General features: G+C 72.1%; 63 protein-coding genes and 1 riboswitch. Of the genes, 18 read left to right on the forward strand and 45 right to left on the reverse strand.

The window, feature by feature from the left end; all coding sequences use genetic code 11:
• The coding region (locus tag ACZ6NZ_RS16925) for a hypothetical protein (RefSeq protein WP_465858921.1) at positions 1-196 on the reverse strand (196 nt) is incomplete at its 3' end.
• 840 nt (positions 197-1,036) lie between these two features.
• On the opposite strand from ACZ6NZ_RS16925, the gene ACZ6NZ_RS16930 reads away from it, so the two are divergent.
• A complete protein-coding gene (locus ACZ6NZ_RS16930) occupies positions 1,037-2,398 on the forward strand; it encodes a pectate lyase family protein (RefSeq protein WP_465858922.1) in 1,362 nt (453 codons plus the stop codon).
• A 39-nt stretch (positions 2,399-2,437) separates the two neighbouring features.
• Here ACZ6NZ_RS16930 and miaB read toward each other — a convergent pair whose 3' ends face one another.
• From miaB to ACZ6NZ_RS16970, 8 genes are all read right to left on the reverse strand, one after another.
• Positions 2,438-3,931, reverse strand: a complete 1,494-nt coding sequence (gene miaB / locus ACZ6NZ_RS16935; protein WP_465858923.1) for a tRNA (N6-isopentenyl adenosine(37)-C2)-methylthiotransferase MiaB — start codon at positions 3,929-3,931, stop codon at positions 2,438-2,440.
• An 82-nt stretch (positions 3,932-4,013) separates the two neighbouring features.
• Positions 4,014-7,874: an FxSxx-COOH system tetratricopeptide repeat protein gene (gene fxsT, locus ACZ6NZ_RS16940; protein ID WP_465858924.1), complete on the reverse strand. Its 3,861-nt coding sequence runs from the start codon at positions 7,872-7,874 to the stop codon at positions 4,014-4,016.
• A gap of 48 nt (positions 7,875-7,922) precedes the next feature.
• A complete protein-coding gene (fxsT, locus tag ACZ6NZ_RS16945) occupies positions 7,923-11,783 on the reverse strand; it encodes an FxSxx-COOH system tetratricopeptide repeat protein (protein WP_465858925.1) in 3,861 nt (1,286 codons plus the stop codon).
• Positions 11,773-13,017 carry a TIR-like protein FxsC gene (locus ACZ6NZ_RS16950; protein ID WP_465858926.1) on the reverse strand — a complete coding sequence of 415 codons (1,245 nt, stop codon included), beginning with the start codon at positions 13,015-13,017 and terminating at the stop codon, positions 11,773-11,775. The genes fxsT (ACZ6NZ_RS16945) and ACZ6NZ_RS16950 overlap by 11 nt, the downstream gene beginning before the upstream one ends.
• Positions 13,014-13,679, reverse strand: a complete 666-nt coding sequence (locus tag ACZ6NZ_RS16955) for a TIR-like protein FxsC (protein WP_465858927.1) — start codon at positions 13,677-13,679, stop codon at positions 13,014-13,016. The genes ACZ6NZ_RS16950 and ACZ6NZ_RS16955 overlap by 4 nt, the downstream gene beginning before the upstream one ends.
• 205 nt (positions 13,680-13,884) lie before the next feature.
• Complete coding sequence (locus ACZ6NZ_RS16960) at positions 13,885-14,709, reverse strand: AAC(3) family N-acetyltransferase (protein ID WP_465858928.1); 825 nt, start codon at positions 14,707-14,709, stop codon at positions 13,885-13,887.
• A complete protein-coding gene (locus tag ACZ6NZ_RS16965) occupies positions 14,693-16,969 on the reverse strand; it encodes an FxsB family cyclophane-forming radical SAM/SPASM peptide maturase (protein WP_465858929.1) in 2,277 nt (758 codons plus the stop codon). The genes ACZ6NZ_RS16960 and ACZ6NZ_RS16965 overlap by 17 nt, the downstream gene beginning before the upstream one ends.
• Before the next feature lie 60 nt (positions 16,970-17,029).
• Positions 17,030-17,218 (reverse strand): hypothetical protein, encoded by a 189-nt coding sequence (locus tag ACZ6NZ_RS16970; protein WP_425845349.1) that lies wholly within the window; start codon positions 17,216-17,218, stop codon positions 17,030-17,032.
• Positions 17,219-17,357: 139 nt separating this feature from the next.
• Between ACZ6NZ_RS16970 and ACZ6NZ_RS16975 the strand changes: the two genes are divergently transcribed.
• On the forward strand, positions 17,358-17,594 hold the full coding sequence (locus ACZ6NZ_RS16975) for a DUF2277 family protein (protein WP_366608378.1): 237 nt from the start codon (positions 17,358-17,360) through the stop codon (positions 17,592-17,594).
• 49 nt (positions 17,595-17,643) lie between these two features.
• Here the strand turns inward: ACZ6NZ_RS16975 and ACZ6NZ_RS16980 are convergent, their stop codons facing one another.
• Both ACZ6NZ_RS16980 and selD read right to left on the reverse strand, forming a co-directional pair.
• The gene (locus ACZ6NZ_RS16980; protein WP_355009925.1) at positions 17,644-18,123 is read right to left on the reverse strand and encodes a hypothetical protein; all 480 of its coding nucleotides are present in this window, start codon (positions 18,121-18,123) and stop codon (positions 17,644-17,646) included.
• Between the two features lie 251 nt (positions 18,124-18,374).
• A complete protein-coding gene (selD, locus tag ACZ6NZ_RS16985; RefSeq protein ID WP_465858930.1) occupies positions 18,375-19,364 on the reverse strand; it encodes a selenide, water dikinase SelD in 990 nt (329 codons plus the stop codon).
• 195 nt (positions 19,365-19,559) lie between these two features.
• Here selD and ACZ6NZ_RS16990 point away from each other — a divergent pair, with 195 nt between their 5' ends.
• From ACZ6NZ_RS16990 to ACZ6NZ_RS17005, 4 genes are read left to right on the forward strand one after another with little or no spacing between them, the layout of a single operon-like run.
• Positions 19,560-20,315, forward strand: a complete 756-nt coding sequence (locus ACZ6NZ_RS16990; protein ID WP_465858931.1) for an amino acid ABC transporter ATP-binding protein — start codon at positions 19,560-19,562, stop codon at positions 20,313-20,315.
• A gap of 56 nt (positions 20,316-20,371) precedes the next feature.
• A complete protein-coding gene (locus ACZ6NZ_RS16995; RefSeq protein ID WP_366608375.1) occupies positions 20,372-21,250 on the forward strand; it encodes a glutamate ABC transporter substrate-binding protein in 879 nt (292 codons plus the stop codon).
• Between the two features lie 41 nt (positions 21,251-21,291).
• Positions 21,292-21,999, forward strand: coding sequence for an amino acid ABC transporter permease (locus tag ACZ6NZ_RS17000; RefSeq protein ID WP_112586661.1), 708 nt, complete (start codon positions 21,292-21,294; stop codon positions 21,997-21,999).
• Positions 21,996-22,982, forward strand: a complete 987-nt coding sequence (locus ACZ6NZ_RS17005; RefSeq protein ID WP_465858932.1) for an amino acid ABC transporter permease — start codon at positions 21,996-21,998, stop codon at positions 22,980-22,982. Before ACZ6NZ_RS17000 ends, ACZ6NZ_RS17005 begins: the two co-directional genes overlap by 4 nt.
• Positions 22,983-23,081: 99 nt before the next feature.
• Here ACZ6NZ_RS17005 and rny read toward each other — a convergent pair whose 3' ends face one another.
• The 6 genes from rny to ACZ6NZ_RS17035 form a co-directional block, all read right to left on the reverse strand.
• Positions 23,082-24,848, reverse strand: coding sequence for a ribonuclease Y (gene rny / locus ACZ6NZ_RS17010; RefSeq protein WP_366608373.1), 1,767 nt, complete (start codon positions 24,846-24,848; stop codon positions 23,082-23,084).
• Between the two features lie 555 nt (positions 24,849-25,403).
• Positions 25,404-26,108 (reverse strand): 3-keto-5-aminohexanoate cleavage protein, encoded by a 705-nt coding sequence (locus ACZ6NZ_RS17015; protein ID WP_465858933.1) that lies wholly within the window; start codon positions 26,106-26,108, stop codon positions 25,404-25,406.
• A gap of 37 nt (positions 26,109-26,145) precedes the next feature.
• Positions 26,146-26,835 (reverse strand): regulatory protein RecX, encoded by a 690-nt coding sequence (locus tag ACZ6NZ_RS17020; RefSeq protein ID WP_465858934.1) that lies wholly within the window; start codon positions 26,833-26,835, stop codon positions 26,146-26,148.
• 14 nt (positions 26,836-26,849) lie between these two features.
• The gene (recA, locus tag ACZ6NZ_RS17025) at positions 26,850-27,896 is read right to left on the reverse strand and encodes a recombinase RecA (RefSeq protein WP_366608370.1); all 1,047 of its coding nucleotides are present in this window, start codon (positions 27,894-27,896) and stop codon (positions 26,850-26,852) included.
• A 184-nt stretch (positions 27,897-28,080) separates the two neighbouring features.
• Positions 28,081-28,281, reverse strand: coding sequence for a DUF3046 domain-containing protein (locus tag ACZ6NZ_RS17030; protein WP_030489422.1), 201 nt, complete (start codon positions 28,279-28,281; stop codon positions 28,081-28,083).
• Positions 28,282-28,286: 5 nt separating this feature from the next.
• Complete coding sequence (locus ACZ6NZ_RS17035) at positions 28,287-29,678, reverse strand: MFS transporter (protein ID WP_465858935.1); 1,392 nt, start codon at positions 29,676-29,678, stop codon at positions 28,287-28,289.
• A gap of 114 nt (positions 29,679-29,792) precedes the next feature.
• On the opposite strand from ACZ6NZ_RS17035, the gene ACZ6NZ_RS17040 reads away from it, so the two are divergent.
• Entirely contained in the window at positions 29,793-30,146 is a 354-nt protein-coding gene (locus ACZ6NZ_RS17040) for a nuclear transport factor 2 family protein (RefSeq protein WP_465858936.1), read from the forward strand.
• Between the two features lie 6 nt (positions 30,147-30,152).
• On the opposite strand, the gene ACZ6NZ_RS17045 is transcribed toward ACZ6NZ_RS17040, so the two are convergent.
• The 4 genes from ACZ6NZ_RS17045 to ACZ6NZ_RS17060 all read right to left on the reverse strand — a co-directional run bounded on the left by ACZ6NZ_RS17045 (position 30,153) and on the right by ACZ6NZ_RS17060 (position 35,094).
• Positions 30,153-30,743 (reverse strand): hypothetical protein, encoded by a 591-nt coding sequence (locus tag ACZ6NZ_RS17045; RefSeq protein WP_465858937.1) that lies wholly within the window; start codon positions 30,741-30,743, stop codon positions 30,153-30,155.
• Between the two features lie 100 nt (positions 30,744-30,843).
• The gene (locus tag ACZ6NZ_RS17050; protein WP_465858938.1) at positions 30,844-32,448 is read right to left on the reverse strand and encodes a flavin monoamine oxidase family protein; all 1,605 of its coding nucleotides are present in this window, start codon (positions 32,446-32,448) and stop codon (positions 30,844-30,846) included.
• 257 nt (positions 32,449-32,705) lie between these two features.
• Positions 32,706-33,410 (reverse strand): UdgX family uracil-DNA binding protein, encoded by a 705-nt coding sequence (locus ACZ6NZ_RS17055; RefSeq protein ID WP_465858939.1) that lies wholly within the window; start codon positions 33,408-33,410, stop codon positions 32,706-32,708.
• 343 nt (positions 33,411-33,753) lie between these two features.
• A complete protein-coding gene (locus tag ACZ6NZ_RS17060; protein ID WP_465858940.1) occupies positions 33,754-35,094 on the reverse strand; it encodes an aminotransferase class I/II-fold pyridoxal phosphate-dependent enzyme in 1,341 nt (446 codons plus the stop codon).
• Between the two features lie 36 nt (positions 35,095-35,130).
• On the opposite strand from ACZ6NZ_RS17060, the gene ACZ6NZ_RS17065 reads away from it, so the two are divergent.
• Together ACZ6NZ_RS17065 and leuE are read left to right on the forward strand one after the other, a co-directional pair.
• Positions 35,131-36,375 (forward strand): bifunctional pyridoxamine 5'-phosphate oxidase family protein/GNAT family N-acetyltransferase, encoded by a 1,245-nt coding sequence (locus ACZ6NZ_RS17065; RefSeq protein WP_465858941.1) that lies wholly within the window; start codon positions 35,131-35,133, stop codon positions 36,373-36,375.
• Complete coding sequence (gene leuE, locus ACZ6NZ_RS17070) at positions 36,375-37,046, forward strand: leucine efflux protein LeuE (protein ID WP_465858942.1); 672 nt, start codon at positions 36,375-36,377, stop codon at positions 37,044-37,046. Before ACZ6NZ_RS17065 ends, leuE begins: the two co-directional genes overlap by 1 nt.
• A gap of 355 nt (positions 37,047-37,401) precedes the next feature.
• On the opposite strand, the gene ACZ6NZ_RS17075 is transcribed toward leuE, so the two are convergent.
• The 11 genes from ACZ6NZ_RS17075 to ACZ6NZ_RS17125 form a co-directional block, all read right to left on the reverse strand.
• Positions 37,402-38,334: a sporulation protein gene (locus ACZ6NZ_RS17075; RefSeq protein WP_366608361.1), complete on the reverse strand. Its 933-nt coding sequence runs from the start codon at positions 38,332-38,334 to the stop codon at positions 37,402-37,404.
• Between the two features lie 121 nt (positions 38,335-38,455).
• Positions 38,456-39,520 (reverse strand): hemolysin family protein, encoded by a 1,065-nt coding sequence (locus ACZ6NZ_RS17080; RefSeq protein ID WP_366608360.1) that lies wholly within the window; start codon positions 39,518-39,520, stop codon positions 38,456-38,458.
• On the reverse strand, positions 39,517-40,872 hold the full coding sequence (locus ACZ6NZ_RS17085; RefSeq protein ID WP_366608359.1) for a hemolysin family protein: 1,356 nt from the start codon (positions 40,870-40,872) through the stop codon (positions 39,517-39,519). Before ACZ6NZ_RS17085 ends, ACZ6NZ_RS17080 begins: the two co-directional genes overlap by 4 nt.
• Positions 40,873-41,072: 200 nt before the next feature.
• Positions 41,073-46,088 (reverse strand): fibronectin type III domain-containing protein, encoded by a 5,016-nt coding sequence (locus tag ACZ6NZ_RS17090; RefSeq protein WP_465858943.1) that lies wholly within the window; start codon positions 46,086-46,088, stop codon positions 41,073-41,075.
• Between the two features lie 179 nt (positions 46,089-46,267).
• Complete coding sequence (gene mnhG, locus ACZ6NZ_RS17095) at positions 46,268-46,597, reverse strand: monovalent cation/H(+) antiporter subunit G (RefSeq protein ID WP_366608431.1); 330 nt, start codon at positions 46,595-46,597, stop codon at positions 46,268-46,270.
• Positions 46,597-46,860 (reverse strand): MrpF/PhaF family protein, encoded by a 264-nt coding sequence (locus ACZ6NZ_RS17100; protein WP_366608357.1) that lies wholly within the window; start codon positions 46,858-46,860, stop codon positions 46,597-46,599. The genes mnhG and ACZ6NZ_RS17100 overlap by 1 nt, the downstream gene beginning before the upstream one ends.
• A complete protein-coding gene (locus ACZ6NZ_RS17105; RefSeq protein WP_465858944.1) occupies positions 46,857-47,468 on the reverse strand; it encodes a Na+/H+ antiporter subunit E in 612 nt (203 codons plus the stop codon). The genes ACZ6NZ_RS17100 and ACZ6NZ_RS17105 overlap by 4 nt, the downstream gene beginning before the upstream one ends.
• On the reverse strand, positions 47,465-48,970 hold the full coding sequence (locus ACZ6NZ_RS17110) for a Na+/H+ antiporter subunit D (RefSeq protein ID WP_465858945.1): 1,506 nt from the start codon (positions 48,968-48,970) through the stop codon (positions 47,465-47,467). The genes ACZ6NZ_RS17105 and ACZ6NZ_RS17110 overlap by 4 nt, the downstream gene beginning before the upstream one ends.
• The gene (locus ACZ6NZ_RS17115; RefSeq protein WP_366608354.1) at positions 48,970-49,449 is read right to left on the reverse strand and encodes a Na(+)/H(+) antiporter subunit C; all 480 of its coding nucleotides are present in this window, start codon (positions 49,447-49,449) and stop codon (positions 48,970-48,972) included. Before ACZ6NZ_RS17115 ends, ACZ6NZ_RS17110 begins: the two co-directional genes overlap by 1 nt.
• Positions 49,450-49,504: 55 nt before the next feature.
• Positions 49,505-52,339 (reverse strand): Na+/H+ antiporter subunit A, encoded by a 2,835-nt coding sequence (locus tag ACZ6NZ_RS17120; RefSeq protein ID WP_465858946.1) that lies wholly within the window; start codon positions 52,337-52,339, stop codon positions 49,505-49,507.
• A 1,052-nt stretch (positions 52,340-53,391) separates the two neighbouring features.
• Complete coding sequence (locus tag ACZ6NZ_RS17125) at positions 53,392-53,778, reverse strand: hypothetical protein (RefSeq protein ID WP_366608352.1); 387 nt, start codon at positions 53,776-53,778, stop codon at positions 53,392-53,394.
• Between the two features lie 178 nt (positions 53,779-53,956).
• Here ACZ6NZ_RS17125 and ACZ6NZ_RS17130 point away from each other — a divergent pair, with 178 nt between their 5' ends.
• On the forward strand, positions 53,957-58,669 hold the full coding sequence (locus ACZ6NZ_RS17130; protein ID WP_465858947.1) for an Lhr family helicase: 4,713 nt from the start codon (positions 53,957-53,959) through the stop codon (positions 58,667-58,669).
• A gap of 248 nt (positions 58,670-58,917) precedes the next feature.
• Here the strand turns inward: ACZ6NZ_RS17130 and ACZ6NZ_RS17135 are convergent, their stop codons facing one another.
• Positions 58,918-59,472 carry a hypothetical protein gene (locus ACZ6NZ_RS17135; protein WP_465858948.1) on the reverse strand — a complete coding sequence of 185 codons (555 nt, stop codon included), beginning with the start codon at positions 59,470-59,472 and terminating at the stop codon, positions 58,918-58,920.
• 102 nt (positions 59,473-59,574) lie between these two features.
• Here ACZ6NZ_RS17135 and ACZ6NZ_RS17140 point away from each other — a divergent pair, with 102 nt between their 5' ends.
• Together ACZ6NZ_RS17140 and ACZ6NZ_RS17145 are read left to right on the forward strand one after the other, a co-directional pair.
• Positions 59,575-60,375 (forward strand): SAM hydrolase/SAM-dependent halogenase family protein, encoded by an 801-nt coding sequence (locus tag ACZ6NZ_RS17140; protein ID WP_465858949.1) that lies wholly within the window; start codon positions 59,575-59,577, stop codon positions 60,373-60,375.
• Between the two features lie 25 nt (positions 60,376-60,400).
• Positions 60,401-60,643 (forward strand): CPCC family cysteine-rich protein, encoded by a 243-nt coding sequence (locus ACZ6NZ_RS17145; protein ID WP_238671784.1) that lies wholly within the window; start codon positions 60,401-60,403, stop codon positions 60,641-60,643.
• Positions 60,644-60,676: 33 nt separating this feature from the next.
• Here the strand turns inward: ACZ6NZ_RS17145 and ACZ6NZ_RS17150 are convergent, their stop codons facing one another.
• Entirely contained in the window at positions 60,677-61,939 is a 1,263-nt protein-coding gene (locus ACZ6NZ_RS17150; RefSeq protein ID WP_465858950.1) for a hypothetical protein, read from the reverse strand.
• Between the two features lie 109 nt (positions 61,940-62,048).
• On the opposite strand from ACZ6NZ_RS17150, the gene ACZ6NZ_RS17155 reads away from it, so the two are divergent.
• A complete protein-coding gene (locus ACZ6NZ_RS17155) occupies positions 62,049-62,858 on the forward strand; it encodes a DNA-formamidopyrimidine glycosylase family protein (protein WP_465858951.1) in 810 nt (269 codons plus the stop codon).
• A gap of 165 nt (positions 62,859-63,023) precedes the next feature.
• Positions 63,024-66,635 carry a hypothetical protein gene (locus ACZ6NZ_RS17160; protein WP_465858952.1) on the forward strand — a complete coding sequence of 1,204 codons (3,612 nt, stop codon included), beginning with the start codon at positions 63,024-63,026 and terminating at the stop codon, positions 66,633-66,635.
• 35 nt (positions 66,636-66,670) lie between these two features.
• Here the strand turns inward: ACZ6NZ_RS17160 and pspM are convergent, their stop codons facing one another.
• The 7 genes from pspM to ACZ6NZ_RS17195 form a co-directional block, all read right to left on the reverse strand.
• Complete coding sequence (pspM, locus tag ACZ6NZ_RS17165) at positions 66,671-67,456, reverse strand: phage shock envelope stress response protein PspM (RefSeq protein ID WP_366608345.1); 786 nt, start codon at positions 67,454-67,456, stop codon at positions 66,671-66,673.
• A gap of 22 nt (positions 67,457-67,478) precedes the next feature.
• On the reverse strand, positions 67,479-68,351 hold the full coding sequence (locus tag ACZ6NZ_RS17170) for a PspA/IM30 family protein (RefSeq protein WP_366608344.1): 873 nt from the start codon (positions 68,349-68,351) through the stop codon (positions 67,479-67,481).
• A gap of 199 nt (positions 68,352-68,550) precedes the next feature.
• Positions 68,551-68,985 carry a helix-turn-helix domain-containing protein gene (locus tag ACZ6NZ_RS17175; protein ID WP_357195216.1) on the reverse strand — a complete coding sequence of 145 codons (435 nt, stop codon included), beginning with the start codon at positions 68,983-68,985 and terminating at the stop codon, positions 68,551-68,553.
• A gap of 209 nt (positions 68,986-69,194) precedes the next feature.
• Complete coding sequence (locus ACZ6NZ_RS17180; protein ID WP_366608343.1) at positions 69,195-69,716, reverse strand: CinA family protein; 522 nt, start codon at positions 69,714-69,716, stop codon at positions 69,195-69,197.
• 243 nt (positions 69,717-69,959) lie between these two features.
• Positions 69,960-70,550 carry a CDP-diacylglycerol--glycerol-3-phosphate 3-phosphatidyltransferase gene (gene pgsA / locus ACZ6NZ_RS17185; RefSeq protein ID WP_357195219.1) on the reverse strand — a complete coding sequence of 197 codons (591 nt, stop codon included), beginning with the start codon at positions 70,548-70,550 and terminating at the stop codon, positions 69,960-69,962.
• 77 nt (positions 70,551-70,627) lie between these two features.
• Entirely contained in the window at positions 70,628-72,136 is a 1,509-nt protein-coding gene (rimO, locus tag ACZ6NZ_RS17190) for a 30S ribosomal protein S12 methylthiotransferase RimO (RefSeq protein WP_366608342.1), read from the reverse strand.
• Between the two features lie 79 nt (positions 72,137-72,215).
• Positions 72,216-73,139: an ornithine cyclodeaminase family protein gene (locus ACZ6NZ_RS17195; protein WP_465858953.1), complete on the reverse strand. Its 924-nt coding sequence runs from the start codon at positions 73,137-73,139 to the stop codon at positions 72,216-72,218.
• A 92-nt stretch (positions 73,140-73,231) separates the two neighbouring features.
• Positions 73,232-73,302: riboswitch (guanidine-III (ykkC-III) riboswitch) on the forward strand.
• Positions 73,303-73,363: 61 nt separating this feature from the next.
• Here ACZ6NZ_RS17195 and sugE point away from each other — a divergent pair.
• Together sugE and ACZ6NZ_RS17205 are read left to right on the forward strand one after the other, a co-directional pair.
• On the forward strand, positions 73,364-73,678 hold the full coding sequence (gene sugE / locus ACZ6NZ_RS17200) for a quaternary ammonium compound efflux SMR transporter SugE (RefSeq protein WP_112586602.1): 315 nt from the start codon (positions 73,364-73,366) through the stop codon (positions 73,676-73,678).
• Positions 73,679-73,760: 82 nt separating this feature from the next.
• On the forward strand, positions 73,761-74,006 hold the full coding sequence (locus ACZ6NZ_RS17205) for a hypothetical protein (RefSeq protein ID WP_366608340.1): 246 nt from the start codon (positions 73,761-73,763) through the stop codon (positions 74,004-74,006).
• 66 nt (positions 74,007-74,072) lie between these two features.
• On the opposite strand, the gene ACZ6NZ_RS17210 is transcribed toward ACZ6NZ_RS17205, so the two are convergent.
• Positions 74,073-76,532, reverse strand: a complete 2,460-nt coding sequence (locus ACZ6NZ_RS17210) for an FtsK/SpoIIIE family DNA translocase (RefSeq protein ID WP_465858954.1) — start codon at positions 76,530-76,532, stop codon at positions 74,073-74,075.
• A gap of 113 nt (positions 76,533-76,645) precedes the next feature.
• On the opposite strand from ACZ6NZ_RS17210, the gene ACZ6NZ_RS17215 reads away from it, so the two are divergent.
• Both ACZ6NZ_RS17215 and ACZ6NZ_RS17220 read left to right on the forward strand, forming a co-directional pair.
• Complete coding sequence (locus ACZ6NZ_RS17215; RefSeq protein ID WP_465858955.1) at positions 76,646-77,125, forward strand: YbjN domain-containing protein; 480 nt, start codon at positions 76,646-76,648, stop codon at positions 77,123-77,125.
• An 86-nt stretch (positions 77,126-77,211) separates the two neighbouring features.
• On the forward strand, positions 77,212-78,786 hold the full coding sequence (locus ACZ6NZ_RS17220; protein ID WP_465859480.1) for a YbjN domain-containing protein: 1,575 nt from the start codon (positions 77,212-77,214) through the stop codon (positions 78,784-78,786).
• Between the two features lie 64 nt (positions 78,787-78,850).
• On the opposite strand, the gene ACZ6NZ_RS17225 is transcribed toward ACZ6NZ_RS17220, so the two are convergent.
• The 3 genes from ACZ6NZ_RS17225 to thyX are packed head-to-tail and all read right to left on the reverse strand — an operon-like array spanning position 78,851 to position 82,306.
• Complete coding sequence (locus ACZ6NZ_RS17225) at positions 78,851-80,539, reverse strand: ribonuclease J (protein ID WP_357349902.1); 1,689 nt, start codon at positions 80,537-80,539, stop codon at positions 78,851-78,853.
• 52 nt (positions 80,540-80,591) lie between these two features.
• Positions 80,592-81,518 carry a 4-hydroxy-tetrahydrodipicolinate synthase gene (gene dapA / locus ACZ6NZ_RS17230; protein WP_465858956.1) on the reverse strand — a complete coding sequence of 309 codons (927 nt, stop codon included), beginning with the start codon at positions 81,516-81,518 and terminating at the stop codon, positions 80,592-80,594.
• 47 nt (positions 81,519-81,565) lie between these two features.
• Positions 81,566-82,306 carry an FAD-dependent thymidylate synthase gene (thyX, locus tag ACZ6NZ_RS17235; RefSeq protein ID WP_124816891.1) on the reverse strand — a complete coding sequence of 247 codons (741 nt, stop codon included), beginning with the start codon at positions 82,304-82,306 and terminating at the stop codon, positions 81,566-81,568.
• Positions 82,307-82,720 lie beyond the last annotated feature (414 nt).

Here is an 82,720-nt window from a genome sequence, read left to right on the forward strand (position 1 = left end):
GCCACCGCCAGCAGGCCACCGCCAGCAGGCCACCGCCAGCAGGCCACCGCCAGCAGGCCACCGCCAGCAGGCCACCGCCAGCAGGCCACCGCCAGCAGGCCACCGCCAGCGGGCCACCGCCAGCGGGCCACCGCCAGCGGGCCACCGCCAGCGGGCCACCGCCAGCGGGCCACCGCCAGCGGGCCAAGATCCGCACAGTTTCCCGGATGGTGCTGCCTCGGCCACGCGGGAGACAGCAACATCCCTGATGTTGCGCGGATCTTGACGATCAGCAGGGGTCCTTGGAGACCGGGGGTGAGGTTTGGGGCGTCCGCGCCCGGGAGCCGGGGCCTGGGGCATCCGCGCCCGGGAGCCGGGGCTTGGGGCGTCCGCGCTCGTCAAGGTCATGCTCGATCCAGGATGTAGTGGCCACCTGGCGCCGGGAGGCCACTACATCCAGGTTGGAGCACGATCATGCGCTGGGGAGCGCGTAGTGACGGACGCCCGGCGCGGGCAGTGCCGCGCCATGCCGCCGGTACGACGGTGACCGCGGCGGCTCCGAGCCACGCTCCGTCCCTGCCGGCGGGCGGGTCGGTCACCGTGGGCTTCACCGCCAACGGCACCGCGAGCGCGCCGGGCACCGTAAAGCTCAACGGCACCGGCTGTTGATCCACCGAAACAGGCGGCACGCCGCGGCCGGGACGGCAGACACGCCACGACCGGGACGGCAGACACGCCACGACCGGGACGGCAGACACGCAACGCCGGGACGGCAGACACGCAACGACCGGCACGCCGAGGCCGGGACGGCAGGCACGCGCAAGGCCGGGACGACCGGTGCGCCGCGCATCGGCCATCCCGGCCATTTACATTCAGATTCTTCTATGTTCTTATCGGGAAAGCGCTTGCCTCTTCGTTGGTGGGTGCGAGCGCGGGAGCCGCTCTCCTTCACGAACCTGCACCGGCGGGCCCGAGGACCACTGGTCCCGGCCGAGATTCGCCGCCCACGGGCATGGGCGTCGCGACACCTCCGCCCGCCTCATCGAAAGGAAGCAGCATGCGCACAGGACGGCGTCGAATGACGCTGATCGCCACCACTGCCGCGGCCACCGCCACCCTGGTCACCGCCGGGCTCCTGACCTCCGTGTCCGCCCAGGCGGCCGCCGGTTGCCAGGTGGCCTACTCGGTCGCCAGCCAGTGGCCGGGCGGATTCACCGGCAACGTCACGGTCACCAACCTCGGCGACCCGGTCTCCGGGTGGACGCTGCGCTGGTCGTACGGGGCCGGTCAGCAGACCAGCCAGGCGTGGGGCGCTACCGTCACGCAGAGCGGCAGCCAGGTCTCCGCGACGAACGTCGACTACAACGGCAGCCTGGCGACGAACGCCAGCGCCTCGTTCGGCTTCAACGCGAGCTGGAACAATTCCAGCAACCCGGCTCCGAGCAGCTTCAGCCTGAACAATGTCGCCTGCACCGGCAGCACCACACCGACCACCCCACCGCCGACCACCCCACCGCCGACCACCCCGCCGCCGACGAGCACTCCCCCGCCCGGCCAGCAGCCGTCGGCGCTGGTCGGCTGGGCCACCCAGAACGGCGGCACCACCGGCGGCGGCAGCGCCGCCACGACCACCGTCAGCAACGCCTCGGGCCTGACCAGCGCGCTGAACGCCACCGGTGCCGCAGTCATCCGGGTGACCGGGACGATCACCTGCTCGGGGATGCTGCGGGTGCGGTCCAACAAGACCATCATCGGCAACTACGGGGCGACGATCGTCGGCTGCGGATTCAACATCAACGGTGACCGCAACGTGATCATCCGCAACCTGACCTTCCGCAACTGGGACGACGACGCGATCAACGTGCAGGAGTCGGCCACCAACATCTGGATCGACCACAACAGCTTCAGCAACGGGTACGACGGCGCCGTCGACATCAAGCGCGGCTCGGACTTCGTCACCGTCTCGTGGAACCGGGTCTTCAGCCACGACAAGACCATGCTGCTCGGTCACAGCGACGACAACGCCAGCCAGGACGTCGGTCACCTGCGGGTGAGCTACCACCACAACTGGTTCGACGGCAGCAACCAGCGCAACCCCCGGGTGCGCTTCGGCAACCCGGTGCACGTCTACAACAACTACTACCGGGCCAACGGCGGCTACGGCGTCGCGTCCACCGAGAACGCCGGCGTGCTCGTCGAGGGCAACTACTTCGAGAACGTCGACGACCCGTACCACCGTGGTGAGGGCGACTCCGGGCCCGGCAGCCTGGTCGCCCGCAACAACCACTTCGTCAACTCGCCCACCGGTCAGGCCGGCGGCAGCGTGGCCAGCATCCCGTACTCGTACCAGCTGGACACCGCGAGCAACGTCAAGTCCATCGTGACGGCGGGCGCCGGCGCCGGCAAGATCACCGTCTGACCGCGGAGGGGCCCCTCGGCCAGGGGCCCCTCCGTGCGGTCAGTGGGCGGCGCAGCCAGCGGCGGGGGCAGCCACGACCGGCGGTGCGCCGATCGTCGGCAGACCGAGCAACACCCCAGGGGTACGCGGGGAGCGCCCCGCCTCGGCCGCGTCACCGGCCCGGGTGCGACGGTGCGCCACCGGCGCGCCGTCGGCGTTCAGGTGGTGCGGCGCGGCGTACGTGACAGTGGTGTGCACGATGTCGCCGGGCCGGATCTGACCGGCGAGGGACTCCCCGTCGGCGGTCTCGGTCGCGAAGTGCACCAGTCGACCGTCGCGGGCCCGACCGGACATCCGACCGGTCCGCTCGTCCTTCCGGCCCTCGCCGACCGCGACCAGCACCTCGACGGTCTCGCCGACGAGGCGCTTGTTCTCCGCCCAGGTGATCTCCTCGACGCAGGCGATCAACCGCTCGTAGCGCTCCTGCACCACCTGCTTGGGTAGCTGGTCGTCCATCGTCGCGGCGGGGGTGCCGGGCCGCTTCGAATACTGGAAGGTGAAGGCCGAGGAGAACCGGGCCTCCCGGACCACGTCCAGGGTGCGCTGGAAGTCGGCCTCGGTCTCACCGGGGAAGCCGACGATGATGTCGGTGGTGATCGCCGCGTCCGGCATCGCCGTGCGGACCTTCTCGATGATCCCCAGGTAGCGCTCGGAGCGGTAGGACCGGCGCATCGCCTTCAGCACGTCGTCGGAGCCGGACTGCAACGGCATGTGCAGCGAGTGGCAGACGTTCGGCGTCTCGGCCATCGCGGCGATCACGTCGTCGGTGAAGTCCTTCGGGTGCGGGCTGGTGAACCGCACCCGCTCCAACCCGTCGATGTCGCCGCAGGCCCGCAGCAGCTTGCCGAACGCGTACCGGTCGCCGAACTCCACGCCGTACGAGTTGACGTTCTGCCCGAGCAGGGTCACCTCCAGTACGCCCTCGTCCACCAGGGCGCGCACCTCGGAGAGGATGTCGCCGGGGCGACGGTCCTTCTCCTTGCCGCGCAGCGCCGGCACGATGCAGAACGTGCAGGTGTTGTTGCAGCCCACCGAGATCGACACCCAACCGGCGTACGTGGACTCGCGGCGGGTGGGGAGCGTGGACGGGAAGACGTCGAGGGACTCCAGGATCTCCACCTCGGCGGCGGCGTTGTGCCGGGCCCGCTCCAGCAGCACCGGCAGCGCGCCGATGTTGTGGGTGCCGAAGACCACGTCCACCCAGGGGGCCTTGCGGACGATGTCGCCCCGGTCCTTCTGGGCCAGGCAGCCGCCGACCGCGATCTGCATTCCGGGATGCTTGTCCTTCACCGGGCGCAGCCGACCGAGGTTGCCGTAGAGCCGGTTGTCCGCGTTCTCCCGCACCGCGCAGGTGTTGAAGACCACGATGTCCGGGGTGTCGTCGCCAGCGGGTGCGCGCTCGTATCCCGCCTGCTCAAGCAGGCCGGAGATGCGTTCGGAGTCGTGCACGTTCATCTGGCAGCCGTACGTGACGACGTTGTAGGTCCTAGCCACCCTGTTGGTGCCCCTTCCCCTCGGGCTACCAGGGTAGCGGCCCGGCCCGGGGGGACCTCCGAGCGGCGTTGTCCGCCTCCGATCAGAACACGTGCGCGTCGATCACCCGGACCACGAACCGCCCTTCGCGCAGGGTCTGCACGCTGGGGTGTTCCGGGCCGATCACCTCGGCCAGTCGATCGACCACGACGCCGACGTCCTCGGTGGCGGGGCCTTCGCCGGCCTGCCTCGCCGCCAGGGCGAGATCGCCGCGGCAGCGCAGCGTGTCGGGATGGTCCGCGCCGATTGTCGCGGCCAGCCGCGCTGCGGTCTCCCGCAGCCGGTCCCGCGCCGACTCCGCGTCCCCCTCCTCGGCGAGGCACACCGCCTGGTTGACCTCCGCCGCGAGGGTGTACGGGTGGTCCGGCCCGAGCACCTTGCGCAACTCGCCGGCCGCCCGGGTCGCCGACGCGAGCGCGTCCGATCTGCGCCCGAGCGCGCGCTTCGCCGCCGAGATGTTGCTCAGCGTCGTCAGGACGTGCGGGTGCTCCGGGCCGAGTTCGAAGTGCTCCTCGAACGCCACCCGCACGGCGGTCATCTCGGTCAGCGCCCGGGCCGCGTCGCCGACGGCCACCAGGTTCGCCGCGCGGCTCGATCGGCATGCCACCGTGTCCGGGTTGTCCGGCCCGAAGCGTTCGTCGAGCCCGCGGTAGGCCGTCTCGAACATCGGCGCGGCCTCGCTGCCCCGCCCGGAGCTGCGCAGGGACACCGCCAGGTTGACCTGCGCCACCAGCGTCTGGCCGTCGTCCGGCCCGAGCACCTCGCAGTACGTGTCGTACACCGTGCGCAGCAGGGTGGCCGACCTCTCGTACTCGCCCGCATCCCGCAGGTCCACGCCGAGGCACATGGCGGAAACGAGCGTGTAGGGATGGGTGGGGCCGAGCACCAGCCGCCGCCGCTGGTGCACCTCGTCGTCCCATCGACGGGCGGACCGGTGGTCGCCGACCAATCGGTACGAGACGGCAAGGTTGTGAGCCGCGCTCAACGTCCTGGGGTGATCCTCGCCGAACACCTGCAACCAGGAGGCGTAGGTGGAGCGGTCCCGTTCCAGGGCCTCGGCGTAGTGGCCGAGCGCCCGCAGGTCACCACCGAGGTTGCCGGCGGTCATCAGGCTGTGCGGGTGCAGCGGGCCCAGCAGGCGGTGCTGCTCGGCCAGCACCGCCTCGTCCAGGTCCCGCGCCTCGTTGAACCGGCCCAGGCTGCGCAGGATGTTCGCCCGGTTGAACCGCAGGTGCAGCAGGTGGCGGCTCAGCGCCGACACCTCGGCCTCATCGTGCGTGTCCCCGAGCCTGGCGCTCCAGGTGTCGTCCACCTCCTGGCTGAACACGTCGGCATGATCCAGACCACCGCGCTGCCACAGATAGCGGACGCGGTCGATCAGCAGCTGGCACACCGACTCGTCGGGGCAGGTCAGCGCCGCGGAGACCGCCAGGTGCGGCCAGAGCATGCGCAGCCGGGCCCAGTTGCTCGGGTCGTCCACGTCGCCACGGGGTCGGGACGCGGCCAGCACCAGGTGCACCTGGTGCCGGGCGGCGTCGATCTCGTCGTCGGTCATCCGGTCGCGGACCACCGCCTGCAACAGCCGGTGCACCTGGACCCGACCGCCCTGGACGTCCAGTTTCAGCAGTGCCAGGCGGTTGATCTGCTGGACCAGGGCGCCGCGCACGGTCCGCTCCGACACCGACGGGTCGAACGGCACGAGGGCCGCCGCCATCTCGTCGCTGTAGATGAGGTCGAGGGCGATCTCCGGGGCCAACACCGAGCAGAGCTGCAACAGCCGGTACGCGGCCGGTGCCTGGTCGAGCAGCCGGTTCAGGGACAGGTCCCAGGTCGCCGCCACGGAGAGCGCGCTGGGGCCGTGCCGCTCGATCTGTCGCCGGTAGTCGGCGACCGACGTGCCGGTGTCGGCGAGCCAGGCGCCCGCCGCGGCCACCGCGATCGGCAGGTCGCCGAGCGCCTCGGCGACCCGGTCGGCCTCGTCGGCGCTGATCGTGGGCATCCGCTGGGCGAGGTGCGCCACGCTCTCGGTGCGGTGGAAGACGTCCACCTGGACCGGGTTCGCCCGGTCACCCCAGGCGCTGTTGCGGGAGGTCAGCAGGACGTGCCCGGGGCCGTGCGGCAGGAAGAACTCGATCTGGTCGAGCTCTTCGGCGTTGTCGAACACGATGAGCCACCGCTCGCACGGCTCGCCACGGCCGAGCACCTCCAGCACCATCCGGACCGTGTCGGGCAGGGTGGGCCCGACGGGGATGCCGAGACGAGCGGCGAGGTCGGCGAGCTGGACGTCGACGAACTGCGGCGGGTCCGCCGTGATCCACCAGACCACGTCGTACGCGGCCTTGAACCGGTGCACGTACTCCAAAGCCACCTGCGTCTTGCCGACGCCACCCATGCCCTGCAGGGCGACCGGCAGCACCACCGCGCTGCCGCCGCTCTGCAACTGGGCGCGCAGTCGGGCCAGGTCGCCCTCCCGGCCGGTGAAGCGCGCGTTCCGGTGGGGGGCGTTGAAGACCAACGGCTCGGTGCCGGGGAAGCGGGCACTCCCGCCCGCCGGGCCGTCCGCCGACGACGGCACCGGCCGGCCGACCAGCCGCGACACCCGTTCCACGGCGGTCGCGGCGCTCACGTTGACGAGGTTGGTCGAATTCTGCGATGGGAACTCGGCCAGCGGGCGCAGGTCGGTGACGTACACGGCCAGGGCCGCGGAGCCGGTGCTCGGGTCCCGGTCGGGCAGAGCGCCGGACGATGTCGCCACGTAGGCCGGTGAGACCACTGTCAGCGTGCGCGGGGCGGGGACGCCGGCGGCGGCCATGGGCTCCACCACCCGCAGCCCGGCCGAGCTGAGCACCCGCTCCAGCCACTCGGCCCAGATGGCGTCCTCCGGCGCGTACCGGAGCACGACCTGGTCGTCGTTCGCCTCGGTGCGGCGGCGGAAACGGGTCTTGCCCCGCTCCCGCACCGACTCGTCCATCACCGGCAGCGCGGTCACCGCGCCGTCGGTGAGGATCCCGGTCAACGTCTCGTACGCGGCCAGCAGCGACGTCGGCGAGCCGGGCGGATCACAGAAGGTCGCCAGCTTCTCCTCGTACGCGTAGAACGGTCGGTACGGCACCTCGACAGTCGCCCAGTACCGCCGCCGTTCCGACTCGGTCATCCCCGCCGGCAGGCCGGCGAACCGGCGCATGGCCAGCAGGCGACCCGCCTCGGCCCGCTCCTTCTCGGCCGGGTCGACCCGCATCGGCACCGGCAGGACCCGGATGTCGCGCCGCCGGTACCGGTCCCGGACCGAGTGCGCCACCCGGGCCGCTCCCTCGATGCCCTGGTCGCTGAGGGTGAAACAGTCGACAAGGGTGTCCGGCAGGTGCAGGGTGCAGATGTCGGCGACGTCGCTGAGCCCCACCCTGCTGTCGATCAGGGTGAAGTCGTACTGGCGCTTCATGTCCGCCCGCAGCGCCTCGAAGAACCGCGCCCCACCCAGCCGGTTGTAGAAGTTGTCCCAGTCCAGCCCGCTCAGCGAGACGGCGTAGTCGCTGTTCTGCCGGCCGGCGGAGAGAAAGTCGAGACCACCGCCGCCGGGAAAGTCCCAGCGCAGCGAGAAGCCGAGCCCCTCGACCCGGGCGTACTGCTCCACCCAGCGATCCGGCCGGTCGTCGACCCGGCTGCTCTCCCACTCGTAGCCGCGAATCATGTCGATCACGCCGCTGGTGTCCTGGATCGCCTCGGCGTCGAGGAACGGATGGAAGAAGCGGTGCAGACCCGGGGACTCGAGGTCCCAGTCGACGACCAGCACCCGCCGACCGCTGGCCGCCAGGATCCAGGCCACGTTGGCCAGCGCCATCGTCCGACCCGTGCCGCCCTTGAACGAGTAGAAGGTGACGATCTGGCCTGCGCGATCGTTTCTCATCGGCATGCTCCGTGGGGACGCGGTGGGCCGGCCTGGTGTCGGGTGGGATCAGAACGGGTGCGGGTCGATGATCCGGGCGACCAGACGCCCGTCCCGCAGCGCCCGCACGCCCGGGTGGTCGGCCCCGACGACCTCGCCCAACGAGACGACCGGGGCGGCCGTCGGCGGCCGGTCGCCCACGTTCTCGCGCAGAACGAGTGCCAGATTCGCCTGGCACCGCAGGGTGTCCGGATGGCGCGCACCGGACGCCGCCAGCCAACGCTCGGCGGTTGCGCGAAGGTGGTCGAGTGCGGCGTCCCGGTCCCCCTCCTCGGCGAGGCAGATGCCGAGGTTCTCCTCAGCGGCGAGGGTGTGCGGGTGGTCCGGACCGAGCGCCTCGCGCAGCGCGCCGGCCGCCCGTTCGGCCGTCGCGCGGGCCTCGGCGGCCCGGCCCACGGCCCGCTGCGCCACGGCGAGGTTGCTGAGCGCGCCAAGGGTGTGCGGATGAGCGGCCCCAAGCCGCTGCTCGTAGATCCTCGCCACCTGCGTCGCCTCGGCCACCGCGCGTTCGGTCTCGCCGAGTGCCAGCAGATTCGCGACCAGTGCCGCCTGGCAGATCAGCGTTTCGGGATTGTCCCGCCCGAACTTCTCCTCGAGTACCGGGTACGCCGCGTCGAGCAGGCCGGCTGCCTCCGCCAACTGGCCCGCGCTCCGCAGCGACACCGCGAGACTGACCTGAGCGTTCAGCGTGTCCCCCGCCTCGCTGCCGATCTCCTTCAGGCTGGTGAGTTGTTCGCGCACCGTGCGCAGCATCTTGGCCGAGTTGGCGTACTCACCGGCCTCTCGCAGGTCACGTGCGAGCTGCGCGGCCGAGTGCACCGTGTACGGATGTTCCGGGCCGAGCACCTGCCGGCGGAGCTGGAACACCGCCTCGTCCCGACTGCGCGCGGAGCGGAAGTCGCCCACCAGGCGATAGGAGTGGGCGAGGTTGTTGGCCGCGAAGAGCGTGCGCGGATGGTATTCGCCGAACTCCTCACTCCACGCGTCGTAGGTCTCCTGATCACGCTCGATCGCGTCGCTGTAGCGGCCGAGGGCCCGCAGATCCGCACCCAGGCTGCCCGCGGTCATCAGGGTGTGCGAATGCCTGTCACCCAGTAGCGCCCGCTGCGCTTCGAGAGTCTCCTGGTCCAGGTCGTAGGCCTCGACGTAGTGGGCGAGTGCCCGCAGCACGTTCGCACGGTTGAAGCGCAGGTGCAGCAACTGCCGACGCAACGTGGCGAGTTCCTCGGTGCCGTAGAGGCGGTCCCGCCGCTTCGACCAGACCGCGTCGACCTCCTTGGCGAACACGTTCGCCGCGTCGAGTTCTCCCTGACGCCAGAGATACCGCACCCGGTCGATCATCAACTCCCGTACCGACTCGTCCTTGCTGCCCATCGCGCCGGAGGCCTCGATGTGCGGCCAGAGCCTGCGGAACCTGTCCCAGGTACGCGGATCGTCGGCGTCACCGCCGGGCCACGCCTTGCCCAGCACCAGGTGCGCCCGGTGTCGGGTGTCGGCGATCTCGTCCGGGGTCATCCCGCCCCGGACCACCGCCTGGAGCAACCGGTGCACCAGGATCCGCTGCTCGGACATGTTCATCGTGAGAAGCGCCGACCGGTTGATCCGCTGGACCAGCCGCCCGATCATCATGGGCTCCGACACCGCGGAATCGAACGGCGCCAGCGTCTTCACCATCTCGTCGTTGTAGAGCAGACCCAGGTCTATCTCGGGGGCCAGCACCGAGCAGAGCTGCAACAGCCGGTAGGCCCCCGGGAACCGGTCGCGCAGCCGCGCCAACGACAGATCCCAGGTGGCCTCCACGGAGAGGGCGCTGGGGCCCTGCCGCTCGATCTGCTCCAGGTACGCGTCGACCGAGGTACCGGTGTCGGCCAGGTACGCGCCGGCGGTGGCCACCGCGACCGCCAGGTCCCCGAGCGCGTCGGCGATCCGGTCCGCCTCCTGCTCGGTGAGGGTGGGCACCCGCCGTTGCAGGTGGGCGACGCTCTCCTTGCGGGCGAAGACGTCGACCTGGATCAGCGTGGCCCGTTCCCCCCAACCCTGATTGCGCGAGGTGAGCAACACGTGCCCGCCGCGCGGCAGGAATCGTTTGAACGGGTCGATCTCCTCGGCGTTGTCGATCACCAACAGCCACCGCCCGGGTTCACCCCGCCCCAGCGCCTCCAGCACCGCGCGGGCGCTCTCCGCCTGGTCCGGGTTGCCACCGACGCCGAGCCGGTCGGCGAAGGCCGCCAGCGACCTCTCCACGTCGGCGCCGACCGACTCCGTCGCGCCGGCGGAAATCCACAGGACCGCGTCGTAGGCGGACTTGAACCGATGCGCGTACTCCAGGGCGAGCTCGGTCTTGCCGACCCCACCCATCCCCTGCAACGCGACCGGTACGGCAACCGGGCCGGTCAGGCGTTGACGCAGGAGGGCCAGCTCATTCTCCCGCCCGGTGAACCGCGCGTTGCGGTTCGGGGCCTCGAAGACGGCCGGCTCGGCGGCCGGGAAACGCAGGCCACCGTCCGCCTGACCTTCGAGGCGCAGCGGTAACGGGCCCCCCACCAGCCGCAGTAGCCGCTCGGCGGCGGTCGCCGCGGTGATGTTGACCAGTTGGGTGGAGGAGGCCACCGCGAACTCCGCGAGTGGCCGCAGTTCGCTCACGTAGACCGCGAGCGGCGTGGTGTCGACGGTCGGGTCCCGCGGGGGCAGCGCGGCGGGAGGCAGTGCCACGTAGGCCGGGGAGAGAATGGTCAGCGTCCGGGCCGGCACGCGGGTGCCGCTCTCGATCGGCTGGGTTGCGTCGACGACGCGAATCTGCGCCGAGCTGAGCACCCGCTCGATCCATTCCGCCCAGACCGCGTCCTCCGGCGCGTAGCGGAGCATGAGGTCGTCGCCGGGGAGCTTGTGGCGACGCCGGAACCGGGCCTTCTCCCGCTCGCGCACCGACTCGTCCATCGGCGGCATCGCGTGCACCTCGCCGTTGGTCAACTGCGCGGTCAACGTCTCGAAGGCCGCCAGCAGCGACGTGGGCGAGCCCGGCGTGTCGCCGAAGGTCGCCAACGTCTCCTCGTACGCGTAGAACGGCCGGTACGGCACCTCCACCGCAGCCCAGTAGCGGCGCCGATCCTCCTCCGTCATTCCGGTGGGCAGACCGGCGAAGCGGTGCATCGCCAGCGCGCGCCCAGCGTCGGCTTTCTCCTTCTCCGCCTGGTCGACCCGCATCGGCACCGGCAGGATCCGGATGCCGCGGCGCGAGGGGTGCACGGCGACGGTTCTGGCGACCTGAGCGGCGCCGTCGATGCCCTGGTCGCTGAGGGTGAAGCAGTCCACCAGCGTGTCCGGCAGGTGCAGGGTGCAGATGTCGGCGACGTCGCTGAGGCCCGTCCGGCTGTCGATCAAGGTGTAGTCGTACTCCCGCTTCATGTCCTCGCGGAGGGCTTCGAAGAACTGCGCACCGCCCAACCGGTGGTAGAAGGTGTCCCAGTCCAGCCCGTTCACCGAAACGGCGTAATCGCTGTTCTGCCGGCCGGCGGAGAGGAAGTTCAGCCCGCCACCGCCGGGAAACTCCCAGGCCAGCGAGAAGGCGTACCGGTTGACCCGGGCGAACTGCTCGACCCAGCCCTCCGGCCGTACCGCCTCGCGGATGGTCTCCGACTCGTAGTCCCGGATCAGGTCGACGACCCCGGCCGTACCGCCGATCGTCGACACGTCCAGGAAGGGGTGGAAGAAGCGGTGCAGCCCGGGCGATTCCAGGTCCCAGTCGGTGACCAGCACCCGCTTGCCGTTGGCGGCGAGGATCCACGCGACGTTGGCCAGCGCCATCGTCCGGCCCGTTCCGCCCTTGAACGAGTAGAAGGTGACTATCTGACCGTCGCGCTCAGTGCTCATCGGGCATCTCCGGGGCTTCGAACGATGACGGGGCCGGGTTGCGAAGGCTGGGCGGCCGGGTGACCGGCCCCGGTGCCGGGAACACCGCGCCGTGCTTCAGGTAGAGCCGCCGGGCCTCGGTCACCACTGTCGGCATCAGCCCCGCGAACTCGTCCGTCCGCCCGACCCACCGCGCTCGCGTCGCGCCCGCGTCCTGCAGTACGCCCAGGACCAGCCGCGCCAGGTCGGCGCCGCGGTGCGCGTCGCGCGGGTCGTCGGCGTCGGTCACCACGAGCGGGACCACCCACGGCGGCAGCGCCCGCGCGGCGGCCCGCAGAGCGGGTACGCCGCCGGGAAGCTCGGTGAACCACGGGTCGATCAGAAGCGCGCCGGGGCGGATCTCGAGCAGGTCCCCGGCGTCGGCGAAGTCACTCGTGTGCACCGACAGTCCGAGCCGCTCGGCGATGCTCGCGGCGTACTCGGCCACCGGAAGCTCCTGCCGCGCCCCGAAGGGACGCCAGAGCCGGCTGCGCTCCGCGTACCAGGACGCCTCGCGACCCTCGGGCGGCCGGTCCCGGGTGGGGGCCAGCACCGTCACCACGAAGTCCGGGTTGGCCGCGATCCGCCGCGACACCTCCAGGGCGGGCGCTTGGGACGGACGCAGCCAGCTGCGTTGGGTGGGCTCCACGATCCGCCGGGCCAGCCGCCTGAGCAGGATCCGGTACGGCTGCTGGTACGCGCCGAGCATGCAGAGCGCACGCATCCCGTTCTCGGCGTACTCGGGCACGTCCCGACCCAGATCCAGTGCCGCGTCGAGTTGGGGATGCTCCTCCCAACTGGGCACCGGGATCCAGAGGACCGGCGCCACGTGGTCGGCCGGCACGACCTGGGATTCCGGCTCGCCGGCCGCGCGGAGCAGCCGGGTGAGGAAGGACTCCTGCTCGCCCAGCGCCCATGATCGGCTGAAGTAGCCCGGAGAGTAGAGCGGCACGAACACCTGGGCCGCGCCGAGAGCGTCCGCCAGGGCCGCCTTCACGTCGGCGCCCGGGGGGATGGACTGGTCGATGAAGCCGATCTCCACCCCCGGTCGCGGGGACACCAGCCGACCCACCTCACCCGACAGATCCGCGAAGAACCGGTCGACCCAGACGTCGGTGTCGGTGCGGGCACCCAGCAGCGGCGCGGAATGCGCGTAACTCAGGAAAAAGTAGGTCTGGCGAGTCGGCGCCCGCCCCTGGGCGGTGAGCGGCGTCATGCGGCTGCCTCCTCGGTGAAGAGCGTGCGCAGCTCATCGATGCCCGCCGGCACCAGCGGGTGGACGTGATAGGCCCGATGGATCGCCACCACCCGCTGGGCGAGACGCCACACCACCGCGCGGTACGCCTGCTCCCGTTGCATGGTCAGCAAGCCGTAGACCCCCTCCTGCTCGTACTGGCGCGCGACGGTGTTGTCATCAGGTAACGCGGTCGGCGAGAACCGTTGGATGGCTCGAATGCTCGGCGGCAGTGACCCTTCGGTGGTCGGTGACCAGTTGACGGGCACGATCGCCGTCTCGTGCGCGGAGCTACCCGGGACGCGGGGTTCGATCTGACGCCGCGCGAAGGCGTGCCATTCCATGGCGCACCACGTGCTGCTGATGAACGAGCTGGACACCAGCGGAATGAACACCTGGCAGGTCCCGGCGGCGCGCAACAACTCGGGGGTCCAGCGCTCACCGCCGCCCAGTGAGCTGTCCATGAAACCGGGGTCGACCCCGGTCGGCAGACCGACCAGCTCGCTGACATGGGTGGAGAGGTCGTCGAAAAACCGCGAGAGATATTCATGGGGGGTGTTACCGGCGCGCCGGATCTGCGGACGTGAATAGCTCACGAAGAACAGCGGGGTTCGCGTATCAGCGACTGCCACCGCTTCGCTCACCGTCGTTCCTCCGCCGTCCGGAAAGCGACCGGAGTTTCAGCCTAAGGCGTTCGTCAATGCCGAGGACCGACCCGGTTGCCGCCTCGTCACTCTACGACGAAGGCCACTGTGGCGGGTATCGGCAGCGCGCCCCACGGGTCTTCATCGAGCCTGAGGAATCGGACGAGACCGCCGGTGTCGCACATCCGACGCTGCCCTCCCCGGTTCAGCGGCGCACCGCCAGACGGTGCACGGTGAACCAGTCGATCGCGAAGTCCACCGCGGCACGCACCGACAGCAGCCGCGCGCTTGCCCGCCCGACCCGACCGTGCCGCACCAACGGCGTCTGGTCGAGCGCGGCACCAACCGCCGGGAAGTCCCCGTCGTCCAGGTCGAGAGCTCGGAAGTCGAGGCGGACCCGCCGTCCGTCGACAAGCCGGAAGCAGCGATAGTCACGCTCGGGCGGCGGCACCGGCAGCCGGTACTCGGCCAGGTGCAGTGCGCTGCACGCCTCGTAGCCCAGGCCGAGCAGCAGGATCTGCCCGTCCGCCGCGTAGAGCTCACCAATCGGTGAGCGCTCCCCGAGGTGGCAGGTGAGGTCATGGCCGTCGGTGAGCTGCCGGGCCCGCGGGCCGAGCGCGGCGAACGAGGTCTGCGGATGGTCGCTGCGCACCGCACCGGGGGCACACCGGACGTACTCGGCGAGCGCCCCCATCCGCTGCGACGGCGTGGTCCGGCGGTCCCAGCCCGGCAGCGCCGCCTCGTACCGCTCGCGCTGCGCCGGGCCCATCCCGGCGACGGCCGCCAGGTGGGCCCGGGAGGTGGTCGAGTTGCCGTCGGTCTGGGTGGGCACCAGCAGCGTGCCGGCCGGGCCGAGGACGTCGCGCAGCGCGCCGGCGAGGGTCGCCGGGCCGCGCTCCAGCGGACCCACCCGACGGAGGCCACAGTGCACCAGCAGGCAGGCACCTGGGTCGACGCCCAACGTCCGCAGGTCGCCGGCGAGGCGGCGGCGACCCACTGTGGACGGCAGACGCTCAGCCGGCCCCGACACGGGTCTCCTCCAAGGCGTGGCGCAGCCGACCGACGAACCGCTCACCCGCCACGGTGAGCGACCGGCTGGCCAGCAGCGCGTCCGCACCATCCCGGGTCCACGCCAGGAAGTGCGCGGCGTGCGCCGACGCGTCGCCGCCGTCGGTGACCGCCCGGGACTGCCAGACCTGGGTGACCGCGAGGTGGGCGTAGACGCCCTGGAGGACGCCCTCCGGTGGCCTCGGGTCGGGGCGCCAGGGCACCCGGATCCGGGCATCCTGGCCGGGTTCGACCAGGTCGTACAGGTCGAGCACCGCACCCAGCTTCGCGTGCTGCCACTCGTGCACGAGCAGCACCGCCATCGTCTCCGGGTCGGGGTGGGGTGTGACGGCGACAGCGCCGAACGCGTGCCGGGCGGTGGCGCTTCGCAGGGGTCGCGCCGGGTCGGGCGCCAGTGGCACGACGGCACGCAGGCCGCCGTCGAGCGCCGCCCCGTGCGCCGGCACGTCCCGGTGCACGACCCGCCAGGCCTGCGCCAGGGTACGCCCCAACGCCCGCGCCGCCGGACCGTCCAGGCGGGACTCGACCGGCTGGCCGTAGCAGTCACGGTACGGATCACCGTCCTCGATGAGCAGCCGGCCACCGGGCACGGACACGTCCCGGGTCGGAAACCATCCGGTCGACGGCGGCGCCATCGGATCGAGGAGCACCGTCTGCTGGACCGACCCGCCCCGGACCCGGAACTCGCCGGGTCGGACGGTCACCTCGGCGCTGTCCCCCAGACCGGGCAGCACCAGGCTGCCGAGAGCGGGGAGCGTGATCGTGTCGGCCCGCACCGGCACGCGCAACGCGGCCGGGAGACCGGCCCGCAGCGCCGCGGCGACGGCCAGCGCCGGCAGTGGGTCGACTGCCGGGCCGAGGCCGGGCGGGGCCGACGAGTGGAGGCGACGCACCAGCGCCGGCCGGACGAAGGGGTGCGCCAGGGCCGCGCGGACCGCCTCCGGCGCGGACTGGTCGACGTGGACGAGCAGTTCCCAGGCGGGCGTGGTGCCTGATCCGCCCTGCGAGGCCGCCAGCAGCGCCCGGGTGATGGAGAGCTGGGTGGCGGCGAGCAGCGCGAGCGTCGACGCCGACCCGTGCCCGGTCGCCAGGTCGTCCAGCAACTCATCGACGGGTGAGGTGGTCGACCCGTCGACCGGGACCGGCGGGGTGGGCGGCGGGTAGGCGTCCACGATGTCGATCAGGCGCAGCAGGTCGGCGCAGTACACCGAGGGGTTGTCGAAGCCGGAGCCGGTCCGCCACCGGTGCGCGTACAGGCCGCCGCCGCACCGGTCGACCACCGGGCAGGCCCGACAGGTCGCGCTGAGCCCGGCCACGCCGTCCTGCCGGACCGCTACCCCGGGGTGCCGCGTGACCTCGTCCACCGAGTGGTCGAACACGTCGAACCCGGTGCCGGCCGCGCCGTGGTACGCGGTCTTCAGTGAGTCGGCCTGCTCCCAGGTCCCGTCCGCCTCGACGACCAGCACGTCGGCTGGTGCGAGGCCGAACGCCTCGGTGCCGCCGCCACCCGGGCGCAGCGCCTCGAACATCCGGATCGACATCGGCCGACCGTCGTCCACCCACCGGCGGTGGATCCGCCCCAGCCAGTCCGCGTACGGGGTCGACTCCGGGCCGGGCCGCTGCGGCGGATGGTCCCAGGTGGCGTGGGGAAGCAACAGGTCGACCCGGGGCGGGCTCTCGGCCAGCAGCGCCTCGTACACCCGGTCGGGATCGTTGCGGACGTCGATCGTGCAGAGGATGCCGGCGTAGCTGGCGCGGTGCTCCGGTCGACGGAGCAGGGCCAACGCCCGGCGGACCTGCTCGTGGCTGCTCCCGCCGTGGGCGAAGACCCGATGGCGGTCGTTGGCGGCCCGGTCGCCGTCGAGGGACACACCGACCCGCACCTCGTACTCAACGAACAGCCGGCACAGCTCCTCGTCGAGCAGCACGCCGTTGGTCTGCATGCGCAGGTCGAGTCGCGTCCAGGGGGTGATCGCCGCGCGCAGTTCGGCCAGCACCTCCCGTAGTCCCGCGGCCCCCAGCAGCAACGGCTCGCCGCCGTGCAGCACCACGTGCACGACCGGCAACGCGTGCTCGCGGGCGTGCTCGGCGATCCGCCGCGCGACGGCCCGAACCGTGGCCAGCGGCATCCGCACCGGGCGACCACGCCAGGTCTGGTCGGCGTGCTGGTAGACATAACAGTGGTCGCAGCTCAGGTCGCACCGGCTGTGCACCTTCAGCACGAACTGGCTGATCCGTCGGCATGGTCCATCTCCGGAGGGACCACACCGACAGGCCTCCATTCAGATGGCCGAGTTGAAGGCGGCGACGGGCACCGTGCCGGAGGGCACTGGCTCATCCGCGACGACATGCCGCCGAACCGCCTCGACCAGATCAGCGTGCTTGACGGCGAGCAGGTCCAGCGGAGTGTCCAGGCTATGGGTGAAGTCGTCCAGGCCCGGACGCGATGGGCGGGTGGGTGCGTTGTCCACAAGGATTCTCCGGGTCCCGCGGACGCGCCACGGGAGGTGTGATGGACGGCCCGAGGGCCCTGACGCGCCACCAGAATAGGCAACAGCCCCAACGATGTCATCGTTGGTCAAGTAGCGCACCAACCGAGGAGGAACTCACATGTGCCGGAGCATCAAGACGCTGCGTGAGCCGTTCACCCCGCAGGTGACCGACGCGGACGTCGAGGCGGCAGCGCTGCAGTACGTCCGGAAGATCTCTGGCTTCCGGGCGCCCGCCGCGCACAACGCCGCCGCGTTCGACGCCGCGGTGGCCACCGTGGCCGAGGCGACGCGCGTCCTGCTCGACCAACTGGTGGTGCGGGGCACCACCGACCGGTCGGCCACCACCGCCGGCTGATCGCCGCTGACCGGCACGGCACCCGGCCGGGCCTGACCCCTGGACGAGGTCAGGCCGCGGCGAGCACTGGTGCGACAGTGTCGGGTGCCCAGCGCGAGCGGTGGCACTGCGACCAGCCCCGACAACCCGGGTCACCCAGCGAGCAGAGCCGCAGCCTGCTGAGCACCTCACCGTCCTCGGTGTCCCGCACGTCGAAGTGCACCGGACGGACCGTGCCGTCCGGAGCGACGAGCAGGTGCCGGCCCGCGTCGAGCGTGTCGTCGCGCAACAGGCAGTTGCGGCCCAGCAATCGGGCCAGTGCGGCGATGCTCGCGTGCTCGGAGAGCTGCTCGGGCACCCCGTAGCAGTCCACCACCGTCGCGAATTCGCCCGGCGCCTGCCAGACGTCACACACCACCGCGTACGCCGGCAGCCGCGCCGGGTCGGCCACCGCCAGCGGCATCACCACCCGACCAAGCGCCTCCGCCAACGCCGGGTAGACCTCCACGGGTTGAGCCCCGTCGATTCTCCAGTTCCACAGCTCGGTCATTCCGCCTCCTCGCTGCGTTCGTCCCCACCGGCCTCCGGATCGGGCCTTACCCACGATGGTGGGGGGCATTTGACCCCAGCCGGGGGCAAGTTACCGGTCTGTGACCATTCCGGGCAAAATTTCCCTGAGCGCCATTGCTCGGAGTAGCGGGAAGGTGACAGTTTATCGGGTATGGTGCGCCATCCGCACCACCGCCACCGCGTGTCCCGCAGCGGGTCGACCGCGCGTCCAACGGGTCGACCGCCCCCCGGTCAGCGCAGGACGACCAGGTGGTCCCCGCGCGGCAGCAGCTCGCCCACCACCGGAGCGCCGGGCACCTCGCCGGCGACCAGCAGGCCGCCGGAGGTCTGCGCGTCGGCCAGCAGCAGCCGCTCCGCCTCGTCCGCCGCGCCGAAGTCGGTCCACCGCGTCACCCACTCCAGGTTGCGCCGGCTGCCGCCGCTGACGAACCCGTCGCGCAGCGCCTCCCGCGCGCCGGCCAGATAGGGCACTCGGGCGGTGTCGATGGCCACCGTGACCTGGCTGGCCCGGGCCAGCTTCGAGGCGTGCCCGAGCAGCCCGAACCCGGTCACGTCGGTGCCGCACCGGATGCCGGCGGCGACCGCCGCACGGGCGGCCTCCCGGTTGAGCGCGCTCATCGTGGCCACCGCCTCCGGGAAGCTCTCCCCCGTCGCCTTGTGCCGGGTGTTCAGCACGCCCACCCCGAGCGGCTTGGTCAGCGACAACGGCACCCCGGCCCGGCCGGCGTCGAGAGTGATCAGCTCCTCCGGGCGAACCGTGCCGGTGACCGCGAGACCGTACTTCGGGCCGTCGTCGTCCACGCTGTGCCCGCCGGCCAGGTGACAGCCGGCCTCCCGCGCCACGTCCTGGCCGCCGCGCAGCACCTCACGGGCCAACTCCAGCGGCAGCACGTCGCGCGGCCAGCAGAGCAGGTTGAGCGCCACCAGCGGGGTGCCGCCCATCGCGTACACGTCGGAGAGCGCGTTGGCCGCGGCGATCCGACCCCAGTCGTACGCGTCGTCGACGACCGGGGTGAAGAAGTCGGCGGTGCTGACCACGCCGGTCCGCTCGTCCAGGCGCACCACCGCCGCGTCGTCGCCGTGGTCCAACCCGACCAGCAACTCGGCGGTGCCGGTCGCCGGGCCGAGACCGGCCACCATGATCTCCAGCTCGCCCGGCGGGATCTTGCAGGCGCAGCCACCGCCGCGGGCGTACTCGGTCAACCGTACGGGTTCGGTCATCCACCCATGATCGCGACAAGGCGCCACGATCGCCACCGCGACCACCCATCCGGTGACCAAAATCGGACGCCTGAGAACGATCGTGACCGGTGTTACCGCTCCGTGACCCGCTGGGTTGCGTTCTGCCACATCAGGCCGCCTACAGTGGCCGCACCGGGGGTCAACCGACCCCGATCCGGGAGACGACAGGGGACGGTGGACGACGTGACGACGGGCGAACCGCTCATCGTGCTGGACGCGGTCAACAAGTGGTTCGGGCCGCTGCACGTGCTGGACGACGTCTCACTGTCGGTGGGTCGGGGCGAGGTGGTCGTGGTGATCGGCCCGTCCGGCTCCGGCAAGTCGACGCTGTGCCGCGCGATCAACCGACTGGAACCGATCAACTCGGGCACCATCACCTTCGACGGTCAGCCACTGCCGGCCGAGGGCAAGCCCCTCGCGAAGCTGCGCAGCGAGGTGGGCATGGTCTTCCAGTCGTTCAACCTCTTCGCGCACAAGACCATCCTGGAGAACGTCACCCTCGGCCCGATCAAGGTCCGCAAGGAGAAGCCCTCCGCCGCCCGCGAGCGCGGCCTGGCCCTGCTCGACCGGGTCGGCATCGCCAACCAGGCGGACAAGTTCCCGGCCCAGCTCTCCGGCGGTCAGCAGCAGCGGGTGGCCATCGCCCGGGCGCTGGCCATGCAGCCCAAGGCGATGCTCTTCGACGAGCCGACCAGCGCCCTGGACCCGGAGATGGTCGGTGAGGTCCTCGACGTGATGACCTCGCTGGCCAGCGACGGCATGACGATGGTCGTGGTGACCCACGAGATGGGCTTCGCCCGGCACGCGGCGAACCGGGTCATCTTCATGGCTGACGGGCAACTGGTCGAGGACGCCCCACCGGCGGAGTTCTTCGCGAACCCGCGCAGCGAGCGGGCCCGAGACTTCCTCTCCAAGATCCTCACGCACTAGGCGTCCGTAGTGGAGCGCGCCGTACTCGGTGGGCTCCGTTGAAGAAGGAGAAGAGTATGCGTATCAAGCGCGTTGCGGCAGTCGCCGCGGTCGCCGCTCTGGCGCTCGGCCTCACCGCCTGTGGTGGCGACGACGGCGGGGAGGGCACCGGCGCGGGCAGCAAGTCCTTCGCCGCCGGCACCACCATGGAGAAGCTGAACAAGGCCCAGAAGATCAAGATCGGCACCAAGTTCGACCAGCCGGGCTTTGGCCTGAAGGGCCTCTCGGGCAAGCCGGAGGGCTTCGACGTCGAGATCGCCAAGATCATCGTCAAGGAGCTCGGCATCCCCGAGGACAAGATCGAGTGGGTCGAGGCCCCCTCGAAGGTCCGCGAGGACGTGATCGTCAACGGCACCGTCGACCTGGTCGCCGCGACCTACACGATCAACGACAAGCGCAAGGAGCGGATCGCCTTCGCGGGCCCGTACTACGAGGCCGGCCAGAACATCATGGTCAAGAAGGACGACACCAGCATCACCGGTCCGGACTCCTTCAAGGACGGCACCAAGAAGGTCTGCTCGGTCACCGGCTCGACGCCGTTCGAAGAGATCAAGAAGTACGTCAAGGACGTCGGCACCCAGCTGGTGCCCTTCGACACGTACGACAAGTGCCGCGACGCCCTCAAGAGCGGCCAGGTCGACGCCGTCACCACTGACAACGTGATCCTGCTCGGCTACATCGCCAAGGACGAGGCGTCGTTCAAGCTGGCCGGCAGCAACTTCACCAAGGAGCCGTACGGCATCGGGGTGAAGAAGGAGGACGCGGACTTCCGGAGCTTCATCAACGACACGCTGGACAAGGCGGTCGGCGACGGCAGCTGGAAGAAGGCCTGGGACGACACCGCCGGCAAGTTCGGCGCGGAACTGGGCTCGGCACCGACCGTCAACCGCTACTGATCTGATCCTTCGATCTGGAGGGTGGGGAGGAACACCGACCCGTGAACGTGCTCATCGACAAGTTCGACGTCTTTGCGGGTGGTTTCTGGCTCACCCTCCAGATCTGCATCCTCGCCGCGATCGGTGCCCTCGTCCTGGGCGCCATCGTGGCGGTGCTGCGCATCTCACCGGTGCCGCCGCTGCGCGCGCTCGGCACCGGCTACGTGAACGTCTTCCGCAACATGCCGCTGACCGTGGTGATGTTCTTCGCCGCGTTCGGCCTGCCGGCGCTCGGCTCCAACGCGGACTTCCTCCGCATCCCGGTGCTCGACTCGCTGTTCACCCGGCTCGGCACCGACCTTCCGTATTTCCGCTTCGCACTGATCGCTTTGGTGCTCTACACCGCGGCGTTCGTCTGCGAGGCGTTGCGGTCCGGGGTCAACGCGGTGCCCGCCGGCCAGGCGGAGGCGGCGCGGTCACTGGGCCTGACCTTCGGGCAGAACCTGCGCTACGTGGTGCTGCCGCAGTCCTGGAAGGCCTCGATCGTCCCGCTCGGTTCCGTGATCATCGCGATGATCAAGAATTCGGCGCTCGCCGGCTTCTTCGGGGTCGCCGGTGACCTGTCCGCCACGGCCGATCAGCTCACCGGAGCCGAGGGCTACGCCTTCGTCCCGGTCGCCATCGGCATCTCGATCGGCTACCTGATCATGACCGTGCCGCTCGGCGCTCTGCTGGACCGGATCGAGAAGCGACAGGCGGTGGCCCGATGAGTCAGCAGACCAGCGTCCTCTACGACGTTCCTGGCCCCCGGCAACGGCGGATCACCCTGATCAGCAGCATCGTCGCCGGCGTGGTCCTGCTCGTCGGGGCGTACCTCCTGATCTACCGGCCCCTGGACGAGAACGGCCAGCTCTCCATGGAGCTGTGGGGCCCGCTGATCGACCCCTCCAACGAGAACTTCTCCCAGGTGTGGGAGCGGATCGGCCTCGGTTTCAAGAACACCCTGCTCGCGGCGGCCCTGGCCATCGTTGCGTCGCTGGTGGTCGGCACGCTGCTCGCCGTGCTGCGGATCCAGCTCAAGAGTCTGATCCGACGGCGCTTCACCGACGTGGCGACGCCGATGGCGTACCTGCTGCGCGGGCTGAGCAGGGTGCTGTCGGCGGTCACCCGGGTCTGCGTCGAGGTGTTCCGCGGCCTGCCCGTCGTGCTCACCATCTTCTTCGTGGCCCGCGGTTTCCCCGAGTTCGGCCTCTACCTCGACAACTTCTGGTACCTGGTCATCGGCCTCACCATCTACAACTCGGTGGTGATCGGCGAGATCCTCCGCTCCGGCATGGAGGGGCTGCCCGGCGGCCAGGCGGAAGCCGCCGCCGCCATCGGGCTCGCCCCGGGACAGACCACCCGGATGATCCTGCTGCCGCAGGCCTTCCGGGTCATGCTGCCGGCGCTGATCAGCCAGCTCGTCGTGGTGCTCAAGGACACCTCGTTGGGATTCATCATCAGCTACGAGGAGACCCTGAACATCGGCAAGCAGCTCATCGGCGTGCTGAGCAACCCGATCCAGGTCTACGTCGTGATCGCCGTGCTCTTCATCGTGGTGAACTACTCGCTGTCGAAGCTCGCCCAGTACGTCCAAGGGCGGCTCGCCCGGGGCCGCAAGACCGCCGGCACCCCGGCACAGAACCCACCCCCGGCGGCCCTGATCTCCCAGGCCGAGGGCGGTGGAGGCGGCATCGGAGGCGGCGGCGTCTGAGCCACCCACACCGACCAGAAGCCCGAAGGCCGCCCCGAGCAGTTCGGGGCGGCCTTCGGGCTTCTGCCAGTGCTTGTTCGGCGAGCGCCGCCGGCCTACTCAGCGGGCGATCTCGGTGACCCGGGACTCGCGGACCACCGTGACCCGGATCTGACCCGGGTAGGTCAGCTCCTCCTCGATCTGCTTGGCCACGTCGCGGGCCAGCACCGCCGCCCCGATGTCGTCCACGTCGTCCGGCTTGACCATCACCCGGATCTCACGACCGGCCTGCATGGCGAAGACCTTGTCCACGCCGAGCTTGCCGGCCGCGATCTCCTCGATCCGCTCCAGCCGCTTGACGTACGCCTCCAGGCTTTCCCGGCGCGCGCCCGGCCGACCACCGGAACAGGCGTCGGACGCCTGGGTGAGCACGGCCTCGATGGTCTGCGGCGGCACCTCGTTGTGGTGCGCCTCGATGGCGTGCACCACGTCCTCGTGCTCGCCGTACTTACGGGCCAGGTCCGCGCCGATGATGGCGTGGCTGCCCTCCACCTCGTGGGTGAGCGCCTTGCCGATGTCGTGCAGGAACGCCGACCGTTTGATGATCGGCACGTCCAACCGCAGCTCGGCGGCCATGATGCCGGCGATGTGGGCGGTCTCGACCAGGTGCTTGAGCACGTTCTGCCCGTACGAGGTGCGGTAGCGCAGCCGACCGAGCAGGGTCACCAGCTCCGGATGGATCTCGGTGATGCCGACTTCGACGAGGGCGTCCTCGGCGGCACGGAGGCAGAGCTGCTCCACCTCCTGCCGGGCCAGGTCGTAGACCTCCTCGATCCGGTGCGGGTGGATGCGTCCGTCCAGGACCAGCTTCTCCAGGGTCACCCGACCCACCTCGCGACGTACCGGGTCGAAGCAGGAGAGCAGCACCGCCTCGGGGGTGTCGTCGATGATGAGGTTGACGCCGGTCACCGACTCGAAGGCGCGGATGTTGCGCCCTTCCCGGCCGATGATCCGCCCTTTCATCTCGTCACCGGGGAGGTGCAGGACGCTGACCACGCTCTCCGCGGTCTGCTCGCTGGCGACCCGCTGGATCGCGTCCACCACGATGTGTCGGGCGCGCTGCTCGGCCGTGTTGCGCGCGTCGGACTCGATGTCCCGCACGAGCAGCGCCGCTTCCCGCTTGGCAGACGTCTCGATGGCGTCGACCAGTTCCAGTCGCGCGGAGTCGGCGGTGAGACCGGCGACCCGCTCCAGCTCCCGGCGGCGTAGCTCCTCCGACTCGGTCAGCTCGGCCTCGCGCTGGGCGAGCGCGGCCTCCCGGGCGGCGAGGGCGGCCTTCGCGGCGGTGAGCTGCCGTTCCCGCTCGGCGAACCGCTCCACCTCCTCGGTGTGCATCCGTTCCCGCTCGTCCATCCGAGCGGCCCGACGTTCCACCTCGGCGGCCTGCTCCCGGGTGGTGGCGGCGAGCACGGCGACCTCCCGTTCGCCGCTGCGCCGGGCTGCCGTCCGCAACTGTTCGGCGTCCGTCTCGGCCTGCTTGTGGGCGCGCTCCAGAACGGTGTCCGCCTCAGCCCGGGCGTCGTCGAGGACCCGCCGTGCCTCGGCACGGGCCGCCTTCGCCTCGGCCTTCGCCGCCGCCGCCTCGGTACGGGCGGCCGCCGCCGCTGACTTCGCCACGTCGATCGTGCTGTTCGCCTCGTCGGCCGCGGTCCGCAGGGCGGCCAGCGACTGCTCCTGGCGGTCCTTCTCGGCGATGAAGGCGGGATCCTCCGGCGCCGGCGCGGCACCCATCCGGCGCAGTGTCCGGATGCCGACCAGCACCGCCCCGATCACCACCACCGCGAGGACGAGGACGGCCGCGAGGAGCACGACGTCGAACGCGTTCATGCCGGGACCCCGTCGGGTCTACCGCTGAACCTGTGCCGCCGCCCCGCCATGGCCGCCTCCCCTAACGTCGAGACCGCAGCGACTGTGCCGGGGGCACACTCCTGCGGCTGTGGACGCCCGACCGGAGCGGCTGGCCGTGGGTAGCTTTCTCCGCCGGCGGTGCCCAGGGGGCAGCGTCGGCGACCGGGTGCAGTTGTCGCAGCGTTCCGGACCGGCCTGTCCGGAACTGCCGCCAAAGGCCGCGGAGTCGGCCAAAGTGATGCTGTCTTGTTACGCGATCTATGTTGTGCGCTTAGCCTGCGCTGGTCGGGCAATGTGAGCCTGTATGGCGAGGCTAGGTCTCCAGGGGTGTTCTGGTCAAGGACTCATGATCAAACCCCCCGAACGGAGAGAAGTTGAACCGTCACCACACGCTGATATTTCGCCGGACAGGAGGGGACAAACTCCGCGAGGCGTGCGCGAGTCTTGACGTGTTGGGCCTGCTCAGCGCCGTCCAGCCGGCTGTCGGACGCGGCCGGCTACAAGCGAGGTGTGACGGAACCGTCTCACCAGACGTCAGCCGGCTCCGACCGCCACCGCCGCGACGACCAACGCCGCGTTGCCCCCGGCGGGTGAGCCGTCCGGCAGGCACAGGGTGTCCTCGAGCCCGATTCGGGTGTCCAGACCCCGGCGCACCGCCTCGGCGAGGACCGGCCAGGTCGCCGGACCCTCGCCGTGCAGCAGCACCGACGGCGCGCCCGCCGGCAGCGCGGCGAGAATCCGGGAGGCGTCGGCCAACGCGACAGCCACGTCCTCGGCCATGCACTCGACCAGAACCCGCCCGGCCGGCACCCGCCACCGCCGGTACGCCGCGACCGCGTCGAGCGTCCACAGCCCTGCCTCGACGAGCACACCACGCTCGTGCAGGGCGGCCGCGACCACCTCGGCACCGGGTTCGTGCGCGTTGACCGAGGCGAAGTCGGGCAGCACCGGCCAGGCCCGGACGGCGGCCACGCGGGCAGCCGGATCCGGCGAGATCCAGGCGCCGGTGCTCACCCCGACCGGCAGCCCCGGCCGAGCGGCACGGATCGCGGTCAGCGCGTCGGCGACCACCGCCGGCCGCAGCGACTCGGCACCGGCCTCGTCCCGGGGATGGACATGGACGGCCGCCACGCCGAGCGCCGCGCAGCGGGCCGCGTCGGCGGCCAGCTCCGCCGCCGTCAGCGGCACGGCCGGATGGGCCTCCCGGTCGTGCCCGCCGTTCAGACATGCCTTCAACATCGGGCCCGCACCTCCATCGGGAGTCGCAGCGGACCGCTCACTCGCCCAGACGGTTGTCGCGCTCGAGCTCACCCTCGGCGTCGGCGAGCGCGTCAGCGTCGATCTGCTCGGCGAACTCGGCCGCCTCGGCGCTCTGCGCGGCGAGCGCGTCCTTCACCGCCCGGATGGCCACGCCGGGCGGATAGCCCTTGCGGGCCAGCATGCCGACCAGCCGCCGGAACACCGCGTCCGGCTCGCCTCGGGCGGTGCGCAGCTTGCGCTCCACCAGGCCACGGGCGGTGTCCGCCTCGGTCTCCTCGTCCAGCTCACCGAGCGCCTCGGTGGCCACCTCGCCGTCCACGCCCTTGCGGCGCAGCTCGTTGGCGAGTGCCCGGCGAGCGAGGCCACGCCCGGTGTGCCGGCTGGACACCCAGGCCCGGGCGAACGCGGCGTCGTCGATGATGCCGACCTCGTCGTACCGGTCGAGCACCTCGGCCGAGACCTCCTCGGAGATGCCCCGCTTCGCCAACGCCCCGGCCAGCTCGGCCCGGGTGCGGGGCCGGACGGCAAGCTGGCGCAGACAGATCTCGCGGGCCACCTCGGACTCGTCGCGGGGTGGGGGCGCCGGCTCGTCCGCCGGCGATTCGGCCCGGCGGCCCCGACGGGGACGCGGTGGGTCAGCGGCGTCGCCCGTACGAGGCGGACTGGCATCCCAGCCCCGCCCCGTACGAGCGCGTCGTCCTGCCATCGGTCAGCGACCGGTCAGAAGTCGACCGGCGGCAGCTCCGGGCCACCGGCGGCGTCACCCGCGCCGACCCCGACGCCGAGCTTCTCCAGGATCTTCTTCTCGATCTCGGCGGCCACGTCCGGGTTCTCCTTCAGGAACTCCCGGGCCTTCTCCTTGCCCTGGCCGAGCTGGTCGCCGTCGTACGTGTACCACGCTCCGGACTTGCGGATGATCGCCTGCTCCACGCCGACGTCGATCAGCGAGCCCTCACGCGAGATGCCCTTGCCATACATGATGTCGAACTCGGCCTGCTTGAACGGCGCGGCGACCTTGTTCTTCACGACCTTGACCCGGGTGCGGTTACCGACCACGTCGGTGCCGTCCTTGAGGCTCTCGATGCGTCGCACGTCGAGCCGGACCGAGGCGTAGAACTTCAGCGCCCGACCACCGGTGGTGGTCTCCGGGCTGCCGAACATGACACCGATCTTTTCCCGCAGCTGGTTGATGAAGATCGCCGTGGTGCCGGTGTTGCTGAGCACACCGGTGATCTTCCGGAGCGCCTGGCTCATCAGCCGGGCCTGGAGGCCCACGTGGCTGTCGCCCATCTCGCCCTCGATCTCGGCGCGTGGCACCAGGGCCGCCACCGAGTCGATCACGATGATGTCCAGAGCGCCGGAGCGGATCAGCATGTCCGCGATCTCCAGCGCCTGCTCGCCGGTGTCCGGCTGGGAGACCAGCATCGCGTCGGTGTCGACGCCGAGGGCCTTCGCGTACTCCGGGTCGAGCGCGTGCTCGGCGTCGATGAAGGCGGCGATGCCGCCGTTGCGCTGGGCGTTGGCCACCGAGTGCAGTGCCACAGTGGTCTTACCGCTGGACTCGGGACCGTAGATCTCGACCACCCGGCCGCGGGGCAGGCCGCCGATGCCGAGGGCCACATCGAGCGCGATGGAGCCGGTCGGGATGATCGCGGTCTGGACGACCGGCCGGTCGCCCAGCCGCATCACCGAGCCCTTGCCGAACTGCTTGTCAATCTGAGCGAGAGCAAGGTCGAGTGCCTTCTCCCGGTCAGGCCCTGCTGCCATGGTTGCCACCCCTGCCTTCGCCGGCGTCTTTGCTGAGCTTCGCGTCACGCGGACACGCTAGGCGCTAGGTCCGACAGAAAACCAGCCGACGGGCCGCGAGCTGTGGACGAGCACCCCGCTGTGGACAATAGCCGAACAGGTGTACGACTCGACAAGTGACACGCGGAACCGGCAAAAAGGCTGCTCAGCGTAGTCGCGCGGGCACTCGGTCGGGGTACGCGGCACAAACCGCCCGCCACACCACGTGCGTCTGCTCCCCCGATGCCAGGGCCTGCTCGATGGTCCGCCCGCCGAGCTGGGACAGCACCTGATCGCGGGCGATGCTGGCCGCGTAGCCGGGCCCGAACGCCTCGTCCAGCCGCGTCCAGAAGTCGGTCAGCCGCACAGTGATCAGCCCTCCTCGTCCGGTGCCCCGGTCGGCACCGGGCGCAACGCTAGCGCCACCAGGGGTGCCACCGCGACCGCCGCGAGCAGGGTGAGCACGGGATAACCGGCGAACTGCATGACAAACCCGCTGAGCACGGCGGCCCCGGCCCCGGCCAACCCCATGATCAGGTCGGACAGCCCCTGGACGCTCGGCCGCACCGCCGCCGCCACCGACTCGGACAGCAGGGTCGAGCCGGCCACCATCGTCCCCGACCAGCCCAACCCGAGCAGAACCAGGCCGACCGAGAGCCGAGGCGTGTGGTGCCCGGCGGTGCCGGCGACCGCGCAGGCCGCCAGCAGCAGCACGACCCCACCGAGGATCACCGCCCGTCGACCGAGCCGGTCGGTGAGCCAACCCACCACCGGGGAGAACGCGTACATGCCGGCGATGTGCAGGCTCAGCACGATCCCGACCAGCCGCAACACGTCGGCGTCGGCGTGCGACTCACCGAGCCGGACCGGAGTCATCGCCATCACCGCCACCATCACCAGGTGACCCACCGCCACGGCGGCGATGCCGAGTCGGGCGGCGGGCTGTCCGCGTACCACCGACCAGGCGGCACGCATCCCGGCGCCGCGCGGCACGCGCGCCTTGACCGGCACGGCGGCCGGCGTCGCGCCGCCACCCGCCGCCGGCGCCTCGGCCGCCACAGCGGTCGCCGTCGCGTCGGCGGCCGGCGGCAGGTCGGCGGTCGGTGCGTCGGCCGCCGCGAGCCGCCGCGCCGTGAGCAGCGGGTCGGGCCGGAGCAACCCGAGGAGTACGACGGCAGCCAGCACGAAAGCGGCCGCGCTGAACGCGAACGGGCCGGCCAACGGGGGCAACCCCCACCCGGTGGTGACGCGGTCGGCCAGCGCGGCGAAGTTCGGCGCGGCCACCGCACCGATGGTGGTGGCCCAGACGATCAGGGAGAGCTGCCGCCCCCGGCGGACCGGCTCGGCGAGGTCCACGGCCGTGTAGCGGGCCTGGAGGTTCGCCGCGGTGCCCCCGCCGAAGAGCAGCATGCCGAGGAAGAGCAGCGGCACCCAGCGGGTGGCAGCGGCCAGCACCACCAGCAGGCCGCCGACGGCGCCGACCGAGTACGCCAGCACCAGGCCCGGCCGGCGGCCGTGCCGCGACATGATCCGGGTGACCGGGACGGCGAGCAGCGCGGCACCGACCACCCCGGCGCTCTGCGCGACACCGGCCACCGCCGTCCCGGCGATCCGTGCCGCGAGCAGCGCGCCCACGGCGATGCCGATGGTCACGCCGATCCCGCCGATGATCTGGGTGGTGAAGAGCAGCCGCAGGGTACGCCGCTGGATGGACGCCACGTCGGGTCGGGCGACGGTACGCGGCGCGGTCAGGTCGGTCGCCATCGACGCTCCTGTCGGAAGGGGTGGCTCATCTTCGCGCACCCACATCTACCAGCGGCAGTGGATGTCGCCGCAACGGGGTCGCGACCGGCGCGCCCCCACGCCTATGGTGCCCGGGTGAGCGATGCCGGGATGGTGGTGGTCGAGCGGTTCAACGCGGCGTGGCACCGAGGCGATCTGGCTGCGGTGTCGGCCTGCCTCGCCGGGGACGTGAGCTACAGCCCGAGCGCCTGGGACGGGCCGGCGGTGACCCTGCGCGGCCGAGATGCCGTGTGCCGCGCCTTCGCCGACCAGCTCGGCCCTGGGCCGGCCCTCGGAGCGGTCCGATCGGCCGGCGACCGGGTCTGGTGCGAGTGGAGCTGGCCGCCGGCGGAGGACGGGACCGTGCTCCGCGGAGTCGATCTCTATCTGGTGCGCGATGGCCTGATCGCCGCCAAGGACGTGTTCAGCAAGATCACGGCGGGCGGCTGAGCCGCTCTACCCGCGCGATCCTGGTGTCTCCGGTGGGTTGGGCGCGGCCAGCAGGGATGCCAGCCGACGGATCCGGGTCAGGGTGCGGGCGGCGACGGTCACACTGACAGCGGCGACCACGCCGAAGATCACCGCGAAGCCCTCGTTGTCGGCGGTGAGCAGAGCGAGCAGGACCAGCCCGAGGCAGATGCCCAGGATGGCCAGCAGCGCCGCCCAGGTGGCCCGCCGCTGCTCGGCAAGATAGCGGGGCAGTGTGGCCCGGGTGGCCTCGTCCGCGGGCACGGTGCTGGTGTGCACTGCCTGGCGCAGCGCGTACCCCTCGGGATCGCGCCGGGCGGCCTGCTCGCCCGCGCCTCGCCGACCGAGATAGATGGCGGGGCCGATCCAGACGGCGTTCAGGGCACCGTTCAGCACGGCCTCGACCAGCGGCTCCTGCCGGTCGAAGAGCCAACGCACCGGCAGCCCGACGAGCACCGTCACCGGCACCCAGTAGACGGCCAGAAGCTGCAAGCCGGGTGCCCGCTCGAAGAACCGCTTCCCTCTCCCGCGGTGCCCGGCGGCCACACCCACCCGACGCTCCCCGTTGTCAACGTCCATCGACACCGGTTACCCAGCCGCTCGATCCGCGACACACCGTCGATCGTGGACAGTCTCCGTCGTCCGCTGACGGAAACTGTCCAAGATCTGGACAGCTCGGTCAGCCCGCCATCACCCGCTGGTGCAGTGCGGAGACCGCCGAACGCGCCGCGACGAACGCGCCGTGCTGCCAGGCCACCTCGTGGCTGAGCCAGTCCCCGGCGAAGTAGACCCGCCCGGCCGGCTGGAGCAGCAGGTTGTAGCCGGCCGTGCCGTACCGGGGCGACGTCCAGGCGCCCTCGATGTAGCGGGTCCGGTCCCAGGCATGGGAGTACGAGGTGACCAGCTCACTGCGGTACTTGTCACCGTGGATCTTCACACCCTGGCTGATCGCGCGCTCGCTGCGCTGCTCCGGCGTGAGCCCGCTGTACGCCCTGGCGTTCGCCCCGGTGTTGTAGTAGCCGACCAGCAGGCCGCGCTTGCCGTGGAAGCCGTAGGACGGGTACCAGATGTGCGACAGGTCCAGGTCGGTCTCGGTGATGCCGCCGTAGATCCGCTGATCGGTCTCCCACCAGCGGCTGCGGTATTCCAGGCCGATCTTCCCGGAGGCGGTGACCGGAAAATCGGCCAGGGCCGCGGTCACCGCCGTGCCGAGATTGTGCGGCACCCGGGCCATCAGGTGCGGCGGTAGGGCCGCCACGCAGTAGTCGGCGGTGACCTGCGACTGCCGGCCGCCCTGCCGATAGGTCACCTCGACCCGGCTGCCCCGGTCGGTCACCCCGGTGACCTCGGCGTTGAGTCGGATCCGGTGCGGGCCCACCGCGCGCGCCAGGGCCCGGGGGATCTGGTCCATCCCGCCAACCGGCTGGAACATCAGCATGGCCTGGTCGTAACCGAACTCGAAGGAGAAGTACCGGCCGATCTTGCTGGCGAACACGTCGGCGAGCGCCGGCGGCGCACCGAGCGGACTCCCCACGTCGTTACCCGCACCGGGATACGCGGAGAAGCCGCGACGGTTGGTTCCGGTGTACGCCCAGTCATTGGTCCGTCCGCCGATCGCGCCGAAGCTCTGCAGGAACGACAGCAGCCGGTCACGGTCCTCGGTGGTGAGCCGGGCGTCCAGCGCGCCCTGGTCGGTGGCCTTGGCGAGCAGTTCCGAGACGTAGCCGTACACGTCGGCCTTGGCGGTGCGGTACCGGACCGGCTCGGTCATCCCGGCGGACTCGTTGTAGATCCAGGCGTCGGCGTTCTGGTTCGTGAAGACCTCGATGGGTACGCCGAGTTCCCGGCAGTAGTCCATCGTGACCATCCACTGTGCGATGCGGCCCGGCCCGGCGTTGAAGTAGACCCCGTCGGAGAAGCCGGCCCGCTGGGTGCGTCCGTCGAGGTCGGTCTCGACGTCGCCGCCCCGAATGGTCAGGTTCCGCCCACCGACGCGGTGCCGCGCCTCCAGGACGGTGCAGTGATAGCCGGCCTTGCCCAACTCGTACGCCGTGGTGAGCCCGGCGATGCCGCCGCCGAGCACGACCACGCTGGCGCCCGACCGCCCGCTGAGAGTGAAGTCGGAGGGTTCCGGCGGCCGGAATGCCGGGGTGACCGAGGCCGCCGCGCTGGGGGCCAGCCCCATGGCACCCATCGTGGCGAGCATCGCTCCGGCACCACCGCTGATTCCAACCGTACGCAGGAACCCACGCCGGCTGACCATCGACTGCGTCTGATCGCTCATAACGGCCTCCCCTACAAGATCGACTCGCATGAGTCTGCAGAGGATCTGTTACGCGGCTCACGCATCGCCGTTTCCGGCGGGTATCGCCTCGGCGCGCGACCCGGGCGGCAATTTCCGCCGGCTCAGGCCGGGGCGGCTGCAGTCGCCGGCGTTAGCCGTGGTGGGCCGTCCGTGGGCCACGGTGAGCCCAGGTCGCCGGCTCGGCCCACGGTGAGCTCAGGTCGCCGGCTCGGGCCACGGTGAGCCCAGGTCGCCGGCTAGGCAGGCAGGGCGCGGGTGACCACGGTGAGGTCGGCGACCAGCCCCTCGTACGCCTTGTCCTGGTCGTCGGCCCGCAGGACGGCGGACGGGTGGATGGTGGCCAGCAACCGAGCCGGTGGCGCGTCGGCCCGCTTTCCGGCGTTGTCCACCGGCACCTGCTCGAAGTCCGCGGGGTGCTGGGCCGACTCCGGCCAGGGCAGCAGCTCGCCCCGCTGCCGGGTGACCCGGAAGGACGGGCCCAGCAGCGCCTTGGCGGCGGTCGCGCCGAGCACCACCACGACCTCCGGACGCAGCCGGGCGAACTCGGCGACCAACCAGGGGCGGCAGGCCGTGATGTGCGTCTGGTCCGGGGTCTGGTGGATCCGCCGCTTGCCGCGCAGCTCAAAACGAAAATGCTTTACGGCATTTGTCAAGTAAAGGTGACCCGGGTCCAGCCCGGCGTCATCGACCGCGCGGCGCAGCAGGCGACCGGCCGGGCCGACGAAGGGCAGCCCCTTCTGGTCCTCCATGTCGCCGGGCTGCTCGCCGACGAGCACCACGCGGGCGCTCTCGTCGCCCCGGCCGAAGACCGTCTGCGAGGCGTCCCGGTACAGCTCGCAGCCCCGACAGCCGCCCGCGGCGGTGCGCAGGTCGTCAATGGTGTCGGCGTCGGGCGGGATGAACCGCTGGGCGCCCGGAGCGCTCCCGGTCTGCTCGGCCATGCCGACTGTTATATACCCGTTCGATGCTCACCGCCGGAAACGCCCCCGGCGCCCCGGCCCCAACGCGTCAGTACCCGTTCCCGCCGCCGTCGCCGCCGGACGCGATCGCGATCAGCACGATCACGATGATGATGATCGCCACCGCAATGGCGATCCAGATCCCCTTACGAGCCCCACCAGAAGCCATGTCCCCCACCTCCGGGCGCCCGCATACCCGTCCCCGCCGTCCCGAATCCCCGCGATCTTGCACTTTCTGCGCAGACCAATGTCCACACGCCGGACATTTCGACAACCAAAACTGCAAGATCGCGGGGGTGGGCGGGCGGGGCGGGGGGCGGGGTTGTCAGGTGGGGAAGCCCTGGGTGGGGGGTGGGTTTTCGGCGTGGGCCAGGGCGGCTGTCAGCGGGGCCAGGTCGGCAGCGTCCAGGGAGCTGACGGTGATGCGCAGGGCCGGCGGGGCGGCGATCCGGTAGAGCGCGCCGGGGCCCACCGCCCAGCCGGCGTCGCGGAGCGCTGTCACGGTGCTGGTCTCGTCCGCGACCGGCAACCAGACGTTGATGCCGCTGCGGCCGTGTGCGGCCAGGCCGTGTTCGGCCAGCGCGGCGAGCAGCCCTGCGCGGCGCTGCTCGTAGCTCTGCGCCGCCCGCCGCACCAACTCGGTGACCGCCGGGTCCCGCCAGAGAGCGAGCACCAGACGTTGCAGCACGGTGGAGACCCAGCCGGCACCGACCCGGGTACGGCCGCTCACCCGGGCCACGGTCGTCTCGTCGCCGACCAGCACCGCCAGCCGCAGGTCCGGGCCGAAGGGCTTGCTCACCGAGCGGAGGAAGGCCCAACTCGCCGTCGCACCGGCGAGCGGATGCAGGGGTACGAGGGCCAGTTCGGCCGCGTGGTCGTCCTCGATCACCAGCAGGTCCCGTCGGCCGGCGAGTAGCGTCCGCAGCGCCTCGGCGCGGGCCGCGGAGACGGCGGCACCGGTCGGATTCTGTGCCCGGCTGGTGACGATCAGCGCCCGCGCTCCGGCGGCGAGCGCCGCGGCCACCCCGGCGACCAGCGGCCCCTCGTCGTCCACCGGTACGCCGATCGGGCGCAGGCCCAGCGCGGCGACGAGGTCGAGCAGGTTGGCCCAGCCCGGGTCCTCGACCGCCACCGCGTCGCCGGGACGCAGGTGGGCGCCGAGCAACCGCTCGATGCCGTCCAGCGCACCGCCGGTGAGGGTCAACTCCCCGGCCGGTACGCCGTCGGCACGCAGCCGGGCGCGGGCCGTCTCGGCCAGTTCGGGCAGGACTCCGGCATCGGAGTAGCCGACTGTCGGGCCGTTCTCGGTGGCGAGCGCCGCCAGGTGCGGGCCCAGCGGCGGCAGCAGACGGGGGTCAGGTTCCCCGCGGGACAGGTCTCGGACGCCGGGCAGCGGTGGGGTGCGCAGTGCGGAGCGACGGGCGGCCACCGGCGGGCGGGGACGCACCCGGGTGCCGTGCCGACCAGCGGTGGCCAGCAGGCCGCGTTGGCGTAGCTCCCGGTAGGCGCGGGCGACGGTGGCCGGACTGACCCCCAACTCGGTGGCGAGCGCCCGCACGGGCGGCAGGGCGGCTCCCGGCGACAGTGCGCCGGTCCGGATGCCCGACTCGATGCTGGCCGAAATCTCGACGGCTGTCGTACCGGTGAGCTGATACTGTGCTGACACAAATAAAGGATTGTACTAGAACAAAGGGGCGAGCGCATGTATCCACCCACCGCCCGGACCACACCCCACCGCTCCCGCGACAAGATGAGCTACGACCAGGCCGCCGCCCACGCCGTGCTCGACGAGGCGTACGACTGCGCGCTCAGCTTCACCGTCGACGGCCAACCACGGGTGCTGCCCACCCTGCACGTCCGCATCGGCGACACGCTCTACCTGCACGGCTCCACCGGCAGTCGGCCGCTGCTCGCCGCCCGGGGCGACGACGGGTTGCCGGTCTGCGTCGCGGTGACCATTCTCGACGGGCTGATCTACGCCCGCTCCCAGTTCCACCACAGCGCCAACTACCGCTCGGTCGTCGCGCACGGCACGGCCCGACTGGTCACCGACGAGCGGGAGAAGCTGGCCATGCTCACCGCGCTGGTCGAGAAGGTCGGCGCCGGACGTAGCACCGCCACTCGTCCGCCCAGCCGCCGCGAGTTGGCCGAGACCGCCGTACTGGCGCTGCCACTGCGCGAGGTGTCCGTCCGGGCCCGCACCGGCGGGGTCCGCGAGGACGAGGCCGACCTGGACCTGCCGCACTGGGCCGGCGTGCTGCCGCTGCGACTGACCGCCGGGGCACCCGAGCCGGACGCCGGCGTCACCGCGCCCCTGCCGGCGTACCTACGCACGCCCCGCACGCCCTGGCACGACCCGGTGCCGCTGCACGGCGAACACGTTCGGCTGGAGCCGCTGGAGCTGGCGCAGGCCGACGAGCTGCACGCCGCCACCACCGACGCCGACGTGTGGCGGCACCTCAGCGTCGCGCCGCCCACCACCCCCGCCGAAACCGCCGAGGTGATCGGCACCGCCCTGGCCGCTCAGCACCGGGGCGAGCGGGTGGCCTGGGTACAGCGGTGCGCGGCAACCGGCGCGGTGGTGGGCAGCACCTCGTACTACGAGATCGACCCGCAGCGGCGGGCGGTGGCGATCGGGCACACCTTCCTCGGGCGGCCCTGGTGGCGTACCGGGATCAACACCGAGGCGAAGCTGCTGCTGCTGCGCCGGGCCTTCGACGACCTGGGCGCGGTACGGGTCACCTGGCACACCGACATCCGCAACGCTCGCTCGCAGACGGCCATCGAACGGCTCGGCGCGACCCAGGAGGGAGTGCTTCGGATGCACCGGCAACGCCCGGACGGCTCCTGGCGCGACACCGTGCAGTACGCGATGACCGTCGACGAGTGGCCGAAGGCACAGGCCAGGCTGCGAGAAAGACTTCTGCGAACGGCACCGGTGGCGTGATGATGGCGGGCGTGCTGGGGATCACCGACATCTGGACGTACGTGCTGGGCACCGTGGCCATCATCCTGCTGCCCGGGCCGAACTCACTCTTCGTGCTTTCCACCGCGGCCAAACGGGGCGTCGCGGTCGGCTACCGGGCCGCCGCCGGAGTGTTCGTCGGCGACGGGGTGCTGATGTTCCTCTCCGCCGCCGGGGTGGCGTCGCTGCTCAAGGCGTACCCGCCGCTGTTCTTGGTGATCAAGTACGCCGGTGCCGCGTACCTCGGTTATGTCGGGGTGACCATGTTGCTCGGCGCGGTACGGCGCTGGCGCGACCGCAACGACCCGAGAACGCCGCGGCTCATCGACGCCGCGGAGCCGGCGGCGATGCGTAGCCCGTTCCGCAAGGCGCTGGTGATCAGCCTGCTGAACCCGAAGGCGATCCTGTTCTTCATCTCGTTCTTCATCCAGTTCGTCGACCCCGGTTACGCGTGGCCGGCGCTGTCGTTCCTGCTGCTCGGGCTGATCGCGCAGGTGACCAGCGCGCTCTACCTGACCGCGTTGATCTTCGCGGGCACCTTTCTGGCCGCCCAGTTCCGCCAACGCCGCCGCCTGGCGGCCGGTGGCACCACCGCCGTGGCAGCCCTGTTCCTGGCCTTCAGCCTCAAGCTGGCCACCGCCACCGCCGGCTAACCCCCACGCCCCGCCCGCCTCGCCCGCTCGCCCGCTCGCCCGCCCGTCCGTCCGCGATCTTGCACTTTCGGTTGTCGAATTGCGTGCTCTGAGCAGATTTGTCGGCACAGAAAGTGCAAGATCGCGGAGGTCAGTAACGTCGCGCCCTAGGAAAGCCGTCGATCATGGAGTTGTGGTGCCTCATCAAAGGCGCGAAACGGGACCTTCCTCCCACCACGACTCCATGATCGACGGGCGGGAGGGCGGCCCGGGGCGGGAGGGCGGCCCGGGGCGGGAGGGCGGCCCGGGGCGGGGCGCGAGGCGAGGCGAGGCGGGGCGGGGCGCGGGGCGAGGCGGGGCGGGGCGGGGCGGGGGGTCAGGTGCCGTCGCCGCCGCCGGAGCCGCCGCCTCCTACGCCGGCACCGCCGGCGGTGCCGCCCAGGCCGTAACCCGGGCGGATCGGCTCGTCGGGGTGGCGGCTGACGTGGGCCGAATGCGTGATCTGCGCGGACCAGTCGGCGTGTGCGGCGGCTTCGGCGTGCCGGTTGATGGCCTGGCGGATCCAGCCGTCCACGGTGGCGACCCAGTCCCGCCGGTCTGCGTCCTCGTGCCAGATCCGGAACCGGCTGATGCTCTGGTGGGTGATACCGGCCAGGGCCAGCTTGCGATCCATCCAGAGGATCGCCTCCAGGCCCGCCGAGTTGGTCACGAAGATCACCTCCATCTCGGTGATCGGGCCGGCGTAGAGGGGACCCACCCAGAAGCCCCACCGCTGGTGCAATGGCAGGGTGTGCTCCACCCCCGGCAGCCCGCCCTCGACCAGGCCGGCTTGACGGATCATGAAGCCCAGTGTGTCCAGCGCCGCCAGCACGTGCTGCTGGGTCGGGATCGGGTGCACGAAGACCGGCACCATGGCCCCCTGGTCGAGGTCGGGGTCGAGGGACACCTCGGTCCGCAGACCCATCCGCAGGCTCAACAGCGGCACCCCGCCGAAGGTGGTCAGCGGGGTCTCCCACGGCAGCGGGAACGCGAAATCGACAGCCCGCCGCCGACCGGCCGGTACGACGAACCGGCCGGCGATCGGCACCTGATGGAACTGCATGAGGCGGCGCGCCCCGGCGGGGTCGTCCGGCTCGACGGTGGTGACCAGGCCGAGCCGGATGTGCCGCACCAGCACGTTCTCCGGGCCGGCCGCGAGGGTCACCCGACCGGGCAGGCGCAGGCCCGGTCGGGTACTCGGGTTGGGCAGCGTGGTCTGCACGGAGAGCCCGGTCCCACCGGACTCCGGGGACACTCCCGTCAGCCGCACCGCACGCCCCCTCCCGGGACGGGGCCGTGTCGGCCCCCCGGCGCGCCTACCCGGTCGGAGTGACCTCACGCGTGCCGCGCCGGCCCGGCCGCGCCGCCTCGGCGCGGCCGGGTCGTAGGGGTCACCGCAGTCGACGTCCGCGCGGCACCGTGTCGGTCTCGTCGTCGAACTCCCCGATGACCTCCTCCAGGAGGTCTTCCAGGGCCACGAAACCGATCGGCCGGGCCGGGCCGCCGCCGTTGCGGACCAGCGCGAGCTGTGACTGCCGGGCCCGCATCGCCGCCACCGCCTCGGTGACCGAGGACGTCGCGGGCAGGGTGAACGCGGGGGTCATCAGCTCCCCGGCGGTGGCAGCCCGGCCGGTGGTGACCACCCGTACCGCCTCCCGGACGTGCACGAGCCCGCACACGTCGCCCGCCTCGTCGAGCACCGCGAGCCGGGATCGGCCGCTGTCCCGACTGACCTCCTCGATCCGCTCGGCCGGGTCGTCGCGGCGGACGGTGACCATGGTCGAGAACGGTTCCATCACCTGCGCCACCGACGTGCCCTGCAACTCCAGCATGCTGGTCAGCAGTTGGTGCTGCTCGGCGCCGAGCAGCCCGTGCTCTCGGGACTGCTCCAGCAGGATCCGCAGCTCGTCCGGGCCGTGCACCTGGGCGAGCTGGTCCTGCTGATTGACGCCGAACAGCCGCAGGATCGCGTTGGCCAGGGCGTTGAGCGCGGAGAGCACCGGTCGGGAAACCCGGGCGAAGGCGCGGAACGGCAACGCGAGCAGCGTCGCCGAGCGCTCCGCGTCGGTGATCGCCCACGACTTCGGTGCCATCTCCCCCACCACCAGGTGCAGGAAGGTCACCACCCCGAGGGCGAAGATCAGGGCGATCAGGTGACTGGCAGCGTCCGGCAGGCCCACCCCGTGCAGCAGGGGGCTGAGTAGGTGCTCGATCGCCGGCTCGGCCAGCGCGCCGAGACCCAGGGTGCACAGCGTGATGCCGAGCTGTGCGCCGGCCAGCATCAGCGACAGCTCACGGACGCCGTCCAAGGCGGCCCGTGCCGCCCGGCCACCGTTCGCCGCCGCCTGCTCCAGGCGGTAGCGCTTGCTGGCCACCAGGGCGAACTCGGCGGCCACGAAGAACCCGTTCAGCGCCAGCAGGATCACCGAACTGAACAGTGCGATCCCGGGGCTCATGCGGTCACCTCGGGCTTGGTCAGCTGCAACCGCACCGAGTCGGCCACGTGCCGGTCCACGGCCAGCACCTCGACCAGCGCCCGGGGCTCCGCCTCGTTGACCTCGCCGTCCGCGCCCTCGGGTTGCAGGCTGATCTCCAAGCGGTCACCGACCTCGGGCACCCGGCCCAACTCCCGCATCACCAACCCGGACAGGGTGTCGTACTCGGGGGCCTCGGGCAGGGCGATTCCGGTGCTGTCGGCGACCTCGTCGATCCGCCAGCGGGCCGGCACCACCCAGGACCCGTCGTCCTGTCGGGCCGGTGCCCGCTCCGGTGGGTCGTCCTCGTCGCGGATCGGGCCGACCAGCTCCTCGGCGATGTCCTCAAGCGTGATGACGCCGGCGAAGCCGCCGTACTCGTCGACCACGCACGCCATCTGCCGGTGCCCGGACCGCAGGCGGTCGAGCACGGTCGGCAGGGGCAACGTCTCCGGTACGAGCAGCGGCGGCCCGGCCACCGCGCTCACCGGGGTGGTGGCCCGCTCCCCCGGGGGTACGCCGAGCACGTCGGCGATGCCGACGATGCCGAGCAGGTCGTCGACGCCCTCCGCACCGCGTACCGGGAAGCGGGAGTGGCCGGTGTCGAGCAGCTCGACCACCCGGCTCACCGGCTCGTGCGCCCGGAGGGTGTGCACGTCGACGCGGGGCACCATGGCCTCGCCGGCGGTCAGCTCACGGAAGTCCAGACCTCGGTCGAGCAGCGTGGACATCTCGGCGTCGAGGCTGCCCTCCTCGCGGGACTCGGCGATGATCTGCTCCAGGTCCGCCGGGGTGGCGCCGCTGGGCAGCTCCTCGATGGGTTCGATGCCGACCCGGCGGAGCAGCCGGATCGACGCCCGGTCGAAGAGCCGGATCAGCGGTCCGGCGATGGCCAGGTAGATGAGGGTGGACCGGCTCAGCGCGCGGGCCAGTTGCTCGGCCCGCGCGATGGCCAGGTTCTTCGGGGCCAGCTCACCGAGGACCATCTGCACGATGGTGGCGATGACCAGGGCCAACGCCACCGAGAGCGGCAGAGTGACCGCCTCGCTGACGCCGGCCACGCCGAGCAGGTCGGCGAGGCCACCACCCAGGTACGGCTCGGCGACGTAACCGACCAGCAGGGCGGTGACGGTGATGCCGAGTTGGGCGCCGGAGAGCATGAAGGAGAGCCGGCTGGTGACGGTCAGGGCCCGGGCGGCGGCTGGATCGCCGTCATCGGCGAGCTGACGCAGCTTGCCCCGGTCCACGGCGACGTAGCCGAACTCCTGGGCCACGAAGTAACCCGTGGCGGCAGTGAGAACAACGATCAAGAGGAGACCAACGACGATCAACACGGGTCGCTCAGGGCTCCCGGGGTCGTCGGTACGGGAATATGCCGGGCACGACCCGGCTGGCTACTGCTGCCCTCCTGGGCAGAAGAGTCGATCATGCCGCCATTTTATCCATCCCGGCTGAAGGGCCGCTGAGAGATGGTCGCGATGCCGGCGGCCGGCCCCGGACTGCGTCCGGGGCCGGCCGTCTGGTCGGTTCTGGGTCAGTACAACCAGTTGCACTCGGAGGTACCGCCGTAGCGACGCGCCGTATCGAAGACGAAGTATCCGCCCCAGTAGAGATTGGCCTCTTTCTCGAACCTGTTCCCCTCGTAGGCGTTCCCCGTCGTCAGTCTCGAGTAGGCCGACTGGACTCCGTAGTCCGCCAGGAAGTTTGCCGCGGACAGGTATCGCGAGTACGCGTCGGAGTGGATCACCTCGTGCCGTGGGAGATCCGGGCCCCTGATGTCGGCAGAGACGCGGCCATAGCCGAAGCGGATGTTCGCCCGCTTGTACGCCTCACACCGCAGACGGGACCGGTACGAACTCTCGCTCCCACCGTAGAAGAAGTAGTCTCCGACGGTTGCCGGTTGATCTCCTGCCGGGGAGGTGCCGTAGCACACCCGCGAGCCGAAGCCCGGGTCACACCAACTCCCGCCCCCCAACACCCGGGTGGCGACGAGGTTGCTGCCGTTGATGTCGTTTCCACCGCGGGTCCTCGCGTACTCGGACCGTTGGACGACCGCCTCGGCGATCGGGGAGTCGGCGCTCTCCCCGGACATGTTGAAGGCGACCACCCGGAACTCATGCAACTCGCCGTCCGAGAATCCGTACTTCAGGGCGGCGGAGGTGCCCGTGGCAGGCAGCGGCAGACGGATCCAGTGCCAATCCCCGGCAGTCCGGTACTCCATCCAGTAGTACACCCCGGCGGTGCTGCTCCTGGTCCAGCTCAGGTTCACCTGGCTGACCCCGTTGGAGCTGGCGGAGAGCGACGACACGCGCGTGGGCACGGGCGGCATGGGTTTGGCCGAGGCGACGTTGCTCGGCGTGCTGTCACCGGACATGTTCGTCGCCCGCACCCGGAAGTTGTACGTGGTGCCGTTGCCCAGGTAGCCGGCCACGAAGGTGCAGCACGACGTGATCGGCACCTTGACCCTGGTCCAGGTCGACGAGGTGCTCGTCTTGTATTCGACCAGGTAGTAGACGTTCGGCGTCGAACTCCTGGTCCACGTCAACGTCACCTTGCCGTTCCCGGCCGCCGCACTCAGCCCGGACGGCGCCTGCGGGAACGGCGGCATGGGCCGGGCCGACGCCGTGTTGCTCGGAGAACTGTCCCCCGCCTGGTTGGTGGCCCGTACCCGGAAGTCGTAGGTCGTGCCGTTGCCGAGGTACCCGGCCACGAAGGTGCAGCACTGGGTGACCGGCAACTTGAGCCGGGTCCAGTTCGCCGCGCCGGAGGCCCGGTACTCCACGAGGTAGTACACCTTCGCGGTGGAGCTGGCCGTCCATCGCAGCGTCACCTTGCCGTCGCCGGCACTGGCGGTCAGCCCGGACGGCGCCTGGGGAAACGGCGGGAGCGGGGTCGCCGCCGCGACGTTGCTGGTCGCCGACTGACCGGCCATGTTGCTGGCCGCCACCCGGAACTCGTAGCGGTGACCGTTGGTGAGGTACCCCGCGGTCATCGTGCAGCAGGTCGCCGGCAGTGCGACCTTCTGCCAGGACTGTCCCGCGGTCGCGTCACGGAGGTAGACGTCGTAGTAGACGCCGCCGGTCGAGCTCGCCGTCCAGTTCAGGACGACCTTCCCATCTCCCGAGGTGGCCGTCAGACCGGACGGCGCGGCCGGTACCGGTGGCAGGGGCTTGGCGCTGGCCACCGACGTCGGCGTGGACTCCCCGGCGCCGTTGATGGTGGTGACCTTGAACTCGTAGACATCGCCGTTGGTGAGGTAACCGGCGGTCATGGTGCAGCAGGTGGTGACCGGAGTGCTGACCTTCTGCCACGACTGGCCGGCGCTCGCGTTGCGCAGGTAGACCTGGTACCAGGAACCGCCGGTCGGGCTGGCCGTCCAGTTGAGGATCACCTTGCCGTCGCCGGCGGTGGCCGTCAGCCCACCCGGCGCCTGAGGCACCCCGCCCACGGCGGTGACCCGGACGGTCGACGAGGCGACACCCTCCCCGCCCTGACTCTCACCGGTCACCTTGAACTCGTAGACATGGCCGTCGGCCAGATAGCCCCGGGTCGCCGAGGTCGTGCTGCTGGGCAGCGTGGACTTGGTGAACGTCGTCTGCCCCGCGGTGACATCGCGCTGGTAGACCCAGTAGAAGAGGCCGGACGCCGGCGCATCCCAGTTCAGTTCGATGGTGCCGGACCCGGCCGGTTGACCGCGCAGGTTGGTCGGTGCGGCCGGACGGGGCTGGCTACTCGTCGCGGACACCACGTTGCCGGTGGGGCCCTCACCACCGGAGTTGATCGCGGCGATCTTGAACTCGTACGAGTGGCCGTTGGTGAGGTAGCCGGCGGTCATCGTGCAGCAGCTGGTGACCGGGGTGGCGAGCTTGGTGAAAGCGGCGTCCCCGGCGGTGACGTCCCGCTGGTAGACCTGGTACCAGAGATCCGGGCCGGGAGCCGTCCAGGCCAGCTTGATGGTGCCGTCGGCCTGGGCCGTCGCGGTCAGTGCGCTGGGGGCCGCGGGCAGCGGGGCCGTCGGCGTCACCGCGACGACGTTGCTCGCCGTGCTCTCCCCGCCCGACCCGCTGGCGGTCACCTTGAACTCGTAGCGATGGCCGTTGGTGAGATAACCGGCCGTCATCGTGCAGCAGGTGGTGACCGGGAACTCCAGCTGGTTGAACACCGTCTCGCCGGCGGTCACGTCCCGCACGTACACCAGGTGCCAGTTGTCGGCGAGACCGTCCCAGGTCAACACCGCCTGGCCGTTCCCGGCCGTGGCCCGCAGGTTGGTCGGGGCGGCGGGCGCCGCGACGTCCGCGGTCGCGGAGGCGACGGCGGACGTCGGTGACTCACCGGCGGCACCGAGCGCGCTGACCTTGTACTCGTAGGTGTGCCCGTCGACCAGACCGCCGGCGGTCATCGTGCAGCAGGTGTCGACCGGCCACTCCAGCCTGGTGAAGTCCGCCTCGCCGGCCGTGACGTCGCGCTGGTACACCTGGAACCAGACGTCGGGCTGCGACTGCTGCCAGGTGAGCTTGATGCTGCCGTCCGGCTGCGCGGCCGCGGCCAGGGCGGTGGGGGTGGCCGGAAGGGGGCGCTGCGCGGTCGCCGTGGCCACGCCGGACTGCGCCGACTCACCGCCCTTGCCGAGGGCCGTGACCCTGTATTCGTAGGTGTGCCCGTTGGCCAGGCCGCCCGCGGTCATCGTGCAGCAGGTGTCGACCGGCCACTCCAGCCTGGTGAAGTCCGTCTCGCCGGCGGTCACGTCGCGTTGGTAGACGTAGAACCAGTCGGTGCTGTTGGTGTGCGTCCACTGGAGTTTGATGTCGCCGGTGGTCTGGGTGGTGGCGGTCAGCCCGGTGGGCGTCGACGGTCTGCTGTAGAACGCTGTCGCGGTCACCTCGACCGACCGTGGCGACTCGCCGCCGCCGTGCACGGCCACCACCTGGAACGCGTACTGATGGCCGTTCTCCAGGCCGTTCATCGTGAGAGTGGTGTCCTGCGGGGAGGAGTCCCACTGCCGGCTGGCCTCGGTCTCGCCGGCGGTGATGTCGCGCCGGTAGACCTCGTAGCGCCAGACGTTCGCAACGGTGTTCCAGTTGAGCGTGATGGCACCGCCGTCGGCGGCGGCCGCCACCACACCGGTCGGCGTCGTGGGAACTCCGATGGTGACGGTCACCGTGGCGGGGGCGGAGAGCGGTCCGGCCCCGGCGGTGTTGCGGGCCGCGACCCTGAACTCGTAGGCGTGGCCGGTCTCGTAGAACACACTCAGCGCGGTGGAGGTCCCGGTGATCCCGGTGGAGACCCGCGCGAAGTGAGTCTGCCCCGCCGTCACGTCCCGCTGGTGGACCTCGTACGTCAAGGCGGTGCCGGCGGGCGCCTGCCAGCGCAGGCTGACGGCGCCGCTACTGTCGGCCTGCGCCGTCAGGGCGGTGGGCGCGGCGGGCACCGCGGTCGGATCGGGAGTGGGCCGGGGCCAGTCGACCTCGACGAACCGGGGCCGGTAGGTGCTCACGTCGCCGTAGACGGCGTCCGCGACGAGACTGTTGACGTTGTACGACACCAACAGCTTCCCGGCGCGCGCCAACTCCGGGTGCACACGGGAGTCGTACACCATGCTGCCCGGGATGGTGGCCGGTTCCGGGGCGGTGAACAACGGCAACGGGCCGGCGAAGGGCCCGGTGGGCGAGCTGGCGGTGTAGGCCACGAAGTCGGCCGAGAAGATCAGGTTGTTCTCCTGGGTGACCAGGACGTAGGTGCCGCCCACCTTCTGGATGCCGAAGCCGGCGCCAACGCCGGAGAGCACCCGAGCGGAATCGCCCTGGGCCGTGGACCAGCCGCTGCCGGTCCAGAACTGCCAGGCACCGGAGAGTCCGCCGGCCGGTACCCGGGCGACGTGGGCGAAGCGCATCTGGCCGACGGTTTCGGCTCCGTAGATGTAGGTGAACGCGCCGTCCTCGAGCACCGCTGAACCCCAGGCGACCCTGTTGCCGTACCCCCGGTCCACGATGCTTCGCACGGTGAGCGCCGGCAGGTCGAAGGTGACCACGGCGCTGTCCAGTTGGGCGAAGTCCAGCGGCCCGGTGCCCGTCGTCTTCATCCGCTGGTAGACCACCCGTAGCACGCCACTCTCGACCGTGCCGTCGCCGACCCAGTACTTGTCGGCGCTGCCATCGGTCGGACGGACGAGCGAGGCGGGTGCGGCGGCCGAGCCGCCGTGCAGTGTCTGGACCAGGTCGGATCCGTCCTGCACCACGATGGAGTTGTTCACCATCGGGGTGTTCTTCGGCAGAGTGTGGTCTGCGTTGACGGTGCCGATCAGGCTGTCCGAGAACAGCCACGCGTTACGGCCGTCCGGCAGCGGGATCGAGACGGTGCTGTCTCCACTCGTCCACTTGCCGCCGGTGTCGCCGTACGAGTTGAACTCGGTGTTGAGTGCGGCAGCCGTCATCCCGCCCTCGGGCAGGGCGGCGGCGGCAGGCCCGGGGGGCACGCCGACCAGCAGGCCGAGGGTCACCGCACCGATGAGTGCGCCAGCGACACGGGCCCGGGCCCGCGAATGTCTCTTCAATTTGTGTCTCCCGTTGTGAGGCGCACATCGTCACAACGGTCGATTCACGGCAGCAAGAGACGTTCAGGCGATGCATAGATACGTCTACATCTAGAGATCGAACAGGAGTGTGTGCTAACCGCGGGGCACGATCGGCCCGGTGACCACACCAGCGGCTGGGTCGGGGCGGCCGGGTCGGGTCACCGGTCGGCCAGCTCATCGGTGTCGAGCAGGCTCCGGTCAAGACGCCCCGACCGGTACGCGGCCCGCCCGATCATCTGCGCCGCGACCGGCGCGGTGGACAGCTGGAAGACCGCCACCAGCAGGATCATGCCCAGGTCCGCCGGGGACCGCAGCCGCAACGCGATGCCCAGCAGCAACAGGAGCACCCCGAGCACCTGCGGTTTGGTGGCCGCGTGCATCCGGGACAGCGCGTCCGGGAACCGCAGTACGCCGATCGCGGCGGCCAGGGCGAGCAGCGCGCCGCCCACCAGGCAGAACGCGCCGAGCCAGTCGGCGATCGTCGCGATCACTGCTGCTCCCGGACGGCGAAGCGGACCAGCGACACCGAGCCCACGAAGCCGAGCAGGGAGAGCACCACCAGCACCGGCAGCGTGGTGGCGTGCCGGTTGACCGCCGCCTCGGCGCCCACCGCGGCGACCATGGTGGCCAGCAGCATGTCCGCGGCGATCACCCGGTCGACCAGCGACGGGCCACGGTAGAGGCGGGTCAGCGCGAGCAGCGCCGTCACCGACAACAGCGCGGTGAGGACGACGGCCAGGAAGGTGGTCACGGGCGGGTTCCCTTCTCGGGTGAGGTGACGTCGAGTCGGCGCAGTTCGCTGGTGGAGCCGACCGCGCGGATGATCCGTCGTTCGACGGTGAGGGTGCGTTCCCGGGCCACGTCCAGGTCGGCCGGCCGGTGGGTGTCCAGGACGTGCAGGTAGAGCGTGCCGGCATCCCGGTCCACTTCGAGGATCAACGTGCCCGGCACCAACGAGACCGCCTCCGCAGTGAGCGCCAGGTTCAGGTCGGTGGCCACCCGCAACCGGACCGCGATGATCGCCCCGCGCGGTCGGTAGCCGGGCTGCACGGCGATCCGGGCGATGTGCAGGCTCGCGCTGACCAACTCGACGGCGAACCGGCCAGCGAACACCAGCAGCGCCCACGGTCGCAACCGGCCACCGAAGCTGACCGCCGGCAGCGGGTAGAACACCAGCACGGCCGCGCCCACCAACAGGCCACCGACCAGGTTGGCCCAGTTGATGTCACCCCAGAGCAGGATCCAGACCAGCACCAGCCACCCGAGCGCCACCGCCTGGTCCCGCCAGCGCCCGAGCCGGCCCCGCCCCACCGGAGCGGGCCGGGGGGCGTCGGGAGCCGGCTGCGGGGGGCCGGTCACGGCACACCGCCCGGCAGCACGGCACGGACGTACGGGGTACGCAGCCGCAGGTCCGAAGCCGCGTCGGTGGTGACGTCGAAGAGCGGACCGGCCAGCACTGTCAACGCCAGCCCCAGGGCGACCAGGGCCACTGTGGCGCCCACCATCAGCCTCGGCAGTTGGGTCACCGGCTCGCCGGTGGCCAGCCGGGGCGCGCGCCAGAAGGCGATGTTCCACACCCGGGACGCCACGTACAGGGTGAGCAGGCTGGTCAGCGTGCCGGCCGCGACCAGCACCCCGGGCAGTGGCCCGCCGGCGGCCACCCCGGCCTGGAGCAGGCCGAGCTTGCCGAGGAAGCCGGAGAACGGTGGCACTCCGGCGAGATTCATGGCTGGGATGAAGAAGAGCACACCCAGCAGCGGCGCCACCCGGGCCAGCCCGCCGATACGACGCAGGTCGGTGCTGCCGGCACGCTCCTCGACCAGGCCGGCGACGAGGAACAGCGTGGTCTGGATGGTGATGTGGTGCACCACGTAGAAGATCGCGCCGGAGAGGCCGGCGACGGTGCTCAGCGCCACCCCGAAGATCATGTAGCCGATGTGGCTGACCAGGGTGAACGAGAAGAGTCGCTTCAGGTCGGACTGGGCCACCGCACCGAGGATGCCGATCACCATGGTCAGCCCGGCGACGACCATGAGCAGGATGTCGGCACGCCCACCCGGAAACAGCAACGTCTCGGTGCGGATGATCGCGTAGACGCCCACCTTGGTGAGCAGACCCGCGAAGACGGCCGTGACCGGAGCCGGCGCGGTGGGGTAGCTGTCCGGCAGCCAGGCCGACAGCGGGAAGACCGCCGCCTTGATCGCGAAGGCCAGTAGCAACATCAGCTCCAGTGCCAGTCGGACACCGTCGGGCAGGGCATCGAGACGCTGGGCGAGCTGGGCGAGATTGAGCGTGCCGGTGGCCGCGTACACCAGACCCACCGACGTCAGGAAGATCATCGAAGAGAGGATGCTGACCACCACGTACGTCGACCCGGTCCGGATCCGGGTCTCGGTGCCCCCCAGGGTGATCAGCACGAAACTGGCGGCCAGCAGGATCTCGAACCCGACGAAGAGGTTGAACAGGTCACCGGCCAGGAACGCGTTCGTGACACCTGCCGTGAGCACCAGGTACGTCGGGTGGAAGATCGACACCGGGGTGCTCTCGCTCGTCTCGCTGCGGCCCTGGCCCACCGAGTACAGCAACACGCACAGCGTCACCGCCGACGAGACCACCACCATCAGCGCGGCCAGTTGATCGGCCACCAGGACGATGCCGACCGGCGCCGGCCACCCCCCGACCGCCACCACCACCGGCCCGTGCCGGTACGCCTGCACCAGCAGCACCACCGCCACCGCGAGCGTGCCGCCCAAGCACAGCACACTGATGGTGCGCTGGATCCGGGGCTTCCCGGCCAGCAGCAGGGTCAGCGCCGCACCGAGCAGCGGCACCACCACCGGCAACGGCACCAGGGCGCGCATCACGACTCGTCCCCGCGTCGCAACCGTCGGCGGGCCGGCTCGGGATCGACCTGTTCCGGGTCGCCGTTCGGGCCCTCCCCACCGTGATCGACCGCACCCATCTCGTTGCGCCCGGCGCGGCGGATGATCTGCCTGTCCTCCAGGTCGTCGGGCACCTCGTCGTCGCCGGACAGATACCAACTGCGGTACGCCACAGCCAGCAGGAACGCGGTGAACCCGAACGTGATCACGATGGAGGTCAACACCATCGCCTGCGGCAGCGGGTCGCTCATCCGCTGCACCGGACCGGTGCCGACGATCGGCGCCCCACCCGACCGCCCGCCCAACAGGATCAACAGGTTCACCCCGTTGCCGAGCATGATCACCCCGAGCAGGATCCGGGTCAGGCTGCGTTCCAACAACAGGATCACCCCGCACCCGACCAGCACCGCGACGGCCAGCACCAGCACCAACGTCGGCCCCGCACCGCTCGCCGTCACCGTGCCACCCCTGTTCGCGACTGCGGGGCTCGCAAAACCGACTCACTCCTCGCGCTCACGCCCGGTCCCCCTTGTCGACGGTCAACCCGCCGGCGGCCGTTCCGGTGGCCTCGATGTGCCGGTCCACCTCGGCACCGAGGCTGCGCAGGATGTCCAGGACCAACCCGATCACCACCAGGTACACGCCGATGTCGAAGAAGAGCGACGTGACCAGATGGGCGTCACCGATCAGTGGCAGGGTCCGGTCGACCTTCGCGCTCTCCAGCACCGACCCGCCGACCAGCAGCGCCACCACCCCACTGCCCACCGCCAGAGCCAGCCCGGCGCCGAGAATCGCGCCGGCGCCGATCGGGGCCGCCTCGGTCAACTCGTACCGGCCGCCGGCCAGGTAGCGCACCACCAGGGCGAGACCCGCCACCAGCCCGCCGGCGAACCCGCCGCCCGGCGCGTTGTGCCCGGAGAAGAGCAGGAACAGCGAGAACAGCACCACGGTGTGGAAGATCAGCCGGATGACCACCTCCAACACGATCGAGCGACGCTCCTCGTAGAGGGTGGGGCCACCGCGCAGCCAGACCGGCCGGCCGCGGCCACCCGCCCCCTGCTCGGCATCGGGCCGGCGCGGCCGCGGCCCGGTGCGGGAGCGCTCGAAGATCAGGCTGGCCACCCCGGTCGCGGCCACCACCAGCACCGCCAGCTCGCCCATCGTGTCCCAGGCCCGGATGTCGACAAGGGTCACGTTGACCACGTTGCGGCCGTACCCGTGCACCACCGCCAGGTCCGGAAAGGCGGCGGAGATGTCCGGCGCCCGGCGGGCGCCGACGGCGGTGAGGGCCAAGCCGGCGGCCACCACCCCCGCCGCCACCCCGATCACCCGACGGACCCAACGGGTACGGCGCAGCGGGCGGGCCGAGAACCGCTCCGGCAGGCGACGCAGCACCAGCACGAAAACCGCGATCGTCGCGGTTTCCACCAGAAACTGGGTGAGTGCCAGATCGGGCGCTCCGTGCAGCACGAACAACATCGCCGTGCCGTAACCGGTCATGCCCACCAGCAGCATCGCGGTCAGCCGGCGACGGGCGCCGACCGCCAGCACCGCCGCCACCGTGATCACCACGACGACCACCGGTTGCAGCGCGCTGTCCCAGAGGGGAATCCGCGCCCGCCACGGGCTGGCGGACAGCATCGCCGCACCCGGCACCAACACCAGTGTCACCAGGATGATGCCCAGATACTGCGGCAGCGATCCCCGTTGCGTCGCGCTGGTGACCTCGATGGCCAGCCGGTCGAACCGGCCGACCACCCACTCGTACCCCTGGTTGCCCCCCACCGGTGACCGGAGCCGCGCCAGCACCGGGGCGAGCGGCCCGCGCACGGCGAAGAGCAGACCGCCACCGACGAGCGCCAGCACGGACAGGCCGAGCGCCGGGGTCGGTCCGGCCCAGAGCGCCAGGTGCGCGTCGACCTTGCCGAGCAGATCGGCGTACGGGCGCAGCAGGTCGTCCAACACGCTCGCGGCCGGACCGGCGAGCAGACCGACACCGGCGAGCACCGCGGGCGGTACCAGCAGCGACGCGGCGATCGGCCCCGACGGGACCGGTTCCACGCCGGGCCGGTCAGCGAACGCGCCCCAGAGAAAACGGGCGCTGTACGCGACGGTGAGCACCGTCCCGGCGACCAGGCCGGTGAGGAGCGCCGGTTCGTCGGTGAACGCCGCGAACACCGCCTCCTTGGCCACGAAGCCGACCAGCGGCGGCACCCCGGCCATCGACGCCGCGGCCAGCACGGCGACCACGAACAGCGGCCGGGACCAGTGCCGCACCCCGGACAGCTCGCGCAGGTCACGGGTGCCGGCACCGTGGTCGATGATGCCGACGACCAGGAACAGCGCCGCCTTGAACAGGGCATGCGCCAGCAGCATCGCAGTGCCGGCCAGGGCGGCGTCGGGGGTGCCCGAGCCGGTCACCGCGACCAGCAGGCCGAGCTGGCTGACCGTCCCGTACGCCAGCAGCAGCTTGAGGTCGGTCTGACGCAGCGCGGCCCACCCGCCGAGCAGCATGGTCGCCACGCCGGCGACCTGCACCACCGGCCGCCACGGACCGACCGTGGCGAGCACCGGCGCGAGCAACCCGACAAGATAGACACCGGCCTTGACCATGGCGGCGGCGTGCAGATAGGCGCTGACCGGCGTGGGTGCCGCCATCGCGACCGGCAACCACGAGCTGAACGGCAGCACCGCCGACTTGGACAGCGCGCCGGCCAGGATCAGCAGCACGGCGCCCACCAGGTACCCGCCGCCGGGCAGAGGCTGCTCGCTGATCTCCGACCAGCGGTAGGTGCCGGCGTGTTCGCCCAGCATGATGAAGCCGACCAGCATGGCGAGGCCGCCCAGCGTGGTGACTGTCAACGCCTGCGCCGCCGCCCAACGGCTGGACCGCCGTTCGGTGCTGTGCCCGATCAGCAGGTACGAGAAGATCGTGGTCAACTCCCAGCCGACGTAGAGCAGCAGCAGGTCGTCCGCGAAGACCAGCACGAGCATCGCGCCCGCGAAGGCGACCAGGACCGCCGCGAACCGCGCCAACCCGGTGGAGCCGGCACCGAAATACCGGGCGCTGTAGACCAGCACCAGCGCGCCGACGCCGCCGATCAGCAGCGTCATCAGCCAGGACAGCGTGGTGAGCCGGAACGCGATGTCGAGGCCCAACTGCCGGATCCACGGGTACGTCTCGACCACCGCCCCACCGTCGGCGACGGCCGGGCTGCGAGCCACCGCCCAGCAGAACGCGGCGGCCGGCGCGAGCGCCAGCGGGTAGCACGCGCGCGGACCCCACCAGCGGACGAGCAGGGGCGCGGCGAGGGCCGCCACGAGATGGAGGATGAGCAGTACCAGCACCTGCGCTCCTGATCGACATGGCCGACGCCCGTGGCAGCGGTGGCGCCTTAGCAGCGATCAGACGCCAGTTCCTCCCCCGCCGGGCCGTTTTGCCAGAATTCACCCCCAACCCCACCCATCCCGCCCTCCCCCAGCCCAGCCCGACCCCCCAGCCCAGCCCGACGCCCAGCCCTGCCCGAGGCCCAGCCCAGCCCGACGCCCAGCCCTGCCCGAGGCCCAGCCCAGCCCGACGCCCAGCCCAGCCCGAGGCCCAGCCCAGCCCGACGCCCAGCCCTGCCCGAGGCCCAGCCCGCCCAGCCCCAGCCCCAGCCCCAGCCCCAGCCCCAGCCAACCTCCCCCACTCGCGCCGATCTTGCAGTTTCGGCTGTCGAGTTGCACCAAATGCCCCCTATGCCGCGACAGCAAGTGCAAGATCGCGCTGAACGAGCAGCGCATCCCGGTCGATCATGGAGTTGTGGCGCCCGGTTTCGTCTTTCACGGGGCACTTGTCACCCACCACAACTCCATGATCGACAGGGTGGAGCGGGCGCAGGGCAGAACCGTGGACGGGCGGGCGCAGGCGGGGCGCGGCGCAAGGCGCGGGCGGGGGCGCGGCGCAGGGCGCGGGCGGGGGCGCGGCGCAGGGCGCGGGCGGGGCGCAGTGCGGTGCAGGTAAGGCGCGGGGTGCGGGCGGGGCGCGAGCGCAAGGCGCGGGCGGGCGAGGCGCAGGCGCAGACGGGCGAGGGTGCGCGGGCGCAAAGTGCGGGGCGCGGGCAGGCGGGGGCGCGAGTGCAAGACGCGGGCGGTGCGGGTGCGGCGCGGTGCGGGTGCGGCGCGGGCGGGCGAGGCGCAGGCGGGGCGAGGGGGCGCGGGCGCAAGGTGCGGGGCGCGAATGCAAGACGCGGGCGGGGCGCGGTGCTGGTGCGGGGCGGGCGAGCGCGGGGTGGGGTGGGTGGGGGCGAGCGCGGGGTGGGGTGGGTGGGGGCGAGCGCGGGGTGGGGTGGGTGGGGGCGAGCGCGGGGTGGGTGGGTGGGGGCGGGGATTTGTTGATTGACGGGGGTGGGGCGGGGTTGTCAGGTCAGGAGGGCGTTGTTGAGGGGCTGCGCGTCGTCGGGTGCGGGACGGTCTCGGCGCAGCTCGGCCAGCAGGTCGAGGCGGCCGAGTTGGCGGGCGACCCGGCCGACCACCCGCTCGGCGGCGGTCAGCGACCGCACCGACAGCAGGCGGCCACGGCTCTCGCGGCGCAGCACGAAGTAGTGCACTGCCACGCGGACCTGACCCCGGTCGGCGGCGCTGGCCTGGGCGGTGCAGAGAACCATTTCGCGTAGACAGTGGGCGAGTCGTTCGGCGAGCTCGAGCTCGGGGCCGTGCAGGCCGGCACGGAGCGCGGCGAGGTGGCTGTCGACCTTGCGAATCAGCACGTCGGTGCCCGGTTCGACGGTGCGCTGCTCGCCGGCCATCAAATCCCCTCACCCCGGTTCGCGTTGCGAGTGAAGTTACTTTATGTTGCTCCTTAGAAGCAAGCAGTTAAGTGAGACTTAACGTATTAAGCGCACCTTCCACGCTTTTTGTCTTTTGCTGGTTCATTCCGTCGTGAGGTCGCTCGTGGATGTCGGACCCGCGGGGCACGATGGACCGGTGACCGCGGCAGACGCAGACGCCGGCGCGGTGCTGGCCGGATTCGGCCCGGCCACCCGCGCCTGGTTCGACAACGCCTTCGCCGCCCCGACCGCCGCGCAGACCGGCGCCTGGCGGTCGGTCGCCGCCGGCCGCAACGCGCTCGTCGTGGCACCCACCGGCTCGGGCAAGACGCTCGCGGCCTTCCTCTGGTCACTGGACCGACTCGCCAGCGAACCGGCGCCGGCCGAGGCCCGCCAGCGGTGCCGCGTGCTCTACGTCAGCCCACTCAAGGCTCTCGCCGTCGACGTGGAGCGCAACCTGCGCGCCCCGCTGGCCGGCATCCGGCAGGCGGCCACCCGGTTGGGCGTCGCACCGCCCGACATCACCGTCGGCATGCGCACCGGCGACACGCCCGCCGACGAGCGACGCGCCTTCGCCCGCACCCCGCCGGACATCCTCATCACCACGCCCGAGTCGCTGTTCCTGCTGCTCACCTCCGCGGCTCGCGACTCGCTGCGCGGCGTCCAGACGGTGATCGTCGACGAGGTGCACGCGGTGGCCGGCAGCAAACGCGGCGCCCACCTCGCCCTCTCCCTCGAACGCCTCGACGAGCTGCTGCCCGCCCCGGCGCAGCGCATCGGCCTCTCGGCCACCGTCCGACCGATCGACGCCTGTGCGCAGTTCCTCGGCGGCGCCCGTCCGGTCGACGTGGTGCAGCCGGCCACTCCGAAGACCATCGAGGTCAGCGTCGAGGTCCCGGTGGAGGACATGACCCGCCTGGACGAGCAGGAGCAGCCACCGGAGGACGACCTCGGCGGCCCCGGGCCACGTCGGGCGTCGATCTGGCCGGCCGTGGAGGAACGGGTCTTCACCCTCATCGGGCAGCACCGCTCGACCATCGTCTTCACCAACTCCCGGCGCAGTGCCGAGCGCCTCTGCGCCCGGCTCAACGAGCTGGCCGCCGAGGCGGTGGCCGCATCCGCGTCGGGCGAGGGCGCGATCGGCGTACCGGAGGGGTTGCCGGCCGGCGACGACCCGGCGAGCGACGGTGACCCGGCCTCCGGCGCTCAGCGCTGGGGTGGCCCCGCCGGTCCGGTGCGAACGGCCAGCAGCCAGTCACCCACGTCGCGCAACCGGCCGCCGGCCGAGGTGATGGCCCAGTCCGGCGCGGCGACCGGCGCGGCGACCGGCGCGGCGCCCGTGATCGCCCGTGCCCACCACGGCAGCGTCTCCCGGGAGGAGCGCAAACACATCGAGGAAGCGCTCAAGTCCGGCCAGCTCCCGGCGGTGGTGGCCACCTCCAGCCTGGAGCTCGGCATCGACATGGGCGCTGTCGACCTGGTGGTGCAGATCGAGGCGCCGCCGAGCGTGGCCGCCGGGCTGCAACGGGTCGGCCGGGCCGGGCATCAGGTGGGCGCGGTCTCACGGGGGGTGGTCTTCCCCAAGCACCGCGGCGACCTGCTCTCCTGCGCGGTGGTCGCCGAGCGGATGACCGTCGGCGCGATCGAGGAGCTGCACTACCCGCGCAACCCGTTGGACGTGCTGGCCCAGCAGATCGTGGCGATGGTGGCGCTGGAGCCGTGGGCGCTGGGCGACCTGGCCGTGCTGGTGCGCCGGGCCGCGCCCTTCGCCGAGCTGCCCGACTCGGCGCTGCACGCCGTGCTCGACATGCTCTCCGGCCGCTACCCGTCCACGGCGTTCGCCGAGCTGCGCCCCCGGCTCGTCTGGGACCGGGCCACCGACCTGCTCACCGGCCGTCAGGGCGCGCAACGCCTCGCGGTGACCAGCGGCGGGACCATTCCCGACCGGGGTCTGTTCGGGGTCTTCCTGGCCGGCGCCGAGCGGGCCGCCCGGGTCGGCGAGCTGGACGAGGAGATGGTCTACGAGTCCCGGGTCGGCGACGTCTTCCTGCTCGGCTCGTCCTCCTGGCGGATCGAGGAGATCACCCCGGACCGGGTGCTGGTCTCGCCCGCCCCGGGGCAGGCCGCCCGCATGCCGTTCTGGAAGGGCGACCAGTTGGGCCGGCCGGTGGAGCTGGGCCGGGCGATCGGCGCCCGGGTGCGCACCCTGCTGCGGCAGACGGACGAGGCGGCAGTGGCCGCGCTGCGCGACGGCGGGCTGGACGACTGGGCCGCCGCCAACCTGATGGCCTACCTGCGCGAGCAGCGGGAGGCCACCCGCTCGCTGCCGGACGACCGCACGGTGGTGGTCGAGCGGTTCCGCGACGAGCTGGGTGACTGGCGGCTGGCGGTGCACAGCGTGCTCGGCGCCCGGGTCAACGGACCCTGGGCCCTCGCGGTGGGCCGCCGGCTGGCCGAGCGGTACGGGGTCGACGCCCAGGTGATGCCCTCCGACGACGGCATCGTGGTGCGCCTTCCGGACACCGCCGACGAGCCGCCCGGTGCCGACGTGGTGGTCTTCGAGCCCGACGAGATCGCCCAACTCGTGGAGGAGTCGGTCGGCACCTCCGCCCTGTTCGCCGCCCGTTTCCGGGAGTGCGCCGCCCGGTCCCTGCTGCTGCCGCGCCGCGACCCGCGGCGCCGCCAGCCGCTCTGGCAGCAACGGCAGCGGGCCGCGCAACTGCTCGACGTCGCCCGCGAGTACGCGGACTTCCCGGTCACCCTGGAGGCTGCCCGGGAGTGCCTCCAGGACGTCTTCGACCAGCCGGCGCTGGCCGGGTTGATGCGCGATCTGGCCACCCGCAAGGTGCGGCTGGTCGAGGTGGAGACCAGCGCGCCGTCGCCGTTCGCGCGGTCGCTGCTCTTCGGCTACGTCGGCGCGTTCCTCTACGAGGGTGACGCCCCGCTGGCCGAGCGCCGCGCCGCTGCCCTCGCCCTCGACTCCACGCTCCTCGGCGAACTGCTCGGCCGCGTCGACCTGCGGGAGTTGCTCGACCCGGCGGTGCTCGCCGAGACCGACCGGCAACTGCGGTGGCTGACCGAGCAGCGCCGCCCCCGCGACGCCGAGGACGTCGTCGAGCTGCTGCGGGTGCTCGGTGACCTGAGCGACGCCGAGTTGACCGAGCGGGGTGTGCCGGAGACGTGGCTCAGTGAGCTGGAGGCCACCCGCCGGGTGCTGCGGGTCCGGATCGCGGGCGAGCAGCGTTGGGTGGGTGTCGAGGACGCCGCCCGCCTGCGCGACGCCCTCGGTGTGGCGCTGCCGATGGGGGTGGCCGAGGCGTACCTGGCCCCGGTGGCCGATCCGCTCGGTGACCTGGTGGCCCGCTACGCCCGCACCCACGGGCCGTTCGCCGCGGCCAGCTGCGCGGCCCGGTTCGGGCTCGGAGTGTTCGTCGTCGAGCAGGCGCTGCGTCGGCTCGGAGCCACCGGGCGGGTGGTCTCCGGGGAGTTCACCCCGGATTCGGCCGGCGCCCAGTGGTGCGACGCCGAGGTGCTGCGAATGCTGCGTCGCCGCTCGCTGGCGGCGCTGCGCCGGGAGATCGAGCCGGTGCCGCCCCGGGCCCTCGCCACGTTCCTGCCGCGCTGGCAGCAGGTGGGCTCGTCCGCTCGAGGTGTGGAGGCGCTGGCCGCCACCGTGGAGCAGTTGCAGGGCACCGCGGTGCCGGCGTCAGCGCTGGAGCGGTTGGTGCTGCCCGCCCGGGTCGCTGACTACTCCCCCGCCCAGTTGGACGAGCTGTGCGCCAGCGGGGAGGTGCTCTGGGCGGGGTCGGGCGCGATCTCCGGGGGCGACGGCTGGGTCACCCTGGCGTACGCGGACGCCGCACCGCTGCTGCTCCCGCCGCCCGACGAGGCGTTGACCCGTACTCCGCTGCACGACGCGGTGCTCGACGCGCTCGGCGACGGTCAGGCGCTCTTCTTCCGCCCGCTGGCCGACCGGGTCGGGTCGACCGATGACGCCGCGTTGACCGCGGTGATCTGGGACCTGGTCTGGGCGGGGCATCTCAGCAACGACACCCTGGCCCCGCTGCGCGCGGTGCTCGGCGCCGGCGGCGCGCACCGCTCCCGGCCGTCCGCGCCCCGCACCCGTTACCGGCGGCCCGGTCGGGTGGCGTTGCCGACCCGGGGTGGCCCGCCGACGGTCGCCGGTCGCTGGTCGCGTCTTCCGGATCGGGACCTCGACCCGACCCGGCGGGCAGCCGCGCTCGCCGACCTGCTGCTGGAGCGGCACGGGGTGGTCACCCGGGGCGCGGTGATGGCAGAGCAGGTGGTCGGCGGCTTCTCGGCGGTCTACCCGGTGCTGTCGGCGTTGGAGGAGCGCGGTGCGGCACGCCGGGGTTACTTCGTCGAAGGGCTCGGGGCGGCGCAGTTCGCCGTACCCGGTGCTGTGGACCGGCTGCGCGCGCTGGCCGAGCCGACCGACGGCGCCCGGGGTCGGGGCGCGGTGGCGACGGTGCTCGCCGCTACCGACCCGGCCAATCCGTACGGTGCGGCGCTGCCCTGGCCGGAGCGGGTGATCGACTCCGGCGACGGCGCCACCCCGGCGACCGGGCACCGGGCCGGGCGCAAGGCGGGCGCCCTGGTGGTGCAGGTCGGCGGTGACCTCGTCCTCTACGTCGAACGCGGCGGCCGGACGCTGCTCTCCTTCACCGACGACACCGACGCGCTCGCCGCGGCCGGCAAGGCGCTCGCCGACGCCGTCCACTCGGGGGCGTTGGGCGCGATGTCGGTGGAGCGGGCCGACGGCGAGGCGGTGCACTCGTCGCCGCTGCGGGACGCGTTGACCGCCGCCGGCTTCCGGGCCACCCCCCGCGGCCTGCGCCTGCGCGGCTGACCCACCACTTCCGTCCGCCGGCGGCGCGGCGGGCAGCGACTCCTCGGACCACCCCGGTGGGCCGGGCCTGCGCGGCCGCCCCTCGGCACCACACGGACGAACGTCCGCCGAGCGACGCCCGATGGGCAACCGGCCGGCCAAGGAGCCGCCGAGGGCAATGTCGCGCAGAGCCTGATGTCTGTGAGTCATCGTGATGACTCACAGACATCAGAGTCAACAGAACAACACGCTCCGGCCCCGCCGGTGGCTCAGCCCAGCCTGTCGAGGGCCTTCTCGTAGCCGGGGCGGTCGGCGGCCGGGGTCTTCGCCTCCAGGTAGTTCAGCACCACCGCGCCGCGCCGGTACGACTGGCCACCCCACGTCTCCGCGATGTCACTGGCGCTGGTCTCGTCCGGGAAGACGTAGACGGTTACGGCGTCGGTGGCGATCAGTTCGGAACAGCCCAGGCCGAGGCCGTCAGGCCCACAGTCGACCGAGCGGTCCTTTGGGTGCGGCACCTTCAGGCCGGCGGCCCGGAAGGCGTCGACGACCTGCTTCGCGCCGGGCGCACTGGCCGGGCGCTTGGGCAGTACCACCGGCGGCGGGCTGGCCGGCCGTCGCTGCGTCGTGCCCTGTGCGGCGGGCGGCGCAGTCGCGTCGTCGGCACTGGGTGCGGCCTGGGGCGTGGGCGGGCCGGTCGGGGCCGCCTCGGACGAGACGGTCGGGGTCGCGGCCGGGCTGCCGTCGTCGTCACTGCCACAACCGGCGCTGAGGGCGACGGCGACCAGCAGGATTCCGACTGCGGGGAGGTTCCGAGTTGTCACCAGGGCAGTCTGCCCAACGTCGTCGCGCGGCGGGAGGGGCCGGTCGGCCACTGCGCTGTCCCGTATCCGCCAGCACAGCGCGGGTTCCACTAGCCTGCGGGCATGTCCGCCGTGCCCTGGATCTCGCTCACCACCGACTACGGCCTCACCGACGGCTTCGTGGCCGCCTGTCACGGGGTCATCGCCCGGATCGCGCCGGCCGCCCGGGTGATCGACGTGACCCACCTGGTGCCGCCGGCGGATGTCCGACGCGGTGCTGCCGTACTGGCGCAGACCGTGCCGCACCTGCCGGTGGGAGTGCACGTCGCGGTGGTCGATCCGGGTGTGGGCACCGCCCGGCGGGGCGTCGCGCTGGCCACCCCGGGCGGACTGCTGGTCGGTCCGGACAACGGGTTGCTGCTGGACGCGGCCACCGCGCTCGGCGGGGTGACCGACGCGGTCGAGCTGACCGCGCCGCGCTGGCTGGCCGCCCAGGTGTCCGCCACGTTCCACGGCCGGGACGTCTTCGCACCGGCGGCGGCGCGGCTGGCGCTCGGCGCGCCGCTGGCCGAGGCGGGCCCACCTGTCGACCCCGCCGGGCTGGTGCGACTGCCGACGCCGACGGTGTCCAGCGACGCCGAGGGCTTCACCGCCGAGGTGCTGACGGTGGACCACTTCGGCAACGTCCAACTTGCCGCGCCGGCCGAGATGCTCGATCGGCTGCCGGCCACGATCCGGGTGGGTCCGCCGGGACCGACGCCGGCCCTCGCGGCCGTGCACGGGCGCACCTTCGGCGACGCCCCGGCCGGTGGCCTGGTGGCTTACGTCGACTCGGCCGGTCTGGTAGCGGTCGCGGTCAACGGCGGGCGGGCCGCGGACCTCCTCGCCGCCTCCCCGGGGGACCTCCTGCGGGTATCGGGCTGATGTTCGACTGTGGAATGCTTCTCCGGTGGGTGAGCATGTGGTTCCTGTGGGCTGTCCCTGCTGTGCATCCCGAACCGGCGGGGGGACCTGCCCCGTCTGTTTCTGGACGGACGACGGCCAGACCGACGCCGACGCCGACGCCGTCCGGGGTGGCCCCAACGGCGACCTGAGCCTGACGCACGCCCGCCTCAACTACGCCGTCTACGGTGCCAGCCACCCGCGCTACCAGGACATGGTGCGCACGGCTCGCCCCGACGAGCGCCCCTGACATCGACGGGGCGCCCGACGGGGTGAGCGTGGCTCAGCAGACCGGCACGCTGCCGCCGTACACGTTGGAGATGTACGCGTGGCTGACGTACTGGCCACTGGCCAGACGGTTCCAGCGGGTGGTGGTCCGGTAGGGGCCGGCGACCGACTGACCGGTGACGTAGCACTGGATCGGCACGTGGGCCAGCCGGGCGGCGAGGCCTCGCGTCGCGTACGACGTGCTGGCCCCGGTGCGGATGTTGAGCGGCCCGTCCCCGACCACACCACGCGGCCCCGTTCCGGTCCACAGGTAGGCGACGTCCACCCAGGAGTTCGTGGTCAGCCGCAGCCCGTCCCAGAACGTCCCGTCGGCCAGGTCGATGCCGGCCGGGTTGAGCACGGTCCGCCCGAACTGGTCGCGTCCGCCGTTGTAGCCGGACTGGTAGGCGGCCTGCGCCTCGGGCCGGCCCTGCGGCAGGTTCTTCCAGTTCTCCCGGACCGACGAGGGGTTCCAGTAGTCGTCGCGGGTGTTCCACGGCCCGACGTCCCAGACCGGGGCGTACTCGCAGCGGGAGCCGCTGGTGGTGCAGACCCGCACGGTGTAGTCGCCGGTGTTCAACGGGGAGAGCCCCCTGCGCGACGGCAGCGCCGCGAAGTGGTCCCGGGGTTGCACGGTACGGCCGTTGGCGGTCAGCTCACCGACCAGGCCGATGCGGGTGGCGTACACCCGGTAGGTGCGGCCGGGCGTGGCGGCGGAGACGGCGGCGTTCGCGTCGGCGGTGAGCCGCACGCCCCGTACCGTCGCCGTGGCGCCGCCGTCGGGGGCGGTGAGCACCACCCGGGTCTGCACCCTGCTGACCGGCCGGTCGAAGACCGCGCCGGTGCTGGCCGCCCGCCACTCCGTCCAGCCGGCGGCCCGCCAGCCGCGGACCTGCGCCTCCACTGTCGCCCCGGCCGGAATCGCGGCGTCGACCTCGGCGCGGACCCGGGTGGCCGGCCGGGCGAGGGTGCGGGGAGCCGTCAGCAGCATCCCCTCGGCGACCGCGCTGTGCGGGCTGCGGGCGCCGCGCTCGTTGGACCGGGCCTCCCGCAGGCGGAGGCCCGCGGTGGTACGCCGGACGTTGACATCGTCGCGGTCGACGATGGTGAGGTCGGCGCTCCACCGCTCGTCGCCGGGCGCGGCGGCGACGAGAGCGATCGGAGCGCCGCCGGGTGCGGCCGGGGCAGAACCGCCGGCGGGCAGGAGCGCTGCGGTGAGCAGGAGTGCGAGGGTGGCGATGAGGGCGACGGATGGGATACGACAAGAGGGTCGCGTCATGGGCATTCTCCTCAGAACCTCCTGACCTTCGCATGTCGGGAGATCATGAGGAACCTGAGTACAAATAGCGACACATGCGAATCTTGCTCGAAAGAGGGAGGATGGCAGGGTGCCCGAAGGCGACACCGTCTGGAACACCGCGCGCGTACTGCAGCGTGCGCTGGCCGGCGCGCGGATCACCGGCAGTGACTTCCGGGTGCCGCAGCTGGCGACCACGGACCTCACCGACTGGACCGTCCGCGAGTCGGCCAGCCGGGGCAAGCACCTGCTGCTGCGGCTCGACACCCCGACCGGGGAGCACTGGACCCTGCACTCCCACCTGCGGATGGACGGCGCCTGGCGGGCGTACGCCCCGGGGGAACGCTGGAGCGGGCGGCCCGCGCACCTGATCCGGGTGGTGCTGCGCAGCCCCGGCGCCGTCGCGGTCGGCTACCACCTGCACGACCTGACCCTGGTGCCGACCGTCGACGAGGACGACCTGGTCGGCCACCTCGGCCCCGACCTGCTCGGCGCCGACTGGGACCCGGCCGAGGCGGTCCGTCGGCTCGCCGACCACCCGGAGCAGACCATCGGCGAGGCGCTGCTCGACCAGCGCAACCTGGCCGGCGTGGGCAACCTCTACAAGTGCGAGGTGCTGTTCCTGCGGGGCGTGTCACCGTGGACCCCGGTCGAGAAAGTGCCCGACCTGCCGGGCCTGGTGGCCCTCGCCCAGCGGCTGCTCGCCGCCAACCGGGGCCGGTGGACGCAGAGCAGCACCGGCTCACTGCACCGGGGGCAGACCAGCTACGTGTACGGCCGCCGCGCCCAGCCCTGCCGCCGCTGCGGCACGGCTGTCCGCAAGGAGGAGCTCGGCGAACGGGTCACCTACTGGTGCCCGGTCTGTCAGCCCGAACGCCCGCGCCCCTCGTCTTCCGGCTGACCAGGCTCTCGCCAGACGGGATCCATGGCAGAAACGGACGATTGGGTAATTCCTAACCGGCCGCCGGAGTCGCATGCTGCGGTTGAGCGCTCACCGACCGTCAGCAGAGTGCCGAGGTCCCCCACGCCGGGGTGGCGGACCTCGCGCCCCGAACCGGGGAGAGTCATGGCGATGTTCCGCAGACTCCGCTCCACCTTCCTCGCGCGGACCACCCGCGACACCGACGCCGACGGCCGGGCGGCGTCCGTGCCGGCCCCGCGTACCGCCGAGGAGGCCGTTGTCACGCCGAGCCTGGACCCGGCCGTCGTGCCCCGCTACTTCGGCCCGGTGCCGAACTTCGCCCACAGCCCCCGCCCGACTCGGGACCCCGACGGGCAGGTGGTGGCCGGGACCGGGCTGCGCAAGTTCGTCGACCCACTGCCCGTGCCGGGCCAGCCCGGCCACGGCGAACTCGGCAGCCACCTGCCGGTGGCGGTCCCGGACACCATCAGCTACCCGGGCTGTGACTACTACGAGATCGGCCTGCAGGAGTACGCCCAGCGGCTGCACCGGGACCTGCCGGTCACCCGGCTGCGCGGCTACCGGCAACTCAACCTGGGCACCGACCCCGCCGGACACAACACCGTGGCGCCTCCGGAGCGGCCCTGGCACCTCGGGCCGATGATCCGCGCCCGTCGGGGTCGACCGGTCCGGGTGAAGTTCATCAACCAGCTTCCCACCGGCCGGTCCGGCGAGCTGTTCCTGCCGGTCGACGACACCGTCGAGGGGGCCGGCCTGGGCCCACTGGACGGCCCGGCGCCGTACCCGCAGAACCGGGCCGTGCTGCACCTGGCCGGGGCGCAGACCGGCTGGACCAGCGCGGGCAACCCGGGGCAGTGGATCACCCCGGCCGGGGAGATCACCCCGTACCCGACCGGGCCCGGCCTGGCCCACGTGCCGGACATGCCGGCGCCCGGCGCCGGGGCCACCACGCTCTACTTTCCGAACGAGCAGAGCGGGAGGCTGCTGTGGTTCCACGACAACACCCTCGGCCTGGCCCGGCTCACCGTCTACGGCGGACAGCTCGCGCTCTACCTGCTCACCGACCCGGCCGAGGACCAGCTGATCGCCGACGCGGTGCTGCCGGCCGACCAGGTGCCGCTGGTGATCGAGGACAAGACGTTCGTTCCGGACGACACCCAGCTCGCCGCCGAGGACCCGACCTGGGACCGGGAACGCTGGGGCGCCCGGGGAAGCCTCTGGCACCCGCACGTCTACCAGCCCCGGCAGAACCCGTACCGGTCCGGCGGACGCAACGCCACCGGCCGGTGGGACTACGGACCCTGGTCCCGCAACCCCGCCTCCGCCGACGCCCACGCCGACGGCTGGGTGCCGAACCCGTACCACGATCCGGTGGGCGCGCCGGACGAGCCGCCGTCGAGCCCCGGCGTACCGCACCCGTCGGCGGTGCCGGAGGCGTACGGCGACACCCCGCTCGTCAACGGCGTCGCCTACCCGTACCTGGAGGTACGGCCGCGGGCGTACCGGTTCCGGATCCTCAACGCCTGCCTGGACCGCAGCCTCAACCTTCAGCTCTACCGCGCCTGCTCCGACGCGGCGATGTGGACGGCCGACGGGGCGCTCGCCGACCCCGACGCCGGTGAGGTGCCGATGGTGCCAGCCGCGCGGGCGTCGGACCGGCCGGCGGGGTGGCCCACCGACGGACGCGACGGCGGTGTGCCGGATCCGCGCGCCGCCGGCCCGGAGTTCATCCAGATCGGCAACGAGGCCGGTCTCCTGCCGGCGCCGGTGGTGCTGCCGAACCACCCGATCGGCTACCGCTACGACCGGCTCGACCCGACGGTGCTGAACGTCGACGGACACACCCTGCTGCTCGCCCCGGGCGAACGGGCCGATGTGCTCGTCGACTTCACCGCCGTGCCGCCGGGTAGCACGCTGATCCTCTACAACGACGCTCCGGCCCCGCTGCCCGGCTTCGACAGCCGCTACGACCAGCACACCGACGCACCGGATCGCAGCACCGAGGGCGGCCCGCCTTCGACCGAACCGGGGTACGGCCCGAACACCCGCACCCTGCTCCAGTTCCGGGTCGCCGGTACGCCGGAGCCGCCGTACGACCTGAACCGGCTGCGCGAACGGCTGCCCCTGGCGTACGCGGCCAGTCAGCGCCCGCCGATCGTCCCGCAGCCGGCGTACGACCCGGCGTTCGGCACCCGGACCCCGGCGCAGACGACGGTGCCGGTGCACGCCCGCACGGTGACGTTCACGCCGACGGCCGGCACCGGGCCGGTGACCCTGCCGATCGCGGTGAAGGCCGCGCAGCAGATCTTCGAACCGGACCACGGCCGGTCGGCGGGCCGGCTCGGCGTCGGGCACCCCCACGCCGGGCCGCTGAACCCGACGACGTTGCCGCTCGGTACGACCGACCCGGTCACCGAGGTGCTCTTCACCACCGACCCCGCCGTGCCGGTGGGCTCCCCCACCGACGGCACGCAGCTCTGGCGGATCAGCGGCAACGTCCGGCAGACCGAGCCGTTGCACGTTCCCGGCTGCGACGTGCAGGTGATCAACCGGGTTGGCTGGGACGGCACGCTGCGACTCCCGCACGGCACGGAGCTGGGCTGGAAGGGGATCATCCGGGTCAACCCCCGCGAGGATGTGGTGGTGGCGCTGCGCCCGGTCGCGCCGGTGCTGCCGTTCAAGCTGGGGGACAGCGTCCGGCTGCTCGACCCCTGTCGTCCGGCCGGAGCGCGGACCGGGTCGACGCCGATCAGTCCGATCGACGGGCGACCGGCCACCGTGGTCAACCAACTGGTCAACCTGGGCTGGGAGTACCGCTGGCACAGTCAGCTCGCCGGCCACCGCGACGGCGGGATGAGTCGCCCACTGGTGTTGCGGGTGGCGCCGAAGGCGCCGACCGGGCTGACCGCCACACCGGTGCCCGGCTCGGCCACCGCGCTACCCGCGATCGCGCTGGCCTGGACCAGCAACGGCGGGCGTCCGCCCGCCACCAGTCACCTGCTGCAACGGGCCACCGACGCGACCTTCGGCGGCGAGGTCACCACGATCACCGTCGCGGCCGCCGCCACCCGCTACACCGACGCGACAGTCACCCCCGGCGTGACCTACCACTACCGGATCCGGGCGGAGAACGCGGTCAGCTACTCGTCCTGGTCGAACGGGGTACCCGCCTCGGTGCACCTGGCCGCGCCGAGCGGTGTGGTCGCGACGCTCCCGCCGGCCGCTCCGCTGCGGGTGGCGCTGCGCTGGACGAACCGCTCGTTCGCCACCGGCATCGACGTGCAACGGGCCACCAACCCGACGTTCACCAGCGGCCCGGGCACCACGGCGATCGGAGTCGGGGACAACCACCTGGACCCGACAGTGGCACCGGACACCACGTACTACTACCGGGTGCGCACCACCTACCTGGGCTCCGCCTCGGCGTGGTCGACGGTCGCCACGGTGACCTCACCGCCCGCGCCGGGAACCCCCACCGGGGTGATCGCCACCGCCAGCGCACCGGGGCCGGACACCGCGACGGTGATCCTGGCCTGGGAGGCGAGCACACCCGGCGGCCCCGGGTCCGGGTTCATCGTGCAGCGGGCACTCGACCCGGCCTTCGAGCAGGAGGCGGCCACCTTCACGGTGACCGGCCGCGGCTTCACCAACACGGGGTTGGCCCGGGGCGTCGCGTACCACTACCGGATCCGGTCGTTCAACGTCGTTGGCACCTCGCCGTACACCGGGCCCGTCCTGGTGACGACACCACAGTGATCGGCCCGGAGCCGACGTGGCCTGGCGTGCGTCCGTCAGCGGGTGGGCGCGCGCAGCGGGGTGCCGACGGCCCGCAGCTCGGCGAGCGCCCCGGCGACCCCGTGCAGCAGGTCCGTCGCCTCGGTGAGCCGGTCGGCGGCCGGGTGGGCGGTCTCCGGTCGGGAGTCTTCGGCAAGGTAGCCGGCGGCGGCGACCACCAGCCGTTCGTACGCCGCCACCCCGCCCTCCAGTTGAGCGGTCAGCGCGGCGTGCGCCTCGGCCAGCGGTGGTCGGGCGTCGGCCGGGGCCAGCCGCAGCGCGCGTTCGACACTGGCCACCCGAGCGGCCAGCTCCCGCAGCGAGCGGTCGGCGGCGGCGGCTTCCAGCACCGCCGGCTCGGCCAGCCCGGTAAGTCGGGGGGCCATTCCGGCCAGGGTGAGCGCCGCCCGGTCCAGTCGGGCCCACTGCTCGCCGGCGCTGGTGCCGCGCAGCGCGATCCGGGAGCGGACCCGGCGCACCTCGGCCAGCACACCCGGGCCGACCGGCAGCCGCTCGACAGCGGCGATCAGTCGGGCCCGCGACCGGGCCGCCGCCTCGGCCGGGTCGAGCGCTGGGGGCGCCGGCTGGGCGGCCAGGGCGCGCACGTCGATCCAGCGCCAGGCGGCGAGGGCCACCGCGCTGCCCGCGGCGCCGGCCCAGGCCGCGTCGGGCAGACCAAGGCCGGCGTACGGAGTCAGCACCACCGCCGCGCCGCCGAGCCCACCGGCCAGCACACTCCACCGTCGGGCCGACCGGCGAAGCCGACCCAGCCTCCGGAAGTACCGGGTCCGTTCGTCTGCCACAGTGCCCCCTTGATCCGGTCGTTCAGCCGGCGGCGGTCGGGTCGCCGGTGCCCCGCTCCCGAGCCATGCTGGCGCGCAGCTCGTCCAGCCGGGCGGCGGCCGTCGGGTCGTTGGCCGGGCCGGTCTTCTCGGCCTGCGGAACGGCCGGCCGCTGGGCCGTGCCGCCGAGCTGCTCCCCCGCCATGCTGGACCGGATCTGCTCCAGCCGGGCGGAGCCGGCCGAGTCGATGGTGGCCTTCTGAATTTCCAACATACGGCCCTCGACGGAGTTGCCGGCCAGTTCGGCACGACCCATCGCGTTGGCGTACCGCCGCTCGATGCGGTCGCGCACCTCGTCCAGCGACGGGGTGTTCGCGGGTGCGGTCAGCGACGACATCGACTCCAGTGAGCGGGCCACCGTCTCCTGCATCTTGGCCTGCTCCAGCTGGCTGAGCAGCTTGGTGCGCTCGGCGAGCTTCTGCTGGAGGATCATCGAGTTGTTCTCGACCGCTCGGCGGGCCTGGGCGGCGGCGCCCAGCGCCTGGTCGTGCAGCGTCTTCAGGTCCTCGGTGGCCTGCTCGGCGGAGACGAGCTGGCTGGCCAGTGTCTGCGCGGACTGCTCGAACCGCACCGCCTCGGCCTCGTCGCCCTTGGCCCGGGCCTGGTCGGAGAGGACCAGGGCCTGGCGGGCGTTGCCCTGCAACCGCTCGACCTCGGTCATCTGCCGGGACAGCTTCATCTCCAGCTGACGCTGGTTGCCGATCACCGCGGCGGCCTGCTGAACCAGCGCCTGGTGCTGCCGCTGGGCATCCTCGATGGCCTGCTGGATCTGCACCTTGGGATCGGCGTGCTCGTCGATCTTCGCACCGAAGAGTGCCATCAGGTAGTTCCAACCCTTGACGAACGGGTTCGCCATCTCCGCGGTATCCCCTCAGTAGCGTCGCTCCACCCACAGCCGGGCCGGCTGGACCGACCGACCGTCACCGGCCGGTCTCCATCGTCCCAGCCGAACGCCAATGAGGCATCCGTACCGGGCGGTCGACAGCACCGGCGGCTCCTGCGAGCAACCCTACGCGGCCGGGGCCAGCCCGCCCACGGTCAACTGAATCGGCGGCTCAGGCCGCGCAGACCACGTCCCGGTCGCGCTCGGTGGGGCGGACCCGGGTGCTGCGCAGGGTGGCCTTGAGCGGCGAGTCCTGGCGGACCGAGACAGCGACCTTGCCGTCGGAGGTGACCTGACGGACACCCCGGCTGGTGCTCTTGGCTGCGGCTTCGGCCGGCTCGTCCGGCATCGAGACGAGCACCCCGGGCATCTGCTCGGCGAGCGCCACGGTGTCGCTCACCTCACGCAGCAGCTCGGAGAGGCGGGCGCCGAGGGCGTCACAGATCGCGGCCAGCAGCTCGCTCGACGGTTCCTTGTGCCCGCGCTCGATCTCGGAGAGGTAGCCGAGGCTGACGTTGGCGGCGGTGGAGACCTCACGCAGCGTGCGCTGCTGGCCCTGCCGGCGCGCTCGCAGTGCGTCACCGATCACCCGGCGTAGCAGGATCATCGCACCTCCCCCTGAGGGATACCTCGCGCCCGCCGCTGGGCGGCCGGCTGCGGCGGACCGCGCCGACCCCGAACGTCGGAGCCTTCCCGCAACCGTACCCGTTGCGGGCCCGGGCGACATCCCGCCCCGCCCGTCGGGTTCGTCGGGGCGGCCCGCCACCGCCCGTGCGACGTCGGCTCGGGTGGCTCTGACCGTTTCGGCCCTGGCGGTCACGAGGTGGTGGCGGCCAGCCGCTCGGCCAGCAACCGCAGCGCCTCCACCACCGCCTCCGCTCGGACCTGGTCCCGCCCGCCGCCCAGGTCGAGCTGGCGGACCTCGCTGCCGTCCGGTCCGGCGACCGCGACGTAGACCAGGCCCACGGGTTTTCCGTCCTGCGGCTCCGGGCCGGCGACCCCGGTGGTGGCCAGCCCCCAGTCCGCGCCGCACCGCCGCCGGCCGCCCTCGGCGAGCGCCACCGCCACATCCGGGTCCACCGGCCCCCGGTCGGACAACAGATCAGCCGGTACGCCAGCCAGCGTCGCCTTCAACTCGGTGGCGTAGACAATGAGGCCGCCCCGGTAGACCCCGCTGACCCCGGCGATGTTCACGATCGAAGCGGCGAGCGACCCACCGGTGAGCGATTCGACGGTGGCCAGGGTTTCGTGCCGCTCGGCCAGCCGGTGCACGACCCCCGCCGCCGCACTGCCCACCTCGGCAGAACCCACCTCGGCACCGGTCACCTCAGCGCTCATGTCAACACCACTCACCCCGGAACCACCCGCCCCAGCGCCGTCCTCGGTCACCCAACCCCCCGCCCCGGTCGCAGAAGCCAGTCCTTCCCCACCAACAAGTGCCCAACCCGCAGGTCCCCAACCGTCACCCCCACATCGCGTTGATCATGAAGTTAGCGTCACGACACGCCGCGCCGACTGACAACAACTTCATGATCAACGGCGGGAGAGCCGGGGCGGTGGGAGAGCCGGGGGCGCGGACTGTCAGCGGGGGCGGCGGAGGCGGAGTGCCTGGGCCACGTAGTCGAAGCCGGTGGCGACCGTGACCAGGACGGCGGCGGCCATGATCCAGGGACCGACGGCGGCGAGCGCGGCCGGCATCGGCCAGAGGTACCAGGCGATGGCGAGGATCTGGAGCGCGGTCTTGACCTTGCCACCTCGACTGGCGGCGATGACACCGTGCCGGATCACCCAGAACCGCAGCCCGGTGATGCCGAGCTCGCGAACGAGAATCAGCGCGGTCACCCACCAGGGCAGTTGGTCGTACCAGGAGAGCAGCACCAGCGCCGCGCCGGTCAGCGCCTTGTCGGCGATCGGGTCGGCCACCTTGCCCACCGAGGTGACCAGCCCGAAGCGGCGGGCGATCCAGCCGTCCACCAGGTCGGTCGCCGAGGCCACCGCGAAGATCAGGCAGGCCGCCATCCGCCAACCGGCGTGGGTCATCCCGGACATGATCACCGAGGCGGCGAAGACCGGCACCAGCAGCAGCCGCAGGGCGGTCAACGCGTTCGCCGCGTTGACGACGGGCACCACGGCCACCACCCGGCCCGGCGTCGACTCCGTCGCCCCGGTCACCGCCGCACTCCGCTCGGGCCGCCGTGGCGTTCCCGGCACCGCACCACCTGGGTCCCCCGCTCCGCTCGGGCCCGCCGTCACCGCGCCGCGCCGGGCGCCGCCGAGATCATCTCATCCGGCACAGCGAGCAGGTCCACCCCTTCGGTGCCGGTCACCGTTGCGCGTACGAGATCGCCCGGGCGCAGCGCGGCCAGGTCGACCCCGCCCTCGACCGGGGCGACGAGGGTGGTGGAACCGTCCACCTCCGGCGCCTGGTGGGCCGCCCGACCCTCCACCACGCCGTCGGAGATCGAGTCGACGAGCACCTCGACGGTCGAGCCGAGCCGGTCCTCGGCCCGCTGCGAGCAGAGCTCGTCGGCGAGGGCGCTGAGCCGGTCGTAGCGCCGCTTGATCGTCGCGGCGGAGACCTTGCCGGGCAGGCCGGCCGCCTCGGTGCCGTCCTCGTCGCTGTAGTCGAACATTCCGATCGCGTCGAGCCGGGCCTCGGTCAGGAACCGGACCAGCTCGTCGACGTCGCCGCGGGTCTCGCCGGGGAAACCGACGATGAAGTTGCTCCGGGCGCCGGCCTCCGGGGCCAGGGCGCGGGCACTCGCCAGCAGCTCCAGGAACCGGTCGGTGGAGCCGAAACGCCGCATCCGGCGCAGCACCGGCTCGCTGGAGTGCTGGAACGACAGGTCGAAGTACGGTGCCACGCCCGGGGTGGTGGCGATCGCCTCGACCAGCCCGGGCCGGGTCTCGGCCGGCTGGAGGTAGCTGGCCCGCACCCGGACGATGCCGGTCACCGCGGCGAGCTGCGGCAGCAGCTTCTCCAGGGCGCGCGGGTCACCCAGGTCCTTGCCGTACGAGGTGGAGTTCTCGCTGACCAGCACCAGCTCCCGTACGCCGGTCTTGGCCAGCCACTCCGCCTCGGCCAGCAGCTCGTCGGGCGTACGCGAGACGAAGGCCCCCCGGAAGGCCGGGATGGCACAGAACGCGCAGCGACGGTCGCAGCCGCTGGCCAGCTTCAGCGAGGCCACCGGGCCGGTGTCGAGCCGTCGACGCAGCACCTGGCGCAGGTGTGCCGGGGTGTGCTCGTCGGTGTCGACGACGGTGCGGGTCACCGTGCCGTGGCCGGGGAGCGACACCCCGCTGTCGCGGCGCTGCACCGGGGTCAGCGGCAGCAGCTCGCGCCGGTCCCGGGGGGTGTGCGCGCTGATCTGCTCGCCGGCGACGACGGCGTTCAGCCGGGCGGCGATGTCGGGGTAGTCGTCGAAGCTCAGCACCGCCTGGGCCTCGGGCAGGCTGTCGGCCAACTCACGGCCGTACCGCTCGGCCATGCAGCCCGCCGCGACCACCTTGGCGCCCGTCCCGGCGGCGGCAAGCAGGGTCTGGATCGAGTCCTGCTTGGCCTTCTCCACGAAACCGCAGGTGTTGACGACCACCACGTCGGCGCCCTCGCCGTCGGTGGTCACCTGCCAGCCGTCGGCGTGCAGGCGGGCGGCCAGCTCCTCGGAGTCGACCTCGTTGCGGGCACAGCCCAGGGTCAGCAGGGCGACGCGACGGCCGTCGGCGTGGTCAGCGGGAGAAGGAGAGGTGGCAGACACCATCCGAGGGTACCGGGCCGGCCGGGTGAGCCCACGCACGCGGGCTGCGGCGACGGTCGACACGGAGGCGGACGTCGTTGCGTCAGCGCGCCTCGGCGCCAACCCGGGTCAGCGCGTCGAGCAGGAACACCTCGGTTCCGGCCAGGCCGGTGCAACAGAAGACGGAGATCTGGTCCGCGGTGGTCCGGCCGGGGACCGCGCCGGCCAGGATGCCGCCCAGGTCGCGCAACCGCCCGGCGTACGGGGGTGTGGCCGCGAGCATCGGCGGCTGGTAGTCCGCCGCCTGGGCCGGTGAATCGGTGACCAGCAGGTCGGCGGTGTCCAGCAGGTCGGTGCCGAACTCGCTGCGGTCACGCTGCTTGAAACCGACCGCGTTGACGTGCGTGCCGGGGCTGAGGTCGGCGGCGCAGAGCACCGGGGTCGGGCTGGTGGTCGCCAGCACCACCAGGTCCCGCCCGGTGGCGGCCGAGCCCGGATCTGTCACCGCGCGGGCCGGCACGCCCAGTTCGACACGGACCCGGGCGGCGAAGGCCTCCCGGCGAGCCACGGAGCGGCTGTGGACCACCACCTCGCGCAACGGGCGGACCGCGGCGGCGGCCCAGACCTGGGTCCACGCCTGCCGACCGGAGCCGATCACCCCGAGGGTGGCGGCGTCGGGACGCGCCAGGGCGTCGACCGCGAGGCCCCCCAATCCTCCGGTACGGCGGGAGCCCAACTCCTCGCCCACCGCGACCGCCCGGACCGCCCCGGTTCGGGCGTCGTGCAGCACCACCACCTGCTCGCCCTGCGGGTGACCGAAGGTGTCGTAGGAGCGGAAGCCGTACCACTCGCCGACCAGGTGCCCGGCGGTGAGCACCATCCGCCCGCCGCTCAGCGGTGCGGCGGCCCGCGGCGGCGCGATCAGACGTCCCTCGTACGCGGCCAGGAGGGCGGCGCGCATGGCGTCGACCGTGGTGGCGGCGTCCAGCGCGGTGGCGACCTCGGGGTCGGCGTAGAGCATGGTCATGATGGCGATACTGCAAGCTGAAGTCAGGTAGAGGTCAACGGATCGTGGTGGCGGTCACCGCCCCGCCGCCGGGGTCGGTGCTAGCGTCGGCACCGGCGGCCAGATGCTCGTGGCCGCTCCGGACGAGTGGTGGGCGTACCCGGTCAGGCCAAGACGCCCCGCGTGACGTGCAGACTCGACTCGTCCCGGCGCGGCAGCCCCGGGCGCTTCCGGTGAGGTGAACGATGGCCTGGCTCGTACTGGTGATCTCGGGACTGTTGGAGACGGCCTGGGCGATCGCCCTGGACCGCTCCGCCGGCTTCAGCCGGCTGGTCCCGTCGGTGGTGTTCGTGGTGACCCTGCTGCTCAGCATGGCCGGGCTGTCGTACGCGCTCCGCGACATCCCCGTCGGCACCGGCTACGCGGTCTGGGTCGGCATCGGCGCGGTCGGCACCGCGCTGGTCGGGATGCTGGCGCTCGGCGAGTCGGCGAGCCTGCCCCGGATCCTCTGCCTCCTGCTGGTGGTCGCCGGCGTGATCGGTCTCAAGATCTTCCACTGAGGTGCCTCACCGGCAGGCGTGGCGAGCACCCACAGTGGGTAGTGATCGATTCGTCACGACAGGCTCTCACCCGGAGGAAGACATGGCCGACATGCCGAGCACTGCCCGTCCCCGCAGCAACGCCGCCCGCATCCTCACCATCGTGGGCTTCGTCTTCGCCGTCCTGGCCCTGCTGCTCAACCCGGTCATCTTCGGCGTGCTCGGCATCATCGCGGGCGTCGTCGGCGCGGTGCTCGGCGACAAGCCGCTGGGTTGGTACGCCGCCGCGGCGAGCCTCGTCGCCGCGATCATCAGCCTGGTGATCATCGGCACGCTGATCAGCAACTGACCACTCTCCTGTCGCGGGCCCGCCGGAATCCGGCGGGCCCGTCGTGTGTCCAGGGTCGACCGTGGGTCAGTCCACGTCGCCGCGCAGGCCGGTCAGGACCTCGTCCAGCTCGTCCGGCTTGACCAGCACGTCGCGCGCCTTCGACCCCTCGGACGGCCCGACCACACCCCGGGTCTCCATCAGGTCCATCAGGCGGCCCGCCTTGGCGAAACCGACCCGCAGCTTGCGTTGCAGCATCGAGGTCGAGCCGAACTGCGAGGTGACCACCAGCTCCACCGCCTGTACCAACAGGTCCAGGTCGTCGCCGATGTCCTCGTCGATCTTCTTCTTGTTGTCCTGCGCAGGAGCCAGCACGTCCTTGCGGAACTCCGGCTCACGCTGGTCCTTGCAGAACTTCACCACGTCGGCGATCTCGCGCTCGGTGACCCAGGCGCCCTGGATGCGGACCGGCTTGGAGGCGCCCATCGGCAGGAAGAGCCCGTCACCACGGCCGAGCAGCTTCTCCGCGCCCGGCTGGTCGAGGATGACCCGGGAGTCCGCGAGGGAGGAGGTGGCGAACGCCAGCCGGGAGGGCACGTTGGCCTTGATCAGACCGGTCACCACGTCGACCGAGGGGCGCTGGGTGGCCAGCACCAGGTGAATGCCGGCGGCCCGGGCCAGCTGGGTGATCCGGACGACGGAGTCCTCCACGTCGCGTGGGGCGACCATCATCAGGTCGGCCAACTCGTCCACAATCACCAACAGGTACGGGTACGGACGCATCTCGCGTTCGCTGCCCGGCGGGGCCTTGATCTCGCCGTTGCGGACCTTGCGGTTGAAGTCGTCGATGTGCCGGACCCCGTTGGCGGCGAGGTCGTCGTAGCGCATGTCCATCTCGCGGACCACCCAGTCCAGCGAGTCGGCCGCCTTCTTCGCGTTGGTCACGATCGGGGTGACCAGGTGCGGGATGCCCTCGTAACCGGTCATCTCGACCCGCTTCGGGTCGATCAGCAGCAGCCGCACCTCGTCCGGGGTGGCCCGGGTGAGGATGGACACCAGCAGGGTGTTCAGACAGCTCGACTTGCCCGCGCCAGTGGCTCCGGCGATCAGGATGTGCGGCATCTTGGCGAGGTTGGCCACCACGTAGCCGCCCTCGATGTCCTTGCCGAGCGCCACGACCATCGGGTGGTGGTCGCTGGTCGCCGCCCGCGAGCGCAGCACGTCGCCGAGCGCCACGTTCTCCGGGTCGGTGTTCGGGATCTCCACGCCGACGGCGCTCTTGCCGGGGATCGGGCTGAGGATCCGTACGTCAGGTGACTTCACCGCGTACGCGATGTTGCGGGACAGCTGGGTGATCCGCTCGACCTTGACGCCGTGCCCCAGCTCCACCTCGTACCGCGTGACGGTCGGGCCGCGGGTGAAGCCGGTGACGGCGGCGTCCACGTCGAACTGGTCGAACACGCCGGTCAGCGCGGCGATCACCTCGTCGTTGGCCTTGCTGCGGGTCTTCGCGGCAGCCCCGGCACTGAGCATGTTGGCCGGTGGCAGGGTGTAGTCGCCGGACAGCCCGGTCAGCGCGAGCTGCTCGGCCCGGGTCGGGGCGGGCGAGTGCTCCGGCGGCTCCACCGACGGCTTGCGGCTCGCCGGCACCTTCGCCGGAGACTTGCGCGGCAGCACCATGGTCTCCTGGAGGTCCGCGCCGTCCAGGTCCTCGAAGTCGTCCGGGTCCAGTGGTGGGGGCATCCGCTTCGCCGGTCGCTTACGCGCCGGCTTGGCGGCCACCTCGTCCGCCTCCTCATCCGCCTCCGGCGCGGCGACCAGCCCACCGGCGAGCAGGCCCAACCGCTCCGGGATCTTGTTGATCGGTGTCGCGGTCACCACGAGCAGGCCGAAGAGCAGCAGCAGGACGAGCAGCGGCACCGCCACCCGGGCGGTGACCGCCCGCTCCAGCAGCCCGCCGACGCCCGCACCGACCAGACCGCCGGCGAAGTCACGCTCCAGCGGGTCGGCCGGGTCCTGACCGATCTGGAGCAACGCGGCGGTCGACACCAGCAGCGAACCCCAGCCGATCAACCCACGGCCGCGGTGCTCCGGATCGGCCGGCTGACGCATCAGCCGCCACGCGCCGATCATCAGCAGCACCGGTACGACAACCGAGATCGCGCCCAGGAACAGCCGGATCGTGTCGGCCAGCCGCGCGCCGACCGGCCCCGCTCCGGACAGCCAGAGCGCCACGGCGCTGAGCAGGGCGAGCCCGAACATGAGTAGCCCCGCGCCGTCCCGGCGGTGCTCCGGGTCGAGGTCGCGGGCCGAGGCAGCCTGCCGGCCAGCGGCACGCACCGCCCAGCCCATTCCGTGCGCCAGCCCCATCCACAGTGCACCCACCGCACGACCGACGTAGACCGCCGGGCCGGGCCGGGGCGGCGTGGTGCGACGTCGGACCGGTGCCCGGGTGGTCTTCTTCGCCGGTTGACGGGCACGACTGTTGGTGCCACCGCGCGGCGACGCGCCGCGCCGCCGGCTCGCCTGAGAGGTACGGCCCGCCATAGAGTCACGGTAACGGTGGGGCCGGGCAGATCCCCGCTTTTCCGGGTCGTGTCCGCGCGTCGTAACACGAACCCCACCGCCGGTCGTGATATCCGCCTCAGAAGGGATGCCCCATGGCGTCGCCGGAGATCGAAGGCGATCCGGACGATCCGTTGGCCGGGCACCCCGGCTTGCTGCGTCCGCTGACCGGTGAACTGGTCGCCGCGGTGCTCGCTGCCCGGGGCCGGTCCGTCGGCCCGACCCCGGACGGCGACCTCGTCGGCCGCTTCGACGACAACCTGATCTGGTTCCTCCGCGTCGGCGGCGACGGTGAGCTGCTCCAGATCCGCACCATGGTCGATCCGACCTTCGGCATCGAACGGGTGCCCGACCTGTACGCGTTCTGCAACTCCTGGAACCACGACCGGCTCTGGCCGAAGGCATTCGTCCATGTCGCCGACGACGGTCGGGCCCGCGTCTACGGAGAGGTGATCACCGACCTGGAACGCGGCGTGACCCCACACCAGCTCGACCAACTGCTCGACTGTGGCATCTCCACCGGGTGCCAGCTCGCCGTGGCGGTTCGTCGACTGCCCGGAGCGGTGCCGTCGTGACCGGCCGGGACGAGTTCACCGGCAGCCGCGCCGGCACGCCACCCACCGGTGCCGGTGAGCGGCTCGCGCGGGGCCGCGTACCGGCGCTGGAGGCCGCACTCGCCGAGGCTCGGGACCTCCCCGACGGCCCGGCCCGGCAGGTGGCCCTGGAACGGCTCGCCGAGCGCGCCGACGCCGCCGGCGACGTCCGGTCCGGGATGGACGCACGGTTCGCGTTGATCGAAGCGTACCTGCTGCACGGGGAGCGGTGGCGTCTGGTGGAGCCGGTCCGGCGCTGTCGAGCCGCCGCCGACCACCGGCCCGACGTGCTCAGCGAGACGGAGACCGGGCTGCTGCTGCGTTACCAGCGGTACGCGGTGGAGGCGCTGCTCGGCACCCCACGGGTCGGGCTGGACCAGACCCGGTCCCTCTTGCACGACCTGGCCCACCGCGTCGGCACCGATGGTCCGGACACGCCGACCGTCGCGGAGCTGCACTGCCGAATCGCCGATCATCTGGGCGACGAGCCCACCGCCCGGCACTGGTACGAGCGATGGTCCGGGAGAAGGCCCGGCCCGGCCGGCGGCTGCCCGGGCTGCGCCTCGGCCCGGCGTGCCGAGCTGCTGGCCGGTTGGGGCGAGTGGAATGCCGCGGTCACCGAGCTCGAGGAGACCGACGGCGACCCGCGGTCCTGCACCGACCAGCCCGAGCGGGACCTGGTCGCCGGTCTGCTGCCGGCACTGCGCACCGGTGAGCCGCAACGGGCGGCGACGGCTCACGTGCGGGCGTACCGCCGGCACCGGCGGGAGCGCGCCGCGTTCCCGCACCTCGCCGCACACCTGCGGTTCTGCGCGCTGGGCGGGCACCTGGAGCGCGGGCTGGCCATCCTGGCCGAACAGCTGCCCCGGCTGGACCGACCCACCGACGATCTCGCGGCCATGGAGTTCGCCGCCGCCGGGGCACTGCTCTGCGGGCTGGCCGCCGACGCAGGGCTGGGCCGGCGGACGATGCCCCGGCCCGCGTACGGCGAGCGGACGGCCACCGAGTTGGACGTCGCCACGCTCGGCGCTCTGCTGCTCGGGGTGGCCAACGACCTGGCCGGCAGTTTCGACGCGCGCAACGGCACGGGGCACCACTCCGGGCGGATGGCCGCCTGGCTGGCCGAACGCCCGCTCGCGGCGCCGGTCCCGCTACCCACCGACGACGAACCTGACGGACCCGACAAGCCCGACGCCGACCGGTCCGACGGCGACGCCGACGCCGAGCTGGGCGACCGCGAGATGTCGGCGCTCTCCCTCGACATGATCACCGGGATCCTGGACGGGCGCGGCGACCGGTACCAGGTGGACGAGGGCGGGACGGTGGTCGGTCACTGGGCGGGCACGGTGATCCAGTTCCGGCGGGCCGGTGAACGCGGCGAGGTGCTGCACGCCCGCGCCATGGCCAACCGCCGGCTGCCGGCGGCCCGCCGCGCCGAGGCGTACGCCTTCTGCAACGCGTGGAACCACGACCGGCTGCTGCCCAAGGCGTACGCGCACGATCTCGGCGACGAGTTGGTGCTGGCCGGCGACGTGGCCACCGACCTGGCGCACGGGGTCGCCCCGGCGCAGCTACGGGTCCTCATGGACGCCGCCATCGCCACCGGCATCGCGTACGCCGAGGCCGTCGCCGCGCTGCCCTGACCCGCCAGGCAACGGCAGACGCCGGCCCACCCTGTTCAGGTGGACCGGCGTCAGCGGGAGTCGGTCAGACCTCGACGACGGTGGGCACGATCATCGGCCGACGACGGTACTTGTCGTTGACCCACCGCCCCACGGTCCGCCGGACGATCTGCTGAAGCTGATGCGGGTCGGTGATGCCGTCCGCCGCGGCCCGGTTGAGCGCCTCGGTGACCAGCGGCACCACCGGGTTGAACGCCTCCGGGTCCTCGGAGAAGCCCTTCGCGGAGAGCGTCGGGCCGGCGACCACCTTGCCGGTGACCGAGTCGACGACCACCGTGGTGGCGATGAAGCCGCCGTCACCGAGGATCCGCCGTTCGGTGAGCAGCGACTCGCTGACGTCACCGACGGCGAGGCCGTCCACGTAGACGTACCGGCTCTTCACGTGCCCGACCAGACTGGCGCGGCCCTCAACCAGGTCGACCACGTCGCCGTCCTCGCAGAGCACCACCCGGTCGGCGGCGACGCCGGACTCGATGCCGAGCCGGGCGTGGGCGCGCAGGTGACGCCACTCGCCGTGCACGGGCATCAGATTGCTGGGCCGGACCACGTTGAGCAGGTAGAGCAGTTCCCCGGCGGGGGCGTGCCCGGAGACGTGCACCTTGGCCACGTCCTTGTGCACGACCACCGCGCCGGCCCGCGCCAGCCGGTTGATCACCCGGTAGACCGAGGTCTCGTTGCCGGGCACCAGTGAGGAGGCCAGCACGACCGTGTCACCGGGGGCGATGGTGATGTGCCGGTGATCGCCGCTGGCCATCCGGCCCAGCGCGCTCATCGGCTCACCCTGGGAACCGGTGGACATCAGCACGATCTCATCCGGCGGCAGCGTGGTCGCCTCGTCGATGCTGATCACCAGGCCGGCCGGGATGTTGAGCAGGCCGAGGTCCCGGGCGATGCCCATGTTGCGGACCATGGACCGGCCGATGAGCGCGACCTTGCGGCCGTGCTCGACGGCGGAGTCGAAGACCTGCTGCACGCGGTGCACGTGCGAGGCGAACGAGGCCACGATGATGCGGCCCTTGGCCTTCGCGAAGATCGAGTCGAGCACCGGGCCGATCTCGCGCTCCGGGGTGACGAAACCGGGGATCTCCGCGTTGGTGGAGTCGGACAGCAGCAGGTCGACGCCCTCGGCGCCGAGCCGCGCGAAACCGGCCAGGTCGGTGATCCGGCCGTCCAGCGGCAACTGGTCCATCTTGAAGTCGCCGGTGTGCAGCACCAGGCCGGCGGGGGTGCGGATGGCCACCGCGAGGGCATCCGGGATCGAGTGGTTGACAGCGAAGAACTCACACTCGAACGGGCCGAGCCGCTCGCGGCCGCCCTCCCGCACCGTCAGCGTGTACGGCTGGATCCGCCGCTCAGCCAACTTCGCCTCGACCAGGGCGAGGGTGAACTGTGAGCCGACCAGCGGGATGTCGGGCTTGTGGGCGAGCAGGTACGGCACCGCGCCGATGTGGTCCTCGTGACCGTGCGTCAGCACGATCGCCTGGACGTCGGCCAGCCGGTCCAGGATCGGACCGAAGTCGGGCAGGATCAGATCCACACCCGGCTGCTCGACGTCGGGGAACAGCACCCCGCAGTCGACGATCAGCAACTTGCCGTCGTACTCGAAGACGGTCATGTTCCGACCGATGGCGCCGAGCCCGCCGAGCGGGATGATCCGCAGGCCGCCTTCCGGCAACGGCGGGGGTAGCTCCGCCTCGATGTGCGCCTCGGTCACGCGTCCACCTCATTCTGCGACGCCGTTACTCGACGTCCATCGTGTCGTTCGTTCATTCGGGCAGCTCCAGGCCCGCTGCCGCGAAGTCCGCGCGCAGCTGGGCGATCTCGTCGTCGGTGGCGTCCACCAGCGGGGGTCGCACCGGGCCGGCCGGCAGACCCTGCGCTGCCAGGCCCGCCTTCACCAGGATCGCGCCCTGGGTGCGGAAGATGCCGGTGAACAGCGGCAGCAGCCGCCGGTGCAGCGCCAGCGCGGTCGGCATGTCCCCCGCGTCGTACGCATCGATCAGTTGTGCGGTCAGCGCCCCGGTGAAGTGCGTGGAGGTGCCGACCACGCCCACCGAACCGACGGCCAGCGCCGGCAGGGTGAGAGCGTCCTCGCCGCAGTAGAAGGCGAGGGCGCTCCGGCTGGTCACCCAGCTGGTTTCGGTCAGGTCGCCCTTGGCGTCCTTGACCGCGACGATCCGGCCGTGCTCGCCGAGCCGCACCAGCGTCTCGGTCTCGATCGGCACACCGGAACGGTGCGGGATGTCGTACAGCATCACCGGCAGGCCGGTGGCGTCGGCGACGGCCGTGAAGTGCCGGACCAACCCTGCCTGCGGCGGCTTGTTGTAGTACGGGGTGACCACCAACAGGCCGTGCGCACCCGCCTTCTCGGCGGCTGCGGCCAGCTCGATGGTGTGCCGCGTGTCGTTGGTGCCGACGCCCGCGACCACCTTGGCCCGGTCACCGACAGCCTCCACCACGGTCCGGATCAGCTGCTCCTTCTCCGCTTCCGTGGTGGTCGGCGACTCGCCGGTGGTGCCGTTGACCACCAGCGCGTCGTTGCCCTGCTCGTCGACCAGGTGGCTCGCCAGCCGGGCGACGCCGTCGAGATCGAGGGAACCGTCGGGGGTGAACGGGGTCACCATGGCTGTGATCAGCCGGCCGAAGGGGCGGGACGCCGGTCGGGCCGCGGCATCGAGGTGGTCGTGCGTCATACCCTCCAACCTAGCGGACGACCAGCCGGGCCCCGCCGGGGAAGGGCTCAGGACGCCTCGTGCGGGCTGGCCGCCACCTCGGTGCCGTCCGGCAGCGTGGAGATCACGAAGTCGGCGAACACGTTGGGGGCGACCCCTTGGAGCTGGCGAAGGCACTCGACGGCCAGCTCGCGGATCTCCACGTCGGCGTGCTCGGTGGCCCGCATCGCGATGAAGTGCCGCCAGGCCCGGTAGTTGCCGGAGACCACGATCCGGGTCTCGGTGGCGTTGGGCAGCACCGCGCGGGCCGCCTGCCGGGCCTGCTTGCGGCGCAGCGTCGGGTTGGGCTCGTCGGAGAAGCGCTGCTCAAGACCCTCCAACAACTCGGTGTACGCCCGAACGCTCGCCTCGGCGGCCTCCACGAACTTCTTGTGCAGCTCGGGGTCGTCGGCGATGACGGCCGGCTCGACCATGGCCGCGTCCCGCTCCGGGACGTAGCGCTGCGACAACTGGGAGTACGAGAAGTGCCGGTGCCGGATCAGCTCGTGGGTGAAGGAACGGGACACCCCGGTGAAGTAGAAGGTGACCGACCCGTGCTCCAGCACGCTGAGGTGCCCGACCTCGAGGATGTGCGCCAGGTAGCCGGCGTTGGTGGCCGTCGCCGGGTTCGGCTTCTTCCACGACTGGTAGCAGGCCCGACCGGCGAACTCGGCGAGCGCCTGGCCGCCCTCCGCGTCGGTCGACCACGGCACGTCGTCCGGGGCCGCGAATTGGGTCCACGCGATCAACTTGACCTGGGGCTGCACCATGTCCGGCATTCCTGGGACTTTAGTGGTGGGGTGCCGCCCGACCCAACTCAGGCGCGCCCCGTGCAATGTCGATCACTCAGCCCCCGGCGCACCCGCCGACGCCCCCCGGCCTTCGGACGGAGGCCGGGCCGGGACCGGGCCGGGACCGGGCCGGGACCGGGACCGGGCCGGGACCGGGACCGACCGGCACCGGGACCAGGACCGACCGGGACCGGGAGCCGTAGGCGGGGGGCCGCGACCCCGGGCCGAGGTCCGGGGCCGGGCCGGGCCGGGCGGGGCGGGCCGGGCGGGGCGGGGCGGGCGGGGCGGGGCGGGCGGGGCGGGGCCGAAGCCAGGTCCGGGGCCGAAGCCAGGTCCAGGTCTGGGGCCGGGACCGGGGCCGAAGCCAGGTCCAGGTCTGGGGCCGGGACCGGG

Source organism: Micromonospora sp. NPDC047756 (assembly GCF_055587245.1).

Bases quoted from the DNA above. Each gene is read 5' to 3' on its own strand.
- ACZ6NZ_RS16930 (WP_465858922.1), top strand. From the start codon at position 1,037: ATGCGCACAGGACGGCGTCGAATGACGCTGATCGCCACCACTGCCGCG.
- fxsT (WP_465858924.1), bottom strand. From the start codon at position 7,874: ATGAGAAACGATCGCGCAGGCCAGATCGTCACCTTCTACTCGTTCAAG.
- fxsT (WP_465858925.1), bottom strand. From the start codon at position 11,783: ATGAGCACTGAGCGCGACGGTCAGATAGTCACCTTCTACTCGTTCAAG.
- ACZ6NZ_RS16950 (WP_465858926.1), bottom strand. From the start codon at position 13,017: ATGACGCCGCTCACCGCCCAGGGGCGGGCGCCGACTCGCCAGACCTAC.
- ACZ6NZ_RS16975 (WP_366608378.1), top strand. From the start codon at position 17,358: ATGTGCCGGAGCATCAAGACGCTGCGTGAGCCGTTCACCCCGCAGGTG.
- ACZ6NZ_RS16980 (WP_355009925.1), bottom strand. From the start codon at position 18,123: ATGACCGAGCTGTGGAACTGGAGAATCGACGGGGCTCAACCCGTGGAG.
- selD (WP_465858930.1), bottom strand. From the start codon at position 19,364: ATGACCGAACCCGTACGGTTGACCGAGTACGCCCGCGGCGGTGGCTGC.
- ACZ6NZ_RS16995 (WP_366608375.1), top strand. From the start codon at position 20,372: ATGCGTATCAAGCGCGTTGCGGCAGTCGCCGCGGTCGCCGCTCTGGCG.
- ACZ6NZ_RS17005 (WP_465858932.1), top strand. From the start codon at position 21,996: ATGAGTCAGCAGACCAGCGTCCTCTACGACGTTCCTGGCCCCCGGCAA.
- rny (WP_366608373.1), bottom strand. From the start codon at position 24,848: ATGAACGCGTTCGACGTCGTGCTCCTCGCGGCCGTCCTCGTCCTCGCG.
- ACZ6NZ_RS17015 (WP_465858933.1), bottom strand. From the start codon at position 26,108: ATGTTGAAGGCATGTCTGAACGGCGGGCACGACCGGGAGGCCCATCCG.
- ACZ6NZ_RS17020 (WP_465858934.1), bottom strand. From the start codon at position 26,835: ATGGCAGGACGACGCGCTCGTACGGGGCGGGGCTGGGATGCCAGTCCG.
- recA (WP_366608370.1), bottom strand. From the start codon at position 27,896: ATGGCAGCAGGGCCTGACCGGGAGAAGGCACTCGACCTTGCTCTCGCT.
- ACZ6NZ_RS17035 (WP_465858935.1), bottom strand. From the start codon at position 29,678: ATGGCGACCGACCTGACCGCGCCGCGTACCGTCGCCCGACCCGACGTG.
- ACZ6NZ_RS17045 (WP_465858937.1), bottom strand. From the start codon at position 30,743: ATGGACGTTGACAACGGGGAGCGTCGGGTGGGTGTGGCCGCCGGGCAC.
- ACZ6NZ_RS17050 (WP_465858938.1), bottom strand. From the start codon at position 32,448: ATGAGCGATCAGACGCAGTCGATGGTCAGCCGGCGTGGGTTCCTGCGT.
- ACZ6NZ_RS17055 (WP_465858939.1), bottom strand. From the start codon at position 33,410: ATGGCCGAGCAGACCGGGAGCGCTCCGGGCGCCCAGCGGTTCATCCCG.
- ACZ6NZ_RS17065 (WP_465858941.1), top strand. From the start codon at position 35,131: ATGTATCCACCCACCGCCCGGACCACACCCCACCGCTCCCGCGACAAG.
- leuE (WP_465858942.1), top strand. From the start codon at position 36,375: ATGATGGCGGGCGTGCTGGGGATCACCGACATCTGGACGTACGTGCTG.
- ACZ6NZ_RS17080 (WP_366608360.1), bottom strand. From the start codon at position 39,520: ATGAGCCCCGGGATCGCACTGTTCAGTTCGGTGATCCTGCTGGCGCTG.
- ACZ6NZ_RS17110 (WP_465858945.1), bottom strand. From the start codon at position 48,970: ATGCGCGCCCTGGTGCCGTTGCCGGTGGTGGTGCCGCTGCTCGGTGCG.
- ACZ6NZ_RS17125 (WP_366608352.1), bottom strand. From the start codon at position 53,778: ATGGCCGGCGAGCAGCGCACCGTCGAACCGGGCACCGACGTGCTGATT.
- ACZ6NZ_RS17140 (WP_465858949.1), top strand. From the start codon at position 59,575: ATGTCCGCCGTGCCCTGGATCTCGCTCACCACCGACTACGGCCTCACC.
- ACZ6NZ_RS17150 (WP_465858950.1), bottom strand. From the start codon at position 61,939: ATGACGCGACCCTCTTGTCGTATCCCATCCGTCGCCCTCATCGCCACC.
- ACZ6NZ_RS17160 (WP_465858952.1), top strand. From the start codon at position 63,024: ATGGCGATGTTCCGCAGACTCCGCTCCACCTTCCTCGCGCGGACCACC.
- ACZ6NZ_RS17170 (WP_366608344.1), bottom strand. From the start codon at position 68,351: ATGGCGAACCCGTTCGTCAAGGGTTGGAACTACCTGATGGCACTCTTC.
- ACZ6NZ_RS17175 (WP_357195216.1), bottom strand. From the start codon at position 68,985: ATGATCCTGCTACGCCGGGTGATCGGTGACGCACTGCGAGCGCGCCGG.
- ACZ6NZ_RS17180 (WP_366608343.1), bottom strand. From the start codon at position 69,716: ATGAGCGCTGAGGTGACCGGTGCCGAGGTGGGTTCTGCCGAGGTGGGC.
- rimO (WP_366608342.1), bottom strand. From the start codon at position 72,136: ATGGTGTCTGCCACCTCTCCTTCTCCCGCTGACCACGCCGACGGCCGT.
- ACZ6NZ_RS17195 (WP_465858953.1), bottom strand. From the start codon at position 73,139: ATGACCATGCTCTACGCCGACCCCGAGGTCGCCACCGCGCTGGACGCC.
- sugE (WP_112586602.1), top strand. From the start codon at position 73,364: ATGGCCTGGCTCGTACTGGTGATCTCGGGACTGTTGGAGACGGCCTGG.
- ACZ6NZ_RS17205 (WP_366608340.1), top strand. From the start codon at position 73,761: ATGGCCGACATGCCGAGCACTGCCCGTCCCCGCAGCAACGCCGCCCGC.
- ACZ6NZ_RS17210 (WP_465858954.1), bottom strand. From the start codon at position 76,532: ATGGCGGGCCGTACCTCTCAGGCGAGCCGGCGGCGCGGCGCGTCGCCG.
- ACZ6NZ_RS17215 (WP_465858955.1), top strand. From the start codon at position 76,646: ATGGCGTCGCCGGAGATCGAAGGCGATCCGGACGATCCGTTGGCCGGG.
- dapA (WP_465858956.1), bottom strand. From the start codon at position 81,518: ATGACGCACGACCACCTCGATGCCGCGGCCCGACCGGCGTCCCGCCCC.
- thyX (WP_124816891.1), bottom strand. From the start codon at position 82,306: ATGGTGCAGCCCCAGGTCAAGTTGATCGCGTGGACCCAATTCGCGGCC.